Origin of the sequence: Pseudomonas sp. NLJ1, from assembly GCF_049486705.1 — a bacterium.
GTDB classification, from domain to species: domain Bacteria; phylum Pseudomonadota; class Gammaproteobacteria; order Pseudomonadales; family Pseudomonadaceae; genus Aquipseudomonas; species Aquipseudomonas inefficax.
On record NZ_CP137735.1, the window covers coordinates 5,541,241 to 5,638,306 of the forward strand.

Here is a 97,066-nt window from a genome sequence, read left to right on the forward strand (position 1 = left end):
GGCCATAACCAAGGGAATTGCGCATCAGGGCTGGATGAAGGTAGCTTCTGGAAACCACCTTTTCAGGAATGCCACCCTTGGACTCCATCACCCAGGCTGTACTCGGCGCGGCCCTGCAAGGTACCGTACTCGGCCGTATCCAGGGCCGCCGCTCGCTGCTGTATGGCGCGGCGCTGGGCACGCTGCCCGACCTGGACGTGATCATCCGCTACGCCGACCCGGTGTCGCAGATGACCTACCACCGCGGCTTCTCTCATTCCTTGTTCGTGCTCACCGGGCTGGCCTTGCTGCTGGCCTGGCTGGTCAACAAGTGCTGGCCAGGCAAAGGCTATACCTTGCCCAGGCTGTTCCTGGCGTTCTGGCTGGTGCTGGTCACCCACCCGTTGCTCGACGCCTTCACGGTCTACGGCACGCAGTTGTTCTGGCCTTTGCAGGGCACCCCGGAAAGCTGGGCGGCGGTGTTCATCATCGACCCGGTCTACACCATGCCGCTGCTGGCGACGGTGATTTACGCAATCATCAGAGGGCTGACGAGCAGGGCTACGCGGTTACTGACCCTGGCCTTGGTATTCAGCGCAGCCTACCTGGGTTTCGGTCTGGCCGGACGCATGGCGGCCGAGCAGCGGTTCCAGGCTGCACTCGATCGCCAGGGTATCGCCGTCAGCGAGGTACGTGCCGTGCCGTTAGCGTTCAACAGCCTGGTCTGGCGGGTGCTGGCCAAGACCTCGGATGGCGATTACTACGAAGGCATCAGCAGCGGGTTCGACCAGCAACCGCCCGAAATGCAGCGTTTGCCGCGTAACCTGCAACTGGCGCAAGCGCTGGCCGGGCACCCATTGCACCAGCGCTTGCGCTGGTTCACCGATGACTGGCTGCGCTACGACCAGGTCGGCGATGCGCTGGTGGTGAGCGACCTGCGCATGGGCATCCCGGGGAACTACACGTTCCGCTTCAACATGGCCCACCTTGACAGCCAGGGGCACTGGATTGCCGATGTGCCGTCCATGTGGGAGGGCGCGGGGCCAGGGGCGGCGTTCAATGGCGGCGACCTGGTGCTGATCTGGCGACGGATCGTCGAACAGCAACCACCTTTGCCGCTGGCTGCCTGGACCGATCGTTACCTGGGGCCCGCCACAGTCGAGCCCGGGCGCTGAGGCATGCGTTCAGCCGGGCTGGACCTGGTCAAGTGGACGGCGATGCTGACCATGGTCGCCGACCACCTGCGTTTCCTGTGGCCTGCTGCCGATGGCCTGTTCGTACTGGGCCGGTTGGCGTTTCCGCTGTTTTGCCTGGCGATTGCGGTGAATGTGGGGCGCTCCAGAGGAGGAGCGCTCCATACCCGCGGCAACCTGCGTTATCTGGGGTTGATGCTGGTGTTCACGGTGCTGTCGGAACCTGCGTACCGTTGGCTGGACAGTGGTTCGCCAACATTCAGCGTGATGCCGACCCTGGTGTTGGGTTTGCTGGTTGCCTGGGGTATACATCATCCGTCGAGATCGGCGCGAGTGCTTGGCGTTGCCGGTCTGCTTGCAGGGTGGCTGCTAAGTGAACAGCTGATGTACGGACTGCCGGGGGTGATGCTGCCGGGCGCATGGTTGATGGCCCGCCGAACAGGAGGGGCGGCCTGGTTGTTGCCTTGCCTGTTGGCCATGGGCGGGAACCTGACCAACAGCTGGTTGAAGGAGCATCTGCTGGCGCCAATTACCGTGCTGACGCTTATTGCTGCAGCCTTGGCCATTCCGGTCGGATTGCTGTTGCTGCGTCATGATGATTGGCGGGTGCCAGCAGTCGGACGTTGGGGTTATCTGTTCTATCCGGTACATTTATTGGTGATCAAGGTCTTCGCTTGATCGCTCTGGCAGCCTCGACAGTCCTGCTTGCATTTCACAGACTCACACCCCATCTAAGCCGGCCGCATCAGATTCAGGAACCACCCATGGAACCCAACCGCTTCGGCGACATCGCCGCCTTCGTCAGTGCCGCAAAGGCCGGTAGTTTTACCGCTGCCGCCGCCACCTTGGGCCTGACGCGCTCGGCGGTGGGCAAGAGCATCGCTCGTCTGGAGTCGCGCATGGCCGTGCGCCTGCTCAACCGCACCACGCGCAAGCTGAGCCTGACAGACGAGGGCCTGGTCGCCTACGAGCGCTGGCGGCAGATTCTGGATGACCTGGACGAAGTGGAAAGCACCATGGCCCAGCGCCGTGGCAAGCCCACCGGCACTCTGCGCCTGACAGCACCTCTGTCGTTCGGCCAGCGCCATGTACTGCCGATTCTCGACCAGTACCTGAAGCAGTGGCCCGAGCTGCGCGCGGATATCCGCTTCACCGACCGTTTCGTCGACCTGGTCGAGGAAGGTATTGACGTTGCGGTACGTATCGGTGCACCGAAGGAAGACTCGCAACTGTTGACCCGCACGGTGGCCTGGCAGCAGTTCGTCACCTGCGCCTCGCCCGCGTACCTGGACACACGCGGCGCACCGCAGGTGCCCGGCGACCTCTACGGCCACGACAAGATCGCCTTCCTGGCCGGCGAGAAGGCCATGCCGTGGCGCTTCCATACCGAAGCGGGGCTGCACCTGTGCGAAGACCCCGGACGGCTTAACATCGACAGCTCCGAGGCGATGCTCGATGGCGCGCGGGCGGGTTTCGGGCTGATACACCTGCCCACCTATATCACTGGCGACGACCTGCGCACCGGCACCTTGGTGGAGGTGCTGCAAGCCTATCGGCCGCCGGCGGACCCGATTCGCATCGTGTACCCAAGCAAGCGCCACCTGTCGCCACGGGTACGCGGCTTCATCGACCTGCTGGTAGCCAGCTGGGAACCGGGTGTGCCCTGGGAATACTGATTGGGGACTGACAGGCCCCTGTGCCGGGCCCGAAGCCGGGTTTATCGCTGGCTGCGCAGCAGGGAAACTGGCAGCCACTGATAATCCCTGTGGAGACCCCATGACTGCACTGTCCGTACTGGACCTGGTCATGATCGGTGAAGGCAAGACCTTCGCCGACGCGATCGAAGAGTCCCGCCAACTGGCGCGCCATGTCGAGCAACAGCAATACAGCCGCTACTGGATCGCCGAACACCACGACATGCCGGGCATCGGCTCGGCCGCCACGTCATTGGTCATCAACGAAATCGCCAACGCCACACGGCATATCCGCGTCGGCGCCGGTGGCATCATGCTGCCCAACCATGCGCCCTTGGTGGTGGCCGAGCAGTTCGGTACGCTCGACACCCTGCACCCGGGCCGCATCGACCTGGGCCTGGGCCGTGCACCGGGCAGCTCCGGCCCGACCGTGCGCGCCTTGCGTGGTGCTGCGCCAGAGCGCGACTTCGGCCAGGACATCGCCGAACTGCGCGACTACCTGGCTGACAACGGCAAACGGCGGGTGCGCGGCGTGCCGGGCTCGCACGACGTCCCGGTGTGGATCCTCGGCTCCAGCCTTTTCGGCGCCGACCTGGCAGCGAAACTGGGGCTGCCCTATGCCTTCGCCTCGCACTTTGCCCCGCGCTACCTGCTGCAGGCCATTGCCCATTACCGGGCCAACTTCCAGCCTTCGGCCCAACTGGCCAAACCGTACGTGATGGTGGGCATGAACCTGTTTGCCGCCGACAGCGATGCCGAGGCGGATTACCTGGCCAGCTCCCATCGCAGGTGGATGCTGGACCTGCATGTCGGGCGCTTCGGCCTGCTGCCCAAGCCGCAGGAGGGTTATGTCCAGAGCCTGCCGGACCATGAGCGCGCCGTACTTGAGCAGGTGATGGCCTGCACCGTGGCCGGCGGGCCGGAGCGGGTAAGGGAAGGGTTGCGCACGCTGATCGAGCAGACCGGCGCGGATGAACTGATGATCGACTGCCGCATCTACGACCCGCTGGCGCGGCAGCGTTCGCATGCCTATGCCGCGCAGGCCCTGGCGCAGTTGGTTTAAAGCTACCGGCCTCTTCGCGGGTGAACCCGCTCCCACAGGATAATCACAGGCTTGAACTTTGTGGGATCCCCTGTGGGAGCGGGTTCACCCGCGAAGAGGCCGGCACAGGCAACAAAAAGGGAGCCCATGAGCTCCCTTTTTCAGCATCAAGCCTGCTTCAGGAACGGATAATCCGTATACCCCTCAGCCCCATTGGCATAATCGAACTGCGCTCGGTGCGCATTCAACGGCGCCCGCACCCGCAACCGCTCTACCAGGTCCGGGTTGGCAATGAAGCTGCGCCCGAACGCTACGGCATCGATCAAGCCACGCCCGATCAGGTCTTCACCTTTCTCGGCGGTGTAGGCACCGGCAGCAATGATCACCCCCGGGTAGGCCGCACGAATCGCCTGGCGGAATTCGTCACGCAGCGGCTTGCCGCCGGCCCAGTCCGGTTCGGACAGGTGCAGGTAGGCGAGGTTGCGCTTGGCCAGTTCGCGGATCAGGTACAGGCCTGCGGCTTCCTGGTCCTCGCCATTGTCCACGCCATTGAAACCACCCAGCGGGAAAACTCGGATACCCACGCGCTCGGCGCTCCAGCTGGCAATCGCCGCATCCACTGCCTCAAGCACGATACGCGCACGGTTCTCGACGCTGCCGCCGTAGCGGTCTTCGCGTTGGTTGGCGCTGGGGGTGAGGAACTGGTGCAGCAGGTAGCCGTGGGCGGCGTGCAGCTCGATGAAGTCGAACCCGGCTTCACGGGCATTGGCGGCCGCCTGGCCAAAGTCGGCGACGATACCGGCGATTTCCGCCTCGCTCAGCGCTCGCGGCGCAGAGGTTTCCACACGCATCAGGTTGCCGTGCTCGTCACGCAGGGTAGTGCGGGCAGCTGCCGGCAGCGCCGAAGGTGCTACCGGGGCTTCGCCGCCGGGTTGCAGGGAAGTATGCGATACCCGCCCGGTGTGCCACACCTGCACGGCGCTGTGGCCGCCATCGGCGTGGATGCCCTCGTTGACATGCTTCCAGGCGGCGATCTGCTCGGCGCTGTGGATGCCCGGCGAGCCGGAATAGCCTTTGGCCTGGAAGGAAATCTGCGTGGCTTCGGTGATGATCAGCCCGGCGCTGGCGCGCTGGCGGTAATACTCGGCCATCAGTGGGGTAGGCACGTCACCTGGCTCCAGGCTGCGCAGGCGGGTCAGGGGGGCCATGAACACGCGGTTGGGCAGGGTGAGCGGGCCGACTTTCAGGGGTTGCAAGAGTTTCATTGCTGCTCCAGAGGTGGGAAACCAATGGTGCGCACGATACCGAGGTGATTGGGGAAAGGGGGGACCGGAAGCCTGGCATTGGGCTCCCCAATGGTTTGTTCTAGCAGCTTGGATGTCGCCTGTTCCGGCCTCTTCGCGGGTAAACCCGCTCCCACAGGAGTTGCACAGGCCCTGAAGGCATAGGTGATCCTGTGGGAGCGGGCGTGCCCGCGAAGAGGCCCGAACAGGAGAACGATCAGCTGCGGGCCAACCGCCCACTCACATAATGCGCCACATCATTGAACCCCGGCGTCGACGCATGCCCCGGCGTGACAAGTGAATCAATGAACGCTTCGTCCTCCGCGGTAATCTTCACCGCCAGCGCGCCGCCATAGGTATCCCACTGCTCTTCCGTCCGCGGCCCGACGATGGCCGAACTGACCGATCGGTTGTTCAGCACCCAGGCAATCGCGAACTCGACGATACCCACGCCCTTGGCCTCTACATAGGCCTGGATCTGCCGGGCAATGGCCAGCGACTCCTGGCGCCATTCCACCTCCATGATGCGTTTGTCCTGGCGCCCGGCACGGCTACCGGCATCCGGCACTGCGCCTGGCGCATACTTGCCGCTGAGCACGCCCCGCGCGAGCGGGCTGAACGGCACCACGCCCAGGCCATGGGCGGCCGCAGCGGTGAGCTGCTCCGGCTCGGCCTGGCGGTTGACGATGTTGTACAGCGGCTGGCTCACCACCGGCCTGGGCACGCCCAGGCGCTCGGCAATGTGGCAGGCTTCGGCGATGCGCCAGCCACGGAAATTGGACACGCCCCAGTAGCGGATCTTGCCCTGGCGCAGCAGGTCGCCGATGGCCTGCACGGTTTCTTCCAGCGGCACCTTGTGGTCTTCGCGGTGTAGGTAGTAGACATCCAGGTAGTCCATGTCCATGCGCGTCAGCGTGGCATCGAGGGCATTGAAGATGTGCTTGCGCGACAGCCCGCTGCGGTTGGGCAGGCCGTCGGCCGGGCCGAAGCCGACCTTGCTGGCCACGATCCAGTCCTGCCGATGGCGGGCCACCGCTTCGCCGACGATTTCCTCCGCGCGCCCGGCGTTGTACACGTCTGCGGTGTCGATGAAGTTGATGCCCTGGTCCCAGGCTTTGTCGATGATGCGCAGGGCGTCCTCGGTGCAGGTCTGCTCGCCGAACATCATGCTGCCCAGAGTTAGTGCGGAAACCTGCAGGCCACTGTGGCCGAGGGGACGGTAGATCATGCGCTTGGGTCCTTGTTCAGTCGGCAGATCTACCCGTTTTACACACAACCGGGGCGCAATGAAAGGCAGCTTCAGCCGATCAGCGCCAAGGCCTCCTGCAAGGTCAACGAGCGCTTCAGGCGCTGCGACAGCGTCGCCATGGCATCGGAATAGCCTTTGGCAATGACCGCCTCGACCCGCTCATCTACGCATTGCAAGGCGATAAAGTCGCCTTTTTCCGGCTCGCCGACGAACTCGATACGGTTCCAGTCCCGCGCATGGCCCAGTACTTCGTAGGTGCGGCCGTGCTGGTAAGTCCAGAAGAACGGTACATCGGCATAGCGGCGCTGCTCGCCGAGCATGTTGGCGGCGGCGATGACCCCATGTTGCTGGGCCAGGCGCCAGTGTTCGATACGCACCGGGCGCCCGCTGAGCGGGAAGGTGGCGATATCCCCCGCGGCCCACAGGCTATCTGCAGCGCGCATTTCAGCGTCGACTCGCACCGATTTGTCTTCGCTCAGCAGCACGCCCTGGATAAACGCGGTCGCCGGTCTTACCCCGGTGCCCAGCAGCACCAATGGGGTCTGTAGCCGCTCACCGTTGGCCAGCAGCACCGCCTCGACCTTGCCTTGGCCTTCGATCCGTTCGACCTCGGTGGGGCCGTGGAAGATGACCCCCTTGCGTTCGTGCAACTCGCGGACGCTACGGCCGATGCGCTCGCCCAGCTGGCGGGCCAGGGGGACCTCGTGGCGGGTGATCAGGTGCACCTGCACGCCGTACTTGCGCAAGGCCGAGGCGGCTTCCAGGCCGATGAAGCCGTCGCCGACGATCACTGCCGGCTGGCCGGGCTCGGCAGCGTCCAGCAGGAGCGCGGCATCCTCCCGTGAACGCAGGGTAAATACACCGGGCAGCCCCACACCCGGGATATCGGGCCGCAGCGCCTTGCCGCCGGTGGCCACCAGGCAGGCGTCATAGTCGATCTGCTGGCCGTCGGCCAGTGTGAGCTGGCGTTTCTGGGTGTTCAGGGTACGCACCTTGCCATGCTTGCGTTCCAGCTGGCCTTTGCGCAGCGCGTCGGCTTCGAGCAGGCCCGGCACTTCATCGGGCGGCATCTGCCCGGCGATCACGAACTTGCTGAGGGAAGTACGATCGTAGGCTGGCTGGCGCTCCTGATCGACCCAGACCAGGCGGCCGGCAAAGCCATGGGCCAACAGGGTGGCGACTGCGGCACTGCCTGCGGCACCGGCGCCGACCACCACGAAGCAACGGGCATCACTGTGGCGGGGCGGCTCGGTTCTGGGCAGGGGTTGGTCGTCGACCCAGACCTCGTCACCCTTGACCCAGGTTCGATAGCGACGCAGGTCGGCCAGGGCCGGCGGCTCGCAGACCGCGCCCTCGTCCACGGCGAACGCGGCCTTGTGCCAGGGGCACACCAGCAGGCCGCCACACACCACGCCTTCATTGAGTGGTGCGCCTTCGTGGGGGCAGTTGCCCTGGTAGGCGTGCACCTGGTCGCCCTGGCGGATGAGGATGATTTCTTCGCTGCCGGCCTGCACGCGCAAGGGGCGGTGCTCGTCAAGTTGGGCCAGGCGGGCCACGGCGTGCTGGGTCATGAAGGCTCTCCAAAGGGGGCTTTGGAACCATTTGACGCCTGGGTCGGGGAGGGGATGCGTTGAGCTGACGATCGGTGGAGGGTGTGGATTGTGTGTGGTCTGGGCGGGCCTCTTCGCGGGTGAACCCGCTCCCACATGGATCCCACAATCTTCAAGTTGGTGGTGATCCTTTGGGAGCGGGTTCACCCGCGAATGCCTCAACTGGCCCTTGCAGTACTCAGCGCACCAGCCCGGGTAACCCGCAAGGCCACCAGGCTACCCAGCACGATCAACGCCGCCAGCGAATACAGTGCGGCATCGGTCGAGCCGGTCTGATCCTTGATGAAGCCGACCAGGTACGGGCTGAGGAAGCCAGCCATCTGGCCCACCGAGTTGATGATCGCAAGGCCCGCGACAGCCGCGCCAGCGCTGAGCAGTGCGGTGGGCATCGGCCAGAACATCGGCAGGCCGGTGAGCGCGCCCATGGTGGCGATCGACAGGCCGAGGATGGCAATGGCCGGGTTGCCGGCGAAGTTCACCGCGATCAAGAGCCCGATGGCGCCCATCAGCATCGGTACTACAAGGTGCCAGCGGCGCTCGTTGCGCAGGTCGGCCGAACGCCCGCAGAGGATCATGAACACACCGGCCAGCAGGTACGGGATGGCGCTGAGCCAGCCGATCAGCAGCGGGTTGTCGAAGCCCATGTTCTTGATGATCGACGGCAGCCAGAAGTTGATCGCGTACACACCGCTCTGGATGCAGAAATAGACGAAGCCGAAGGTCCAGATCAGCGGGTTGGTCAGCACGGCGAGCACGCTGTCGCCGGTGGTGCTCGGCTTGCCTGCGGCATCGGCTTCGAGGTCGGCAGCGATCAGCTGGCGTTCGGCCGGGCTGAGCCAGGCGGCTTTCTGGTAGCCGTCACTGAGCAGGAACACCGCCAGTACACCCAGGGCGACGGTCGGCAGGCCTTGGATCAGGAACATCCATTGCCAGCCGGCCAGGCCGTGCTGGCCAGCGGCGAAGTGTTGCAGGATCCAGCCGGAGAACGGCCCGCCGAGCAGGCCCGATACCGGGATCGCCGACATGAACAGGGCCATGATGCGACCGCGACGGGCCGCCGGGAACCAGCGCGAAAGGTACAGCACCACACCCGGGAAGAAGCCGGCTTCGGCGGCGCCGGTCAGCAGGCGCAGGGCGTAGAATTCGGTGGGCGTGGTGACGAACAGCAGGCAGGTGGAGAGGCTGCCCCAGGCGATCATCATCAGCGCGATCCAGCGTCGCGGGCCGAAGCGGTTGAGCGCCAGGTTGCTTGGTAGGCCGCAGAGCACATAGCCGATGAAGAAGATGCCGGCGCCAAGGCCGTACACCGTTTCGCTGAACTTGAGGGCGTCGAGCATCTGCAGCTTGGCAAAGCCGACATTGACGCGGTCCAGGTAGTTGAACAGGTAGCAGATGAAAATGAACGGAATCAGCCGCAGGGTGATGCGCCGGTACAGCGCGTTGCGGTTGGTGTCCGTGCCTTGGTCAGGGGCGGGGCTGTATGCCATGATCGGGTTCTCTGTTGTTATGGTTGTCGCCGCGTCGCCTGTTCCGGCGCTCGCCCTGACGAGTCTCGGGGACTGCGGCGTGCCTGTCTTTGTGCTTTTGCACAGCACTTGCACCGGGCTGCTGTGCCCGAGCCCAAAACCCTGACACCCAAAGGACCGTTCAATGTTCGAACTCGACCATGACCTGGCACAGGATATCGTTGACCGCGCGATGGCCATTCTGCCATGCAACGTCAATGTCATGGACAGCCAGGGGTTGATCCTCGGCAGTGGCGAACCGGAGCGTATCAACACCCGCCACGAAGGCGCGCAACTGGTGCTTGCCAACGGCCGCATCGTCGAGCTGGATAGCGACGCGGCCAAATGCCTGAAGGGTGTGCAGCCCGGGGTGAACCTGCCGCTGATGCTCGATGGCCGATTGATGGGCGTACTAGGCCTGACCGGTGACCCGCAGCAAGTGCGTACCTATGGCGAACTGGTGCGCATGACCGCCGAAATGCTGCTGGCCCAGCGCCATCTGCAGGCCGATCAGCAATGGCGACGGCAGCGCTGTGACGATCTGCTGGCCTTGCTGCTGGGCGGCAGCGGCGATTCTCCGCGATTGCTCGACGAGGCCCGACAGCTGGGCCTGAAGCCCCAGTTGCCGCGAGTACCGTGCCTGTTCGAACTGGCCTCGGGGTCGGCCGCCGAAACCCTGGCGGCATGGTTGATGAGCCGCTACCCGGACAGTTGGTGCGTCAGCCCGGCGCGCCAGTCGTTGTTGTGGTGTCGCCCGTCAGGCGTGGCGCTGGACGAACCTCGCCTGCTGGAGCGTCTGCTGCGCCATGGCTGGGAAGTGGAGCGGCTGGCCCTGGGCTGTGCCGCGCAAAGCCTGGAGCAACTGCGCCGGGGTTATCGCCGGGTGCGCGACCTGTTGGCTTATGGACGCGAGGTACTGCCGGACGAGCGCCTGCTCAGCCTGCAGCGCTACCGGTTGCCGGCATTGCTGTGGCGCCATCGCAACGATGATGCGCTGGATGAGTTGCTGGAGCCGTTGCAGCGTATTCGCAACAAGGACAGCAGTGGGCAGTTGCTCACCACCCTGCGCGCCTGGTGTGCCCATGACGGCCAGAGCCAGGCCTGTGCCGATGCCCTGGGCATCCACCGCAACAGCCTGCGCTACCGCCTGGAGCGAATTGCCGAACTGGGTGAGGTCGACCCCCTGCGCATGGAAGGGATGCTCAGCCTGTACCTCGGGTTGCAACTGCTGCCAGCAGACTGACCGAGACCTGTAGGAGCAGCCACGAAGGCATCTGCCCAAACAACCCGCCGAGCGTTTTGTGCATTTGACCGAGGCCTCCTTGCCAGTCACCTGTCAGCATGCCGCTCATCAGGACAGGAGAAAGCCCATGAAGATCGTCATTGCCCCCGACTCGTTCAAGGACAGCCTCGACGCTGCCGGTGTCGCACGCGCCATCGCGGCGGGCCTGGGCGAGGCCTGGCCGGAGGCCGAGCTGGTCGAGTGCCCGATGGCCGACGGTGGCGAAGGCACCATGGATGCGATTCTCGCCGCCAGCCACGGCGAACTGCGTCGTCAGACCGTACGCGGGCCGTTGGGGCAAAGCGTGGAGGCGGGCTGGGGCTGGCTGCCGCAAAGCCGCACGGCCATCATTGAAATGGCCCAGGCCAGTGGCCTGCAGCTGGTGCCGACCGGCCAGCGCGATGCCTGCCGCAGCAGCACCTGGGGCACCGGCGAGCTGATTGCCGCCGCCCTGGCCGCAGGCGCGCAACGGATAGTGCTGGCCATCGGCGGCAGTGCCACCAACGACGCGGGCAGCGGCATGTTGCGCGCGCTGGGCCTGCGCCTGCTGGACGCCGACGGGCAAGCACTGGAGGAGGGTGGACTGGCCTTGGCCAAGCTGGCCCGCATCGATGCCAGCGACCTCGACCCGCGCCTGGCCGAGGTGCAGTTCGAAGTCGCAGCGGACGTCGACAACCCACTGTGTGGTGCCAATGGCGCATCGGCTATCTTCGGCCCGCAGAAGGGCGCCAACCCACAGCAGGTGCAGGCACTGGACCAGGCCCTGGGGCATTTTGCCGACCATTGTGCGCAGCTGCTGGGGGAGGATGTGCGCGACTACCCTGGCTGCGGCGCTGCCGGCGGCATGGGGTTCGCGGCCCGGGCATTCATGGGCGCGCAGTTCCGCCCCGGGGTGGAAGTGGTGGCCGAACTGGCCGGCCTGGATACCTTGGTGCAGGGCGCAGCCTTGGTGGTGACCGGCGAGGGGCGCTTCGACGCCCAAACCTTGCGTGGCAAGACGCCGATGGGCGTGGCCCGGGTTGCCAAGCGCCATGGGGTACCGGTGGTGGTGCTGGCCGGGACCTTGGGTGAAGGCTACCAGCAGCTGTATGCCCATGGTGTCGATGCCGCCTTTGCCTTGGCCAGCGGGCCGATGAGCCTGGAGCAGGCATGCGCCAATGCCGCTGAGCTGTTGCAGGCGCGAGCTTGTGATATCGGGCGGCTGTGGCGCTGCGCAACGCGAACCTGATCGACCGCTGCAGTCAGCCGCAGCCCGCGCTTGGTCATTGATTTTTTTGTTGTTATCGTAGAGAGGAAAATCGAAGGTAACCAGCAAATGCCCGTCACAGAGCCTTTCCACGACAACGTCGCGGCCTTCACCGACGCCGCACAGGGCCTGGGATTGGCCTGTACCATGACGGTGGCTGAGGTGGACGAGCTGCGCAACCGCCTCAAGGCGTGCAGCTACGTGCCAGTCAACGTCGCCAGCACCCGCGCCGACCTGGGCGAAAGCCTGGTCTGGGATGAAGGCAGCGGCGCGTTGTACTTCGTCGATATCTCTGGCGGGCGCATCAACCGTCTGATACCCGATGGCCAAGCCGAGTGCCTGTACGAATCCGCGGCACGCATCGGCGCGCTAGCGTTGACCGACCAGGGCAACCTGATTTTCACCGAAGACGCCAGCGTGGCCATCTTCGATGTGTCGTTGCGCAGGGTGCGCCGGCATTCGGTTTCGGTTCACCCGCGGTCGACCTACCGTTTCAATGACGGCGCCTGCGACCCGCAGGGCCGCTTCGTGACCGGGCTGATGGACGATGCCCTGAGCGGCAACACCGGGGCGCTGTTCCGCTTTGACGGGAAGTTGACTGACCAGGTGATCCACGACGACATGGCATTGCCCACCGGTCTGGCCTGGTCGCAGGACGGCCACACGGTGTACTTCGTCGATTCGGCGGCGCGCTCGATCTACCGCGCCAGGTATCTGGCCGAAGGCCGGCTTGGCGCGGTCACACTGTTTGCCGAAACCCCTGCCGAACTGGGGCGGCCGGACGGCCTTGCACTGGACCGCGAAGGCGGCCTGTGGGTGTGCCAATACCATGGCAGTTGCCTGCTGCGTTATGACCGCCATGGCCAACTGACCGACCAGGTGCTGATGCCAGTACCGTGCCCTACCAGTTGCTGCTTCGGCGGGGGGGGATGAATACCTTGTTCATCAGCACCGCGCGCTTCGGCATGAGTGCCGAAGACCTGCACCATTACCCTAATGCAGGCGACCTGTATGCCATCAGCCCGGCAATTGGCGGCATCCGCCGCCACACTTTCAAGGAATAAGCTTTTGCACCTGGCTGGCCGGTAGCACGGCCAGTTCGCCAAAGCGCTGCGCTGCGTCGATGTAGCGTAATGCCGACTTGGCGTCTTTCCAGCCCACATAGCTCATCAGCGCCTTCAGCTCCCAACCGTTGGCCGTGGCCCAGGTGGCGAAGCCACGGCGTAGCGAGTGGCCGGTGTACAGCGCCGCCGGTACCCCGGCGCGCTCCAGCATGCGCCGCAGAAGGCCGACCAGGCTGTTGCTGTTGAGCGCGGTGTCGCCGAGGTTGCCCCAGCGGTCGAGCTTGCGGAACACCGGCCCATGGGCGATGCCGGCGACCTCCAGCCATTGCAGGTAGGCCGTGACCGGGCACAAGGCCTTGAGCGCCGGGGTGCGGTGTTGTACGCCCAGGGCTTCGCGGTCGCCCTTGCTGCGCGGCAGGAACAGGGTGATGCCGACACCGGCCTCGGCCTGGATGTGCTCCACACGCAGGCGTGCCAGTTCATCGCCACGAAAACCACGCCAGAAACCCAGCAAAAGCAGTGCAGCGTCGCGACGCGCCCGGCGCAGGGTGGCCAGGTCATGGCGTTCCCGGGCTTGGCGGGCTTCTTCTTCGAAACACTCCACTGCGCTTTGCAGGTGCTGCAGCAACAACGGCGCGGCTTGCCTGGGTGGTGTCGGGTGCAAGGTGCGGATGCCGCGGAGTACCTGGCGCACCAGCGGCGCCTTGGTCGGGTCGGGGAAACCTTGGGCGACGTGCCATTGGCTGAGCGCCGCCAGGCGCTGGCGCAGCGTGCTGACGGCATGCTGGTCGGCGTGGTCGGCCAGGTAGCGGGCGATGCTCTCGGCCGTGGCCGGGAGAAAGCCGCCCCAGTGGGTTTCAAAATGCTCGATGGCGGCCTGGTAGCTGCGCCGGGTGTTGTCGCGGGTGGCGGCGCGGAGGTAGCGCTCGATGTCGGTCATGGTGCGTGCGCAAACGGATGATGGGTACACGATAAACTGAAATGGGCTGGTAATACATGCCCAGTCCTTGTAGGAGCGGCCTTGTGTCGCGATCGGGCCGCGAAGCGGCCCCGGCAGTATTTGCGTAACCGCTGAAATCAGAGGGGCCGCTTCGCGGCCCGATCGCGACACAAGGCCGCTCCTACAGACGTGGCGCGTCAGGCATGATCGGTTCATCCCGGCAGATCCACCACGGCTTGCGTTACACGCAGGCCTTGTCCTCGACACCATTGAACAGCGGGTACTCCCGCAGCTGCGCCGGCGACAGCGGCCGGCTGAAGTGGTAGCCCTGGGCGATATCGCAGCCGGCAAGCTTCAGGCACACCACTTGTTCGCGGGTTTCCACGCCTTCGGCCACTACTTCCAGGCCCAGGCGTTTGGCAAGGATGATGGTGGACGACACGATCGGGCTATCGTCGTGGCTGTTGGACAGCGGCGCAATCAGCGAGCGGTCTATCTTCAGCTTGCTCAGCGGCAGTGAGTACAGGTGGGCGAAGCCGGCATAGCCGCGGCCGAAGTCGTCCAGGCTGATGCCCAGGCCGGCGTCGCGCAGGGTGTGAAGGTGTGCCACCGCCGTGCCTTCGGCGTCGAGAATGGTGGTTTCGGTGATTTCCAGCTCCAGCCGCTGCGGGGCGAGGGCGTACAGCTGCAGTTTGCTCAATAGCCGTGCAGCGAAGTCCGCCTGGCGCAGCTGCAGGGCGGATACATTGACCGCCAGCCGTGTCTCCCGGCCCTGGGCGTCCCAAGCCGACAAGGCCTCGCAAGCCAGGCGCAACACCTCCCAACCCAGCTCGACAATGAAGCCGCTGCGCTCGGCAAGGTCAATGAACCGGTCCGGGTACAGCAGGCCGAACTCGGGGTGGTCCCAGCGCACCAGCGCTTCGTAGCCCAGCACCTGCTGGGTGTCGAGGCGGATCTGTGGCTGGTAATGCAGCACGAACTGGCGCTCGGCAAGGGCGCTGCCGAAGGCCTGCTCGAGGGTGAAGGCGTGGATGTCGGCCCGGTTCAGCGACGGGTCGAAGAAACGGTACTGCGCGCGCCCGGCCTGCTTGGCCGAGTACATCGCGGCATCGGCACTGCGGATCAGGCTGTCGATGTCCTGGCCATCGCGTGGGCAGATACTCACGCCCACGCTGGGGCTGGTGTTGACCTCCTGGCCGTCCAGCGCATAGGTGGCCGACAGCTTCTGCACCAGTACGCGGACCCAGGCATTGATCTGTTCCTCGCTGCGCTCGCCGGCCAGCAGCACCACGAACTCGTCGCCACCAAAGCGCGAAGCCTCGTCGCCGGGCTCGAGCAGGCGCTGGATGCGCCCGGCCACGGCCTGCAGCAGCAGGTCGCCAATCTTGTGCCCGAGCGAGTCGTTGATCGACTTGAAGCGGTCCATGTCGATGAACAAAATCGCCATCAGCCGGCGCTTGCCGCGCTGCCGGGTCAGCGCCTGGCCGGCCACCTCGACGAACTGGCGGCGGTTGTGCAGGCCGCTGAGATGGTCGGTGGCTGCGGCATGGCTGCTGCGCCGGTGTTCGTCCTCAAGCCGGCCGATCAACTGCTGGTTGACCTGCTGGGCCTGTTCCAGCGCGCAGAAGGCCTCCTGGCGCTTGTGCAACAGGCGCAAGGTCCACAGCAGGCTGGCGAGGATCATCAGGGTCATGCTCAGGTTCAGCCAGAACTGCCGGGAATAGGCCAGCGCGGAGGGCGCGAGTATTTCGTCCTGACGTTGGCTGACCACCACGCTGAAACCCCGCTCGGGCAGGCGCCGGTACAGGCTCTGGTACGGGTCGCCGGCTGCGTATTGGGTCAGCATGCCTGTTTCACTGCCGCTTTCCGGTAGCTTGGGCAGCAGTGCGTCACCGGCCACCACCACACCGCTGCTATCGATGCGCAACCGCTCCAGGCCGTCATCCTGCAACAGGCGCACCAGCCCGCTGCTGCCCAGGTCGATGTGCTGTAGCAGCACCGCCAGGTAGCCGATGTCCAGCTGCACCACCAGGATATTGTCGATTTCGCGACCGGGCAGATTGGTCAGCGGCAGCAGGAAGGGTAGCCGCCAGTTGGGCAGGGTGGCTGGCTGGCCGGGCGCCTGCACGCTGGGTAGAAGCGGCTTGAAACCGTAGCGGGCAACGTGCCGCTGCAGCTGGCGCAACCAGTCTTCGGGCAGTTCGGCCGCTTCGTCGGCGTGGCTGGCCGACAACAGCCGGCCTTGCCGGTCGTACAGGCTCATGCGCTTGAATACCGGGTCTTCGGCAAGCATCCGCGCCAGGCTGACACTGCCCTTGCGCAGCACCTTCATGTCGTCCTGGGTAACCCGGCCCACGGCCTGGGCGCGATCTACCAGCTGGCGCAGGCTTTCGCCGACGATACTGGCCAGGTTCAGGTGCTCGGCGGCCTTGGCCGACAGCGCATCCTGGCGGGCGGCGGCCTTCTGCGAAACGTGCAGCCCCCAGAGAAAGGCTAGGGTGGCTGCACAGAGCATCAAAATCAGCAGCCGCAGAAGGCTGGCGGATGAAAGCGAACGGCGAATCACTGCTGATAGTTCCCGACCCTGGGTGATGGGTCGAAAAATACGACAGTAAGATGACAGCCTAATGACTGATGGCTAATTGCCTTTAAGGATTTCCCTTATCTGCCAGGGGTGTCTGCAGGCGTGCGGTTTCTTCCTCCATGTAGTTCATCAGCGCGCTGACTTCGGTATCGCCCAGGCGCATGTTGGGCATGGCCACGCGGTTGTACTGTTCGTACAGCAGCATGGCCAGCGGGTCTTTCTGTGCCAGCATCTGGTCGGGCTCCTTCAGCCAGCGGGTCAGCCAGTTGGCATCACGCTGGCGGGTCACGCCCAGCAGGTCGGGACCGATGCCGGCTTGCCCTGGCTCGGCGTTGCCCAGGGTGTGGCAGGACGAGCAGCGGGTACGGAACAGCTGCTCGCCACTGCTGGGGGTGCGCACCTTGGGAGCCTGAGCGTAGTCATTGGCCATGGCGCTGGCCTGTTTCCAGTTGTGCAGGCTGTTGCCCAGGCGGTCGGCGAGGATGTACGGGTTTTCGAAGGGCGATGCTTTCATCCAGCGGCCGGTGGCCTGGTTGCCGATGATCAGGCTCAGGTTGTGGTCCTTGGAGCGGCCGTTTTCCAGTCCATCGATGTACAGGCCCAGGCTGCGGCGCAATTGTTCGATATCGGCCGGCTCGCCGGTGAGCAGCGTCCAGCCGGGGCCGATACCGAACTTTTCGGCGTAGCGCTTGAGGGTGGCGGGGGTGTCGTTGTAGGGGTCGATGCTGATGGAATAGAGGAAGATATCCTTGCCGACCCGGTCACCGAGGATTTTCTGCACCTGGCGCAGGCGGGCGGTTTCCACCGGGCAGGAGTCGGAACAGCCGGTGAAGATGAAGTTGATGGCAACCACTTTGTCCTTGATCAGGTCGTCGAAGAAATGCACCTTTTCACCGTCCTGGGTGAGCAGGGGGATGTTGGGGAAGTAATCGGCCCCCCAGGGGGTTGCAGCTTCCTCGGCCACGGGGTGCTGCGGTTGCAACGGCCAGAACGGGATGCTGGCGGCGAACAGCGAGAGCACCAGCAGGAAGCGCCATGAACCGGACATGAAGCGGTCCTCGTCGATAACGGGGTTGGGGGCCGCACAGCGGCCCCCGCTTTTCGGTTACCTGATGCTGACAGGCGCCGTCACGCTCTGCCCCAGCGCCGATTTCACGGTCACGGTCGCCGGTGTGGCCGGGCCGCTGCCGGTGGTGGTGGTCGACAACCGCCAACGGGCACCGCTGGTCGTAGCACTGAGCGTCGCCGTACCCAGCAGCAGCGGGCCGCTGGTGGTTGCCGCAGTCACGGTAATGCTGTTGCCGGTGGCCACCGTGGTGGTGCCCGAAATGTCCCAGGTGAAGCGGTTGCCGCTGCGCACCTGCACCGTGGCACTGGTGACCTGGATCTGGTCGAGCGCCACTGCCGGGCTCACCGCAATGCTGACCGTGGCCGGGGCAACCGATTCAGCGCCCTTGGCATCACGAGCCGAGTAGTTGAAGCTGGCGGTGAACGCTGTGGTTACCGAGGCCGGCGGGACGTAGGTGACCGTGGTGCCGTCGGTACTGGTGGCGCCCTGGCCGGAGCCCGGCTGGCTGAGGCCGACGACGGTCAACGGCAGGTTGTTCTCGGGATCGGTGTCGTTGGCCAGCACGTTCAAGGTGATCTGCTTTCCGGCCGTGGTAGCTGCGGTGTCGTTGGCTGCGACCGGCGGTTTGTTGGCCGGGTCGTCGTCATCGTGGTCGTTGGTGCGGAAGGTCGGCAGGCCAACCGAAGCCACGTACTCCACGCCATCCCAGCCTGGCAGCGGGGTCGGCATAACCTGGAACTGGCCTGGGTGCTCCAGGTCCCAGCGCAGCAGCATCGACGAGTCTTCATGCTGGGTGTTGTGGCAGTGTTCCATGTAGGTCCCGGCAAACTCGCGGAAGCGGATCGCCACTTCCACTTCTTCCGAAGAGTCGATATCCGGCCCGATGCGATACACGTCCTTGCGCGCCCACTTTTCCCATTCTGGCGGGGCCTTGCCATCGCGGCTGAGAACCACGCCTTCTTCGAAGTGCACATGCACCGGGTGGCTCCAGCCATTGCCACCGTTGATGATCTTCCATACTTCCAGGGTGCCGTCGCCGCTGAAACCGCCGTCGGTGGACTGCTGGGCCAGTTGTGGCGCAGCGCTGATGCGCCGTGGGTCCATGCTGTAGCCAAAGCCGCCGTCGGTCTTGATGGTCCAGGGCTGGGTGTCGGTACCGTCCGAGCGACCGAAGATGAACTCGCGATGGCGGGCATCCTTGAGCTTGGCCTGGTCGGTGGCCGAGTTCCGGTCAATTGGCAGCGGCAGCATTCTCAGGCCTTCGGCCTTGCCCGGTTTGGCCGGTTCATAGGCCACCGGGTCCATGCTCAGGTCCTGGCCGCTGTAGGGTTGAACCACAAACTGCAGGAATTTGCCGATCGCCGGGTCGCCGTTGTCCCACTCCGGCCCGTTGCTGGTCTGCTTGATCACGGCCTTGTATTTTTCCGACAGCACATCGGCCAGCGCAATGGCACCTTCCGGGCCTTTGCCGCTCTGATGCTCCTCCAGGTTGACGAGGTACAGCTTGTCGCCAACCTTGATGCCATGCTTGGCGAAGTTGATGATGATGTCGTAGCGCTCGGCGATGCCCTGCAACGGCAAGACGCCATTGTTGTCCTGCAGGTTGCCATCACCGTTGAGGTCCATCGTCCCATCGAACGGCACGGTGTGTTCCATGATGTTGCCGTCGTTGGCGATCATGTGGAACGGCACCCGTGCATACGACAGGTTGGAACCGGTCGGGCCTTTGAATTCGCCGCTGTTGCCGGCAATTTCCCGCACTACGGCAAGCTTCAGGTAGCGCGACACCGAGCCATTGAGAATACGGAACCGGTAACTGCGCGCGCGTACCTTGAGCACGGGCCGGTACTGCCAGTTGACCAGGATCTGGTCGCCGAGGAAGCCATCGGTGTTGAATGGGTTGAACCACAGCTGGCCGTTGGCATCCCAGGCCTTGTCGGCGATCACCAGGTTGACGTCGTAGTCGCGGTTGCCCCACGGCATGCCCGAACCGCTGGGGAAGCGCAGATTGACGCCATCCTGCAGCGCCTCGTTGCCACGGTCCAGGGCGCTGTAGTAGTTCATCATCACGGCGTTGCCTTTGTAGACGTTCTGCGCCGTGAAATCCATCATGTGGTCGTGGAACCAGTGGGTGCTCATGGTTTCGCGCCAGTCTCCACGGATCTTGATACTGCCGTTCTGGCAGGTTTTCAGGCCGGGGTTGGCATCATTGACGAACAAGGTTTCGCCCGCCGAGCAAGGGAACGCGGCACGTGGGTCTTCGGCACGGGTATTGATGGTGTCATAGCCGGCCAGTTGCAATGGCCAGCGGTAATCGTAGTACTGCCCCGGGAAGAAGTAGGCGTTTGCATAGCCATCGCTTTCGGCAGGGGAGTGGCCGTTGTGCTCATGGGTCGAAAGGGTATGCAGGCCAAACCCGGCGTTGGCCGAGGGGTCGATCGGCAGCGCGTTGTAATGGCGCATGAGGATCGGTTGGCCATAGCGCGCCATCAGCAGTTTGGGTGGGAAGGTCCCGTCGAAGGTCCATAGCGATTTGTGGTTTTGCAGTGGCATTTTCGGGTGGAAGCGGGTGTCGATGCCCTTGGTGGTGCCCAGCGTGTTCGGGATATCTGAGGTCTGGTAGTACAGGCCGCCCGGGGCAAACTCGCCAACCGCATAGTTGTGCAGTTGCTTGCGGTCACGCAGGCCGAGATTGATGCGCGCACCGGCCTGGGCAGTCTTGAACCCTGCCTGCGGATAGAACTCGTTCCAGCGCTGGTGCGACCAGCCTTTTCCTGGCGGCCGGCCTTCCGCAGGCGAACCGACCGGCTGGCGGTTGAGGAACATCTCGATCTGCGCTTTCCAGGGGTTGCGGTCGAGCACGTTGGAATACTGGGTCGGGAACGGGTACAGGCCCGGCTGTTTGAGGAACGCTTCAAGGGCTGTACCGCTGGGGCCGCTGCGGGCCACCACGTTAGGGTCCTGCGCCGGTGCCGCGCCCAAGGTGGGCACCGGGAAGGTCAGAGCGGGCGGCGGCAGCGTGGGGTCGAGTCTTTCCGTGCCGAACTCCTCGAACAGCAGTAACTGCTGGGTAAATGGCAGCGCCCCGTACAGCGGGCTCGGTTTGCCGTTGGTGGGGTATTTTTCCCCGGTTTGCAGAGCCGGCGGCAGCACGTTGTTTGCGCGTACCGTGTCGCGGTCGCCGTACACTCCATCAGTCAGTTCGAGTGAGCCTCGATTTGCCTCTGGCATGTTGTACAGGTCCAGCAAGGCCTGGGTCGGGTCAGCCGGCTGGTTGGTGTAGGCCGACGGGTCGGTTGGCGGTGGCATGCTGTTGTCGTCAAGTGGAGCTGCCGTAGCCGTGACCAGCCCAAGGCCGAGCATCAACGTGGTGAGGGTGGAAAGCTGGAATGCGTGCCTGGCAGGGTGGATCACGGCGGGTGTTTTCATTGCCTTTTGCCTCGTTCGCGACAGCATGGCTTGCGGCCATCAATGGCTTTTTGCCCGTTTCTGGGGCTGGAGCAATGGGTATGCCAACCCAAACACGAGGAATGTGTTTCTAAACAAATCCTTGTGGCGCCTGATGTGCGCTAAATACCGTAGCGTCAAAAACGGGTGAAGGTCCCCACTAGTGGGTCCCCCATTGCCCACAGATTGGGTGGTGACAGCAGCGGCGCCCTGGGGTATACCTGAGCGCCACCAAGGGGAGCCTGGCAACGGGCTGAGAAACCGCTAAATGCTGCAGCGCGGTGACCCTTCGAACCTGATCCGGATCATGCCGGCGAAGGGATGGGACTTGAAACCTGCCTTTTTGCCGGCCTCACTGCGAGGCCCGTTCATGCCAAATACCGCGGTCTCGCTGTCACCCCCATCAAGGACAGCAACATGACCGAACGTTTCAGCCAGTCCCTGCGCCGCCGCAGCGAGCCGACCTGGTCGGCGGCCGTTGGCCATCGCTTCGTCACCCAATTGTGCGACGGCAGCCTGCCGGACCCGATCATGGTTGACTACCTGGTGCAGGACCACCGCTTCCTCGACAGCTTCCTGACCCTGCTGGGCGCAGCCATCGCCACCGCCGACACCTTCGAGGCGCGCCTGCGCTTCGGTCGTTTTGCCGGGATGATCTGCAGTGACGAGAACACCTACTTCCTGCGCGCCTTCGAGGCCCTTGGGGTCAGTACTGCACAACGCAGCGAGCCGGCTGACACCGTGCCGACCGCCGGTTTCAAGGCGATCATGCGCGAAGCGGCGGCCACCCGGTCCTATGCAGCAGCGCTGGCGGTGCTCAACGTCGCCGAAGGCCTGTATCTGGACTGGGCGCTGAAGGCGCCAAAACCGACGCCGGACAACTTCGTCCACGCCGAATGGATCACCCTGCACGACAACCCGGCATTCCAGGACTTCGTTGCCTTCCTGCAAGCCGAACTCGACCGCGTCGGCCCACAGGATGCCGCGCTGGCGGGGGACTTCTACCAGCGCACCGTGGCACTGGAGCTTGCCTTCTTCGATGCCGTCTACCCGGAGGACAAATGAGCATGGATATCTTCGACCGCCTCAAGGCTGCCGCCACGCGGCAATGGAACAGCTACGTCGACCACGAATTCGTGCGCCAGATGGGCGAGGGTACGCTGAGCGAAGCCGCCTTCCGTACCTATCTGGTACAGGATTACCTGTTCCTCATCCAGTTCGCCCGCGCCTGGGCGCTGGCCGCCTACAAGAGCCGTCGCCCGGCCGACATCCGCGCCGCACAGGCCGGGCTGGCGGCGATTCTGGATGAAACCGAGCTGCACTTGCGGCTGTGTGCACGCTGGGGCCTGACCCAGGCCGATATCGAGGCCGCGCCTGAACACCAGGCCACGGTTGCCTATACCCGCTATGTGCTGGACTGCGGTGCAGCGGGTGACCTGCTGGAGTTGCATGTGGCGTTGGCGCCGTGCGTGATCGGCTATGCCGAGATCGGCCGAACCCTGGCCGAGCGCATCGGCGATTTGAGCAATCACCCGTACCGCGAATGGATCGGCGAATATGCCGGGGAGGGCTACCAAGGTGTTGCAGCGGCGGCGCGCAAGCACCTGGATGAACTGGCGGCACGAAGCATGACCGAGCAGCGGTTCGCCGAGCTGGTGGGGATTTTCGGCCAGGCGTCCAGCCTGGAGGCGGATTTCTGGCAGATGGGGTTGGACGGAGCCTGATTTGCTGCCCTGCATCGGCCCTATCGCCGGCAAGCCAGCTCTCATAGAACTGCACATAACTCATTGAATTAGCAGGGACCCTGTGGGAGCGGCTTTAGCCGCGAACACCGGCGCAGCCGGTGCCATGCACCGCGTTGGACTCTTCGCGGCTAAAGCCGCTCCCACAGGTAAACCACAGCCCTGAGGCCTGCGCAAAACGTGGGAGCTGGCTTGCCGGCGATAGGGCCGGTAGCAAATACCACAAGGCTTGGGCCACTATGCTGGTAGGGCCACTCGCAAAGCCCAGGGAGACGCATCATGAACATCATCAACGCACGCCTGCGCGGCAAGCCTGGCCTGTTCCGCATCGAGCTCAGCGGCGAACGCATCGCCGCCGTTCTGCCCCAGGCAGAAGGGGTGGCAGTGCGCGCTGCCGATGATCTGGACGCGGGGCAGAACCTGGTGGTAGCGCCGTTTATCGAACCGCACATTCACCTGGACGCCACGCTGACCGCCGGCGAGCCGCGGTGGAACATGAGTGGCACCCTGTTCGAAGGGATCGAGTGCTGGGCCGAGCGCAAGGCGATCACCACCCACGACGACATCAAGAACCGCGCGAAAAAGACCATCGGCATGCTGGTGGAGCATGGCATCCAGCACGTGCGCACCCATGTCGATGTCACCGACCCCACCCTGACCGCGCTCAAGGCCATGGCCGAAGTGCGTGACGAAGTGCGCCACCTGCTGGACCTGCAGATCGTCGCCTTTCCCCAGGAGGGTATCGAATCGTACGCGAACGGCCGGGCGCTGATGACCGAGGCGGTGGCCATCGGTGCCGATGTGGTAGGTGGCATCCCGCATTTCGAGAACACTCGCGACCAGGGTGTGTCGTCGGTGAAGTTCCTGATGGACCTGGCCGAGCGTACCGGCTGCCTGGTGGATGTGCATTGCGACGAGACCGACGACCCGCAGTCGCGCTTTCTCGAAGTGTTGGCCGAAGAGGCGCGGGTGCGCGGCATGGGCCCCCGGGTAACAGCCAGCCATACCGTGGCCATGGGCTCGTACGACAATGCCTACTGCTACAAGCTGTTTCGCCTGCTCAAGCAGTCGGGTATCAATTTCGTGTCCTGCCCGACCGAGAGCATTCACCTGCAAGGGCGTTTCGACAACTACCCGAAACGCCGCGGCGTCACCCGCGTGGCCGAGCTCGACCGGGCTGGTATGAACGTGTGCTTTGGCCAGGATTCCATCGTCGACCCTTGGTACCCGCTGGGCAACGGCAACATCCTGCGTGTTCTCGAGGCCGGCCTGCACATCTGTCACATGCTTGGCTACGAAGACCTGCAGCGCTGCCTGGACCTGATCACCGACAACAGCGCCCGCACCCTGAACCTGGGCGAGCGCTACGGCATCGAGGTGGGGCGCCCGGCGAACCTGTTGCTGCTGTCCGCGCCAGACGATTACGAGATGGTGCGCAGCCAGGGGCATGCGCTGGTGTCGGTACGCAGTGGCAAGGTGCTGATGCGTAGAACACCTGCCAGGGTTGAACACTACACCTGACGCTAGCTGCGACAGCGTTTTGCAGCGCCCCGCCGGCTTGAAGCCGAGCGGGGCGCTTTGCTGTCTGGCGTACTGTTTTATCCCCTTGCACAGCCTCCATGACCCACTCACATGCGATAAGCCGTGATTATTCTACCATAGGAAATGTTTGCACGGGCAATTGCTTGTCGCCATAATTGGTATGTAATTACATGGTACATAACACGGTACAAAATCGTAGGAGCAAGCATGGCCCGGGGCGGTATAAACAAGGTTGTAGTGCAGCAGGCGCGTCAGGCGCTGATTGCCCGGGGCGAAAACCCCAGCATCGATGCGATACGTATCGAGCTGGGTAACACCGGCTCCAAGACCACGATTCACCGCTACCTGAAAGAGTTGAACGGCCAGCAGCCTGTGGCCTCCGAGGGCGGCATTGCGCTGAGCGACGTGCTTAGCCGAATGGTCGGGCAACTGGCCACCCAGTTGCAGGACGAGGCCGACCTGAAGATCGAGCAGGCCGAAAGCGCCTTCACTCGGCAGCGCGAACAACTGGAGTCACAACTGGCCATTGCCCAGCAGGCACTGGCTGCGGCGCATCAACAGCATCAGATCGATGTGGCCGCACTGGCCGCCGAATCGGAAAAACTGCTTTCCACCCAAAGCACCCTGCAGGCCGAACAGCTGCGCAGTGCCAGCCTCAACCAGTCGCTGGGCGAGATGCAGGTGCGCCTGGCCGACAAGGACGAGCAGGTCAAGTCACTGGAAGACAAGCACCGTCATGCCCGCGATGCGCTGGAGCACTACCGCAACGCCAGCCGCGAACAACGTGAGCAGGAACAGCGCCGCCACGAAGCGCAGCTGCAACAAGTGCAGGTGGAGGTGCGTCAACTGCAGCAGGGCATGATCGTCAAACAGGACGAGCTGACCCGCCTGCACCGCGACAACGAGCGCTTGCTGGGTGAACATCGCCAGGCCGCCAGCGCCTGCAGGGCGCAGGATGAATTGCTGGAGCAGCGTGATGCGCAGATTCAGGGCTTGCGCACGATCCTGGCCCAGGCGCAGGGTGCCAGCGAGGAAATGCGCCGGCAGCTGGATATGCAGGTACAGAGCCTGGAGACCAGGCGCGAATTGTGCGCGGAACAGGCTCGGCAACTCCAGCGGCTCGAGGAACAACTGAAGGAGCGTGATCAAGCGTTGGTTGAATGCCGCGCTCGGCTAGCTGTGAATGCAGATTAATCAAACTTTTCACCGCCGGTGGTTTCTTCCCTAGACACTCACCGGAGATAGCCTCATGCCCGAACCAGAACAGCCAGGCAAACATCCCCAAGGGCCTCATTCGTCCGAGCAGGCGAACAGAAGCGAGGACTTGGGTTTCGATCCCGATTCACCCGATGTGGAAGATCCACAAGTCGACCCGCAAGGGCCTGCCAAGCCACCGCGGGACGTCGAAAAACACCCATGAAGTTGGCATTGTCGCAAAGGGCCGCGCAGCGGCCCCTGCGATCAAGACGGCATTGCTCGGGGCAGGCTGGCTCGAGCCCTTGGCCAGGCAAGCCCCGCTCACACGACTCAGGGCTCTGCCTGCCTGGCTGCCTCCACGCCCGCAGCCGAGAGTTTGATCGGATAGTTCACGCTGATCTGGTGGTCGCTGCCAACCGCCACGCTGCCATCCTGGATCAAACCGGCCTCCTGCAGCGTTTTCAGCATGCCGGCAACGGCTTTCTCGCCCCGGTAGTTGTCCAGCACCTCCTTGCCCAGCCCTTGGGGGTGTGCGTGCAGCAGGCGAGTCAGCACTTCGGCTTTCAATGCATCGTTACTCATGGCGGGCCTCACTTGCCGTGTTTGGCCTGAAGCGCCTTGGCATGCTCCAGATGCTGTTCGAGCTTGGGCAGGGTTTCACTGGCGAAGGCCTTCAGTTCAGCCTTGTCGGACGATGCCGCTTCCTTCTTGAACAGCTCCACCGCCTTTTCGTGAGCGTCGACCTGGTTGTTGACGTAGGACTTGTCAAACGACTCCTCCCGCCATTCCAGGATCATTTTCTTGACCTTGTCGGTTATGGCCGCTTCGTCAGGTACGGAAATGTCGAGCTTGCGAGCGATGTCGCCAAGCTTCTGGTTGGCTTGCGTGTGGTCGGTGACCATCTGCTGGGCGAAGGTCTTGATTTCGGCATTCTGAGTTTTTTCCAGAGCCAGCTTGCCGGTTACCACTTCGGCAATACCGGCCTCGGTGGCCGCTTCGACGAAGTCATCGGAACTTGCCGCCATCGCGTGTACCGATGCCAAGCCCAATACCATGGAAAAACCGACGCGCTTGATGAAGAGACTGCTCATGCTTCACTCCTTAAACCGTGGCGCGACCTCAGTGTCGCGTACGGTTGAGGGTGAACGGGGGGCAAAGGTTTAATCTTTTTCCTGGCCGGCTGCGTGCAGATGGTGCTCAACTATAGTGAAAGGCGGCGAACGCGGTATGGCTAGGGATTTCAATGTGTGCAGCCAGGAAACAGGATGAAGACGGGCTCTTCGCGCTAACCGGCGAGGGCCGCGCCGTGGCGCTTTTCCGCCTGGTACTGGCGTTCATGCTGGTGGTGATGCTGGCCTTCGTCGTGGTGGAAGGCTGGCGTATCTGGCGCGATTACCGGCACGCCTTCACCAATGCCGAGAACATGGTCACCAACCTGGCCCGGGCCACGGCGCAGCATGCCGAAGACGCCATCCGCCAGGTCGACGCCATTACCGCGGCGCTGGCCGAGCGCCTGGAAGGCGACGGCTTCGAGCATATCGACCGGCCGCGCCTGCATACCTTGCTGGTGCAGCAGAAAAGCATCATGCCGCAGCTGCACGGGTTGTTCGTGTATGGTCCGGATGGCAGCTGGATCGTGACTGACCAGGAGGTAGTCCCGCCCAATGCCAACAATGCCGACCGCGACTACTTCATCTACCACCGCGACCATCCCAACCGCGGGATACACATCGGCTCGGTGGTGCGCAGCCGTTCCACTGGCGACCTGATCATCCCCATTTCACGGCGCCTGCAATATGCCGATGGCAGCTTCGCCGGGGTGTTGCTGGGCACCATCAAGGTGGAGTGGTTCGTGCGCTACTACGGGGACTTCAAGATCGACGAACGCGGCGCATTGGTACTGGCCAAGCGCGACGGCACCATCCTGGTACGGCGGCCGTTCGTCGAGCAGGTGGTGGGCCGCAGCCTGAGCAGCAGTGAAATTTTCCGCCTTCACCTGCCGCATGCAAGCGAAGGGGTGGCCGAAGCGGTCGCCGTGGTGGACGGCACACCACGGCTGTATGGCTATCGAGCGCTGGCCAGCTACCCGTTGGTGGTGGAAGCGGGCTTGTCGCGGGAGTCGATCGTCGCGCCGTGGCGGCACGATGCGATCAAGTCGGTGGCGGTATTGCTGCTGTTGCTGGTGGGGCTGGCGGCCTTTGGTGGCGTGGTGTTGCGCCAGTTGCGCGAGCGTATTGTCATCGAGCGGGCGCTGCACCAGGCACATCAGACCCTGAAGGCTCTGGCACTGACCGACAGCCTGACCGGCCTGGGTAACCGCCGACGGCTGGATGCAGTGTTCGAGTCGGAGCTGCGCAGGGCACGACGCAAGGGCTATCCGCTGGCGCTGGTGATGCTCGACCTGGATTACTTCAAGGCCTACAACGACCGTTATGGGCACCCCGCGGGCGACCAGTGCCTGCGGCGCTTTGCCGAGGTGCTGCAGCAGGCGCTGAAGCGGCCGGCCGACCTGGCTGTGCGCTATGGTGGCGAGGAGTTCACACTGCTGCTGCCCGATACCGATGCTCGCGGGGCGGAGCTGCTGGTGCAGGAGGTGCAACAGCTGTTGCGCCGGCAGCTGCTGGAGCATGTGGGCAGCCCACTTGGCCGGGTGTCGTTCAGTGCGGGGATTGCTGTGGGTGACCTGGCGCGAGAGGGGGTGACGGCCGAGCGCCTGATGGCCGCGGCGGATGCGGCGCTGTACCAGGCCAAGCGCCAGGGGCGGGATGGGTATTGCCTGGCAGAAAGTTCGGTAGTGGGTGTAAATGAATGAAAGCCCGGGTTGCCTGTACCGGCCCCGGGGTCTAGTTATCTACACCAAGGCGCATCGCACAACGGCCCTCAAGCCCATGGGCACGCTCGCCGGCCAGAATCTGCTGCAAGCGAGCATCCAGCAGCCCCTCATCAATCACCTCGAACCCCAACCGCGCATAGAACGGCGCATTCCACGGCACATCGGCAAAGGTGGTCAAGGTCAGCTCCCGCGCCCCCGCCTGGCGCGCCGCATCGGCCACCTGCAGCAGCAGCTTGCGCCCTACACCTTGCCCCTGGGCCTCCAGGCGTACCGAAACTTCATGAAGGTGCAGCGCCTGAGCCTCGAGCCGGGCACAGGCAAACCCCAGAATGCACCCATCCAGGTCTTCGACCACCCAGCTACCGCCTGCGTCGACAAACGCCCGGTGTGCCTCGCAATCCATCACGTCACCCTGCGCCAGCCAGGCCAGTGCCGGCCAGGCGGCAAAGGCCTGCGCAGCCGAGCGTTCGACGCCCGGTAGCCATTGAATGTCTTGATCGAGGGTAGGGCGAATGCGCATGAAGAAGTCCTTTCGTTCTAGTCTGTAGCCAGTACCTGCGGCTGCAATTGCCAGCGCACCGAGCTTACACCTTTCTCCAGGCTGACCCGGCTGACCAACTGCTCCAGTTGCGCTGGCGCCTGCGCGGTGCCCAGCAGTTCGGCGCGCACTTCCAGGCGTGCGGGGTTCGCCAGGTCTTCGCTGTGCAGTGACTGCAGCCTCAGCTGCGGGTCGCCCAGGCTTTGCAACATCAGGCTGCGGACCTGGATCTCGTCCTCGGCGCGGCAGACGATGCGCACCTCGAAATGCTGCTCTACCTCGCTGGCCGGCACCACGTCCTGGCGGTCCAGGCGCTGGGCAATATCGCGCAACAGGATATTGGCGCACAGCACCGCCAGGCTACCCAGCGTCGCTTCCAGCAGCAGCCCAAGGCTGCACAATACGCCGACCGCGGCCGTGCACCACAGAGTGGCGGCGGTGTTCAGGCCACGCACGTTGAACCCGTCGCGCATGATCACGCCGCCACCGAGAAAACCGATGCCCGACACCACATACGCGGCGACACGCGATGCGTCGGTCGGCGCCATGCCCGGCACCGCTTGGGTCATCAGCACGAACAGGGAGGCACCGGTGCTAACCAGTGCATTGGTGCGCAGCCCGGTCAAGCGCTGGCGCAATTGACGCTCGGCGCCACTCAGCGCCCCTAGCAGCAAAGCGATGCTGACGCGCAGCAGAAATACTTTCCAATCCATAGCAAACCTCTTCCACGGGCACGCGCCCGCATGAACGCCATCAGCTGGCGTGGTTGAAAAACCAGAAAATGCGCAGGACCATGGAGGGGAAGGAAGAAAAGGAGGGTTACAAGAAACCACCGTCTTGCCAGGCCGGCCAGACAGTGCAGGACACTACCTGACTAGCGCGCCACGTGGGCCTGTCGCATGCGACTGGGGCTACTGTCCAATGCAGGGCTCCTGTTCAGGGATGCAAAATTGCGTCGCGGACCTTACGCCCCGTCGCAGGCCAGGTCAAGGGTGAAAACATGACAATGGGTTCATCCGCACCGGGCCTGCAACCGGTCACGCCTGCATGGAAAAAAACGCGGGCAATCGGTACCCTTGCGCCTTCCCTTGCCATCCCCCGGACCGTTCCATGCTGTTCAATCTCGCCGTACTGTTCGGCACCCTGGTGGCCATGGAGGGCGTTGGCACGCTGGCTCACAAGTACATCATGCATGGCTGGGGCTGGTGGCTGCATCGCTCGCACCATGAGCCGCAATTGGGCATGCTCGAAACCAATGACCTGTACTTGGTGGCCCTGGGGCTGATCGCTACGGTGCTGGTGGCCCTGGGCAAGGGTGGTCATGCGCCCTTGCAGTGGGTGGGCGGCGGGGTGGCGGGGTATGGCGTGCTGTATATCGTGGCCCATGATGGGTTCTTTCACCGGCACTGGCCACGCAAGCCACGGCCGGTCAACCGCTACCTCAAGCGCCTGCACCGCGCGCACCGGTTGCACCATGCGGTGAAAGGGCGTACGGGGAGTGTGTCGTTCGGGTTTTTCTATGCACCGCCGTTGAAGGTGTTGAAGCAGCAGTTGAAGCGTAAGCGCAGCCAGTCGTGACAGGGACTTGCATCTGACTCGTGTGAGCAGCCCTCCATGATGGAACTGCATATGACCCATTGAGTCAGCACAGACCCTGTGGGAGCGGCTTCAGCCGCGAACACCGGCGCAGCCGGTGCCACGCACAAGGTTGGATTCTTCGCGGGTGAACCCGCTCCCACAGGGTACGTGGAGCGCTTGCAAAGGCCATCAGTTAACCGTTTCCCCCTTGGGCTGCGCCGCCACATGCCCGCGGCTCACCCACCAGCCAAACGCCGCTGCGGTGAAGAACATGATCAGGCTGTACAGCGCCGCCGGCACCGCCATGGTGGCGTTGTTCAGCAGCGAAGGGCTCAATGCCAGGGCAATCGCCAAGGTGCCGTTGTGTATGCCGATCTCCATGCCGATGGCAATCGCCTGGCGCTTGGGAATGTTCAGCAGGCGCGGCACCCAGTAGCCTACGCCCAGGCTCAGCAGGTTGAACAGCAGCGCGGCCAGGCCTACCACCGGCGCGTACGCAACCACGGTCTGCCAGTCCTTGGCCAGCGCCAGAACGATGGTGAACGCCAGGAACAACGCGGCCACCAGCTTCATCGGCTTTTCCATGCGCGCGGCAAAAGCGGGTGCGAAGCGGCGAATCAGCATGCCCAGCGCTACCGGCAGCAGGACGATGGCGAACACCTGCATCACCTTGGCAAACTGCAGCGGTATGGCCTGGTCCGATGCCATGAACCAGCTCAGCGACAGGTTCACCAACAGTGGCATGGTCAGGATAGCGATCAGCGAGTTGACCGCCGTCAGGGTGATATTCAATGCCACATCGCCATGGGCCAGGTGGCTGAACAGGTTGGCCGTGGTGCCGCCTGGCGACGCGGCCAGCAGCATCAGCCCCACTGCCAGGGCCGACTCCAGGCCAAAGCCGTTGGCGATCAGGAAGCACACCAGCGGCAGCAGCAGGATCTGGCAAACCAGGCCTGTCACCACTGGCTTGGGGTACTTCACCACGCGAGCAAAGTCGGCCAGGGTCAGTGATAACCCGAGGCCGAGCATGATGATGCCCAGGGCCAGCGGCAGGAAGGCGGTGAGCAAAGGCGAGGCGGTCATGGGCGGTCTCTCGGGCGAAGGATCGGGAGGAGTGTAGGTCGGCCCTGATTGATAGCTAATTGCAAAGCGCCAGCACTTGGTAACCGTTTATTACCAAGCGCAGCGGCTGGCGAGGCTGTATGCCGCGTTGCAGTGGGCCTGCAGGCGCAGTAGCATTCCTTTTTTTACCAAGGATTTTCCTGTCATGCCGTTCCAGCAAGGTCTGCTTGCCACCCCGGTGCCGGCTCACGCCCGTCACCTGTTCTTCGCCCTGCAGTCGCCCGAGGCCCTGCCTGCCGCCCTGGATGCCTTGCTGCCGCAGGTCGATGGCGTACAGTTGATCCTGGGTGTCGGCGCCCCGCTGGCCAAGGCCCTGGGCCGTGAGGTACCTGGCTTGCGCGCCTTCCCTCAGCTGGATGCTGCAGTGGAGAACCCCAGTACCCAACACGCCCTGTGGCTGTGGCTGCGTGGCAACGAGCGGGGCGACCTGCTGCTGCGGGCCCAGGCCCTGGAGCTGGCATTGGCTCCGGCCCTGCGCCTGGCCGATAGCGTCGACGGCTTCCTGCACCGCGGCGGCCATGACCTGACCGGCTATGAAGACGGCACCGAAAACCCGGTGGACGAAGCGGCCGTGCAGGCGGCCATTGGCGCCGATGGCGCAAGCTTTGCCGCGTTCCAGTTGTGGAAGCACGACCTCGAGTACTTCAAGTCGCTGCCCCAGGCCGACCAGGACAACATCATCGGTCGCCGCCTGAGCGACAACGAAGAGCTCGATGACGCCCCCGAGTCGGCCCATGTCAAGCGCACGGCCCAGGAAAGCTTCGAACCAGAGGCGTTCATGGTCCGTCGTTCGGTGGCCTGGGCAGACCAACGCGGCGCTGGCCTGGCCTTCGTGGCTCTGGGGCACAGCTTCGATGCGTTCGAGGTACAGCTGCGGCGCATGAGCGGCCTGGAGGACGGCATCATCGACGGCCTGTACCGCTTCAGCCGGCCACTGACCGGTGGGTATTACTGGTGCCCGCCCATGAGCGAGACGGGTGTCGACCTGCGCCTGCTGCTACAAGCCTGATCGCTAAACATCCAGCTTGGGCTTGCTGGCCGCCAGAAGCCGGCAAGCCAGCTCCCACCTCGACCACACCGGCCTCAAGCCATGGGCAAATACCTGTAGGAGCGGCCTTGTGTCGCGATGGGGCGCGAAGCGGCCCCAGGTTTTCAGCTTCGCAGCAAAGATTGCCGGGGCCGCTGCGCGGCCCATCGCGACACAAGGCCGCTCCTACAAGGGCCAGTGCTGGCTTGAAGAGATTTCCAAGACAGTTGCTCCCACCTCGACTGCGTTGCCATCGGCAGATCCAGCTGGCTCGCTATCGCGCGACTGACAGGCGCGCCAAATATGCTGATGCCGCTTATTTAATGCCGCTGGTCAGAACGCTTCGCATTAAACCGAATCCGCCGAAATGACTGAACTCCCAACAGGTGTACGGCAGGTAATGCCGTGCATTCCGAAGTCATACGAGGTTTAAGACCATGGCCAACAAAGAGAACAGCCGCACCGGCAACCAGCAAGGCAGCCAGGGTGGCAACAAGAACCCGGGCAACTTTGCCAATGACCGCGAAAAAGCCTCCGAAGCTGGGCGCAAGGGCGGCCAGCACTCCGGTGGTGGCCGTACCAGCGAATCGGGCCGCAAGGGCGGCCGTTCGTAAGTGAGGCTACGCAGTGCCCGGGTGATCGGGCACTGCGATTTTGCACAGAAGGAGAACCCCATGCGATTGATCCCTCTGATAACCCTGGTGGGCGCGCTTGGCTTGCTGGGTGGCTGTTTTGACCGGGACAACGATCACCCGGCGAAGGATGCCGACCAAAGCAAACCCTCCCTGCAGATGCAGCAACCCGACGACAAACCTGCTTCACAACCTGCGCCAGACCCTGAACCGATGCCTGGTCAGAAACCCAGCCAATAAAATGCGGACAAGGACTACGGCATGACGGTAATGACCCGCAAGACCGACGCGGTGATACCGGCTTCGGCAAATGGGCCAAGCCTGAAGGAGCGCTACCAGAGGTTGCTCGTGGGCGACGACAGCACGAGCACTGCATGGCTGGGCGAACAGTTGGCACACGCGCAGCGTTTGCCAGATGACTTGCCTGCAGACCCTGCTGAGCTGGAAGCCTGGAGCGCTCGCCACGCAAGCGGGGTGGCTGAAGCCTACGCCAGTTACCTCGAGCAACGCCGCCAAGGCGCACCACGGCGCTATTTTGCCAACCGCGCCCAGGCGTTGTGGTTCCTGCAGCAGGTGGCACCGACCAAGGCAGTGGACGGTGCATGGTTGCACAGTACCTTGCGACACTGGCGGGATCCGCGCTATCACGGCCTGATTCGCACCTACATGGAAGAACTGGGCAGCGGCGACCCGCGCTGCAACCATGTACTGATCTACCAACGGCTGTTGAGCCGGCTGGGTTGCCTTGAACTCCCTGAACTGGATGACCAGCGTTACCTGCAAGGCACCTTGCAATTGGCATTGGGGCGCCACGGCGATGAATTTCTTCCCGAGGTGATCGGCTACAACCTGGGCTATGAACAGCCACCGTTGCATTTGCTGATTACCACCTACGAACTGGCGGAATTGGGCATCGATGGCCATTACTTCCAGCTCCACGTGACCATCGACAACGCGGCCAGCGGGCATGCGCATCTGTCCATTCAGGCGCTGCGCCAACTATGCCCGCTCGACGACACTGGTCAGTTCTACCAGCGGGTGCGCAGCGGGTACCGCTTGAACGACCTGGGGCTCGATACCTCCAGCCTTATCAGCAGCTTCGACCTTGAATTCGAACTGCTGTCGGCACTAGAACAAAAGCGCAATTTTGGCCGATTCATGCATTCCGACCATTGCCGCTTGCAAAAGCGCACCGTCAACCAGTGGCTGGCCGAGCCCGGCGCCATGCCCGCGTTCGTGCAGGCTCTGCAGACGCAAGGCTGGATCCGCCGTGGTGAAGCGCCCACCAACAGCCGCTGGTGGGCGCTCATCGACGGCCCTTCGGCACCGATGTATGGCGTGTTCACGGCGTATGAAAAACAACTCTGGCACGACTGGATCGCGGCAGGCTGGCAAGCACGGGGTCGTCGCGTGCTGCCAGGCAGCTGGGAGGTGCAAGTGCAATTGGATGATACGCCTGCGAATCCTGCCCCGGACGCCGATATCGAAACGTTGATCGACACGATGTCCGGTAACCGCCATGCGACACCGGAAGGATTGCTGGCCACCCGGCGCTATTTGCGTGCTACCGGCCTGATCCAGGAGGTAACCCGCTGATGCTGCTCGATCCCCAACAAATCCAGGCTGACCAGGCAATGCTGCAGTTGGGCAAGCGCCTGCGTGCCGACGGCTACCGCTTCACCTGTGTCACCCCGGCAACCCATGCGCGCGTTAATGCGCGCCCGGAAGCTGGGCAGGCCAGGACAGTGCGCGATGTATTCGGCTGGAGCCGTCCGTTCCGTTCGTCACTGGTTTCTGCCGACGAGCTGGAACAAATGCGGCTGGCCCAAGTGCTCAAGGAGCACGGGGACATGCTGATCAGCACCGTGCGCTGGTCGACTATCGACGACCTGCTGCTGGTGCACTCTGCGTACCCCACCCAAGAAGCCGACGCGGTGTTTCTCGGCCCGGACAGTTACCGTTTCGCCCAGGTCATCCACGATCATCTGCAACGCACCCCGAAACGTGTCGAGCATGCCGTGGATATTGGTTGCGGCACAGGTGTGGGCGCCTTGCTGATTGCGCGTGCGGCGCCCCATGCCCATGTCAGCGCCGTGGATATCAACCCGCTCGCGCTGCGTTACACAGCGATCAACGCAGCTTTGGCGGGGCTGAGCAACGTGTCCGTGGAACCGAGTGATCTGCTCGGCGGCATTACCGGGCTGTTCGACCTTATCATTGCCAACCCGCCGTACATGCTGGATGCCGGTGAGCGTACCTATCGGCATGGCGGTGGTTCGCTCGGCGCGCAGCTGTCGCTGCGGATCGTCGAACAAGCCTGCGAGCGGCTGGGCTCAGGAGGCACGCTACTGTTGTATACCGGCGTGGCGATAATCGAAGGCCGGGACGCCTTGCTCGAAGCCATCCGCCTGCGCCTGGCGGGCCCGGAATGGTCCTGGGTGTATCGGGAAATCGACCCGGATGTGTTTGGCGAGCAACTGGACGAACCCGGTTACGAACAGGTCGAGCGCATCGCCGCGGTGGTGCTCACAGTCACCCGCAACAGCTGACGCAGCATGGCCCGACCCTGCACATTCGGCATCGAGGAAGAATACCTGCTGGTGAACCTGGACACAGGGCAGGTACCGGCCGCTCCTTCGCCAGCCGTAGTGGGGCGTTGCCGGGAGGCCTTGGGCCAGCATTTTGCCCAGGAAATGTTCCGCAGCCAGATCGAAGTGGCCTCGCCTGTGTTCGCCAACCAGTTCGAGGCACGCGAGTTCTTCCAGCACAGCCGCGAGCGGTTGAACACGGTGCTGGCCGAAGAGGGCATGGGCCTGTACGGTGCGGCCAGCCATCCCAATGCTGCCTGGCTGCGGCAGAAACCGGCTACCCCGGCGCATTACCGGCAATTGTTCGCTGACTACCGGCATGTAGCGCGGCGCAGCCTGCTCAACGGCCTGCATGTACACGTGGGCGTACCGCCAGGCTGCGACCGCATGCAACTGATCAACCGTGTATTGGGCTGGCTGCCCTTGTTGTTGGTGCTGAGTACGTCATCGCCGCTGTGGGCAGGCCAGTGCACGGGCTACATGAGCTACCGTCGGGTGATTTGCGGGGAGTGGCCGCACATGGGCTTGCCTGAGCCTTTGCCGGACTGGGCCGCCTACGAGCGCTACCGCGCATTGCTGCAACGCACCGGGTCGCTGGCCGTGGATGGCGACTTCTGGTGGGCGATCCGGCCTTCGCGGCGCTTCCCCACGGTCGAGTTGCGCATCTGCGATGGCTGCCCGCGCCTGGAGGACGCACTGTGCATCGCTGCGCTGTTTCGCCACCTGGTAGAACATAGCGTCATGTACCGGCATGACCCAGTGGCCTGCAGCCGCGAGCAGCGCTGGATCACCCAGGAAAACTACTGGCGCGCAATGCGCCATGGGCGCCAGGGCGATTTCATCGGCCTGCATGAGCAACAGCCGGTCACGGCAGAAGGTTGGTTGGCCCAGTTGCAGGAGCAATTGCCGGTCGATACGGCAGATGCCGAGCGTGCCTTCCACCATGCACGACACCTGTTGCGCCAAGGCACCCATGCCGACCAGCAACTGCAGTGCCTGGCCCAGGCCAGCGCTGCCGGCCTGGGCAGGGCGCAGGCGTTACGGGCGGTAGTGGCCGCCGGGGCTTGCAATTAGCCGGGGTTGGCCGAAAATGGCCGCGCCTTTCGCAGCCACTCGGAACCACCCGCGCCATGATGCTGATCAAGCAGTTCCCCGACATCTCCCTGGACGACACGTTGTTTGTCTTCGCCCTCGAAGCCGAGGCCGGCGATGTATTCGCTGACCTCGACACCGTGTTCACCGGCATCGGCAAGGTCAATGCTGCCATCGCCCTGACCAAGGCGATTGCCGCACGCAGGCCCAGGCTGATCGTCAACCTTGGCTCGGCCGGCAGCCAGCGGCATGGAAAAGGCGAGGTGGTGTGCTGCACCCGCTTCGTGCAGCGCGACATGGATGTGACCCCGCTGGGCTTTGCCCGCTACCAGACGCCTTTGTCGGACATCCCGGTGGTGTTGGAGCACGGGGCGCAGATCCCCGGCCTGCCCCTGGAAACCTGCGGCAGTGGTGACAGCTTCGAAATCAACCATGGCGATGCACCTTACGACGTAGTCGACATGGAAGCCTACGTGCTGGCGCTGATCGCACGTAGCGAAGGCATTCCGTTCGTGTGCCTGAAATACATTTCCGATGACGCCGGCAGTGACGCAGCGCAGGACTGGGCGGTGCAGGTACACCTGGCCGCCGAGGCTTTCAGGCGGGTGCTGTTCAGCCAGGCGTGACTGCTAGCTTGATTGGGGCTGCTTTGCAGCCCTTCGCGGGCTTGCCCGCTCCCACAGGAACCGCGCATATCCTGAGCATGGCACCAAACCTGTGGGAGCGGGCGAGCCCGCGAAGGGCCGCAAAGCGGCCCCAACAGTCCTGAAACGTGCCTTGGCCTGATATTCGGTCATTGGAACTCAGGCAGACAGTACTAGTCTTAATGTGTGGGAATATTTCCCACGCAAAGATGCTGACTGGCTCTGAAGGATCGTGCGAAAACTGAAGCTGCTCGCTGACACTGCAGATCTATGGCCGCGCCGGTTGGCTGTCCGCTCCATGAGCGGTTGCGAACTCATTGGTCATTGCGTTCGATACGGAGATGACGACGCAACTCCAAGCGGAGGTGCATCATGTTGCTCAAGAAATGTTTGTTGGCATTGGCAATAGGTGGCGTCCTGTCGGCATCGACCGTCCTGGTGCCCGCCTACATCGGTAGTTTCTCCAGCGTGTATGCCAAGGACGGTGGCGGCGGCGGTGGTCACGGCGGCAGTGGCGGTGGCGGTGGCTCTGGAGGTGGCGGCGGTCACGGCAGTGGCGGCGGTGGCTCTGGAGGCAGCGGTGGTCACGGTGGTGGCAGCGGTGGCTCTGGAGGCGGTGGCGGTCACGGTGGCGGCAGCGGTGGCTCTGGAAGTGGTCACGGTGGTGATGGTGGTGGCGGACATGGCGGCCCGGGTGGCGGCGATGGTGACCATGGTGACCATGGTGACCATGGTGACCGTGGTGGCATGGCCGGCAGAGCCCCAGGCGATGCGCATGACAACGACAACGACAACGACAACGATGCGGCAGATGCCGCCAGGGACGCAGCCCGAAACGATGCTGATGCAGCGCGGGACGCTGCCAGGGCTGAAGCAGATGCCGCCCGGGATGCGGCAAAAGCTACTGCAGATGCCGCCAGAGACGCTGCCCGAGCCGAGGCGGATGCAGCCCGCGACGCTGCAAAAGCGGCTGGCTTGGCAGGCGCAGATGAAGCCAGAGACGCTGCCAGGGACGCGGCAGATGCCGCCCGGGACGCAGCCAGAAACGAAGCTGACGCGGCCAGAGATGCAGCCAGGGCAACTGCTGATGCTGCCAGGGACGAAGCCAAAGTCGCTGCCAATGCAGCCAGGGACGCTGCCAAGGCGGATGTGGACGACGCGCCAGATGCCCCTGATGCACCGGACGCACCGGATGTCGACGCAGTCGAGGCACGGAATTAGTCGCTCTGAGTGACGTATCGACCGCTGGTCGGTGTATTGACCAGTCGGAAAAAACCATCGATGGCGGTTCACCTCGAAAACGGTAGAGCGGCCTTCGCGGGCTTGCCCGCTCCCACAGGACTACCACCCGTTTCAAGACCTGTGGCAGCGGGCAAGCCCGCGAAGGGCCGATACCGGTTTCACCAGAGGAGTGACCCCCATGCCCAACAAACCCCACGACCAGTTCAGCATGCAGAACCCGCTGACCCAGTACCCGCACCCACCGTTCCCGGCCCAAGGCCAGCCAGCGCCGGGGCTGGATGCCAACATGCAGCCCGAGCCGGACCACGGCGAAACCACCTACAAGGGCTTTGGCCGCCTGGCAGGGCGCAAGGCGCTGATCACCGGTGCCGATTCCGGCATCGGCCGGGCAGTGGCCATCGCCTTTGCCCGCGAGGGTGCCGACATTGCCCTCAATTACCTGCCCATCGAACAACCCGACGCCCGTGAAGTCATCAAGCTGATCGAAGCCGAAGGCCGCAAGGTGGTGGCCATTGCCGGTGACCTGAAGGATGAGCAGTTCTGCAAGGAACTCGTCGACCAGGCCCACGAGCAGCTCGGCGGCCTGGACATCCTGGTCAACGTTGCCGGCAAGCAGGAAGCGCGCAAGGATATCAGCCAGGTCAGCCACGAGCAGTTCGACCACACTCTGAAAACCAACGTCTACGCGCTTTTCTGGCTTTGCCAGGCCGCAGTACCGCTGATGCCGGCGGGGGCGACCATCATCAACACCGCCTCGATCCAGTCCTACCAGCCTTCAGCCACCTTGCTCGACTATGCCACCACCAAGGCCGCGATCGTCGCTTTCACCAAGGCGTTGGCCAAGCAGGTAATCGAGCGCGGTATCCGCGTCAACGCGGTGGCCCCGGGGCCCATCTGGACCGTACTGCAGCCCAGTGGCGGCCAACCACCGGAGAAAATCCCCGAATTCGGCGCGCAAACACCGATGAAGCGCCCGGGGCAGCCCGCCGAGTGTGCGCCGGTGTATGTGTTGCTGGCCAGCCAGGAGTCCAGCTACATCACCGGGGAGGTGTTCGGCGTGACGGGCGGCAACCCGCTGCCGTAGGGCAGGGCGGCTAAACCTTCGCCGCCCGTTGCAGTCGATTCAAGTATTGGCAGGCAACCCTGGGAGCACCTCCAATGGCTAGGGCAATCTGGAAAGGCGCCATCAGTTTCGGCCTCGTGCACATACCCGTGGCCCTCAATACCGCGGTGCGCACCGAGCGAGTCGATTTCGACTGGCTCGACAAGCGCAGCATGGAGCCGGTCGGCTACAAGCGGGTGAACAAGGTCACCGGCAAGGAAATCGACAAGGACAACATCGTCAAGGGCGTCGAGTTCGAGAAGGGCCGCTACGTGGTAATAAGCGAAGAGGAAATTCGCAAGGCCAGGCCCGAGGCGACCCAGACGATCGACATCTTTTCCTTCGTCGAGGCCGGCGAGATTCCGCTGCAGTACTTTGACACGCCGTACTACCTTACCCCGGACCGTCGTGGCGGCAAGGTGTACGCCTTGCTGCGCGAAACCTTGGCGAAGACCAACAAGGTGGCGCTGGCCACGGTGGTGCTGCACACCCGCCAGCACCTGGCGCTGTTGCGGCCGCTCGACGACGCGTTGGTGATGATCACCCTGCGCTGGCCCGAGGAAGTGCGCGGGCTGGAAACACTGGAGCTGGACAGCAGTGTGACCGAGGCCAAGGTGGACAAGCGCGAGCTGGATATGGCCAAGCGGCTGGTTGAAGACATGAGCGGGCAGTGGAAACCGGCGGATTACCAGGATGTATTCCGCCAGACCATCATGGACCTGGTGGAAGAGAAGGCCAGCAAGGGCAAGATCGAGACGGTGGAGAAGGGCGAGGCGACGGAAGCGGGGAAAGGTGCGGACATCCTCGACCTCACCGAACTGCTCAAGCGCAGCCTGGGTGGCAAGAAGCCGGCGAAGAAGACACGCAAAGCGTCGTGAAAGGAATCGTCACCGCAAACCAGCTCGCATGGAACTGCACATAACGCGGGGCCCCTATGGGAGCGGCTTTAGCCGCGAACACCGGCGCAGCCGGTGCCATGCACCGCGTTGAATTCTTCGCGGCTAAAGCCGCTCCCACAGGCTGCGCGTGAGGGTTGCTGGCTCATGTTCTGCCTACCCGGTACAGCCTTGTCAAACCTCCGCCTGCAGCCCCGCCAGATAATCGCCAAACCCTTCGCGGGCGCGGCTGTCGCGCCGGCTGCTGGTGGCCACGCTGTGCCTGGCGGTCCATACGATCTGCGCGCCACTGGCCTGCAGGGCGCTGACCAGCTGCACGTCTTCATGCGCTGCCAGAGGCTGGAAACCACCCACCCGATCATAGGCGTCGGCACATACGCCGAGGTTGGCCCCATGCACATGCCGATGCCCTTCACATGCCTGGTAACGGCTGTGGTACAGCTTGCGCAAGGCCGCTGTGTGCCAGGGTTGCCAAGACTCGACATGTACCGTTCCGCATACCACCTCGGCCCTGCAGGCCAGTTGCGACAGCAGCCAGTGCGCTGGTACCCGGCTGTCGGCATCGGTGCACGCCAACCACTGCGCGCCGCGCTCGACCATGTACGCTGCGCCAACCCGGCGGGCCATACCGACGTTGCCGGCATCCACCGTCAGTACCGGTACACCGAGGCGTCTTGCCACGGCGGCGCTGCCGTCGCTGCAGCGGTCCAGCACCACCAGCACCTCCACCTGGTGCCCCGCCTGCTGCGCCTGCTGGGCCGCGGCCAGTACTGCCCGCAGGCAGCGCCCAAGGCGCCGGGCCTCGTTGTGGGCCGGGATCACCACGGCAATCATGGGCAAGTCTCATCAAGGTCGACCACGCTGGGCTGAGCGGACCAGTACTCCAGCACGAAGTCCGCCTCGTCATGCTGCAACTGCAGATGCAGCGGAAGGTGCCGGGCCAGCATGCGGTGCACTTCACGCCCGTCTTGCGGGCAACCGGCGATGGGGTGCTTCCAGTGGCACGCCAGCAGCCCGCCATCGTAGGCCAGGCTGGCTACCGACTGCTCGATCACCTGCAACCAGTCGGTCGGGTCGAGGTAGTAACCCACCTCGCTCAACACGATCAGATCGAAGCGCCCACCCGGCCAGTCCGCCGGCAGCCGTGCCAGCTCCACCGAGACATTGCGCAGTCCAGCCAAGCGTTCACCGGCCAGTGCTACCGCGGTAGGGTCCAGGTCCTGGCACAACAGATTGGCACAACGCTCGGCCAGCAAGGCGCTGAGCTCGCCATTGGCACACGCCGGCTCGAACACCCGCTGGTAGCACTGGCGCGGCAGGCTGGCCATGACCAGGTCGCGCTTGCGCTTTTCGTACCAGCGGGTGCGAAAGGCCCAAGGGTCTTCACTGCTGGCGTACAGGTCAGCGAAATACTGTGGGTCGAGGCTCATGACAACTCCATTTACAGGAACACCAGTTCGAAAGGTTGCAGCAGACACTCCAGCAAGTTCGGCGGTAGTACGGGCGGGCGCGGGCCATCCGGCTCGAGTTGGCTGACATGTGCGGCCAGGGCCTTGCGCTTGCGGACCAGGCTGGCCTCGTCCAGCTGGATGCGGTGAGCGCGTGGCCATGGCAGGCGCGGGTCGTCCGGTTGCGCCCAGTGCCAGGCCCATACCGGTACTTCCAGGCATTGCACCTTGCGCATCCGGGCCGCCTGCGCCGCAGCCCGGCCGGCTGCCTCGTGGTCACAGTGGCCATCGCCGCTCCAAGTGGCCATCAGCAGGTCGTCAGGCCTGAGCAACTGGCTCAGGTGGTTGAGCAGGAACGCCTCGTTGCGCGGCAACGCGCCGTCCTTGAGGTGGAGCCGCCGCCAGTCCAGGCGGCCGAGGTCGAGGTCAAGCTGTTGCAGTGCATGGCGGCTTTCCAGCGGCCTTTGCCGGCGCAGGCGGTGTTCGCTCCAGTGGGCAGAGCCAGGGTGACTGGCTTCACCATCGGTCGCGGAGATCAGCACCAGGTCGTCTTCTCGGCCCTGGAAGCCTGCCAGCAGCCCGCCGGCCATGAGAATCTCGTCATCGGGGTGGGGAGCCAGCACTACCAGGCGACGGCCCGGTGGGCACAGCTGCTGCGGGGTGATCCAGGTAGCCCTGGCCAGGTGCGCGGCCTGCTGCCAGGCAGCCCACGGTGTACCGCTGTTCGCCTGGATCAGGTTCTCGCTCATAGCTGCCAGACTCCTGCCGGCTTTTGGGTCAACTGCTCACCGAGCGCCGCCAGGTCGCGCTCGGCATGGCTCTGGCGCAGGAACACCGGCAAGTCGGCGCTCAGCCGGGCAAAATGGTTGTCACGGCAGAAAGGAGAGGCGCCCAGCGCCCGGCCAACGTGGTGGATCACCTGTTCCACGGCCTGTTCCACCTGGGCGCGGGTGCGGCGCACTTCAAAGCTCGCGTCTGCGCCTGGCTGGCGGTCGATCCACGCCGCGCATTCGCGCAGTGCCGCCCTGGCGCCGTACAACGCCGCGTCGACCGCACCCAGGTGAGCATCGGCGTGTGGATCGGGGCGGGGGTTGCGACAGTGTTCGCGCAGGTAATCGGCCAAAGCTTCCGCGGCGCCGTACCAACAGGCCGCAATACCAGCACCGCCATGCCAGAAACCAGGGCGGGAGAGGTATTGCCCGGGGCGGCCGATGGCGATGCCAGGGGTATGGTTGAATTCGATTTCAACACTGGCGGTGGTGGCCATGCCGATGGCCTGCCAGCGTTCTATGGCAAGGCCCTGGCTAGGATGGGACAGTTCGATGGCCACCAACTGGGGCTGGTCGTGCTGGTCCCAGGCCGTGATCAGTGCCCGGTCGATCTGCAATGCGCCGGAACACCAGGCCTTGCGACCCTCCAGGCGAACCTGGTCGCCCTCACGGGCCACGATGCAGGCGCGGGCATCCGGCGGTTCGGCGGCCCAAACGCCCCATATACCCTCAGCGGCGTGGTGTGCCGCAGCGCATTCGGCAAGGATTGCCAACGCGTCGGTGTGGCCCTCGTACAGCTTGGCCAAGGCCAGGTCACAGCCTGCCACCCGGGCCAGGGTTTGCCAGCGCCGCAGGGTATTGCCCTGGCCGGGCAGGGGGAGCAGGTCGAGGTGGTCGGCTTGCAGTGCCTGGATCAGTTGCGGCAACTGGGTATCCAGGTTGAGCGGTTGCTGCCGCTCGCCGAAGGCACGCAGCAGGCGGTCGAGGTTGGTCAGGTCAAAATCCTGAACGATGCTCATGGGCTCGGCTCCTTGGTGAGGCGCTGCGGGCGTAGCGCTGCAGGCAAGCCGTCACCGGGCCAGCCCCAGTTGCTTGCGCATGCCTACGGTGATCGATTGCCTTGTCTTGGCATAATCGGCCCAGGGGTCGTCCACATCGCCCAGGCGTTCAAGCACGTTGCCGATGTTCCACTGGTTGGCGCTCTTGAGTTGCGGCAGTTCCTCGCGCCAGATCGGCACGGATACCGGCAGGCCTTCGCGGGCGCGCAGGGAATACGCGCAGGCGGTGGTCGCGCCTTTGCCATTGCGCAGGTAGTCGATGAAGATGCGCCCGATGCGATTTTTGGGCCCGGACACGGCACTGAGCCTTTCGGGGAACAGCCTGGCCAGGTAATCGACGATGCCGTGGCTGAACGCCTTGACTTCATCCCAGCCCGCCCGCCGGGTCAGCGGGACGACCAGGTGCATGCCTTTGCCGCCACTGGTCTTGAGGAATACCTTCAAGCCCAGTTCATCCAGAAGCGTCAGGGCCAGTTGGGTGGCCTCGTGCATGGCCTTCCACGGCAGTGCCGGGTCCGGGTCGAGGTCGAGGACGAAGCGGTCGGGCTTGTCGAAGTCCTTGTCGGTGGCGTTCCAGGTGTGCAGCTCGAGCATGTTCATCTGCACAGCACCCAGCAAGGTGTCGGCGCGGTTGATGACCATCGCCGCCTGGCCGGCCTCGGCCTTGTCGTAACTGAGCACGTTGGGTAGATGCAGCTGACCGGCGTTCTTCTGGAAGAACAGCTCCCCGGCCAGGCCGTCCGGCGCGCGCACCAGCGCGACCGGGCGGTCCTTGAGTTGGGGCATTATCCACTGGCTGACGGCGGCGTAGTACTCGGCGACTTCGCGCTTGGTAACGCCGCTGGTGGCGTCGACCACCCGCTCGGGGTGGGTCAGGCGCAGCTCGCCCAAGGCCTCGGGGGCCTTGGCCTGCTTGCGCGTGGGCAGGGTCTTGGCAGGCATGCTGCGCTCCAGGTCGATGGCGGTAGCCGGTTTGTCATCGCGCAGGCCGTGGAACACCGAATGGCGCACGATGCCGTCACGGGTCATCTGGGCATAGGCGACTTCGGCCAGCAGTTGCGGTTTCAGCCAGTGCACGCCCCGGGCTTCGGCCCCGGTGGGCGGGTTGGGCAGGGCCGGCCTGGCGATTTCCAAGGGTTTCAGCCGGGCATGGATGCTGGCCAGAGTGGTGGCACTGAAGCCGGTGCCGACCTTGCCGGCATAGCGCAACTCGCCGCTGCCGTTGTCGTGCAAGGCCAACAGCAGGGCACCGAAACCGCTGCGGCTGCCTTTGGGGTCGGTGTAGCCGACGATCACGAACTCCTGGCGTTGCTTGCACTTGAGCTTGATCCAGTCGGGGCTGCGGCGCCCACTGTAGGGGCTGTCGACGCGCTTGCCGATCAGGCCTTCGAGTTGCAGCCGGCAGGCACTGTCGAGCAGGGATTCGACGGGCTGGTCAAAGTCGGCGGAGTACTTGAGCAGGTCCGATTCGTTGTGTTCCAGCAAGTGCTGCAAGGTGTTGCGCCGGTCCTGCAGCGGCAACTGGCGCAGGTCCTGGCCGCCGAGGAAGGGCAGGTCGAACAGGTAATAGGTGATGTGCTCGTCATTCTCGGTGTCGAAGGCGTTCTGCAGCGCCTGGAAGTCCGCCGAGCCATTATCGTCGGCCACCACTACCTCACCGTCGAGCCAGGCCGAATCGATGCCCAGCGCACGCAAGGCGGCAACCTGCCGGGGCATCTTGCTGCTCCAGTCATGACCATTGCGGGTGAACAGGCGCACATCATTACCGTCGATGCGGGCAAGGATGCGATAACCGTCGAACTTGACCTCGTAGCGCCAGTCGCCATTGGGCGGGGAGTCGACCAAGGTCGCCAGTTGTGGCTGCAACTGCGCCGGCAACTGCACCTTCGGGGCTTTGCTGGGGGCCTTGCGACGTGGCGCGGCGGCCTTTTTTGCTGCCGGTTTGCGCGGCACCAGCGTGCGGTCGCTGAGCACGCTGTCGGGCTGGGCGTCGACAATGCTGTAGTCGGCTTCGCTGCGCGCCTGGCCGTCGTGCGACTTGACCAGCATCCACTGTTCCTTCTTGCCGGCCAGGTGGGTGCGGAACAGGTTCCATACACCGCCGAGCTTTTCGCCTTGCAGGCGGAAACGCAACTTGCCCTTGGCATAGGCCTCGCGCGCATCGCCTTCGGGTTCCCAGATGCCGCGATCCCAGACGATCACATCGCCTGCACCGTAATGGCCTTCGGGGATATGGCCTTCGAAGTCGGCGTAGTCCAGCGGGTGGTCCTCCACGTGCACGGCCAGGCGGCGCACCTTGGGGTCCAGCGACGGCCCTTTGGGGATGGCCCAGCTTTTCAGCGTGCCATCGAGTTCCAGGCGAAAGTCGTAATGCAGGTGGCTGGCATCGTGCTTCTGGATGCAGAACTGCAGTGCGTGGGCCCGCTTGCCACGGCTGCGCTTGCCGCTGGGCTCGGGCGTGGCATTGAAGTCGCGCTTGCGTGCATATTCCTGCAGGGGCTTGGCCATGGTGGGCTCCGGGCGGTTCGCAGTCTCTAGACTTTGTACGAAAAGTGCCTGCGCGACGATCATGCTGCGTTGAAAACAGGCACGGAATGCTCATTTACAACCCGTAAACTCCGCTTCCTCGCCTGTTTTCGCCTTGCCTGATCGCCGCTCGGCGACTTTTCATACAAACCCTAAGCTGGGAGGCAGCGGCCTGGGCGGTAGTTCAAAAAAACTCTGAATCTTCCAGCAGCAGGTGCAGTCGACCGAATGAAGCCACCTGACGGAGAAGGCACATGGCCCGAGCAGATGAACCGAAGCCGTATACCCCCAGCGAAATCGACGACACCGAAGACCGCATGGGCAGCGTGCATGAACTGGACTTCGACGAGCGCCTGGACGAGCGCGAGGGGCGTGTGGGTGACGAGCGACCAGCCGCGGACGTGGCCCGCGAGTTCCCGCCCCGGCGCGTAGCCGAAAGCGGCATGACCGGCGGCGAGGCGTTGAGCGACAGCCTGCACGAGGACAATGTCACTTATGACGACCTGAGCCCGGACACCTTGCTGGACGAAACCGGCGCCCGCGACCCGCATGAACCGGGCGGCAGCGGCGGCCCGGCAGACAAGACCCTGCGGCGGGTGGAGGCCAGTGAAATTGGCGGCGGCATAGGCTTGGACGAAGCCGAACTGGCCCGCTCCGCGCCGCTGGATGGCGAACCGTGGACCGATGATGTAGTCGATGACGAGGAGAGCAAGCCATGAACGAACTGCGTTGTGCCTGTGCAGATTGTTCCTGCACCGTGGATGCCAATGCCTTGCAGCTCGAAGGCAAGGTGTATTGCTGCGAGGCCTGCGCCAGCGGGCATCGCGATGGCGAGCCGTGCCGAATGCCTGATTGCCACTGTGGCGAGAAAACCGGAGAAAGCGCGGTGGACAATGCGCTGGACGAGACTTTCCCGGCGAGTGACCCGATTTCGCCCTGATGCCTGACCCTACCTGCGGCCAGAACATCAATTGATGCCGCTGTTCTGAATGTCTGTTCTGGCCCTATCGCCGGCAAGCCAGCTCCCACAGGGATAACGCAGTCCTTGCGGCCAATGCGGTCGGTGTGGGAGCTGGCTTGCCGGCGATAGGGCCGGTACAGGCCATAACAGACGGCTCAATGAGTCTGCCAAATGCCATTGCTACGCTCACAATCAGTGCGGGCCTGGCCCAGGCTGGGGGTGTCGTAGTAGTAGGTGATGACCCGCGCATCCTTGGGCAATGCCGGCCTGTCACCGCCGGCGGCCTTGGGGTTGGCCAATGCTTCCTGGGTCAACGGTGCGATGCAACTGCCAACGCTGCCATCCGCACAACGCGCGACCTTGTGCTTTTCGCTGTTGAGCATGTCCTTGTTCTCGTTGCTGCACGACCAGTTGATCGCCTCGGCGGGCAGGTTGCTGTAGCTGTAACAGCTGTGCCGCTCCACCGGCGTTACCGCCTCGCTGGAGGAACGGGTGAGCACATTGCAGGCTTCGGCCAAGGCCTGGCCGCTGACCAGGCTGGCCACCATCAGGATGAACATCGGCTTCAAGACAGCGCCACGCATTTGCCACCTCCCGGGCCAATGGCCCTTGTCAGCTCTAGGCAGGCTTGTCGCGCCGGCGCATGGCCTTGGCGCGCTTTTCCAGGATCAGGTAGGTAAGCACCGCCAGCAACAGCGGCACCAGATAGTACAGCGTGCGGTACCCCAGCAGGGCCGCCACCAGCGTACCCTGGGCAAGCTGCCCGTGCAGCAGGGCCAGGAACACCGTTTCCAGCACACCCAGCCCGGCCGGGATATGCGCGACCACACCCGCCACGCAACTGATCAACAGGATGCCAAGTATCGATGGATAGAAGGCTTCGCCAGGTAGCAACCAGAAGATCAGCAGTGCCATCAGCGCCCAGTTGCTGGCACCCAGTACCACCTGACACAGCGCCAGGCGCAGCGATGGCAGCGTTACCTCATGCTCGCGCCAGCGCCAGGTGCGCTTTTTGGCGAAACCACAGGCCAGCAGGTAGCCTGCGGCAATCGCCAGCAAAACCAGGCCGATCAGTTGCAGTCCGCTGGCGCCGACCGCCCAGTTGGCAGGCAGCTCGACCAAGCGCAAGGCGAACACCGTGCCAGCCAGCAGCATGTAACCCATCCAGTTGGTCAACAGGCCCAGGGTGATGATGCGGGTGATGGTTGCCGTGTCCAAGCCCAGGCGGCTGTAAAGCCGGTAGCGCAAGGCCACACCACCCACCCAGGTGGTGAAATTGAGGTTGAAGGCATAGCACACGAAGGCCACTGGCAAAACCTGGCGAGCCGGCAGGTGGTGGCCGGTGTAGGCCCGGGCCAGCAGGTCGTAACTGGCGAATGTCAGGTAGCTGCACCCGGCCAGCGCCAGGCCGATGGCCAGGGTGCCGGGCTTGTAGGCCAGCAACGATTGGCGTACCTCGTTCCAGTCCAGGTTGCGCGCCAGCAGGTACAGCAGCACAGGGATCAGGATCAGGAATGCCAGGGTGAACAGCCGTTTGCCCCAGGTTTGCCAGTGTTTTCGCGCCATCAGGTCTTGCCCTCGTGATAGTCACCCTGAGCCTCGGCTTCTGGTTGCAGCGAACGCAGGTGCTGGCGGTGCGCCGGGAACCAACCGGCAATCCGCGGGAAATGGCGGATCACGTGGAAGCACAGGAAAATCAGCGGCGCGCGCCACCAGTAGCCGCGAACCATGCGTTCCAGGGTGACCGGCTTGCATTGTTCGCGGGCCAGCGCCTGCAGGTGCTGGTTGAGTTGGTGATTGAAGGCGCGATCACGGATGAACAGGTTGGCTTCCAGGTTGAACGACAGGCTCAATGGGTCCAGGTTGCTGGAGCCGACCGTAGCCCACTGGTCGTCCACCAGCGCCACCTTGCCGTGCAACGGCCGCTGGCAGTACTCGTGAATGGCCACACCGTCGCGCAACAGGTAGTTGTACAGCAGCCGCGACAACGCCCGCACCCAGCGCATGTCCGGCTGGCCCTGCAGGATCAGCCGCACCTCCACGCCACGCCGGGATGCATTGCGCAGTTCGCGCATCAGCCGGTAGCCCGGGAAGAAATACGCATTGGCCACCACGATACGCTGCCGGGCACTGCGAAACGCTTGCAGGTAATGGGCCTCGATATCGGTGCTGCGCACCCCGTTGTCACGTTCGACCAGTACGGCGCTGCAGGTACCGGCAGGCTCGGTCAGCGGCCGTACCGCGCTGGGCGGCTGCAGTACCGGCGACATCAGGCGCTTGCTGGCGGCATGCACCTGCGCCACCACCGGGCCGGCGACCTCCACGGCATAGTCCTGCTTGGCCATGGCACCAAAGTCGCCCAGGTGGTCGGCGCTGTAGTTGATGCCGCCAATGAACGCTCGCTCGCCGTCGATCACCACGATCTTGCGGTGCAGGCGCCGGAACAGGTTGGTGCGCATGCCCACCAGTCGCGGCTGCGGGTCGAAGGCGTGGAAACTGACCCCGGCATCGGTCATGGCCGCGATGAACGGCGCAGGCAGGTCGGCCGTGCCGTAGCCATCCACGGCCACTTCGACACGCACTCCGCGGCGGGCGGCATCGATCAGTACCTGCTGCAATTGCTGGCCAACCTTGTCATCGAAGATGATGAAGGTCTCCAGCAGGATTTCCTCCCGTGCCTGGGCCATGGCCTCGAACACGCGGGGGTAATATTGCTCGCCATTGATCAGCAACTGCACGCTGTTGCCGTCTACCCAGGGTCGGTTCACAGGTTGATCTCCGATGCCAGAGGGGCGTGGTCGGAAAGGTGCGACCACGGGTATTTCGACAGCACCTGGGCACTGCCGGGCATGGCGTTGCGCAGGTAGATGCGGTCCAGGCGCAACAGCGGCAGGCGCGCCGGAAAGCTGCGCGCCGGGGTGCCGAAATGCTCGCCGAAGGCTTCTACCAGGTGTTCGCACAGCACCGCATCGGCCTTCAGCCGCCAATCGTTGAAGTCGCCGGCAACGATCACCGGCGCCTTGGGCGGCAGGCTGTCGAGCAGGTCCAGCAGCAGCTTCACCTGGCGTTGCCGGTGGGCCTCGCGCAGGCCCAGGTGCACGCACACCGCATGCACCTGGTCATGGCCCGGCACCTCCAGCTGGCAATGCAGCAGGCCGCGCTGCTCGTTGCCCTGCACCGAGACGTCGAGGTTGTCGAAGCGGCTGATGGGGAATTTCGACAGCAGTGCGTTGCCGTGGTCACCATGGGGGTAAACGGCGTTACGGCCGTAGGCGAACTGCGGCCACATGCTGTCAGCCAGGAACTCGTACTGTGGCGTCTCCGGCCAGGCTGGGTGGCGCAGGGCATGTTGCTGGTGGCTGCCGTGCACTTCCTGGAGGAACACCAGGTCGGCACCGGTGGCCCGCACCGCTTCGCGCAGCTCGGGCAGGATGAAGCGCCGGTTGAAGAAGGTGAAGCCCTTGTGCACGTTCAACGTCAGTACATTCAGCCGATGCACGGCGGTGATCTTGTCGATGATGCAGTGCGGGGCAGGCAGTGTCCTGTTCACAAGGTCACCTCCGGCACCACGCCAGGCTCGGTCATCAGCTCATGGTCCAGCGACAGCTTCTGCAACAGGCGCCGGGCGTCATACGGCGCATGCACTTTCTGGTCGTTGTCGAAATAGCAGTAGACGTCACGGGCGGCGCGCCGTGGCGGCGGCCCGGGCACGACCAGCTGGGCATCGTCGGCCTGGCCGCCCTGGCTCCACAGCTGGATGCGCTGCTTCCAGCGCCGCAGCGCCTGGGCGGTATAGCCACTGCTGTACAGCTCGACATCGCCATGCAGGCGCATGTACACGAAGTCGGCGGTAAGGTCTTCGACATACGGCCATTTCCCGGCGCTGTCAGCCACAACCAGCGCCACCCGGTGCTTGCGCAGCAACTTGATGAAGGCTTCGCACAGAAAGCTTTCGTTGCGGATTTCCACGGCGTGGCGCAGCCGAGCATTACCCTTGATATCAGTGCTGCCGTTGCCCTGCAGGCGTTGCGCACAGCCCTGTGCGCATTCGCGCGCAGCCTTGCGGCTGTGCGGTAAAAGTTCGAGAAAACGGGCGAACCGGGCCTCGTCGAACTTCATGTTCGGTGGAAACTGCCACAGGAATGGGCCCAGTTTCTTGCCGAGCAGCAGCGGCCCGGAAGCAAAAAAATTGGCCATGGGTTCTTCGATGTCCTTGAGCCGGCGTACATGGGTGATGTAGCGCGGGGCCTTTACCGCGAACACGAAGCCGGGCGGTGTTTCGTCATGCCAGCCCCGATAGCGTTCGGGCGTTTGCAGGCTGTAGAACGAACCGTTGATTTCAATGCTGTTGACCGCTCGCGAAGCGAACGCCAGTTCGTCGTCCTGCGGCAGGCCCTTCGGGTAGAAATCCTTGCGCCAGGGGCCGTAGCGCCAACCAGAGATGCCGATGCGGATATCGCTCACGCTGCCTTCCTCATTGCCGGGTCCTTGTTCGGTCACTCTGAAGGTGCGACTGGTGAACAGCGGCCAGGGTTCAGCACGGTTGACCAACGGAAAAGGCGGATGCCGCGTTGAACTTTGTGGCCCGCGACGTTTCCACCCAATAGTTGCTACGAGGAAGGGTGCCAGGATGAAATTCGACCGTTTCGCCCAGTGGCTGGCCAATTGGGCCGGCCGCCCGCTGACCTTTGGCATCGCCTGCCTGCTGATCCTGAGCTGGGCGGTGACCGGGCCGTTGTTCGGCTTCAACGACACCTGGCAACTGGTGATCAACACCTCGACCACCATCATCACCTTCCTCATGGTGTTCCTGATCCAGAACACCCAGAACCGCGACAACGACGAACTGCACATCAAGATCGATGAACTGTTGCGCACCACCCAACAGGCGCACAAGGCGCTGCTGGACCTTGAAGACATGGATCCGGCCGAGCTGCATGCCCTGCGCAAGCAGTACCGGCAGATGGCCGGGCAGGGTGACGATGCGCAGAAAACCAAGGAATGACCTGCCAACACCGGAGGCAAGCATGGCCAGACATATCGTCCACTTCACCGGGCCTATCAACTCATCCACCTGCGGCAACCTGATCAACACCTGTTCGCGGGCGTTGCAGCAAGGCGCCGATGTCCTGCAACTGAACATCGCCACCATGGGCGGCGAGTGCAGTTACGGGTTTACCTTGTACAACTTTCTGCGGGCGTTACCGGTCGCGGTGCATACCCACAACCTGGGCACTGTGGAGTCCATGGGCAACATCCTGTTCCTGGCCGGGGAACGGCGCACGGCATGCAGTTACAGCAAGTTCCTGTTCCATCCGTTCCACTGGACCTTGCATGGCTCGGTCGACCATTCACGCATGGCCGAATATGCAATGAGCCTGGACTACGACCTGCGGCTGTATGCACAGATCGTCGCCGAGCGGACCGAAGGGGCGGATGAGGTGCTGGATGTGCCACGTTATCTGATGGCCTACCCGCGAATACTCGGGCCCCGGGAGGCACTGGCGAACGGGATGATCCATGCCATAGACGAGATGCCGATCGAGGTGGAGGCCTGCCAGTGGAGTGTGCATGCCTAGCAGTTTGCAGGGCAGGCCTCTTCGCGGGTGAACCCGCTCCCACAAGGGGTTCCACAGGTATTCCACTGGACCTGTGGGAGCGGGTTCACCCGCGAAAGGGCCGGCACAGGCATAAAGCCCTATCTCACCGACGCTGCCGTCGCCCGATCACACGCCAGCAACGAGCGGATCAGCAGCTTGATCTCGTCCTTGAGCATGGGCACCTGGTCCAGATGAGCGAACCGGCAATCGGCAATCTCGTGCAAGGCCTTGGGGTGCGGGGGCTCGATGAACTCCGCCTCGAACACATAATGCATGCGCTCTGCCGCTTCATGGCGCATCAACAGGGTCAGTGATTCTGCCTGTAACCCGGTTTCTTCAAGCAATTCACGCTTCGCCGCCTGTACCGGCGTCTCGCCGGGTTCGATCTTGCCGCCGGGAAGGGTCCAGGCGGCGTTGGGCTTTCTTACCCACAACCATTTATGGGTTTGTTTGCCATGCCGACAGATGATGGTGGCGCGATGCTTGACTGGCTCCATTCAGGCTCCTGGGCGAATCCCTCATTCCATGAAGATTCGGCCCCTGGCAGCAATGAACGTTGCGTTGAATGCGACCAATGGTCAGTAAGGCACCGAGCCGCTCAGTGCTTCGATGGCCTCCACCAGCTCGTCATAGCCCACAGGCTTGTTCAAGTGCCGGTCGAAGCCCGACTGGCGTGACTTGTACTGGTCGGCGCTGGCGCCATAGCCGGTCAGGGCGATGGCGGGGGTATGGCGCAGGTGCGCATGGCCACGCAGGGCCTTGATCAACGCATGCCCGTCCATCACCGGCATGCCGATGTCGGACAGGATGATGTCGTATTCCTCACCCGAAGCGGCGTCCAGGGCCTCACGCGGCTTGCTGAAGGCATGAACAGTGGCGCTCTCCATTTCCAGCAGCTCCTGCATTACCGCCAGCACCTCTACGGAGTCATCCACCAGCAACACGCGAATACCATTCAGGCGGCCCTCGCTCAGTGGCTCCGAGCCCCGCTCACGCTGCGGGTGCTGGATTGCGCAAAGGGGCAGGGTGACCGTAAAGGTGCAGCCCAGGCCAAGCCCCGGTGATGTGGCGCGTACGCTACCACCATGAGCCTCGGCCAGTTGCCGTACCAGGGACAGGCCGATGCCCAGGCCCTCGCGGCTGTGGCTGGCCTGTTGCGGCGCAGCCTGGCTGAACAGGTCGAAGATGTGCTCCAGGCTGTCGTGGCTCAGGCCCACGCCATGGTCTATCACCTGCAGGCGCGCGTGGTCTTCGTCGTGGCTCAGCACCAGGCGTATCTCTTTGCCTGCCGGGCTGAATTTCAGCGCGTTGTTCAGCAGGTTCCAGATGATCTGCTCCAGGCGGGTTACGTCACCCTCGATCACCACCGGCAGGCTGTCGGCGGGCAGCTCCAGGCGAACCGGGCAGGGATGTTGCTCGCTCACTACCACGCCATGGATGCCCTGCAGGACGGCGAGCAGATCCACAGGCTCGGTCTTGAGCTTGAGCTTGCCAGTACGAATGCGCGCCACATCCAGCAGGTCGTCGATGATCCGCGCCTGGCTGGTTACCGCATCGCAGATGGTACCAACGGCCTTGCTCGCTGCACTGATGTTCCTGAGCGACGGCAGGCGGCGCAGGATTTCGGCGTTGAGCTGGATCAGGTTGAGCGGGTGCTTGAGTTCATGGGACATGACGGCGAAGAACTCGTCCTTCATGTGGCTGGTGTTCTGCGTCTCGGCCAACTGCTTGCTCAGGCGCTCTTCGCCCAGGCGCACGCGCTCTTCGGCGGCATGGCTGCTGCTGATGTCGATGAAGGTCAGCACCGTGCCGTCGATCTTCTGCTCGCTGGAGCGATAGGGCAGCAGGCGCGCCAGGTACCAGTGATCGCCCTGGCTACCGATCTCACGCTCGATGATGGCCTCGCCCTGGGCCACGGCGCGAGCATCGTCAGCCAGTGCCGGGTAATCCAGGCGATGGGTGATGTCGAGCAGGGAACGGCCGGTATCGACCGGCAGCATGTTGAACAGGTCGGTGGCGCGCGGCGTGAACCAGCGGATATGCAGGTTGCGGTCGACAAACACCGTGGCGATCTCGGTGCAGGCGATCAGGTTGCTGAGGTAGTCGTTGATCTTGTCGGTTTCTTCGACCTTGTTCTTCAGCTCGTAGTTGACCGTAAGCAACTCCTCGTTGATCGATTGCAGCTCTTCCTTGCTCGTTTCCAATTCTTCGCTGGCCGAACGCAACTCCTCGTTGATGGCCTGCATCTCTTCGTTGGAAGCGGTCAGCTCCTCGCTGGAAACCTCTGACTGCTCGATGGTTTCCTGCAGTAGCAGGCGAGTGCGCAGCAGTTCGCGCTCGAGGTTGTGCAAGACCATGCTGTCGGTCTGGCGGATGACGCCTGGCAACGGCAGGGACGGGTCGGGCGCGCGCTCTTCGAATACCACCAGCAGGCAATCGCTGGCGCCGAGGTCGTCCTTGTACGGCTGCACGGTGATCTCCACCTGCAGTCTGCCCATGGATTCCGCCAGGTCGACAGGGCGCGAGGTCACCGCCTCGGTACCCTGACGCGCCTGGAACAAGGTGCTGCGCAGGGCCAGGCGCAGGGGCGGCAGCACCAGGTTGAGCAGGTTGCGGCTCGGTTCGCCCCCGGCCAGTTGCAGGAAGCGGCCCACGCCTTCGCTCATGTGCAGGATATTGCCGTCGATATCGACGATCAGGCTATGCGGCATGCGCCGCGCCAGGGCACGATGGTGCAGGTCGGCGAAGGATGGCTTGCGCCCCGGTTTGGCCTTGGCCAGTGTTTCCTGCGGCATGCTGGCGGCAGAAGTACCGGGCAGCTGACGGCCAGGTTTATGGCCAGGTTTATGGCCAGAGTTACGGCCGGCATTGCTGGCATCCAGTGCGCGGAAAATGCGATTGCGCTTGTCCACCGGGGTGAACAGTTCGTTGACCACGTCGGCCGACTCGGACGAACCGAGGAACAGGTAGCCACCTGGGCGCAGGGCGAAGTGGAACATCTGCAGGATGTCCCGCTGCACCTCGCGGTCCAGGTAGATCAGCAGGTTGCGGCAGACAATCAGGTCGATCTGCGAGAACGGTGGGTCCGACAACAGGTTATGACGGGCAAACAGCACCTTTTCGCGAACCTCTTTTCGCACCCGGTAATGCTGGTCTTCCTTGAGGAAGAACTGGCGCAGCCGGCTGGGCGGCACATCGGTGACGATCGCTTCGGAATAGGAGCCACTGCGGGCAATGGCGATGGCGCGTTCGTCCAAGTCAGTGGCGAACACTTGTACCTTGCTCGTGCGCTGTTCCAGTGCCAGCTGCTCGCAAACCAGTATGGCCAGGCTGTACGCCTCCTCGCCGGTGGAGCAGCCCGCCGACCATACGCGAATCTCGTCCGCGCCCTCGGCAGGGTCGCGTTCGCAGGCCAGTTGCGGCAGCACATGACGCTCCAGTGCTTCGAAGGCTTCGCGATCACGGAAGAAATTGGTCACGCCAATCAACATGTCGGCCAGCAACGCCCTGGATTCCGCGGGGTGCTGTTCCAGGTAATGCAGGTAGGCCGCCAGGTCCGCCTGGCCGGTTACATGCAGGCGGCGCTCGATGCGCCGCAGCACCGTCGCGCGCTTGTAGTGCTGGAAGTCGTGGCCGGTATTGCTGCGCAATTGCAGCAGGATCTCCTCGAGCATCGGCTCGCAAGCCTGGGCATCGCCGGCACGGGTACCCAGGGCCGGGGGCAGGGTGTCGTCCTCGATTTCCGGGAGCCTCACCTGACGGGCATTGCGCCACAGCTCCAGCAGCTTCTGCGGCATTTCTGCCGCCGGCAGCACGAGGTCGACCATGCCGGTCTCGATGGCAGCGCGGGGCATGCTGTCGTACTGGGCGTCGTCCGGGGTTTGCGCCAGGGTCACGCCGCCTTGCTCCTTGATCCGCGACAGGCCCACGGCACCATCGGCACCGGTACCGGACAACACCACGCAGAAGGCGTGGTCCTTGTGCACGTCAGCCAGGTCACGGAAGAACAGGTCGATGGCCACGTGGTCGCCACGGCGCCGGTTGGCCGGGGTCACGCGCAGGTAGCCATCGTTGGTGGACAGGCGATTGGCCGGTGAAATCACATAGATGTGGTTGCGCTCGATCGGCACCGGCTCGGTCACCTGGCGCACCGGCATTTGCGTGGTCTCCTGGATGATGCGGTCGGCGACGCTCTGGTGGTCGGGGGACAGGTGCAAGACCACGACGAAGGCCATGCCGCAATCGCCGGGCATTTGCCGGAACAGCGTACAGATCGCTTCCAGGCCGCCTGCCGATGCACCGATGCCCACCACCGGGAAATCCAGGTGGCTGGGGCTGAGCGCCGGGTTCTGGGGCGAGGCAGGTTGTTTGGCGGACGACTTCATGGACGGAGCCTTGTACAGACCGGAACGTTCCGCCCGAAGCAGCATCATCGGGCGTGTGTGTGGCGCGATTATAGGCCGTCGCCATGTTGTTGAGACCTCCGCCGGCAAAGGAAAGTGCGATCCACCTGCTTCCGCCACGCAAACCTTTTGCCGGCCCATGTTTGGTGCCACTGGTCAGTTGCCAGTAAAACCATTGAGCAGACTTTGTGATCGGCGGCTCGGAACCAAGGCATGGCAAACATCCATGCGACCCATCCATCGCAAGGAGATACCAAATGGCGCAGGATCAAGAGCGAGCCAGCCAGCGCGGCGGCACCAAGGAAACCAACCCAGGCAATTTCGCCAATGACCGGGAACGGGCCTCCCGCGCAGGGCACAAAGGCGGGCAGGCTTCTGGCGGCAACTTCGCCAATGACCGCCAACGGGCATCGGAGGCCGGCCGCAAGGGCGGCCAGAACAGCCATGGCGGGGGGCGCCAACAGTGAGCTGAAGGGTTACCGGACACCCGGCACCCGCTGGGCCGGGTGCCGGCCGAGCTCTGCGTACCGAGGCTGCAATAGCCTTTGATCCCTATTGTTCGACGATTTTTTGAATCTTCTGGCCGTGCTCCGATCAATCAGGGTGTCATCCATGGAGAAAGGGAGGCCCCTGCGATGCCTAGCCCACAGTTATACATCATCGATTACCAACTGCATGGCCAGCCGCGCAGTTTCATCATTCGTCTGGAGACGCTGGACAATGCCGAGGCCTGGCATTGGGCAAGCTGCGATGCGGGCATCGGCATCATCCCCAAGTTCGGGCGCGAAAAAATCAGAAAAGTCAGCAGGCCGATGGCCGAGCGCTACGGCATTACCGAAGTGAGCTGGCGGGTGTCCGGCGGCAAGCCGAACCAGTCGGTAGGTGGGCCGGCGGCGACCATGTGATTCCCCGACTGCACAATCCGTGCGGGAACAAACGTCCTGCTCAAATTCTAAAAGTTGGCACGATCCTCTGTGGGAGCGGCTTTAGCCGAGAACACCGGCGCAGCCGGTGCCATGCACCGCGTTGGATTCTTCGCGGCTAAAGCCGCTCCCACAGGGTACGAGGATCGCTTGCGAATTCCGTTATCTGTGCGACAGCGCGGCCCAAAGGGTTGGGCAATCTCCCCACAGGGGATCGCGCAGACCGTCTGTATGACGGTCAGGCACCGGATTCGGGGTCGCTGGCCGGTACACCCGGGCGGTTTTCTTCGTCATCAGCCACATTGGGGTCGGCATCCGGGTCATCTGCCCGGTCATTGCGCTGGTCCGGCTCAAGCTCTGGCCAGTCATCCTGTGCGCTGCCGCCACCCATTCCCATGAAGCCATTCATCTCGCAACCCTCGCTCTCGATGAAAAAACGGCCCGCGATCAGGCGGGCCCAATACAGGAGTGAGAGGCGAAGCCATTGACCACCCCTCATTGAATGAGAGCGGCAACAGCCAGGGGAGATCGGTTGGATTGTCACCGCCCCTGACCAACGGCACTGTCAGGGCTTTTTCAGCACCAGGGTGAGAATGTCGTAACTGGCGACCAGCTCGCCCAACTGGTTGGTCACCTCAACATCCCAGGCCACCACACCCTGGGGCTCGCCCAGTGGGCTGGTCTTGCCCTGGTCGATTTTGCGCTTGCAGGTCAGGCGCGCCTGGATGGTGTCGCCGATGCCCACCGGGTTGATGAAGCGCAGGGTGTCCAGGCCGTAGTTGGCCAGTACCGGGCCTGCCCCCGGGGAGACGAACAGCCCGGCCGCTGCCGACAACACGAAATAGCCATGGGCGATGCGCTTGCCGAACTGCGATTGCTTGGCGGCGATCTCGTCGAAATGCATGTAGAAATGGTCACCCGACAGGCAGCCGAAGTTGACCAGGTCGGCTTCGGTCACGGTGCGCCGGTGGGTGAGCAGCGACTCGCCGATGCGCAACTGCTCGAAATAGCGGCGGAACGGGTGCACTTCGGTTTCGATCACTTCGCCACCGCGCACATATTCGCCGGTAACCGCCGTCAGCATGCTCGGCGAACCCTGTACTGCGGCACGCTGCAGGTAATGCTTGACGGCACGCAGGCCACCGAGCTCTTCACCACCGCCCGCGCGGCCCGGGCCGCCGTGCTTGAGCTGCGGCAATGGCGAGCCATGCCCCGTGGATTCCTTGGCCGCCTCGCTGTCGAGTACCAGCAGGCGGCCATGCCAGGCGGCGGCCACCGGGATGGCCTTGGCTGCCACGCTGCGGTCGGCGGTGACCAAGGTTGCCACCAGGCTGCCTTTGCCCCGCGCAGCCAGCGCCAGGGCTTCATCGAGGTCGTCATAGGCCATCAGCGTGCTGACCGGGCCGAACGCTTCGATATCGTGGGCACCGCCTTCGGCATGCGGGTTGCGGGCCTGCAGCAAAGTCGGGGCAAAGAACGCGCCCTCGGCCACACCCTCGCCACGCGGCGCAAAGCCATCGCTGGCGCCGAACAGCTGGTCGCAGCTCTGCAGCAGGCTACGCACCCGCTCGGCCACATCGTGCTGCTGGTCGTGAGAGGCCAGGGCGCCCATGCGCACGCCTTCCAGCGACGGGTCGCCGACCACCACCTTGGCCAGCCGTTCGCGCAGGCGCGTGGCAACGGCGTCGATGTGCCTGGCCGGTACGATGGCGCGGCGGATGGCGGTGCATTTCTGCCCGGCCTTGGTGGTCATTTCGCGGACCACTTCCTTGATGTACAGGTCGAACTCTTCGCTGTCCGGGGTCACGTCCGGCCCAAGGATGGCGCAGTTCAGCGAATCCGCTTCGGCGGTGAACGGCACCGAGTTGCGCACCAGGTTCGGCGTGACACGCAACTTGGCGGCGGTGTCGGCGGAGCCGGTGAAAGTCACCACATCCTGGCCCTGCAGGCGGTCGAGCAGGTCGCCGGTGCTGCCGATCACCAGTTGCAGGCTGCCTTCGGGCAACAGCCCGGATGCATTCATCAGGCGCACCGCGGCCTCGGTCAGGTAGCTGGTCGAAGTCGCTGGCTTGACAATGCACGGCATGCCGGCCAGGAAGGTCGGGGCGAACTTCTCCAGCATGCCCCAGATGGGGAAGTTGAAGGCGTTGATGTGCACCGCTACGCCGGCACGCGGCACCAGGATGTGGCTGCCGGCGAAATGGCCTTGCTTGCCCAGCGGGATGGCCGGGCCTTCATGCACCAGGTTGCCCGACGGCAACTCGCGACTGCCGATGCCTGCATAGGAGAACAGCGTGGCGTTGCCGCCTTCGATGTCGATCCAGCTGTCGGCACGGGTCGCGCCGCTGTGGTGGGACAAGGCGTAGAGCTGCTCCTTGTGCTCGGCCAGGTACAGGGCCAGTGCCTTCAGGCGCGCGGCGCGCTGCTGGAAGTCCATGGCCATCAGCGTGGCCAGACCACGAGCACGGGCAAAGTCAACGGCTTCGGCGAAATCCGGGCGCTCTTCGTGGCTGTAGGCCAGAACGTGGCCATCCAGGGCGCTACGCAGGGCCTGGGCGCCATGCTGGCCAAGCCAGCGGCCGGCGATGAAGCTTTGCAGGGTAGGGGCGGCAGACATGCTGTTCTCCAATGTAGGGCGCTGTTACCACAGCGCCACGGTATAGCCGATGATCAGGCGGTTTTCGTCCACGGCGTTGGTCAGGCCGTTGCCGGAACGGAAGGTGACGTTGCGCCAGCGCAGGCTGACGTCCTTGAACGGGCCGCTCTGGATGACATAGGTGATGTCGGTGTCGCGCTCACGCTCACGGCCATTGCTGACGGTGGCGGTTTCGGCGTGGCGGCCATCGGTGTAGCGGGTCATGAAGCTCAGGCCGGGGATACCCATGGCGACGAAGTCGTAGTCGTAACGCAGCTGCCACGAGTCCAGCCCGGCGCGGGTGAAGGTGTTGTAGGTGACCAGGTTGACGGTGAAGGGGTCGCCGCCGTTCACGAACGGGAAGGCACTCTCGCCGGACATCTGCTGCCAGGCGGCGGTGAACTTGTGGGCCCGTACGCCGAGGGTGAACATGGCGTTGAAGTTGCGGTTGTCGATGTTGCCAGCACGCTCGGCGCCGTCGTTGCGGCTGTCGAAGTAGCGCAGGTCGGTGCGCAGGCTCAGGCCTTCGCCCAGCGGGCGGGTATCGATCAGGCCGACGAACTGCTGGCGGTAGATGTCCTCGAGCTTTGCGTAGTAGTAGCTGATGCTGGTTTGCGGGGTGAGGGCGTAGCTGCCGCCGCCGAAGTCCAGGTGGTCGCTGCTGGCGGCGCCGTAGCCGATGTCGTCGCGGCCAGAGGAATCACGCAGGTTGGCCTTGGTCAGGCGGCCGCCGTTGAAGGTCAGGCCGGCCAGGTCCTGGCTGGTGAGCAGGCCGCCCTGGAAGGTGGAGGCCAGCAGGCGGGTGTCGTTGTACACCACCACCGGCAGGATCGGTTGCAAGGTCCCCAGGCGCAGGGTGCTCTTGGCCACCCGTACCTTGCCGGTGAGGCCCAGTTCGCTGTAGTCATCGACTGGTTCATGGCTGTTCGGGCCGAAAGGCAGCAGTCCGGTATTGCGGCGGTCGCGGCTGGAGTCGAGCTTGATGCCCAGTTGGCCCATGGCGTCGACACCAAAGCCGACCGGGCCTTCGGTGAACCCCGACTCCAGCTTGGCGGTAAAGCCCTGGCCCCACTCCTCGGCCTTGGCCTGTGGTGCGTTGCTCTGGCGGAAGTCGCGGTTGAGGTAGTGGTTGCGCAGCTCCAACCGGGCGTGGCTGTCACCGATGAAATCTGCCATCGCCGGCATCGGCAGGGCGAGGGTCGCCAGCCAGGCGGCCGAAATGAAGTGCGTGCGGTTCATTGTTGTTGTTTTACCCGACATGGTTGTTCTTCCCTGAGAGTCAGTGCTTGCTGGCGCCGGCAGCGCCGATTCCGGTCATGGAGCGGATGAACTGCGCCAGGTAGCGGCCACGCTCCTGGCTGGCGCGCTCGGAGCTGTCAGTGACCGAGAACACCCAGGCGCCGAGGAAGGCCAGGCTCATGGAGAACAGCGCCGGGTTGCTGTAGGGGAACAGCGCCTTCTCGTTATGCAGCACGTTGACCCACACCGCCGGGCCCAGTACCACCAGCAGCACCGCCGAAACCAGGCCGGCCATGCTGCCGCACACCGCGCCGCGAGTGGTCAGGCCTTTCCAGAACATCGAAAGCAGCAGTACCGGGAAGTTGACCGAAGCGGCCACGGCCAGCACCAGGCCGGAAAGGAAGGCGATGTTCTGCGACTCGAACATCAGGCCGAGGATTACCGCCAGCAGGCCGATCAGCAGCGTGGCGATACGCGACACGCGCATTTCCTCCTGCTCGCTGGCCTTGCCCTGGCGCACCACGCAGGCATACAGGTCGTGGGAAACAGCCGATGCACCGGACAGCGCCAGGCCGGCGACCACCGCCAGGATGGTGGCGAAGGCCACGGCGGAGATAAAGCCGAGGAACAGATTGCCACCCACGGCCTGGGCCAGGTGCACGGCGACCATGTTGCCGCCGCCGATGATCGCGCCGGTGGCGTCACGGTAGGACGGCTCGGTGCCGACCATGACGATGGCACCAAAGCCGATAACGATCAGCAGCAGGTAGAAGTAGCCGATGAACCCGGTGGCATAGAACACGCTCTTGCGCGCTTCCTTGGCATCGCTGACGGTGAAGAAGCGCATCAGGATATGCGGCAGGCCGGCGGTACCGAACATCATGCCCAGGCCCAGGGAAATGGCATCCACCGGGTTGGACAGCAAGCCACCCGGGGCCATGATCGCCTGGCCCTTGGCATGCACGGCCACGGCGCTGGCGAACATCGCCTCGGTGCTGAAACCGAAGTGCTTGAGCACCATGAAGGCCATGAAGCTGGTGCCCGACAGCAGCATCACCGCCTTGATTATCTGCACCCAGGTGGTGGCAAGCATGCCGCCGAAGGTGACGTAGGCGACCATCAGTACGCCGACCAGCATCACCGCGTACAGGTAGCTGATGCCGAACAGCAGTTCGATCAGCTTGCCGGCACCGACCATCTGCGCCACCAGGTACATCAGCGCCACCACCAGGGTGCCGAAGGCCGAGGTCAGGCGCACCGGGGTTTGCGCCAGGCGGTAGCTGACCACGTCGGCGAAGGTGTACTTGCCCAGGTTGCGCAGGCGCTCGGCGATCAGGAACAGGATGATCGGCCAGCCGGCCAGTACGCCCAGGGCATACAACAGGCCGTCGTAGCCGTTCATGAACATCATTGCCGAAATGCCCAGGAACGAAGCGGCGCTGATCATGTCACCGGCGATCGCCAGGCCGTTCTGCATGCCAGTCAGGCCCCCGCCGGCGGTGTAGAAGTCGCTGGCCGAGCGGGTGCGCATGGCAGCCCAGCGGGTGACCAGCAGGGTGAAGCAGACGAACACCATGAACATCGAGATGGCGGTCCAGTTCATTGTGCGCACTCCTGCTTGACCTTGTCGTTGAGCGGGTCGAGCACGTTGTTGGCGCGGTGCACGTAGATACCGGTCAGGGCGAAGGACAGCAGCACCATCAGCACGCCCACCAGCATGCCGACGGTGGTGACGCCACCGCTGAGGGACTGGCCGAGGGTGCTGGGCGAGAACGCTACCAGCAGGACGAAGCCGTAGTAGATCACCAGCATGGCCAGGGTCAGGCTGCCGTTGAGGCGGCGTTTGCGCTGCACCAGGTGCTGGAAGTCGGGGTGGTTGGCGATGCTTTCGATGCGTTCGGGTGTCATGGGTTGCGATCTCTGGGTGTTGTAATTGTTTTGTTGAGGTCACGCGGGTGTTGCGGTGTTGCTTAGGGCCTCTTCGCGGGTAAACCCGCTCCCACAGGTAGGGCGCTGCTCTCGGGTCTTGTGCAGTCCCTGTGGGAGCGGGTTCACCCGCGAAGCAGGCAACGCGGTTTCAGAGCTGGTCGAAATCGAGCACCACCTTGTCGCTCACCGGGTAGGTCTGGCACGACAGCACATACCCCGCTGCCACTTCGTAATCCTCCAGGGCATGGTTGCTGTCCATTTCCACTTCGCCCTCGATCACCCGGCACTTGCAGGTCGAGCACACGCCGGCCTTGCACGAGTACGGCAGCTCGGCGCCGATGGCATTGCCGGCGTCCAGCACGTTCCGGGTATTGCGTGGCAGGTCGAAGGTGAGGGCGCGGCCGTCGCTGATCACGGTGATGTGGCTGAGCGCCGAGTCCACCTGGCGCGCCGCCTCGCGGGCTTCACGACGGGCTTCGCTGCCGGCGGCGGCGAACAGCTCGAAATGGATGCGTTCCTTGGCCAGGCCATTGGCCCGCAGGCTCTCGCGCACGGTTTCGGTCATCGCCTGCGGGCCGCAGATGAACGCTGCATCCAGGCCAGGAACGTCCAGCCAGCGCGAGAACAGCTGGCCGCACTTGTCGGCATCGATGCGGCCGTTGTACAGGTCGACATCCTGCTGCTCGCGGCTGAACACGAAAATCAGGTTCAGACGGTCGAGGTAGCGGTTCTTCAGGTCTTCCAGCTTGTCGCGGAACAGTGCGCCAGAGCTGGAGCGGTTGCCGTACAGCAGGGTGAAACGGCTGTGCGGCTCGCTGGCCAGGGTAGTGGCAATGATCGACAGGATCGGAGTGATGCCGCTGCCGGCAGCCACGCCCAGGTAGTTGCCCTGGCGGGCCGGTTCCAGTGGCACGAAGAAGCTGCCCGATGGCGGCATCACTTCCAGTTGCTGGCCGGCCTTGAGCACGTCATTGGCAAATGCCGAGAAGCGCCCGCCAGGCACGCGCTTTACCGCCACACGCAGTTCGCCGTCCTGCACGGCGCTGCAGATGGAATAGGAGCGGCGCACTTCTTCGTTATCCAACTGGGTACGCATGACCAGGTACTGGCCCTGGGTGAAACGGAACTGCGCCTGCAGGTGCTCTGGCACGTCGAAGGCAATCGATACCGCATCGCGGGTCTCGGTGCGCACTTGCTTGATGGTCAGGCTGTGAAACTGGCTCATGGCGTTCTCCACGGCTCAAATGCATTTGAAATAGTCGAACGGCTCCAGGCACTCGCGGCAGCGGTAAAGCGCCTTGCAGGCCGTGGAGCCGAACTGGCTGAGCAATTCGGTATGGGCGCTGCCGCACTGCGGGCAGCACACCTGCGGTGCCTCGCCGAGCAGGCTGCGCTTGCTGGCGCTGCCCTGTGGTGGGGCGATGCCATAGGCGCGCAGGCGCTTGCGGCCCAGTTCGCTGATCCAGTCGGTGCTCCAGGCCGGGGTCAGCCGACGCTCAAGGGCCGGCGCGGGGAAGCCGGCCTGTTCCAGCGCCTGGCGGATATCCCTTTCGATCACCTCGGTGGCCGGGCAGCCGGAGTAGGTCGGCGTGACGACCAGGTGCAAGTGGCCACCGTGCCAGCCGAGGTCACGCACGATCCCCAGGTCGACCACGCTGACCACGGGCACTTCCGGGTCCATTACCTGGGCCAGTACCGCCCAGGCCCGGGCCAGGTCGTCGCTTTGTTGCGCGCGGGCGCCACGGTCGCCGGCAATCAGCTCACCAGGTTGCATCGGGGTAAGCCCTTGGCAGGAACTGCATCTCGGCCAGCAGCAGGCCCAGGTGCTCGGTGTGCAGGCCTTTGCGACCGTCCAGGTAAAAATGGCTGGCGGCCTTGGGCAGCGGCAGCTCGACCGAGGTGAAAGTCTCGCCAACCTGCTTGAGCCAGGCCGCGCCGACGGCAGCGGGGTCGGCAGCGACACCTGCCTGCGCCAGGTGCACTTCATTGTTGCTACCGGCGGCCAGTTCGACGGTGAAACGCCACAGTGCCGGGATGGCTGCGAGCATGCGTTGGCGGCTTTCTTCGGTGCCACCGCCCAGGCGCTGCACCCACTCGCTGGAGCGGCGCAGGTGGTAGGTGACTTCCTTCAGGGCCTTGGCGGCGATACCGGCGATACGCTCGTCGTTCGAGCCGACCAGGCCCTGCAGCACGGCGAAATGCCAGGCGTCATACAAGAACTGTTTGGTCATGGTCACGGCGAAATCGCCGTTGGGCTGCTCGACCAGCAACAGGTTGCGATAGGCCCGTTCGTCACGGCGGAAGGCCAGGGCGTCGGCGTCACGGCCATCATCGAGCAGCTCGGCGGCGTACTCCAGCCAGTTGCGCGCCTGGCCTACCAGGTCGAGGCCGACGTTCATCAGGGCCAGCTCCTCTTCGATGGCCGGGGCGCGGCCACACCATTCGCAAAGGCGCTGGCCCTGAACCAGGGCACTGTCGCCAAGCAGCAGCAGGTAGGGGGCAAGGGCTTCGTTATGCATGGCCAACCTCACATGTGCCCGACTTCGTCGGGCAGTTCGTAGAAGCTGGCATGGCGGTAGACCTTGTCGTCTGCCGGGGCGAACAGCGGGTCTTTCTCGTCCGGGGAAGAGGCGGTGATCAGTGCCGAGGGCACCACCCACAGGCTCACGCCTTCGCTGCGGCGGGTGTACAGCTCGCGGGCGTTTTCGATGGCCATGGCGGCATCGGCGGCATGCACGCTGCCGACATGCTTGTGGTTAAGGCCGTGCTTGCTGCGCACGAACACTTCGTAGAGGGTCCAGACAGACATTTTCGATCTCCGCATCAATCGCCGCTCAGGCGGCGTTCTTGTTCTGTTGCTTGCGCGCGTAGGCCACGGCGGCCTCGCGTACCCAGGCGCCGTCCTCGATGGCCTTGCGCCGGGTGGCGACACGTTCCTGGTTGCACGGGCCATTGCCCTTGATCACTTCGTAGAACTCGTCCCACTGGATTTCGCCGAAGTCGTAGTGGCCACGCTCGGCGTTCCACTTCAGGTCGGGGTCGGGGGCGGTGCAGCCGAGCAGCTCGAGCTGCGGCACGGTCTGGTCGATGAAGCGCTGGCGCAGTTCATCGTTGGTCTGGCGCTTGATTTTCCAGGCCATGGACTGGGCGCTGTTGGGGGAGTGCTCGTCGCTGGGGCCGAACATCATCAGTGCCGGCCACCACAGGCGGTTGATCGCGTCCTGGACCATGTCCCGCTGGGCCTGGGTGCCGTGGCGCATCATGGTCAGGAGCATTTCGTAGCCCTGGCGCTGGTGGAAGCTCTCTTCCTTGCAGATGCGGATCATCGCGCGCGAATACGGGCCGTATGAGGTGCGCTGCAGCACCACCTGGTTGACGATGGCAGCGCCATCGACCAGCCAGCCCACTGCGCCCATGTCGGCCCAGCTGAGGGTGGGGTAGTTGAAGATGCTCGAGTACTTGGCCTTGCCGCTGTGCAGCTTGGCGATTTCTTCGTCACGGTCGGCGCCCAGGGTTTCCATGGCGCTGTACAGGTACAGGCCGTGGCCGGCTTCGTCCTGGATCTTGGCCATCAGCTGCAGCTTGCGCTTGAGGCTGGGGGCGCGGGTGACCCAGTTGCCTTCGGGCAGCATGCCGACGATTTCCGAGTGGGCGTGCTGGGAGATCTGCCGGATCAGGGTCTGGCGATAGGCTTCGGGCATCCAGTTCTTGGCTTCTATCTTGATTTCGGCGTCGATCTTTTCCTGGAAGTTGCGCTCCTGGGGCGACATTTCTTCCAGCGACTTGACGCGCTTGACTCCGGTTTCCACTAGCTGTGCGTACATGTGCTGCGACTCCTGCTAAGGCATGAGTCATTTGTAAGCGATACAAAACATAACGTCAAACAGTTTTAGGTGTATCGAATAAGATTTGTGTATCACATTGGCGGCCCTTTCGCGGGTAAACCCGCTCCCACAGTTCGTGTGCATCCCCCTGGCATGATGCGATTCCTGTGGGAGCGGGTTTACCCGCGAAGAGGCCAGCCGAAAAAACGCAAAAAAAAGCCCCGGACGATGCCGGGGCTGAAAACGCAGCCGAATGAATCAGCTGGCCAACCGTTTGTCGAACACGTGGCAGGCCTTGCCCTCGGAACGCTTGAGCGCACCGCAGGGCTGCAACTGCACCTGGGTGCTGATGCCAATGTAGGTCTTTATCTGTTTGCTCAGTTCGCCGACAACAAGCTTGCGCTGGCCTTCATCAAGGTGCTGGCACTCGGCACGCAGCTCCACATGCACCTCGACACTGTCCAGGTTGCCATTGCGATACAGATGAATCTCATAAAGTTCTGAAAGCTGTTTTATTTTCAGCACCTGCTCCTCAATCTGGGTCGGGAACACATTGACCCCACGAATGATCAGCATGTCATCGCTACGGCCGGTGATCTTGCCGATTCGCCGCATCGGCCTGGCAGTACCGGGCAGCAGGCGAGTGAGGTCGCGCGTGCGGTAGCGCACCATTGGCAACGCTTCCTTGCTCAGCGAAGTGAACACCAGCTCGCCCAACTGGCCGTCCGGCAGCACTGCACCGGTGACCGGGTCGGTGATCTCGGGGTAGAAGTGGTCCTCCCAGATGGTCGGGCCATCCTTGGTTTCGATGCACTCCATCGCCACCCCAGGCCCCATGATTTCCGAGAGGCCATAGATGTCGAGCGCATCGATGCCCAGCCGTTGCTCGATAGAACGGCGCAGCTCGTCGGTCCACGGCTCGGCGCCGAATATGCCCAGGCGCAGCTTGAGGTCTTGCGGGTCGATGCCCTGACGCTCGATCTCGTCGGCCAGGTTTAGCATGTAAGAGGGGGTGACCATGATGATGTCGGGCTGGAAGTCGCGAATCAGCTGCACCTGCTTCTCGGTCTGGCCACCGGACATGGGGATCACCGTGCAGCCCAGGCGCTCGGCACCGTAATGCGCGCCAAGCCCGCCGGTGAACAGCCCGTAACCGTAGGAGACATGCACCTTGTCACCCTTGCGCCCACCTGCAGCACGGATCGAGCGGGCGACCACGTTGGCCCAGGTGTCGATGTCGTTCTGGGTGTAGCCCACCACTGTGGGCTTGCCGGTGGTGCCACTGGAGGCGTGCAGGCGGACCACCTCTTGCTGGGGCACCGCGAACATGCCGTAGGGGTAGTTGTCGCGCAGGTCGTTCTTGCCGGTGAAGGGGAACTTCGCCAGGTCTTCGAGGCACTTGAGGTCGGCGGGGTGGGCGCCGCACTCGGCAAAGCGCTGGCGGTACAGCGGCACGTTGTCATAGGCGTGCTTCAGGCTCCAGCGCAGGCGCTCCAGCTGGTGCTGGCGCAGGGCATCGACGCTGGCGGTTTCCATCGGGTCCAACAGGGCACGATCGGCATCATGGTACATGTTCATGGCTTCACTCGAATTGTTCTTGTACGCCGCGCGGTAACGGTTGCAGGCCGCGTGGTGAGTGTCATGGAAGCAGCATATACGGCTGCGTTCGGTTCGGTAACAAGCGGATGGCCTGAGCCGCTCAGAGGCGTTCGATGACCATCGCGATGCCTTGCCCGACGCCGATGCACATGGTGCACAGGGCGTAGCGTCCGGCGGTTTCTTCCAGCTCGTGCAAGGCGGTGGTGACCAGGCGTGCACCGCTCATGCCCAACGGGTGACCCAGTGCGATGGCACCGCCGTTGCGGTTGACCCGCTCGTCATCGTCGGCCAGGCCTAGCTCGCGCAGTACCGCGAGGCCCTGGGCGGCAAAGGCCTCGTTGAGCTCGATGACATCCATGTCGGCCAGCGACAGCCCGGTAAGCTGCAGCACCTTGCGCGTAGCTGGCACGGGGCCTATGCCCATCAGCCGTGGTTCGACCCCGGCCACCGCCATGCCGACGATGCGGCCGCGAGCCTTCAGGCCATGGCGGCGAGCGGCAGTGCTGCAGGCCAGCAGCAGGGCGCAGGCACCATCGTTGACCCCCGAGGCATTGCCGGCGGTGACGCTGCCGCCGTCACGGAACGGGGTGCCAAGCCTGGCCAGCTGCTCCAGGGTGGTGTCGCCGCGGGGATGTTCGTCGTGCTCGACCACTTTGGCCGGGCCTTTGCGCTGCGGGATCTCGACCGGCACGATTTCCTTCGCCAGGCGCCCGCGTGCCTGGGCGGCGGCCGCCTTGTGCTGGCTGCGCAGGGCGAAGGCGTCCTGGTCGGCGCGGGAAATGCCGAACTGTTGCGCAACGTTCTCTGCCGTTTCCGGCATCGAATCGGTACCGAAGGCTTCCTTCATCAAAGGATTGATGAAACGCCAGCCGATGGTGGTGTCGAACAGTTCGGCTGCGCGGCCGAACGCCTGCTCCGACTTGCCCATGACGAACGGCGCGCGCGACATCGATTCCACGCCGCCGGCCAGCATCAGCCCGGCTTCGCCGCAGCGCAGGGCGCGGGCGGCATTGCCGATGGCGTCCAGGCCGGAACCACACAAGCGGTTGATGGTGGTGCCCGGCACTTCGATCGGCAGCCCGGCCAGCAAGCTGGCCATGTGCGCGACGTTGCGGTTGTCCTCGCCAGCCTGGTTGGCACAGCCGAGGATGACGTCGTCGATGGCTGTCCAGTCCAGTTCGGGATGGCGCTGAATCAGGGCCTTGAGCGGAATGGCGGCCAGGTCATCGGCGCGCACGCCGCTCAAGGCCCCGGCATAACGGCCGATGGGGGTGCGCACGGCGTCGATGATCAAGGCATCGGCCAGGGTGTGTTCAGTCATCTTGCGTCTCCTGCGCCAGCACGGTGCCGCGCACTTTGTAGGATTTGCCATGGAACATCGCCACCAGCTCGCCGCGCTGGTTCTCGATGCGGACGTGGTACAGGCCGGTGCGGCCCTTGCGGCTGACCTCGCTGGCGCGGGCGGTGAGAACGTCATCGCGCAGTGCCGGGGCCAGGTAGTCGATGCTGCAGCCCAGGGCGACGGTGGCCTGGTCGTGACTGTTACAGGCGAAAGCAAACGCCGAATCGGCCAGGGCGAACAGGAAACCGCCATGGCAGGTGCCATGCCCCTGGATCATGTCGGCGCGTACCGGCATGCGCAGGCAGGCCTGGCCCGGGCCGGCTTCCAGCAGGCGGATGCCCAGGCCCTGGGTGGCCTGGTCGCGTGCGTACATGGCTTCGGCACAGGCTTGTGCCAGTTCGACTTCAGTCATGCAGGGTGCCTCCTTTGGCTTCGCAGCGGCGTAACAGCAGGGAAGGGCGGTAGCGGCTCTCGCCGTAGCTGCGCTGCAGGTTGTCGAGCAAGCGCAGGGTATGGGGGATGCCGATGTTCGTGGCCCAGGCCAACGGGCCGCAGGGGTAGTTGACCCCGGCGCACATGGCCAGGTCGATGTCGGCGGCGCTGCCGACGCCTTGCAGCACGGCGTCAGCGGCCTCGTTGGCGAGCATCGCCACGGTGCGCAGCACCACCAGGCCGGGCAGGTCGGCGACCGCCGTTACCTTTAGCCCGGCACGCTGCAGCAAGGCCACGGCCTGGTCGCGAGCGTGGTCACTGGTGTCGGCCGACCAGCTGATGGCGAGGCGGGTGGCGGTGGCGTAATCGAGTGCCAGGTCGAGCAGCACCAGGTTACGCAGGCCATCTTCCCGGGCGCGCTGGCTGGCCAGTCGGCCGTCGGACAGTGCCAGGGTGGCATCGCCCACCTGGATCAGGCCGCAGCCGGCGCGTCGGGTCACGGCGATGCCGCTTTGGCGCAGGCGCTCGACCAGCGGCTGCATCACCGCCAGGTCGCCTTCGACGACGCACGCATCGACGATGGCGGCGCTGTGCAGTTCGGCTGGTTGCGGGCGCTCCGCGCCTTCGCCATAGCTATAGAAGCCTTGGCCGGTCTTGCGCCCGAGGCGGCCTGCGTCCACGAGTTCTTTTTGCACCAGCGAAGGCTGGAAACGGAAATCGCCATAGAATGCATCGAAGACTGAACAGGTAACGGCGTAATTGACGTCGTGGCCGATCAGGTCGGTGAGCTCGAACGCACCCATGCGAAAACCACCGGCATCGCGCAGCAGCGCATCGAGGCTGGCGCAATCGGCTGCGCCTTCCTGCAGCAGGCGCAGGCTTTCGGCATAGAACGGCCGCGCCACGCGGTTGACGATAAAGCCCGGCGTGGAGCGCGTGTGCACCGGCAGCTTGCCCCAGGCCTGGGCGGTGGCATGAATGCAGGCGGCTACGGCCGGGGCGGTGGCCAGGCCCGAGACCACTTCGACCAGCGCCATCAGCGGTGCCGGGTTGAAGAAGTGCATGCCAACCACCTGTTGCGGCCGTTGCAGCCCGGCGGCAAGGCTGGTGATGGACAGCGACGAGGTGTTGCTGGCGAAGATGCAGTCGGCGGCGCACAAGGCTTCCAACTGGCTGAACAGCGCTTGCTTGACCTGCAGGTTCTCGACGATGGCCTCGATCACCAGGCGGGCATCGGCCAGGGCTTCAAGGGCGTCCACCGGGCACAGCCGGGCGCTGATGGCTTCCCGCTCGACGGCCTGCAACTTGCCTTTTTCCACCAAGCGGGCAAGTTGCCGGTCAATGCCGGCCACTGCCTGGGCTGCTGCGCCCGGGCGATTGTCGTAGAGCTTTACCGGGTGGCCGGCCTGGGCTGCAACCTGGGCGATGCCGGCGCCCATGGCGCCCGCTCCGATCACTGCCACCTGGGCGTTGCTTGCGAGTGCGCTCATGTTCAACGCCCCTTGAATGCCGGCGTGCGCTTGTTCATGAAGGCACTCACGCCTTCGCGATAGTCCTCGCTGCGCCCGGCCAGGCGCTGCAGGTCGCGCTCCAGTTCCAGCTGTTCATCGAAACCGTTGTCGAAACTGGCGTTCAGGCTGCGCTTGATCAGGGCCAGGCCGTAAGTGGGCTGGGTGGCGAGCTGGCGGGCGAGGGCAAGGGCCTCGTCGCGCAGCGCGGCATCATCGACCACACGGTGGATCAGCCCCCATTGCTGGGCCTGTTCGGCGCCCAGGCGCTCGCCCAGCATGGCCAGGGCCTTGGCTCGCGCCATGCCGACCAGGCGCGGCAACAGCCAGGTGCCGCCGGAGTCGGGTACCAGGCCGATCTTGCAAAATGCCTGGATGAAGCTGGCCGAGCGGGCGGCCAGCACCAGGTCGCAGGCCAGCGGGATGTTGGCACCGGCGCCGGCAGCCACACCGTTGACCGCGCAGACCACCGGCAGCGGCAGGTCGCGCAGGGTGCGTACCAGCGGGTTGTAGAATTTGTCGATCGACTCGCCCAAGTCCGGCATTTCGGCGCCAGGGGCGACGTTGCGATCGGACAGGTCCTGGCCGGCGCAGAAACCACGGCCTTCGGCAGTCAGCAACAACACCCGTGCTTCGCTGCTCTGGCGCACTTGCTTGAGCGCCTCACGCACTTCCAGGTGCATGGCGGTATTGAAGCTGTTCAGCTGTTCGGGGCGATTCAACGAGAGGAGGGCGACGCCGTCCTCGATGGAAAACAGGATGTGCTGGAAAGGCATGACAGACTCGCTCCGTCAGTCGAGGGGAAGATGGTCAGCGGCCCTGGAAGCGGGCCTGGCGTTTTTCCTGGAATGCACGAATGCCTTCGTCGCGGTCGGCGGTGCCGGCCAGCAAGGTGAAGGCGTGGCGTTCGAAGCGCAGGCCGCTGGCCAGGTCGGTATCGCCGGCCTTGAGCAGCGCCTCCTTGGCCAGGCGCACCGCCAGCGGGGCCTTGGCGGCAATGCCGCGGGCGACATGCAGCGCGCGTTCTACAGTGAGTTCCGGCTGGGTGATTTCGCTGACGAGCCCGGCCTGCAAGGCATGGCGGGCGGTGATGGCTTCGCCGGTCAGCACCATTTGCATGGCCAGCGGCTTGCCTACTGCTCGCAGCAGGCGTTGGGTGCCACCGGCGCCGGGGATGATCCCGAGGTTGATTTCCGGCTGGCCGAAATGGGCGTCGCTGCCGGCAATGACGATGTCTGCGCACATCACCAGCTCGCATCCGCCGCCCAGGGCATAGCCGTTGACGGCGGCGATCAGCGGCTTGGTGAAGGCGGCGATGCTTTGCCAGTGAGCCACACGGGGGTCGTTGAGGATGCCGACCAGGTCGCGCTCGGCCATCTCGCGGATATCGGCGCCTGCGGCGAATGCCTTGCGGCTGCCGGTGATGACCACCGCACGGGTCTGCTCGTCCTTCCCGGCCGTTTCCAGCGCAGTGGCCAGCTCTGCCAGTAACTCGGTGCACAGGGCGTTGAGCGCCTCGGGCCGTTGCAGGGTAATGAGCTGGACGCCTTGTTCCGGCGCCTGCACATCGAGATATCGCGGCATGTCGGGTTCCTCTGGCTGCACGCACGGCACATCGTGGGGCCGGCATTTCTTGGAATTGTTTGCAGGGGCGTGATGCGGGATCACGTCCGGGTGTAACCAGTATATGCATCACGCGATACATGAATGCAACACACAAAATTGTTTCATGTATCTCTTTGCGTCGTAGCGCCAAGCGACGTTTCATCGCCATTGATGGTGATGAATCGTTTATCTAGGCGGATTTCGGCGTGGAACGACGTTTTTTTGCAAAGCAAGCGACACGCTCCAAAGCGATACACGACCCAGGCGATTGACGCGAAATAATATTGTGATACAAGATCTGCGTGCATTTGAAATCATTTCAGGAGCTTTTCCATGCCTTGCTATCGACTGGACGGCCTGACCCCCGTGGTTCATCCGACAGCCTACGTGCACCCCAGCGCCGTGCTGATCGGTGATGTCATCGTCGGTCCTCGTTGCTACGTCGGCCCACTGGCTTCACTACGGGGGGATTTCGGCCGTATCGTGCTGGAGGAGGGCGCCAACCTGCAGGACACCTGCGTGATGCATGGTTTCCCGGGCGGCGATACGGTAGTCGAACGCAACGGGCATGTCGGGCATGGCGCCGTGCTGCACGGCTGCCGCGTGGGCGAAGACGCCTTGATCGGCATGAACGCGGTGGTGATGGATGGTGCCCATGTGGCGCCGCGCTGCATCGTCGCGGCCACGGCATTCGTCAAGGCGGGTTTCGAATGTGCGGCACAAAGCCTGGTGATGGGCTCGCCAGCCCAGGTCAAGCGCCCACTGACCGAACAGGAGCTGGCCTGGAAGCAACGTGGCACGGCGGAGTATCAGCACCTGGCGCAACGCTGCATGAACAGCCTGGTCGAATGCCCGCCGCTGACCGAAGTCGAGCCCCGGCGCCCACGCATGGAAGACACCGGCGTCAGGCCCAAAGGCCAGGCATCGGCATGAGCCTGGCAGCGTCACGCAATGGCCAGGCGGCACGCCGCGCAGGTATAGTCGGTGCTTTATCCGCGCACAGTTCGCCCATGAGCAATCTCGCCCCACTGAACCACCTGATCACCCGCTTCCAGGAACAGACGCCGATCCGCGCCAGTTCCTTGATCATCACTTTGTACGGCGACGCCATCGAACCCCACGGCGGTACCGTCTGGCTGGGTAGCTTGATCAACCTGCTGGAGCCTATCGGCATCAACGAGCGGCTGATCCGCACATCCATCTTCCGCCTTACCAAGGAAGGCTGGCTCACTGCCGAAAAGGTTGGCCGCCGCAGTTACTACAGCCTGACAGGCACAGGCCGCCGCAGGTTCGAGAAAGCCTTCAAGCGGGTCTACAGCCCGAGCCAGCCAGCCTGGGACGGCGCCTGGACGCTGGTGTTGCTCTCGCAGCTGGAGGCCGGCAAACGCAAGGCTTTGCGAGAGGAACTGGAGTGGCAGGGGTTTGGCGCCATGGCCCCGAACCTGCTGGGCTGCCCACGGGCAGACCGCGCCGACCTGGCCGCAACCCTGCGTGACCTGGAGGCCAGCGACGACAGTATCGTCTTCGAGACCCACACCCAGGAAGTACTGGCATCCAAGGCCATGCGCGCCCAGGTGCGGGAGAGCTGGCGCATCGACGAACTGGGGCAACAGTACAGCGAGTTCATCCAGCTGTTCAGGCCGCTATGGCAAGGTTTGAAAGAGCAACAACAGCTCGATGCCCAGGATTGCTTCCTGGCACGCACATTGTTGATTCACGAATACCGCCGGCTGCTGCTGCGCGACCCGCAATTGCCGGACGAGCTGCTGCCTGGGGATTGGGAGGGAAGGGCTGCGCGACAGCTGTGCCGTAACCTCTATCGCCTGGTGTTTGCCAAGGCGGAAGAATGGCTGAATGCAGCGCTGGAGACGGCTGATGGGCCGTTGCCGGATGTGAATGAAGGCTTTTACAGGCGTTTTGGCGGGCTGGTTTGAGAGGTGGGTGCAGAGGTTGGGTTTATATAACTACGCTAAATGAGTATTTAGTGTAGTTATATCTTATTTGCATATAAGAATGGGCACACGAGGGGACCTGAGCGCTCAAGTATCGCTTTCAAGTCAGGACGGACCTACAGGGATGGATCCTGGCTTGAGGGTCGGCGTGAGGTGTAAGCAACTGTCGTCTGAACCCTGCGGGCCCTTGTAGGAGCGACCTTGTGTCGCGATGGGCTGCGCAGCAGCCCCAAGATTTCAAAGCAGACGCATAAAATGCCGGGGCTGCCTTGCAGCCCATCGCGACACAAGGCCGCTCCTACAATTGACCGCGTCAACCGATCGACCAGGGGCTGGTTTGCCGGCGATTGCCATCGCGGCAACCGCAACGACGCTGGCAGCAGCCTTGGTGTGGTCACGCAGGCGTCGGGCTTGGCTTGGCCTGGTCAACAAAGCCGAGGGTAAACGTTACAAGTTACTTGCAAGTACTCAGGTACAGCTGGGAATGGCTGGGTTTCGGATGCTCCAGCCGCGTTAGCCAACAAAGGCAAGCCCAACGCGTCCAGCACCAGGCTAATGCTCGTGATGGTAAGCGGTCGATTGATCGAGATTAAAATCTAGACCAGAGGGCATTACCTGGTCCCAAAGTGCCTCACTCGTGGCCTGGTGACCAAATATAGACTAGCGCATAATGTGTATTATGTTAAATGACGTATTGGGCGAGCAACGTACACGTGTCCGTTTTCCACTAACCTCCTTTGAGATTCAGCTCGCTATCCATAGCTAGCCTTGGATGACCGTCTACAATCCTAAATCCAGTCCGTCCATGAACAGGTGGTACGCCCACCGGTATCTCAATTGGATTGCTTTCAGCTGGAATCCACAAAGGCCACAGCATCTTTATCACGACTGCGTGGCGCTCGATGATCGACTTGACTCATGATGATCATGGAACTGACAGCGATTCGTTTTGGTACAACCGACTGGTCGACAGTTGAACCTGTTGCTCATCCCGGGGAAGCCGGCACCGCGTACTGGCGGACTTGTCATTTCGGGGGTATACGGGTTCGCATGGTTGAGTACACGCCTGGCTACCTGGCCGATCACTGGTGCCACAAGGGCCATATTCTGCTCTGCATGGAAGGCGAGTTGGATACAGAGCTGGATGACGGCCGCACCTTCACGCTGCGGCCTGGCATGAGCTATCAAGTAGCCGACAACGCGGAGGCACACAGGTCTTCTACCCTCGTCGGTGCCAAACTCTTTATCGTGGACTGATCCAAATGAACCGGAGAGCCTAGAACTCCACCTTGCCCCGACCTGCCTTGACAGTGCTGCGCCTGGCTTTTCCTTCGAGGCGGCGGGTCTTCGAGCCGAGGGTCGGCTTGGTGGGGCGGCGTTTCTTCTCGGTCTTGCCGGCAGTGATGATCAATTCGGCAAGACGCGCCAGTGCGTCAGCGCGGTTCTGCTCCTGGGTGCGGTATTGTTGTGCCTTGATGATCAACACGCCGTCGCCGGTGAGGCGACTGTCACGCAGCGCCAGCAGGCGCTCTTTGTAAAACTCGGGCAGCGACGAGGCGGGAATGTCGAAGCGCAGGTGCACGGCGCTGGACACCTTGTTGACGTTCTGCCCACCTGCGCCTTGCGCGCGGATGTATGTCAGTTCGATGTCGGTATCTGGCAAATGGACGTTATCAGAGATGGTCAGCATGGCATGGCCCTTGTGATTCCCCTCCATTATCACAGCCTTCGCCGCTCGCCCACAGAACAAAATACGGTTGACCTCAACCACTCTGAGCGAGGCACCCTACTCCGCCATTGCCGGTAGCCTCGATATCTGCCACATATAGCGCTGCTCCCGTTTGCAATGACACGGGCGACGGCAGCGCCATCACATCAGGCAATAGAACTCCGCAACCTGCGCCACAATCTCTCCCTTCGCATCATAGAGCCGCGCCTCTGGCGTCATGGCCATGGAGCGGGCCTCGAGTAAGTAGCGCTGCCCAGCCTTGAAATCCTCATAGTCAATGGTCAGGTAGCATTGCCTTACCGTAGTGCCCCCCATCAGGCTGATGCCACCACCTCCATTTACTTCGTAGTCGAACCTGACGACCAATTCATGGCTGCCGGGGCTGACCTCGAAGAAGCGACCGTCGCGCAGGCGTTGTTTATCCAGGCGCTCGGCCAACAGCACACGGTCATTCGGGAATGGCATCGAGAGATCGACCCAAGCCATTTGTGGGTTTGCAGTAGGCATTGGCGCCTGACAACCAGCAATTGCAGCGATCGCGAACAACAGTGTCAACTGGCGCATGGGTAGCTCCCCAAAGGCTCATGCCCTCACTATTCAGAATAACGCCGACAACCGAGTATCACGAGCGGTTCGAGGTTGAAGGCTGACGGATTAGTCAGCCATTGTCATTCAGCCGATACCACCCGCCGGGCATCTCTTCGCACCGCTTGAGGCGGAACGCCAAAACCACGAATGAACACCTCCCGCATATGCCGACGGTCCCTGAACCCGGTTTCCTTCGCCACCACATCCAGGCTGTGACGGCTCTGCTCGATCATCAAACGGGCCGCCTCGAGACGCAGGCTCTCCACAGCCTTGGCGGGCGACTGACCTGTCTCTGAAGTGAATACGCGGGTAAATTGTCGTGGGCTCAGATGCACGGACTCTGCAAGTTCCTCGACACTCAAGGGACGGCTCAAATGCTTGCGTGCGTAATCCAGGGCGCTCTGAATCCGATCAGACTTCGGCGAAAGCGCCAGCAGCTCGGAATGCTGCGATTGCCCGCCGGAGCGGCGCTGATGCATCACCAGCTTTCGTGCCACTGACCTGGCCATCTCGGTGCCCAGGTCTCTTTCAACCATACCCAACGCCATGTCCAGGGCAGCGGTCATTCCCGCGGAGGTCCAGATCTGCCCATCGACAATGAAGATCCGGTCTTCTTCCACTTCGATCTTCGGGTGCAGTTCCCGCAGCTTTTTCGCGTAGGCCCAGTGTGTCGTGGCCCGCCGGTTATCCAGCACACCGGCCTGGGCTAGCACGAAACAACCGGTACACAGGCCTGCGATGCGGCGGGCGCCGTCGACAAAGCCTCGAACGCTGGCCAGCACTTCATCGCCAGGCGGAGTCAGCGGGGTCAAGGTGCCGGTGATCATCCAGGTGTCAGCCAGACCAGGAGCACCCAACGGCAGGGTGTCCATGTACATGCCCAGGGAGGAACGCACCGTGCCGCCTCCGACGGAAAAGTTCTGGATCTTGTAAACCGTTTCGCCAGCGACAATGTTCGCGAACTCGAACACGGCCTGCGTTGCCAGCGACATGATCTGGAAACCTTCGGTTATGAGATAGCCGACCCGGTGCATGGTTGAAGCTCCACCATTGGATGTCCTGAAAACGTACCATATGTGTCGTTTAAGACAAGCACGACCTTCTGCATCATGGGCTCCACAACCAAACCACGGAGCTTGACCATGAAGCAGCAATTCAAAGGCACTGCCCTCATCACTGGCGCCTCCACCGGCATCGGTTCGATCTACGCAGAACGCTTGGCACGTCGGGGTTACGACCTGGTGCTGGTCGCCCGCAACCGGGACCGCCTCAACACCCTGGCCAGCCGGCTGACCACCGAAACCCGGCAGAACGTGGAGGTGTTTCCAGCAGACCTGGCAAACACTGATGATCTGCTCAAGGTAGAGCGCAAATTGCGCGAAGACGCCAGCATCAGCCTGCTGGTGAACAACGCGGGCATAGGCACTCACACCAGCCTGCTGGAAAGTGATGTCGAGCGCATGGCTGAAATGATCACTCTCAACATAACCGCCCTCACCCGCCTTACCTACGCGGCCATCCCGGGATTTGTCGCGCGCAAGCAAGGTGCCCTGATCAACATCTCGTCCATCGTCAGCCTGGCGCCGGAGTTGCTCAACGGTGTGTACGGTGGCAGCAAGGCCTATGTCACCGCCTTTACCCAGTCCCTGCACAAGGAGCTTGCGGAAAAAGGCATCAGGATCCAGGCCGTGCTGCCAGGGGCGACCGCCACCGACTTCTGGCAGATTGGCGGCTTGCCGGTCGAAAACCTCGATCCAGGGATCGTGATGTCGGCCCAGGATCTGGTGGACGGTGCCCTGCAGGACTTTGACGACGAGGTGCTGATCTCCATCCCTTCGATGCATGACCTGCAGTCCTTCGAACGCTACGAGGCCAGCCGCCAAGCCCTGTTCGGCCAGCTGTCCAGTAATCAGCTGGCCCCGCGTTACAATGCCAATTGATCACGATTGCTGACGCCAGCGCCGGGTGAAGCTGTCGGCCTTTCAACCAGGGCGACAGCTATCCGATTATCAGCGTGTGCCCCGTCGACCAAACGAAAATGTAAAAAGATTTCAGCACTCCCCTGTGGTCAGAATCCTAGACACAGTGGAGATAACACCATGAAATTCGCGCTTTTCTGTCAATGGCTCGCCAAGCACGCCGGTAAACCAAGTACCTTCCTGATCGCCGTGGTGCTTATCAGCATGTGGGCTGCCTCCGGGCCCTGGTTTCACTACAACGATACCTGGCAACTGATCGTCAACACGTCGACGACCATCATCACTTTCCTGATGGTTTTTCTGATTCAGAACACCCAGAACCGGGACAACGACATCATCCATGTGAAGCTCGACGAACTGATCCGCGCTACAAAATCAGCGGAGCAATCGGTACTAGGCCTCGAATCACTCGACAACCGGGAGATCCATCAACTTCGCAAAGAGTATCAGGCGATGGGCAGACACTGCGAAACGCCTCCACAGCCCCCTCGCGAGCGACAGGCAGACGATGCCGCTCGGGACAATCTGCAGCGCTAGCGGCCTATAAGGTCGTTTTCATCCTGGGAGCTCACCAGGAATTCGGCCAAGGTTTCCGCACAGGCTGAAATGCCATCCAGGAGTACCATCTCAAAGCCATGAGTGTTCTCTGTCGGGATCGCAATGCAACCTGCCCGGGCATCGATCCCTGCGCTCAATACCGCACTCGCATCCGACGCAAAGTCTACGAGCAATGCCGCCTGCGGCTTGTACCCTGCCCTGCGGCCAGCGGCGATCAGGCCTTGTACCACGGTGCGGCTGTAGTAGCCCTTCTGGTCACCGGTATTGATGATCGGGTCGGCTGACAGCTGCGTACCATACTCTTCGAGCACCGGGCCGACCTCGACCGCGATGGTGGTGTCGCCGGGCAACCGGGACGCGGCGTACATGGCACCGGCATTGGATTCTTCCTCCAGTGTGGTGAGCACGAACCACACATCCTGCTTCAGCGCCGCTCGCCTCTCACCCAGCAGCTTCGCACAGAGGATGACAGCGCTGATGGGAGCACGGTCATCGAGAAAATGAGCGGCAACACAGTCCTGCACTTTGAATGGCCGACGCCAGTGCTGGCTGAGCACGACCCGCGTACCTGGTCGAACCCCCAATGCCTGCAGTTCCTGCTTGGTCTTGCGTGTGACTACATGCACATCCTTCCACTGGACGTTTCCGGTCAGCACGTCTCTTCCGTTGGCAGTCCGACTGCTACTGTGCATCGAGCCATACGACAGCACGCCAGGCAGGATCTGCTCATCGCCCAGGATGTCGACAGGGCAGACACCAAAGCTGATCGGTTGCGCTCCCCCGAGGGCAAGCACCTCCAGTGTGCCGTTGTCGTGGACATTCTTGACGATCATCGCGATCTCATCGAGGTGGGCCATTACACGTATGGCTGCCTGCGGATTGCATGCAAGCCCGGCGCGAATGACCCCTACCACGTTGCCGGCAGAATCGATGTGCGTGTCATCACAGAAGTTGGCGAGCTCTCGCAGGCAAATGGTGCGCACCTCATCCTCTTGCCCACCTGGCCCGCGGGCATTGAGGAGTTCGGTCAACAACGCGTCGATCTTCAAGGCAGAACCTCCCTGTTTAAAGTTGCAAGCGGTTGACCGGCCCACTTGGCACGCGTTCATTATCAAGTGGGCTGGAGGAGCTCGCGGATAGCCGCCAGCCCGCTGCCCAGGCAGAACAGGCTGGCAACGCACATCCCGCAGGATCAGGAATTGAAGCCCAACCCTGAGGAAAGATCGGAGTCTCCAGGCCTGCGCTCTGCCTGGGTCGACGCCTTGCCACCCGCCTGATCGAACGACTCTTCGACCGACGCCTTCACCTCGCGGCCCTTGGCCTTGAGCGTGTCGGTCAAACGATCACTGCTGGCGCCCATCAGCTGGTCTTCCTTGCGGGTACCGGGTAGCGCCGCCCCCAATGCCGCACCCAGTGCTATTCCCAAAGCAGCCAATACCAGAGGTTGCTCCTGAAGCAGGTGATCGAACTGGCCCTTCAATGCCGCGGCCTGATCGGTAGCCTTGTGTGCCGAATGGCGCAGGGTGTCCGCGGAAGCCCCCATGGAGTCGCGCGCGCCGCTGCCAAGTTCGCTGGCCCGATCGCGCATGTCATGGGCTTTCATGCGCACCTTCTGGCTGGCGTCATGCACTGCCTCCCCCGCCTGCGTGAAAGCGCCTTTCACCGTGTCCACCGCGTCGCCGAGCTTTTCGCCCAACCCCGGCCCATGGTGCGCAGGCCCTGGGTTGAAGGGGCGGTTCTGGTTCAGGCCCAGCCATGCCAGGCCCAGTACCGTCAGGGTAGCGGGTACAGGGTTGTTCCTGAGGGTGGTGCCCAGGTTCTGGAAGAACTCGCCGCCATTGCCCTTGGCGTAGGCCAGGACCCGGTCGACCATCTGGCCCGGGCTCAGGCGCTGTTCGAGGGCGTCCACCAGATCACTGATGTGCTCGCGCTTGGCGTTGATTTCCTGCTCGAGCAAGTCAGGGTCTTTATGCGCTTCATGTTCGAAGGAAGTGGTCATGGCAGTTTCCTCTTCAGCGTGTCCTTGTCCTGCTGCATGGCATGCAAGGTGCGGTCAGGGGCAAGATGCGTGGGTTCGAACTGTTTCTTGCCCGACTGCAACATGATGAACCCGATCACCAAGGTGACCGCGCCCACGATCAAGGCTGCCAGCCACGGCTCGACCACCATCGCCAGGGCGTAGACGGCCGCCAGCAGCAGAATGACGAAGCCTGCCAGCATCACGATCGCTCCCGCCGCAACCGCAGCCGTGCCGGCCTTGAGGGTGGCGAGGTTCTGCTGCAGCTCTGCCTTGGCCAGCGCCAGCTCTTTGGTGAACAGGTCCGGTACTTCACGCATCAGCTGGCGCAACAAACCGCCAACACCGACGGCGTCGTCTTCCGTTGCATGCAGGCTCTGGCTGGAATGCAAAGTGTCTTTGCTCATCATTCACCTCCTTTGAGGGGGTCGCGCTCGAACGGGCTGCCGCTGACCGGTGTGCCTGCACCAGGCCCGATCGGGTCGACGGGGGTGTAAGGTTCGCGGGGGGATACGTCGCTACCACGATCAGGTACTGGCTGCGCCGGGTGGGGCTGGCTCCAATCACCAGAAGACGCAGACGCAGGGGGGGTGGATTCATGGCTGGTGCTGGCTCGCATGAACCGCGACACAGCAAACCCGATGGCGACGCTGCCGGCCAGAAATAGCGCCGGGTTGTTCTTGGCCAACTGTGCACCGCGCTGCAGCAGGCTCTCGGCGCTTTGATGGCGTACCTGCTCGGCAAACTCGCCCACGCACTCTGCTGCCTGGGTCAGGTACTGCGACAGCCCGAGACTATCGTTGCCTTGCAGCGCAGCAGCCGCCGAGCGCGCACCCTCCTCGAGCGAATCAAGTTGATCGGCTGCGTTATCGCGATAGTGCTCGAACTGCTCACTGCCTTTGTGCCTGGCCTCGCCAAGCAGCGCACCGGCGTCATCGATAAAGGCTTTTTCCTGGGTGCTACCGGGTGGAGAGGTCGAGCTTTGATCGGTCTTGTCCATCGTTTCGCCCTCGAAGCTGATTGTTGGATGAATGCCGTCTTTATTGGGCATTCATTCGAGGGACGCAGGTGAGGCGGCAGGAGTTCAGCGTTTGTGATCTATGACATTTGCCTGGAGGCCCAAAGGAAACAGCGCGATCAACCCGGGGTATTGGTACCCGAGCAAAGGCTTTGAGGGTGGTGGTAATCAGGGTCGGCAACGATTGGGGTGCGATTGCGCGGTTCACGCCAGCTGGATGAAGACCGCGTAGATGCCGAGAATCATCCAGAAGGCCAGGAATATCCACGGCGTACGCAGCGAGAACAACAGCGACTTGCGGTGCCCGGCCAGTGAAGTTTCCGCCTCGCTGAACAGTGGCGATTCGTCATATGCCAGCCCCATCAGTGGCTCGCTGCGCAAAAGGTGGCTCTGTTTCAATTGCCAGTGCTCGATGATCTTGTAGGCCGCGCGAATGCCCGGCCAGGCATTGAGTGAACTCAAAACACCCAGCAAGGCAAGAAACGGCGGAACTACCAGCGTAAACATCTCGCCCCAGCTCTGGTTGAGGTTGCCCATCGACGATACGAAGGCGATCACCAGAAACGACTGGGCAGCGAGATAGGCGTCAGTGCGGTTGGCAAGGATGCTGGTCTCGTACTGGATTTCACGGCGGTAGAAATCAAGGCGCTCTTTTGGCGAGCCGAACATCCGGGCGTTGCGCTCGCTGATCTCGTGTTCAGGGGTGGCTGGAGTGATGATTCGCGGCACGTGCTGGCTCCTGAAAGCAAGGATGATCGTGTCTCGAAACGTGAGAGGCGAACCCATGAGCAAAGGCCTGCCTACAAATTGCAGGCAGGCCTTCTGCGCAAATGCTTCAGGTATTGCCCGTACCGCTATTCGAGAACTTCTTTACATCAATGGGCGGAGCGACGAACTCGGGCCCTTCGCCTGATGCCCGCCAACGCACATTGTTGATGCCGTAGCGCTCAGCCATCGGCCGGCTGACCTTCTTGATCTTGTGCTGGCCGAACCGTGGAATGATGCCCACCCCCGCATCGCAACTTGCCCAGTGCCAGGCTTCGGCGTTGTCCATACGCTCGAGCCGGATGATGAAGGTGCGAAATTCCCCATGAAGCTCATATTCGATCACATACAACTGCTGCCCAGCCATTGGACTCTCCTTCAGCGATTCAGACCAATGGAGCCAGCGACCTGTAAAAAGATTCATTTATTTTGACCGGTTGGTCATCGCCCTTTTCCATCGCCTTGTATCCACGACTTTCTCAGCGCAAAAGCTGCTGCAGAGCCAGTGCGTTGGCCATCGCCGCTCCGGAGGCGGTGTTATCGAAAATGCACCAGGTGGGTACTCCAGCGGCACGGCTGGCCTGCAAGCGTTCAGCCAGACGCTGCAAATACTCGTTGGAGTACTCGCTGTGGTAGATCCTCGGCTCGCCATGCAGGCGCCAGTAGACCTGCCCTGGCCAACCTCCCGGTTGCGCATCGATAACGAAGCGCGAAGGGCTCGCCGCAACCTGGGCGATGCGCAAATCGACCAGCATCTGCTGCGCCGCTTGCCAGCTGGCGTGCCTGGGCTCCAGCGCCACCGGCCCGGCATACCGTCGGCGCAGGCTTTCGAAGAAACGTCGCGCATGCTCGGTGTCATGGCCAAGCGATGGCGGCAACTGTATCAACAGGCAACCCAGGCGATCGCCCAACTGCCCGCATTGTGCAAGGAACATATCCAGTGCGTATTCGCAGCCGGCGAGACGCTGCTCATGGCTGATGGCCTTGGGCAGCTTCACCGCAAAACGGAAATCCTCAGGTACGGACGCAGCCCAACGGGCATAGGTTTCGGGGCGATGGGGGCGGTAGAACGAACTGTTGATTTCCACCGTGTTGAAGCGGGTGGCGTAGCGTTGCAGGTGGCTGCCGGGCTGCGCAAATGCCTCGGCATGACGGCTGGACAGGCTCCAGCCAGCGCAACCCAGATAGATCATTCAGCTACCGGCCGCTTCGCCACGGAACGCTTCGCCCTCACCCGCGACGCGCCTGGCATATCCCACGCCCCACAGCAGCGCCCGCCTCATGGTTTCCCCCGCACACTGGTGGTAGATCTGTTCGCACAGCACCGTACCGTCGGTGCGATAGACACCGATGAACAACTGGGTGCCGCCAGTGCGTGACAAGCGCGTCTGCACTTCCAGGCAGGTACCGGAGCCGAGCGTTTCCTCATGGGTTTGATGGTGCAGGATCGGGTCGCACCATTGTCTATAGGTTTCACCTCTTCTTTTCATCTGCCAGCCCTCTCCTTTTCATGGCTGCTGATAATGCCCTGGCGATGTGTTTGGCTCATGATCGTGCTGCAGACGCTGCACCTGCACGTCAGTAAACGATGACGCTTCGTTGCGGTGCAGGCCTTGCAGGTAATCACGCGCCGCATCGCGGCTCAGGTCCTCCTGGTCGCTGCGCAGCTCGCAGGTGCCGGGTTGGTTGTCGAGGATATAGCTGATCAGGTACAGGTACTTGGACATCGCTGTAACTCCTGCTGGCTGAGTGAAATCGGGCGACTCAGCTTGATTGATCCTGGCTTGAGTGCAGCCGTTCAGCACCGACGACGACCGGCGCTGCAGCACATACCTGTGGGAGCGGGCGTGCCCGCGAACACCGGCACAGCCGGTGCCATCCACCGCGCTGCCTGTTTCGCGGGCATGCCCGCTCCCACAGGGCCCTCGTCAGCCGAAGGAATGTGTTCGGCAAGGTTCCAGTCGGTAGACCAGTGCGCACACACTTGAAACTTTCCCGAACCGCGCCAAGTCCAGACCCCTATCGGTCACAGGACGGGAGAAGGCAATGACCAGCACGGTAGGCGACTTTCTGGTGGAGCGTTTGTATCAATGGGGTGTGCGGCGCATCTTCGGCTACCCCGGCGACGGCATCAACGGGGTATTCGGGGCGTTGAGCCGGGCCGAGGGCAAGATCCAGTTCATCCAGGCACGCCACGAGGAAATGGCGGCCTTCATGGCCAGCGCCCATGCCAAGTTCACCGGCGAATTGGGTGTGTGCATTGCCACCTCCGGCCCCGGCGCTTCGCATCTGCTTACCGGCCTGTATGACGCGCGCATGGATCACCAGCCGGTGCTGGCCATCGTCGGCCAGCAGGCGCGAGCAGCGCTCGGCGGGCATTACCAGCAGGAGCTGGACCTGCTGTCGATGTTCAAGGACGTTGCAGGTGCCTTCGTCCAGCAGGCCTCGACCCCGGAACAGGTGCGCCACTTGCTCGATCGCGCAGTACGTACCGCCGTCGGCGAACGCCGGGTCACCGCCATCATCCTGCCCAACGACCTGCAGGACCTGCCCTACCACGAACCACCGAAAGCCCACGGCACGGTGCATTCCGGCATCGGCTACAGCAGGCCCCGCGTGGTGCCTTTCGAGCAGGACCTGCAACGTGCCGCGGATGTACTCAACGCTGGACGAAAAGTGGCGATACTGGTCGGTGCCGGCGCACTGCAAGCCACCGAACAGGTGATCGCGGTAGCTGAAACGCTTGGTGCTGGCGTGGCCAAGGCGCTGCTGGGCAAGGCCGTAGTGCCAGACGACCTGCCCTGGGTCACCGGCGCCATCGGGCTTCTAGGTACCGAACCGAGTTATCGGTTGATGAGCGAATGCGACACCTTGCTGATGATCGGCTCCGGCTTCCCCTACGCCGAGTTCCTGCCTGGGGAAGGCCAGGCCCGTGGCGTGCAGATCGATTTGCAGCCAGACATGCTCAGCTTGCGCTACCCCATGGAGGTCAACCTGGTCGGCGACGCCAGCGAAACGCTGCGGGCACTGCTGCCATTGCTCGAACACAAGACCGAGCGCCGTTGGCGCGACAAGGTCGAAGGCTGGCGCGCAGACTGGGACAAGACCCTGGAGAAACGCGCCCTGGTCAAGGCCGACCCGATCAACCCCCAGCGCGTGGTGCACGAACTCTCCCCTCGCCTGCCCGACCACGCCATCGTCACCAGTGACTCCGGATCCTGCGCCAACTGGTTTGCCCGCGACCTGCAGATACGCCGGGGCATGCAGTGCTCATTGTCCGGCGGCTTGGCCAGCATGGGCGCGGCGGTACCCTATGCCATCGCCGCCAAGTTCGCCCATCCGCAGCGCAGCGTGGTGGCCTTGGTGGGTGACGGGGCGATGCAGATGAACAACCTTGCCGAGCTGATCACCGTCGCCAAGTACTGGCGCCTGTGGGAAAACCCTCAGTGGATCTGCGCGGTGTTCAACAACGAAGACCTCAACCAGGTGACCTGGGAACAACGGGTAATGGAGGGCGACCCCAAGTTCGAGGCTTCACAGGCGATCCCTGATGTGCCCTATCATCTGTTCGCAATCTCCATCGGCTTGCAAGGCATCTACGTGGAGCGCGAAGAAGACATTGCCGGCGCCTGGGAGCGAGCCCTGGCGGCTGACCGGCCGGTGTTGATCGAATTCAAGACCGATCCGGACGTACCGCCCTTGCCACCGCACATCAAGCTGGAGCAGGCGAAGAAGTTCGCCAGCAGCCTGCTCAAGGGCGACCCGGACCAGGCTGGGGTCATCGTGCAGACGGCCAGGCAAGTTCTCGGTTCGGTATTGCCGGGCAAGAAATGAGGCGTGCACGGCACTGGCAGCAACCAGCCCCGTCGCTGGCCTGCCAAACCTGAACCGGGTGCGCCGGTTCAGGTTGTCAGTCGCATTGAACAGCCGCCTCGACAATCAGCTGGACCAAGAGCGTAACCTGCACGCTCAAGGCAACGTTTGCAGGGTGAACCAGGCCAATGTCGCGGTGAAACGTGTGGCCGCCAAGATCATAGGCGCGCACGGAGGCAGGCCAGGCGTCTCGGCTGACTGTTTGTGGCACCAACGCTACCCCCACACCCTTCCCGACAAGTTCGGTGATGGCATCCAGTTCGTCCAGTTCGCACACGTCTCTGGTATTGAAATGAAATTGTCGAAGGAAGCGGTCGACCTGGCGCCCACCAAATGACGAGCGATCGTAGCGAATGAAGGGTTGGGTCGAAAGCATTTCGCTCCACTCGGCATCCGCGAGCCCGGCTGGAACGATCAGCCTGTAAGGCTCGCTTGCCAACGTTGTCCAGTGAAGATCGCTTTGCAATTCGAACGGCGGCCTGATGATCACGGCGATGTCGATTTCCCGGGCATCTACCGCACTCAGCAGCTCCAGCGACAGGCCAGGAATGATACGCGTACGACATTCAGGCCGGGCGCCATGAAACTGCGCCAGTGCTTGTGGCAGCAGTGACCTCTGTACCGACGCGATAGCGCCGACCTCTACCTGCACGGTAGGCGCCACACCCTGAGCACTGGAACCCAGGCTGTTGTAGAGCCTGACGAGTTCCTGGGCCTGCTCCAGAATCTGCTGCCCGCGCCTGTTCAGCTGGGCGTTGCGGCCTTTGCGTTCAAAGATCTCATACCCCAGTTCGGCTTCCAGCCTCTGCATCTGTGCGCTTACGGCCGCCTGGGTCAGGTTCACCTTGAGCCCGGCCGCAGCGAACGTGCCCTCCCGGGCCACGGCAATCAGGGTCTTGAGCTCGCGGATCATTCACAATTTTCCTTTGTGTTTTTAAGAAAAATATATTGATTTTTTTATTATTCTGCCACTCCTAGAATCGACAAAAACGAGAAACAAGCCACCCACCACAATGATGACCTGTTGCTTCACAGGTCGTTACCCATAGCCCTCAAGGAGTTTCTGATGAGCCTGCCCCCCTTCCATCTCGCCATTCCGGTTTACGATATTCCCGCGGCTCGCAAGTTCTACGGCGAGGTGTTCAACCTTGAAGAAGGACGTTCCGCAGCCCAATGGGTCGACTTCAATTTCTATGGCCATCAACTGGTCATCCACGAACATCCCAAGATGCCCTACCAGGAACATGCGCTGAGCAACCCGGTAGACGGCCACAATGTGCCAGCCCCTCACTTTGGCGTGATCTTGCAGTGGGACGAGTGGGAAGCGCTTGCCAACCGCCTGACCGACCTGGGTACCGAATTCGTCATCGAGCCCTACGTCCGCTTCAAAGGCCAGGTGGGCGAGCAAGCCACCATGTTCCTCTTCGACCCGTGTGGTAACGCGCTGGAGTTCAAAGCCTTCAAGGACATGGGGCAGATCTTCGCCAAATAGCGTTGTTTGCCCGCGTGCCCCGGGCGTGAGCGCTTCGCTCACGCCTTCAATTACTGCCAACAGCGCAGCACACCATAAATCAATAAAAATAGGCTGGCGTCATGAAAAAAGTCCCACTGGTCTGGCAGATCGTTATCGGCTTATTGCTCGGCATCGGCGTTGGCTGGTTCTTGAATACACACCCGGAACATCAACAATGGGTCAGCAGTGAAGTGCTCAAACCCCTGGGTGACATCTTCATCAAGATGATGAAGATGATTGTTGTGCCCATCGTCTTCTGCTGCATGGTGCTCGGCATTGCAGGGGGTGGCGACAACAAGTCGTTTGGCCGTATGGGGGTCAAGTCCCTCGGCTACTTTTTCGCAATCACCACCTTGGCCATCATTGTCGGGCTCGTGCTGGCCAATCTTCTGGAGCCTGGCTCAGGTACAGTGATCGCCGGCATGACCGAAGGCGATGCGAGCATTAAATCGGAACCTGCCACAGGCGCTTTGCTGATCCTGCAGAACATTGTGCCGGACAACCTCTTCCAGTCGCTGTCCGAAGGCAAGCTGCTTTCCATCCTGTTCTTCGCGGTACTGTTCGGCATGGCCCTGAACGCCTTGCCGCGCGAAAAGAGTGCCCCAGTCGTGGCAACACTGCAGGGCACCGCCGACGCAATGTTCAAGCTGGTGAACTATGTCATGGCATACGCGCCCATTGGGGTGTTCGGCATGATCGGCTCCACCGTGGCAACCTTCGGCTTCGCCTCCCTGCTGCCATTGATGAAGTTGATCGGGGTCGTTTACCTGGCACTGATCCTCTTCGCACTGATCGTACTTGGCGGCATCTGCCTGTTGATCGGCGAGAACCTGTTGAAGCTTGTCCGCTATTTCAAGGATGAGCTGATCCTGGCGTGCTCGAGTGCGGCATCCGCGGCGGTAATGCCACAGCTGATGGAGAAGCTTGAACACTATGGTGTTCCCAGGCGTATCGTCAGCTTCGTAGTACCGGTCGGGTATGCGTTCAACCTGGATGGCGCGTCGATCTTCCTGGGGGTCGCGACAATCTTCATCGCCCAGCTTTACGGTATAGACCTCACACTGTCCCAGCAAATACTGCTGGTCGTGACCATGGTGCTCACCTCCAAGGGCGCAGCCGGTGTTCCAGGCTTCGCAATCATCATCCTCTCAGCCACGCTGGCATCTGCCGGGCTTCCCCTCGACGCTGTGGCGCTGGTGGCAGGCATCTTCCGAGTGATTGAAAGCGGGACTACCACGCTGAACGTGCTCGGCAATGCAATCGCACCACTAGTGATTGCCCGCTGGGAGGGGGTTCAGTTGAAACCATCCCGGCGTGAGGCGGCGAGTAAAGGTTGACGGGCCGATTGCCCAGCCCTTCGAGCTGCGCTGTCGCGCAGGGAACAATATTCGAGAACGGGTCACATCCCCTGTGGTAGCGGGCTCGCCCGCTCCCACAGTAACGGTGTATGCCTTCAGAGCTTACAAACAGCCAACATGCTCGCGGCGTCGCTGCACTCGAACTTGCCGGGTGCTTCGACCGCGATGTGCCTGACCACCAGGTCGTCGACCAACATGGCATAGCGTTGCGAACGCCGGCCCAAACCGCGCGCCGATAGGTCCTGGATCAGGCCCAGCGCCTCGCTGAATTCACCGTTGCCATCGCCAATCATCCTGACCGCCCCGCCCACCTGCAGGCTCGCGCCCCAGGCATTCATGACGAATGCATCATTGACCGAAACACAGAGAATTTCGGCAACCCCGGCGGCGAACAGGTCCTGGGCCGCAGCCACGTAGCCCGGTACATGCCGCTCCGAGCAGGTAGGCGTGAAAGCACCTGGCAAGCCGAAGATCAGCACTTTTTTCTGCTTGCAGCGCTCGTGCAGGGAAAACGCGTTCGGGCCGATCGCGCAGCCGCCCTCGCCGTTGCTGTACTGGTAAAGCGTTACGTCGGGCAGTGTATCGCCGGTCTTGATCATCGCTGTATCCCTGGGGCGGTAAATGGCCAGGCATGATGCAGCATCCACCAGCGTACGTACATCCAGCGGTCAGATCTGGCGTGGTCGAAACACGCTATCGATCGCGGCCACTACCTGCCTCGTTGCATCCTCGATGGCTCCTTCATTACGGCATAGTACCCAGCCGTGCTCCGCTACCGCACGCTCGAACGCCTCGGTACAGGCAACCTGCTCGTCCAGGCTATGGATCACCGTACTGCCCAATCCGCGCGTTCGTGCCGCGGCCCTTGCCCATGAGGTATCAGGGGCCGTGACAACGCCGACATGCAAATCGGGCACTTGCACATTTCGCTCGAGGTTCAGGCGCAGGATCTCGTCGAACGCCACGGTGCGGCGAAATGCGGCATCAGACGGGTACCAGCGATCGATCAGGATGATGCTGTCTACTGGCTGCCTGGGCAGCACGTGCCGGGAAATCCAGGCACGGCTTTCGGCGAAGCGCTCGCATACCCTCAATTCCAGGTCCCGGGAGGGGTTTCTGACCAGTTGATTGACAAGGGCCATGGTTTCCCCCCGATAGGGGTCGCTTTTTTTCTCGCAAAGCCGGATCACTTTCTTGTTGTCAGCCCGCAGGGCCTTGGTCACGGCCTCCAGAAGCGTGGTCTTGCCAGTGCCCTTGGGCCCATCGATGGAAACAAACAGCGGGCGGGTCATTTTTCATTACCAGTCGAATCTGAAGATGCAGCGCAGGCCTGGGTGCCAGCGCGGTCTTTATGGAAGCGGGCGACGCGGTGGATGGCACCGGCTATGCCGGTGTTCGCGGGTAAACCCGCTCCCACAGGGTCCCTGCTAAAGCAAAAAGTCATTTGCAGCCCCATGAGAGGGGCATGCAGTTGGCGGGGATCAACCTAGCTGGGCCTGAAGAAACAGCGAAAACAGCTCCGACTGCGATTTGATACCCAACTTGCTGTACATATGCTTGCGGTGCACTTTCACTGTTTCTACCGAGATTTCAAGCTTGCGCGCGATCTCTTTGCTGGAACACCCGCTGAGCATCAGCCGGCCCACCTCCAGCTCACGCCCGGTCAGCGGCGACTCCATCTGCTCGACCCTGTCCTCCATGCGGCTTTGCCAGTGCGGCGCAGGCTTGGTGGCCTCTTCCAGCAACTCCCGCTCGAAGGTCATCCGCTGGCGCATCAGCCCAGTGACCCACGGCCGCACCAGTTCCAGCAGGGTGACCTGTTCGATGCTGAATCGGCGCTTGCTACCCAACGACAGGCACAGCGTGCGCTGCGCATCCAGCTGCACGTTGAACTGAACTTCATCGGCAACCACGTTAAGCCGGAAATAGCGCTGGTAGTAGTCCGTCTGCTCGAAACACTCAGGGGCCACATCCGCCAGGCGCACCAGGCCGGACGCCGCAGCCTCTCGGCTGGCCACGTAAAACGGGTCCAGCAGGTACAGGCCCTTCAGGTAATCCTGGAACAGCGGGTCAGGGTTGCCGTCTGCACTGGGGCATTCGGCGAACACCTGCGGGCGCCCTGCGGAGAACAGCAGCGCCACCCAGCTGTCGCAGGCAACGTACTCGTTCAGCAACCGCACCAGGGCTTTCCAGAAGTGGTCCTTGTCGAGGGTTTCGATCAATTGGCCTACCGATCGGTGCCAGGCGATGTCGTGCAGCGTAAAATTCATCCTCTACCCCTGTTGGGTTACCACGTGGGCGTAATACCCCCCGCCATGATGACCACCCCATAATCCGGGCTAGCTTACGCTGAGCGAACCTGTACCGGGATCGTTTTTTATACCCCATGCCGCCAGGGCATGGCGGTCGAAGCTGTCAGTCGAGGATTGGAAATGAAGGTAGAGCTTGTCCAACTGGCCGGTCGCGATGGCGATACCGCGTACAACCTGCAGCGCACCATCGAGGCGATCGGCAACTGCGGTGCCGATACCGATCTGCTGGTCTTCCCGGAAACCCAGCTGATGGGCTTCCCTACCGAAGAAAACATCAACCGCATTGCCGAGCCACTGGATGGCCCAAGCATCACGGCAGTCCAGCAGGCCGCACAAGCGCGCAATGTTGCCGTGGTCGTCGGGATGGCCGAAGTTGCAGACGACGGTCGTTTCTACAACACCACCGTACTGGTCACGCCAGAAGGCGTCGCCCTCACCTACCGCAAGACCCACCTTTGGGCATCGGACTGCGGGGTTTTCACCCCAGGCGACCGGTTTGCGACAGCGCTGTTCAAAGGCATCCGTGTCGGCCTGCTGATCTGCTTTGACATCGAATTCCCAGAAGCCGCGCGTGCCCTGGGGCAGCTGGGCGCAGAACTGATCATCGTCACCAACGGCAACATGGACCCGTACGGCCCCACCCACAAAACCGCCATCACCGCACGCGCCATGGAAAACCAGGCCTTCGCGGTCATGGTCAACCGCGTGGGTGACGGTGATGGCGGCCTGGTGTTCGCTGGCGGCAGTGCCGTCGTCGACCCGTACGGCCAGTTGCTGTGCGAAGCCGGCCGTGGCGAGTGTCGCATGACCGTCGAACTGGCCATGGAGCAACTGCAGCAGTCGCGGCGCGACTACACCTACATCGCCCAGCGGCGCATCCGGCTGCCGGGTGAACAGGTCGAGCACGCTGACGGCCTTCGTGAACTGATCATCCCCTCCTGAATATTCCACCCCTTCCAGGCTCTGTTGCTGGAATGCAAGGCCGCCAGGGACGGCAGCATGTTCGACTCTGAATAACAATCACAAGCTGGAGCAAACAGTAATGGCCACACTCAAGCGAACGCTTTCGCTGGGCCCGGTGGTGCTTTTCGGCATCGCCTACATGACCCCCATCATCGTCCTGGGCACATTCGGTATCCTGGCCGAGACGACGGGAGGCAGGGTGCCCGCAGCCTACCTCGCTGCCGCCATCGCCATGCTCTTTACCGCCTTGAGCTACGGCCACATGGCGCGCGCCTTCCCGGTAGCCGGTTCCGCCTATACCTACGTGCGCAAATCGATCAGCCCGCAGCTGGGCTTCATCACCGGCTGGGCAGTGATGCTCGACTATCTGTTCCTGCCCATGGCGATCTGGCTCATTGGCGCGGCCTATCTGCACTCTGCGTTCCCAGGCGTGCCGCAAGCCATCTGGGTACTGGCATTCATCGGCATCACCACAACGATCAACGTGATCGGCCTGCGCCTGGCCAAGACCGTCAATGGCCTGTTGATGTTCATCCAGCTGCTGGTGCTGGCGGCGTTCGTTGCACTCGCGGTGCGCTATGTCTGGGGTGACCCCACCGTGCCGCTGTGGACACTCGAGCCGTTCTACCAAGAAGGTACACAATTGCCGCTGATCATGGGCGGTGCGGCGATCGCCTGCTATTCATTCCTGGGCTTCGACGCGGTCAGCACCCTGACCGAAGAAACCAAGGACCCAAGCAAGACCATTCCGAAAGCCATCCTGCTGATCACCCTGATTGGCGGCGGGCTGTTCATCGCCTGCAGCTACTTCGTTCAGCTCGCTCACCCGTCCACCGACTTTGCCAACGCCGACGCGGCGGCTTATGAAATTGCCCGCAACATCGGTGGCGACATCTTCGTCAGCATATTCCTGCTGGGGCTGATCGTCGGCCAGTTCACTTCGGGCCTGTCGGCGCAAGCCAGCGCCTCTCGGCTGCTGTATGCGATGGGGCGTGACGGAGTGCTGCCCAGGTCATTCTTCGGCAAGCTCAGCGAACGCTTCAGCACGCCTGTACCCAGCATCATCCTGTGCGGTGTGGTCGCCCTGCTCGCCTTGCGCATGGATGTGACGACCTCTACCTCGTTCATCAACTTCGGTGCGTTTCTCGCCTTCAGCCTGGTCAACCTGGCGGTGATCTTCCACTACTGGGTTGCCATGCAGCAGCGTGCGCCAACGCGCTGCTGATGTACCTCGCGTTCCCTCTGGTGGGCTTTGCCTCGACCTTGTGGCTGATGGCAAGTCTCGATCACCTGGCGATCTACCTGGGCGCAGGCTGGCTCTGCCTCGGCGTGCTCTACCTGACCGTGATTACCAGTGGTTTCAAGCGCAAGCCCCCCGAGATGCACTTCGAGGAGGCCTGAATTCGGGCGAGGGGGTACATTTGTACTCCCTGCGCGAGCGATCGATCATTCCGCGCCGACCATCCGGTAGGGATCGGCACCAGCCTTGAGGTGGCGCCGATCCTTTCAGGCATTACACCGCCAGCGCGCGCTCACGCAGCTCGCTGTTGAGGATGCGGTCGTTTTCGCTGTAATCGACCGGGCAGTCGATCACGTGCACGCCCGGGGTCTTGATGCAGTGTTCGAGCAGCGGCAGCAGGCCTTCGGCGCTTTCCACGCGGTGGCCGTTGGCACCGT

Annotated in this window: 94 protein-coding genes, 3 pseudogenes and 1 riboswitch; of the genes and pseudogenes, 40 read left to right on the forward strand and 57 right to left on the reverse strand. The window is 63.2% G+C overall.

Translation table 11 applies throughout. From position 1 onward, the window contains the following. The first annotated feature begins 77 nt into the window (after positions 1-77). The 4 genes from R9B85_RS24970 (at position 78) to R9B85_RS24985 (ending at position 3,929) form a co-directional block, all read left to right on the forward strand. Positions 78-1,154 (forward strand): metal-dependent hydrolase, encoded by a 1,077-nt coding sequence (locus R9B85_RS24970; protein WP_112253993.1) that lies wholly within the window; start codon positions 78-80, stop codon positions 1,152-1,154. 3 nt (positions 1,155-1,157) lie between these two features. After that, entirely contained in the window at positions 1,158-1,850 is a 693-nt protein-coding gene (locus tag R9B85_RS24975; protein WP_112253994.1) for a TraX family protein, read from the forward strand. A gap of 86 nt (positions 1,851-1,936) precedes the next feature. After that, on the forward strand, positions 1,937-2,848 hold the full coding sequence (locus R9B85_RS24980) for a LysR family transcriptional regulator (protein WP_207878980.1): 912 nt from the start codon (positions 1,937-1,939) through the stop codon (positions 2,846-2,848). Between the two features lie 100 nt (positions 2,849-2,948). Continuing rightward, a complete protein-coding gene (locus tag R9B85_RS24985; protein WP_423770689.1) occupies positions 2,949-3,929 on the forward strand; it encodes an LLM class flavin-dependent oxidoreductase in 981 nt (326 codons plus the stop codon). A gap of 146 nt (positions 3,930-4,075) precedes the next feature. On the opposite strand, the gene R9B85_RS24990 is transcribed toward R9B85_RS24985, so the two are convergent. The 4 genes from R9B85_RS24990 to R9B85_RS25005 all read right to left on the reverse strand — a co-directional run bounded on the left by R9B85_RS24990 (position 4,076) and on the right by R9B85_RS25005 (position 9,537). Next, positions 4,076-5,173, reverse strand: coding sequence for an alkene reductase (locus R9B85_RS24990; RefSeq protein ID WP_112253997.1), 1,098 nt, complete (start codon positions 5,171-5,173; stop codon positions 4,076-4,078). Between the two features lie 235 nt (positions 5,174-5,408). Next, positions 5,409-6,419 (reverse strand): aldo/keto reductase, encoded by a 1,011-nt coding sequence (locus R9B85_RS24995; protein ID WP_112253998.1) that lies wholly within the window; start codon positions 6,417-6,419, stop codon positions 5,409-5,411. A 71-nt stretch (positions 6,420-6,490) separates the two neighbouring features. After that, positions 6,491-8,011 carry an FAD-dependent oxidoreductase gene (locus R9B85_RS25000; protein ID WP_423770690.1) on the reverse strand — a complete coding sequence of 507 codons (1,521 nt, stop codon included), beginning with the start codon at positions 8,009-8,011 and terminating at the stop codon, positions 6,491-6,493. A gap of 197 nt (positions 8,012-8,208) precedes the next feature. Further along, on the reverse strand, positions 8,209-9,537 hold the full coding sequence (locus R9B85_RS25005; RefSeq protein ID WP_112254000.1) for an MFS transporter: 1,329 nt from the start codon (positions 9,535-9,537) through the stop codon (positions 8,209-8,211). A 163-nt stretch (positions 9,538-9,700) separates the two neighbouring features. Between R9B85_RS25005 and R9B85_RS25010 the strand changes: the two genes are divergently transcribed. The 3 genes and pseudogenes from R9B85_RS25010 to R9B85_RS25020 all read left to right on the forward strand — a co-directional run bounded on the left by R9B85_RS25010 (position 9,701) and on the right by R9B85_RS25020 (position 13,147). Further along, positions 9,701-10,798: a sugar diacid recognition domain-containing protein gene (locus R9B85_RS25010; RefSeq protein ID WP_207878986.1), complete on the forward strand. Its 1,098-nt coding sequence runs from the start codon at positions 9,701-9,703 to the stop codon at positions 10,796-10,798. Positions 10,799-10,925: 127 nt separating this feature from the next. Further along, complete coding sequence (locus tag R9B85_RS25015) at positions 10,926-12,065, forward strand: glycerate kinase (protein WP_112254002.1); 1,140 nt, start codon at positions 10,926-10,928, stop codon at positions 12,063-12,065. A gap of 165 nt (positions 12,066-12,230) precedes the next feature. Then, positions 12,231-13,147 (forward strand): annotated as a pseudogene (locus R9B85_RS25020) (SMP-30/gluconolactonase/LRE family protein). On the opposite strand, the gene R9B85_RS25025 reads toward R9B85_RS25020, so the two are convergent. The 4 genes from R9B85_RS25025 to R9B85_RS25040 all read right to left on the reverse strand — a co-directional run bounded on the left by R9B85_RS25025 (position 13,137) and on the right by R9B85_RS25040 (position 21,169). Then, positions 13,137-14,087 carry a site-specific integrase gene (locus R9B85_RS25025; protein ID WP_207878988.1) on the reverse strand — a complete coding sequence of 317 codons (951 nt, stop codon included), beginning with the start codon at positions 14,085-14,087 and terminating at the stop codon, positions 13,137-13,139. The pseudogene R9B85_RS25020 and the gene R9B85_RS25025 overlap by 11 nt on opposite strands. A 241-nt stretch (positions 14,088-14,328) precedes the next feature. Continuing rightward, entirely contained in the window at positions 14,329-16,653 is a 2,325-nt protein-coding gene (locus R9B85_RS25030) for an EAL domain-containing protein (RefSeq protein ID WP_313854824.1), read from the reverse strand. A gap of 82 nt (positions 16,654-16,735) precedes the next feature. Next, a complete protein-coding gene (locus R9B85_RS25035; protein ID WP_112254006.1) occupies positions 16,736-17,719 on the reverse strand; it encodes an SCO family protein in 984 nt (327 codons plus the stop codon). A 57-nt stretch (positions 17,720-17,776) separates the two neighbouring features. Beyond that, the gene (locus tag R9B85_RS25040; protein ID WP_423770691.1) at positions 17,777-21,169 is read right to left on the reverse strand and encodes an Ig-like domain-containing protein; all 3,393 of its coding nucleotides are present in this window, start codon (positions 21,167-21,169) and stop codon (positions 17,777-17,779) included. Positions 21,170-21,411: 242 nt separating this feature from the next. Further along, positions 21,412-21,526: riboswitch (TPP riboswitch) on the forward strand. A gap of 78 nt (positions 21,527-21,604) precedes the next feature. Here R9B85_RS25040 and R9B85_RS25045 point away from each other — a divergent pair. The 5 genes from R9B85_RS25045 (at position 21,605) to R9B85_RS25065 (ending at position 25,891) form a co-directional block, all read left to right on the forward strand. After that, complete coding sequence (locus R9B85_RS25045) at positions 21,605-22,252, forward strand: TenA family protein (protein WP_112254024.1); 648 nt, start codon at positions 21,605-21,607, stop codon at positions 22,250-22,252. Next, entirely contained in the window at positions 22,249-22,911 is a 663-nt protein-coding gene (gene tenA, locus R9B85_RS25050; protein ID WP_112254008.1) for a thiaminase II, read from the forward strand. Before R9B85_RS25045 ends, tenA begins: the two co-directional genes overlap by 4 nt. Positions 22,912-23,208: 297 nt before the next feature. Further along, a complete protein-coding gene (gene codA, locus R9B85_RS25055) occupies positions 23,209-24,450 on the forward strand; it encodes a cytosine deaminase (RefSeq protein ID WP_112254009.1) in 1,242 nt (413 codons plus the stop codon). 228 nt (positions 24,451-24,678) lie between these two features. Then, on the forward strand, positions 24,679-25,665 hold the full coding sequence (locus tag R9B85_RS25060) for a DNA-binding protein (protein WP_423770692.1): 987 nt from the start codon (positions 24,679-24,681) through the stop codon (positions 25,663-25,665). Positions 25,666-25,720: 55 nt separating this feature from the next. Further along, positions 25,721-25,891 carry a DUF6021 family protein gene (locus R9B85_RS25065; protein ID WP_220087594.1) on the forward strand — a complete coding sequence of 57 codons (171 nt, stop codon included), beginning with the start codon at positions 25,721-25,723 and terminating at the stop codon, positions 25,889-25,891. Between the two features lie 107 nt (positions 25,892-25,998). Here the strand turns inward: R9B85_RS25065 and R9B85_RS25070 are convergent, their stop codons facing one another. Then, positions 25,999-26,250: a hypothetical protein gene (locus R9B85_RS25070; protein ID WP_112254011.1), complete on the reverse strand. Its 252-nt coding sequence runs from the start codon at positions 26,248-26,250 to the stop codon at positions 25,999-26,001. A gap of 8 nt (positions 26,251-26,258) precedes the next feature. Beyond that, positions 26,259-26,759, reverse strand: coding sequence for a DUF4142 domain-containing protein (locus tag R9B85_RS25075; RefSeq protein ID WP_085692579.1), 501 nt, complete (start codon positions 26,757-26,759; stop codon positions 26,259-26,261). A gap of 152 nt (positions 26,760-26,911) precedes the next feature. On the opposite strand from R9B85_RS25075, the gene R9B85_RS25080 reads away from it, so the two are divergent. Beyond that, positions 26,912-28,480, forward strand: a complete 1,569-nt coding sequence (locus R9B85_RS25080) for a sensor domain-containing diguanylate cyclase (protein ID WP_112254012.1) — start codon at positions 26,912-26,914, stop codon at positions 28,478-28,480. Positions 28,481-28,511: 31 nt separating this feature from the next. Here R9B85_RS25080 and R9B85_RS25085 read toward each other — a convergent pair whose 3' ends face one another. Together R9B85_RS25085 and R9B85_RS25090 are read right to left on the reverse strand one after the other, a co-directional pair. Further along, positions 28,512-29,021, reverse strand: a complete 510-nt coding sequence (locus R9B85_RS25085; RefSeq protein ID WP_423770693.1) for a GNAT family N-acetyltransferase — start codon at positions 29,019-29,021, stop codon at positions 28,512-28,514. 17 nt (positions 29,022-29,038) lie between these two features. Continuing rightward, the gene (locus R9B85_RS25090; protein ID WP_423770694.1) at positions 29,039-29,752 is read right to left on the reverse strand and encodes an MgtC/SapB family protein; all 714 of its coding nucleotides are present in this window, start codon (positions 29,750-29,752) and stop codon (positions 29,039-29,041) included. 397 nt (positions 29,753-30,149) lie between these two features. On the opposite strand from R9B85_RS25090, the gene R9B85_RS25095 reads away from it, so the two are divergent. Next, entirely contained in the window at positions 30,150-30,617 is a 468-nt protein-coding gene (locus tag R9B85_RS25095; RefSeq protein WP_112254015.1) for a sterol desaturase family protein, read from the forward strand. A gap of 189 nt (positions 30,618-30,806) precedes the next feature. Here R9B85_RS25095 and R9B85_RS25100 read toward each other — a convergent pair whose 3' ends face one another. Next, the gene (locus R9B85_RS25100; RefSeq protein WP_112254016.1) at positions 30,807-31,700 is read right to left on the reverse strand and encodes a bile acid:sodium symporter family protein; all 894 of its coding nucleotides are present in this window, start codon (positions 31,698-31,700) and stop codon (positions 30,807-30,809) included. 184 nt (positions 31,701-31,884) lie between these two features. On the opposite strand from R9B85_RS25100, the gene R9B85_RS25105 reads away from it, so the two are divergent. The 10 genes from R9B85_RS25105 (at position 31,885) to R9B85_RS25150 (ending at position 40,944) form a co-directional block, all read left to right on the forward strand. Next, positions 31,885-32,748: a Dyp-type peroxidase gene (locus R9B85_RS25105; RefSeq protein ID WP_112254017.1), complete on the forward strand. Its 864-nt coding sequence runs from the start codon at positions 31,885-31,887 to the stop codon at positions 32,746-32,748. Positions 32,749-33,203: 455 nt separating this feature from the next. Continuing rightward, positions 33,204-33,380 (forward strand): general stress protein, encoded by a 177-nt coding sequence (locus tag R9B85_RS25110; RefSeq protein WP_085625022.1) that lies wholly within the window; start codon positions 33,204-33,206, stop codon positions 33,378-33,380. Positions 33,381-33,440: 60 nt separating this feature from the next. Continuing rightward, positions 33,441-33,638 (forward strand): hypothetical protein, encoded by a 198-nt coding sequence (locus tag R9B85_RS25115; protein ID WP_112254018.1) that lies wholly within the window; start codon positions 33,441-33,443, stop codon positions 33,636-33,638. Positions 33,639-33,659: 21 nt separating this feature from the next. After that, complete coding sequence (locus R9B85_RS25120) at positions 33,660-34,994, forward strand: iron-containing redox enzyme family protein (protein WP_423770695.1); 1,335 nt, start codon at positions 33,660-33,662, stop codon at positions 34,992-34,994. Continuing rightward, entirely contained in the window at positions 34,994-35,947 is a 954-nt protein-coding gene (locus R9B85_RS25125; protein WP_112254020.1) for a methyltransferase, read from the forward strand. The genes R9B85_RS25120 and R9B85_RS25125 overlap by 1 nt, the downstream gene beginning before the upstream one ends. A 6-nt stretch (positions 35,948-35,953) precedes the next feature. After that, positions 35,954-37,060: a carboxylate-amine ligase gene (locus tag R9B85_RS25130; RefSeq protein WP_215520880.1), complete on the forward strand. Its 1,107-nt coding sequence runs from the start codon at positions 35,954-35,956 to the stop codon at positions 37,058-37,060. Positions 37,061-37,116: 56 nt separating this feature from the next. After that, positions 37,117-37,704 (forward strand): nucleosidase, encoded by a 588-nt coding sequence (locus R9B85_RS25135; protein WP_112254022.1) that lies wholly within the window; start codon positions 37,117-37,119, stop codon positions 37,702-37,704. Between the two features lie 490 nt (positions 37,705-38,194). Then, positions 38,195-38,956 carry a hypothetical protein gene (locus R9B85_RS25140; protein WP_423770696.1) on the forward strand — a complete coding sequence of 254 codons (762 nt, stop codon included), beginning with the start codon at positions 38,195-38,197 and terminating at the stop codon, positions 38,954-38,956. A 186-nt stretch (positions 38,957-39,142) separates the two neighbouring features. Continuing rightward, positions 39,143-40,048, forward strand: coding sequence for an SDR family oxidoreductase (locus R9B85_RS25145; RefSeq protein WP_207879312.1), 906 nt, complete (start codon positions 39,143-39,145; stop codon positions 40,046-40,048). A 74-nt stretch (positions 40,049-40,122) separates the two neighbouring features. After that, positions 40,123-40,944 carry a Ku protein gene (locus R9B85_RS25150; RefSeq protein ID WP_423770697.1) on the forward strand — a complete coding sequence of 274 codons (822 nt, stop codon included), beginning with the start codon at positions 40,123-40,125 and terminating at the stop codon, positions 40,942-40,944. A gap of 192 nt (positions 40,945-41,136) precedes the next feature. On the opposite strand, the gene R9B85_RS25155 is transcribed toward R9B85_RS25150, so the two are convergent. The 5 genes from R9B85_RS25155 to ligD are packed head-to-tail and all read right to left on the reverse strand — an operon-like array spanning position 41,137 to position 46,746. Then, positions 41,137-41,796, reverse strand: coding sequence for a glycosyltransferase (locus R9B85_RS25155; protein WP_423770698.1), 660 nt, complete (start codon positions 41,794-41,796; stop codon positions 41,137-41,139). After that, positions 41,793-42,392, reverse strand: a complete 600-nt coding sequence (locus tag R9B85_RS25160; protein ID WP_207879318.1) for a class I SAM-dependent methyltransferase — start codon at positions 42,390-42,392, stop codon at positions 41,793-41,795. Before R9B85_RS25160 ends, R9B85_RS25155 begins: the two co-directional genes overlap by 4 nt. 11 nt (positions 42,393-42,403) lie before the next feature. After that, positions 42,404-43,159, reverse strand: coding sequence for a PIG-L deacetylase family protein (locus R9B85_RS25165; protein WP_112251763.1), 756 nt, complete (start codon positions 43,157-43,159; stop codon positions 42,404-42,406). Next, a complete protein-coding gene (locus tag R9B85_RS25170; RefSeq protein WP_112251764.1) occupies positions 43,156-44,199 on the reverse strand; it encodes an acyl-CoA dehydrogenase family protein in 1,044 nt (347 codons plus the stop codon). Before R9B85_RS25170 ends, R9B85_RS25165 begins: the two co-directional genes overlap by 4 nt. 51 nt (positions 44,200-44,250) lie before the next feature. Then, positions 44,251-46,746, reverse strand: a complete 2,496-nt coding sequence (gene ligD / locus R9B85_RS25175) for a DNA ligase D (protein ID WP_423770699.1) — start codon at positions 46,744-46,746, stop codon at positions 44,251-44,253. Positions 46,747-47,018: 272 nt separating this feature from the next. Here ligD and R9B85_RS25180 point away from each other — a divergent pair, with 272 nt between their 5' ends. Both R9B85_RS25180 and R9B85_RS25185 read left to right on the forward strand, forming a co-directional pair. Next, positions 47,019-47,483 (forward strand): phosphotransferase system, HPr-related protein, encoded by a 465-nt coding sequence (locus R9B85_RS25180; RefSeq protein ID WP_423770700.1) that lies wholly within the window; start codon positions 47,019-47,021, stop codon positions 47,481-47,483. After that, positions 47,480-47,704 (forward strand): metallothionein, encoded by a 225-nt coding sequence (locus R9B85_RS25185; RefSeq protein WP_215520876.1) that lies wholly within the window; start codon positions 47,480-47,482, stop codon positions 47,702-47,704. Before R9B85_RS25180 ends, R9B85_RS25185 begins: the two co-directional genes overlap by 4 nt. A 176-nt stretch (positions 47,705-47,880) precedes the next feature. On the opposite strand, the gene R9B85_RS25190 is transcribed toward R9B85_RS25185, so the two are convergent. From R9B85_RS25190 to R9B85_RS25210, 5 genes are read right to left on the reverse strand one after another with little or no spacing between them, the layout of a single operon-like run. After that, the gene (locus R9B85_RS25190; RefSeq protein WP_112251768.1) at positions 47,881-48,309 is read right to left on the reverse strand and encodes a hypothetical protein; all 429 of its coding nucleotides are present in this window, start codon (positions 48,307-48,309) and stop codon (positions 47,881-47,883) included. 34 nt (positions 48,310-48,343) lie between these two features. Continuing rightward, positions 48,344-49,291: a lysylphosphatidylglycerol synthase domain-containing protein gene (locus R9B85_RS25195; protein ID WP_112251769.1), complete on the reverse strand. Its 948-nt coding sequence runs from the start codon at positions 49,289-49,291 to the stop codon at positions 48,344-48,346. Next, on the reverse strand, positions 49,291-50,493 hold the full coding sequence (clsB, locus tag R9B85_RS25200; protein ID WP_112251770.1) for a cardiolipin synthase ClsB: 1,203 nt from the start codon (positions 50,491-50,493) through the stop codon (positions 49,291-49,293). The genes R9B85_RS25195 and clsB overlap by 1 nt, the downstream gene beginning before the upstream one ends. Then, entirely contained in the window at positions 50,490-51,275 is a 786-nt protein-coding gene (locus tag R9B85_RS25205) for an endonuclease/exonuclease/phosphatase family protein (RefSeq protein ID WP_133972890.1), read from the reverse strand. The genes clsB and R9B85_RS25205 overlap by 4 nt, the downstream gene beginning before the upstream one ends. After that, positions 51,272-52,189: a DUF72 domain-containing protein gene (locus R9B85_RS25210; protein ID WP_112251794.1), complete on the reverse strand. Its 918-nt coding sequence runs from the start codon at positions 52,187-52,189 to the stop codon at positions 51,272-51,274. Before R9B85_RS25210 ends, R9B85_RS25205 begins: the two co-directional genes overlap by 4 nt. A gap of 166 nt (positions 52,190-52,355) precedes the next feature. Between R9B85_RS25210 and R9B85_RS25215 the strand changes: the two genes are divergently transcribed. After that, positions 52,356-52,730: a low affinity iron permease family protein gene (locus R9B85_RS25215; protein ID WP_112251772.1), complete on the forward strand. Its 375-nt coding sequence runs from the start codon at positions 52,356-52,358 to the stop codon at positions 52,728-52,730. Positions 52,731-52,752: 22 nt separating this feature from the next. After that, positions 52,753-53,304: an ATP-dependent Clp protease proteolytic subunit gene (locus R9B85_RS25220; protein WP_112251773.1), complete on the forward strand. Its 552-nt coding sequence runs from the start codon at positions 52,753-52,755 to the stop codon at positions 53,302-53,304. A gap of 119 nt (positions 53,305-53,423) precedes the next feature. Here the strand turns inward: R9B85_RS25220 and R9B85_RS25225 are convergent, their stop codons facing one another. Together R9B85_RS25225 and R9B85_RS25230 are read right to left on the reverse strand one after the other, a co-directional pair. Then, positions 53,424-53,822, reverse strand: a complete 399-nt coding sequence (locus R9B85_RS25225) for an NUDIX hydrolase (RefSeq protein WP_423770701.1) — start codon at positions 53,820-53,822, stop codon at positions 53,424-53,426. Between the two features lie 81 nt (positions 53,823-53,903). Beyond that, the gene (locus R9B85_RS25230) at positions 53,904-57,710 is read right to left on the reverse strand and encodes a CheR family methyltransferase (RefSeq protein ID WP_423770702.1); all 3,807 of its coding nucleotides are present in this window, start codon (positions 57,708-57,710) and stop codon (positions 53,904-53,906) included. A gap of 275 nt (positions 57,711-57,985) precedes the next feature. On the opposite strand from R9B85_RS25230, the gene R9B85_RS25235 reads away from it, so the two are divergent. Beyond that, complete coding sequence (locus tag R9B85_RS25235; protein ID WP_085625071.1) at positions 57,986-58,195, forward strand: general stress protein; 210 nt, start codon at positions 57,986-57,988, stop codon at positions 58,193-58,195. Positions 58,196-58,363: 168 nt separating this feature from the next. Next, the gene (locus tag R9B85_RS25240; protein WP_112251776.1) at positions 58,364-58,633 is read left to right on the forward strand and encodes a DUF6555 family protein; all 270 of its coding nucleotides are present in this window, start codon (positions 58,364-58,366) and stop codon (positions 58,631-58,633) included. Between the two features lie 256 nt (positions 58,634-58,889). Here R9B85_RS25240 and R9B85_RS25245 read toward each other — a convergent pair whose 3' ends face one another. From R9B85_RS25245 to paaF, 16 genes and pseudogenes are all read right to left on the reverse strand, one after another. Beyond that, entirely contained in the window at positions 58,890-59,060 is a 171-nt protein-coding gene (locus tag R9B85_RS25245) for a hypothetical protein (RefSeq protein ID WP_181457325.1), read from the reverse strand. Between the two features lie 156 nt (positions 59,061-59,216). Beyond that, the gene (gene paaZ / locus R9B85_RS25250; protein WP_375149888.1) at positions 59,217-61,268 is read right to left on the reverse strand and encodes a phenylacetic acid degradation bifunctional protein PaaZ; all 2,052 of its coding nucleotides are present in this window, start codon (positions 61,266-61,268) and stop codon (positions 59,217-59,219) included. A gap of 24 nt (positions 61,269-61,292) precedes the next feature. Beyond that, a complete protein-coding gene (locus R9B85_RS25255; RefSeq protein WP_252378518.1) occupies positions 61,293-62,525 on the reverse strand; it encodes an OprD family porin in 1,233 nt (410 codons plus the stop codon). 40 nt (positions 62,526-62,565) lie between these two features. Further along, positions 62,566-64,134 (reverse strand): annotated as a pseudogene (locus tag R9B85_RS25260) (cation acetate symporter); the annotation flags it as partial. Continuing rightward, on the reverse strand, positions 64,125-64,433 hold the full coding sequence (locus R9B85_RS25265; protein WP_004376242.1) for a DUF485 domain-containing protein: 309 nt from the start codon (positions 64,431-64,433) through the stop codon (positions 64,125-64,127). The gene R9B85_RS25265 and the pseudogene R9B85_RS25260, both read right to left, overlap by 10 nt. Positions 64,434-64,602: 169 nt before the next feature. After that, positions 64,603-65,679 carry a 1,2-phenylacetyl-CoA epoxidase subunit PaaE gene (gene paaE, locus R9B85_RS25270; protein ID WP_207879336.1) on the reverse strand — a complete coding sequence of 359 codons (1,077 nt, stop codon included), beginning with the start codon at positions 65,677-65,679 and terminating at the stop codon, positions 64,603-64,605. 15 nt (positions 65,680-65,694) lie between these two features. After that, positions 65,695-66,228: a 1,2-phenylacetyl-CoA epoxidase subunit PaaD gene (gene paaD / locus R9B85_RS25275; protein WP_423770703.1), complete on the reverse strand. Its 534-nt coding sequence runs from the start codon at positions 66,226-66,228 to the stop codon at positions 65,695-65,697. Beyond that, a complete protein-coding gene (paaC, locus tag R9B85_RS25280; protein WP_207879341.1) occupies positions 66,215-66,973 on the reverse strand; it encodes a 1,2-phenylacetyl-CoA epoxidase subunit PaaC in 759 nt (252 codons plus the stop codon). The genes paaD and paaC overlap by 14 nt, the downstream gene beginning before the upstream one ends. 8 nt (positions 66,974-66,981) lie before the next feature. Further along, the gene (paaB, locus tag R9B85_RS25285; RefSeq protein ID WP_013972614.1) at positions 66,982-67,263 is read right to left on the reverse strand and encodes a 1,2-phenylacetyl-CoA epoxidase subunit PaaB; all 282 of its coding nucleotides are present in this window, start codon (positions 67,261-67,263) and stop codon (positions 66,982-66,984) included. 25 nt (positions 67,264-67,288) lie between these two features. Further along, positions 67,289-68,278, reverse strand: a complete 990-nt coding sequence (gene paaA, locus R9B85_RS25290; protein ID WP_112251783.1) for a 1,2-phenylacetyl-CoA epoxidase subunit PaaA — start codon at positions 68,276-68,278, stop codon at positions 67,289-67,291. Positions 68,279-68,536: 258 nt separating this feature from the next. After that, entirely contained in the window at positions 68,537-69,856 is a 1,320-nt protein-coding gene (paaK, locus tag R9B85_RS25295) for a phenylacetate--CoA ligase PaaK (protein ID WP_423770704.1), read from the reverse strand. 121 nt (positions 69,857-69,977) lie between these two features. Then, on the reverse strand, positions 69,978-71,198 hold the full coding sequence (pcaF, locus tag R9B85_RS25300) for a 3-oxoadipyl-CoA thiolase (RefSeq protein ID WP_207879349.1): 1,221 nt from the start codon (positions 71,196-71,198) through the stop codon (positions 69,978-69,980). Further along, positions 71,191-71,631, reverse strand: a complete 441-nt coding sequence (gene paaI / locus R9B85_RS25305) for a hydroxyphenylacetyl-CoA thioesterase PaaI (RefSeq protein WP_013972610.1) — start codon at positions 71,629-71,631, stop codon at positions 71,191-71,193. The genes pcaF and paaI overlap by 8 nt, the downstream gene beginning before the upstream one ends. Continuing rightward, positions 71,624-73,141 carry a 3-hydroxyacyl-CoA dehydrogenase PaaH gene (gene paaH, locus R9B85_RS25310; RefSeq protein ID WP_423770705.1) on the reverse strand — a complete coding sequence of 506 codons (1,518 nt, stop codon included), beginning with the start codon at positions 73,139-73,141 and terminating at the stop codon, positions 71,624-71,626. The genes paaI and paaH overlap by 8 nt, the downstream gene beginning before the upstream one ends. 2 nt (positions 73,142-73,143) lie before the next feature. Further along, positions 73,144-73,935 (reverse strand): 2-(1,2-epoxy-1,2-dihydrophenyl)acetyl-CoA isomerase PaaG, encoded by a 792-nt coding sequence (paaG, locus tag R9B85_RS25315; protein WP_112251787.1) that lies wholly within the window; start codon positions 73,933-73,935, stop codon positions 73,144-73,146. A 34-nt stretch (positions 73,936-73,969) separates the two neighbouring features. Continuing rightward, complete coding sequence (gene paaF, locus R9B85_RS25320; RefSeq protein WP_112251788.1) at positions 73,970-74,743, reverse strand: 2,3-dehydroadipyl-CoA hydratase PaaF; 774 nt, start codon at positions 74,741-74,743, stop codon at positions 73,970-73,972. Positions 74,744-75,097: 354 nt separating this feature from the next. Here paaF and paaY point away from each other — a divergent pair, with 354 nt between their 5' ends. The 3 genes from paaY to R9B85_RS25335 all read left to right on the forward strand — a co-directional run bounded on the left by paaY (position 75,098) and on the right by R9B85_RS25335 (position 77,973). After that, positions 75,098-75,697: a phenylacetic acid degradation protein PaaY gene (gene paaY, locus R9B85_RS25325; RefSeq protein WP_112251789.1), complete on the forward strand. Its 600-nt coding sequence runs from the start codon at positions 75,098-75,100 to the stop codon at positions 75,695-75,697. A gap of 77 nt (positions 75,698-75,774) precedes the next feature. Further along, positions 75,775-76,698, forward strand: a complete 924-nt coding sequence (gene paaX / locus R9B85_RS25330; RefSeq protein WP_181457324.1) for a phenylacetic acid degradation operon negative regulatory protein PaaX — start codon at positions 75,775-75,777, stop codon at positions 76,696-76,698. A 945-nt stretch (positions 76,699-77,643) separates the two neighbouring features. Beyond that, positions 77,644-77,973: a DHCW motif cupin fold protein gene (locus tag R9B85_RS25335; RefSeq protein WP_423771080.1), complete on the forward strand. Its 330-nt coding sequence runs from the start codon at positions 77,644-77,646 to the stop codon at positions 77,971-77,973. A 19-nt stretch (positions 77,974-77,992) separates the two neighbouring features. Here the strand turns inward: R9B85_RS25335 and arfB are convergent, their stop codons facing one another. From arfB to R9B85_RS25350, 3 genes are all read right to left on the reverse strand, one after another. Further along, entirely contained in the window at positions 77,993-78,406 is a 414-nt protein-coding gene (gene arfB, locus R9B85_RS25340; protein ID WP_423770706.1) for an alternative ribosome rescue aminoacyl-tRNA hydrolase ArfB, read from the reverse strand. 180 nt (positions 78,407-78,586) lie between these two features. Continuing rightward, entirely contained in the window at positions 78,587-79,009 is a 423-nt protein-coding gene (locus R9B85_RS25345) for a hypothetical protein (RefSeq protein ID WP_423770707.1), read from the reverse strand. 104 nt (positions 79,010-79,113) lie between these two features. Beyond that, positions 79,114-80,067 carry a GlxA family transcriptional regulator gene (locus R9B85_RS25350; protein ID WP_112251637.1) on the reverse strand — a complete coding sequence of 318 codons (954 nt, stop codon included), beginning with the start codon at positions 80,065-80,067 and terminating at the stop codon, positions 79,114-79,116. Positions 80,068-80,175: 108 nt separating this feature from the next. On the opposite strand from R9B85_RS25350, the gene R9B85_RS25355 reads away from it, so the two are divergent. Next, complete coding sequence (locus tag R9B85_RS25355; RefSeq protein ID WP_112251636.1) at positions 80,176-80,973, forward strand: SDR family NAD(P)-dependent oxidoreductase; 798 nt, start codon at positions 80,176-80,178, stop codon at positions 80,971-80,973. 159 nt (positions 80,974-81,132) lie between these two features. Next, on the forward strand, positions 81,133-81,549 hold the full coding sequence (locus R9B85_RS25360) for a low affinity iron permease family protein (RefSeq protein ID WP_112251635.1): 417 nt from the start codon (positions 81,133-81,135) through the stop codon (positions 81,547-81,549). Here the strand turns inward: R9B85_RS25360 and R9B85_RS25365 are convergent. From R9B85_RS25365 to R9B85_RS25405, 9 genes are all read right to left on the reverse strand, one after another. Then, on the reverse strand, positions 81,546-82,619 hold the full coding sequence (locus R9B85_RS25365) for a M42 family peptidase (protein WP_215520863.1): 1,074 nt from the start codon (positions 82,617-82,619) through the stop codon (positions 81,546-81,548). The genes R9B85_RS25360 and R9B85_RS25365 overlap by 4 nt on opposite strands. A 143-nt stretch (positions 82,620-82,762) precedes the next feature. Beyond that, complete coding sequence (locus R9B85_RS25370) at positions 82,763-83,569, reverse strand: DUF3618 domain-containing protein (protein WP_112251634.1); 807 nt, start codon at positions 83,567-83,569, stop codon at positions 82,763-82,765. After that, complete coding sequence (locus R9B85_RS25375; RefSeq protein ID WP_370290114.1) at positions 83,566-83,997, reverse strand: phage holin family protein; 432 nt, start codon at positions 83,995-83,997, stop codon at positions 83,566-83,568. The genes R9B85_RS25370 and R9B85_RS25375 overlap by 4 nt, the downstream gene beginning before the upstream one ends. Beyond that, entirely contained in the window at positions 83,994-84,587 is a 594-nt protein-coding gene (locus R9B85_RS25380; protein WP_112251632.1) for a hypothetical protein, read from the reverse strand. Before R9B85_RS25380 ends, R9B85_RS25375 begins: the two co-directional genes overlap by 4 nt. A gap of 222 nt (positions 84,588-84,809) precedes the next feature. After that, on the reverse strand, positions 84,810-85,334 hold the full coding sequence (locus R9B85_RS25385; protein ID WP_112251631.1) for a hypothetical protein: 525 nt from the start codon (positions 85,332-85,334) through the stop codon (positions 84,810-84,812). Positions 85,335-85,440: 106 nt separating this feature from the next. Next, positions 85,441-85,737 (reverse strand): DUF6555 family protein, encoded by a 297-nt coding sequence (locus tag R9B85_RS25390; RefSeq protein ID WP_112251630.1) that lies wholly within the window; start codon positions 85,735-85,737, stop codon positions 85,441-85,443. Positions 85,738-85,849: 112 nt separating this feature from the next. Continuing rightward, entirely contained in the window at positions 85,850-86,563 is a 714-nt protein-coding gene (locus tag R9B85_RS25395) for a DUF72 domain-containing protein (protein WP_112251629.1), read from the reverse strand. Further along, positions 86,564-86,860: a hypothetical protein gene (locus R9B85_RS25400; protein WP_207877840.1), complete on the reverse strand. Its 297-nt coding sequence runs from the start codon at positions 86,858-86,860 to the stop codon at positions 86,564-86,566. 18 nt (positions 86,861-86,878) lie between these two features. Then, positions 86,879-87,097 (reverse strand): hypothetical protein, encoded by a 219-nt coding sequence (locus R9B85_RS25405; protein ID WP_112251627.1) that lies wholly within the window; start codon positions 87,095-87,097, stop codon positions 86,879-86,881. 319 nt (positions 87,098-87,416) lie between these two features. On the opposite strand from R9B85_RS25405, the gene R9B85_RS25410 reads away from it, so the two are divergent. Beyond that, on the forward strand, positions 87,417-89,204 hold the full coding sequence (locus tag R9B85_RS25410; protein ID WP_112251625.1) for a thiamine pyrophosphate-requiring protein: 1,788 nt from the start codon (positions 87,417-87,419) through the stop codon (positions 89,202-89,204). A gap of 76 nt (positions 89,205-89,280) precedes the next feature. On the opposite strand, the gene R9B85_RS25415 is transcribed toward R9B85_RS25410, so the two are convergent. Beyond that, entirely contained in the window at positions 89,281-90,156 is an 876-nt protein-coding gene (locus R9B85_RS25415; protein ID WP_112251624.1) for a LysR substrate-binding domain-containing protein, read from the reverse strand. A gap of 153 nt (positions 90,157-90,309) precedes the next feature. Here R9B85_RS25415 and R9B85_RS25420 point away from each other — a divergent pair, with 153 nt between their 5' ends. Then, the gene (locus R9B85_RS25420) at positions 90,310-90,735 is read left to right on the forward strand and encodes a VOC family protein (protein WP_112251622.1); all 426 of its coding nucleotides are present in this window, start codon (positions 90,310-90,312) and stop codon (positions 90,733-90,735) included. 101 nt (positions 90,736-90,836) lie between these two features. Continuing rightward, positions 90,837-92,093, forward strand: a complete 1,257-nt coding sequence (locus tag R9B85_RS25425) for a cation:dicarboxylate symporter family transporter (RefSeq protein WP_112251620.1) — start codon at positions 90,837-90,839, stop codon at positions 92,091-92,093. A gap of 116 nt (positions 92,094-92,209) precedes the next feature. Here the strand turns inward: R9B85_RS25425 and R9B85_RS25430 are convergent, their stop codons facing one another. The 3 genes from R9B85_RS25430 to R9B85_RS25440 all read right to left on the reverse strand — a co-directional run bounded on the left by R9B85_RS25430 (position 92,210) and on the right by R9B85_RS25440 (position 94,384). Beyond that, positions 92,210-92,713: a peroxiredoxin gene (locus R9B85_RS25430; protein ID WP_207877842.1), complete on the reverse strand. Its 504-nt coding sequence runs from the start codon at positions 92,711-92,713 to the stop codon at positions 92,210-92,212. Between the two features lie 69 nt (positions 92,714-92,782). Continuing rightward, positions 92,783-93,406 (reverse strand): dTMP kinase, encoded by a 624-nt coding sequence (locus R9B85_RS25435; RefSeq protein ID WP_423770708.1) that lies wholly within the window; start codon positions 93,404-93,406, stop codon positions 92,783-92,785. A gap of 189 nt (positions 93,407-93,595) precedes the next feature. Next, positions 93,596-94,384 carry a helix-turn-helix transcriptional regulator gene (locus R9B85_RS25440; RefSeq protein WP_112251613.1) on the reverse strand — a complete coding sequence of 263 codons (789 nt, stop codon included), beginning with the start codon at positions 94,382-94,384 and terminating at the stop codon, positions 93,596-93,598. Positions 94,385-94,546: 162 nt separating this feature from the next. Here R9B85_RS25440 and R9B85_RS25445 point away from each other — a divergent pair, with 162 nt between their 5' ends. Beyond that, complete coding sequence (locus R9B85_RS25445) at positions 94,547-95,368, forward strand: carbon-nitrogen hydrolase family protein (protein ID WP_375149436.1); 822 nt, start codon at positions 94,547-94,549, stop codon at positions 95,366-95,368. Between the two features lie 100 nt (positions 95,369-95,468). Further along, a pseudogene (locus tag R9B85_RS25450) lies at positions 95,469-96,790 on the forward strand (APC family permease). The last annotated feature ends 276 nt before the right edge of the window (positions 96,791-97,066 follow it).

Bases quoted from the DNA above. Each gene is read 5' to 3' on its own strand.
- R9B85_RS24975 (WP_112253994.1), top strand. From the start codon at position 1,158: ATGCGTTCAGCCGGGCTGGACCTGGTCAAGTGGACGGCGATGCTGACC.
- R9B85_RS24980 (WP_207878980.1), top strand. From the start codon at position 1,937: ATGGAACCCAACCGCTTCGGCGACATCGCCGCCTTCGTCAGTGCCGCA.
- R9B85_RS24985 (WP_423770689.1), top strand. From the start codon at position 2,949: ATGACTGCACTGTCCGTACTGGACCTGGTCATGATCGGTGAAGGCAAG.
- R9B85_RS24990 (WP_112253997.1), bottom strand. From the start codon at position 5,173: ATGAAACTCTTGCAACCCCTGAAAGTCGGCCCGCTCACCCTGCCCAAC.
- R9B85_RS24995 (WP_112253998.1), bottom strand. From the start codon at position 6,419: ATGATCTACCGTCCCCTCGGCCACAGTGGCCTGCAGGTTTCCGCACTA.
- R9B85_RS25000 (WP_423770690.1), bottom strand. From the start codon at position 8,011: ATGACCCAGCACGCCGTGGCCCGCCTGGCCCAACTTGACGAGCACCGC.
- R9B85_RS25005 (WP_112254000.1), bottom strand. From the start codon at position 9,537: ATGGCATACAGCCCCGCCCCTGACCAAGGCACGGACACCAACCGCAAC.
- R9B85_RS25010 (WP_207878986.1), top strand. From the start codon at position 9,701: ATGTTCGAACTCGACCATGACCTGGCACAGGATATCGTTGACCGCGCG.
- R9B85_RS25015 (WP_112254002.1), top strand. From the start codon at position 10,926: ATGAAGATCGTCATTGCCCCCGACTCGTTCAAGGACAGCCTCGACGCT.
- R9B85_RS25025 (WP_207878988.1), bottom strand. From the start codon at position 14,087: ATGACCGACATCGAGCGCTACCTCCGCGCCGCCACCCGCGACAACACC.
- R9B85_RS25035 (WP_112254006.1), bottom strand. From the start codon at position 17,719: ATGTCCGGTTCATGGCGCTTCCTGCTGGTGCTCTCGCTGTTCGCCGCC.
- R9B85_RS25040 (WP_423770691.1), bottom strand. From the start codon at position 21,169: ATGAAAACACCCGCCGTGATCCACCCTGCCAGGCACGCATTCCAGCTT.
- R9B85_RS25045 (WP_112254024.1), top strand. From the start codon at position 21,605: ATGACCGAACGTTTCAGCCAGTCCCTGCGCCGCCGCAGCGAGCCGACC.
- tenA (WP_112254008.1), top strand. From the start codon at position 22,249: ATGAGCATGGATATCTTCGACCGCCTCAAGGCTGCCGCCACGCGGCAA.
- codA (WP_112254009.1), top strand. From the start codon at position 23,209: ATGAACATCATCAACGCACGCCTGCGCGGCAAGCCTGGCCTGTTCCGC.
- R9B85_RS25060 (WP_423770692.1), top strand. From the start codon at position 24,679: ATGGCCCGGGGCGGTATAAACAAGGTTGTAGTGCAGCAGGCGCGTCAG.
- R9B85_RS25065 (WP_220087594.1), top strand. From the start codon at position 25,721: ATGCCCGAACCAGAACAGCCAGGCAAACATCCCCAAGGGCCTCATTCG.
- R9B85_RS25070 (WP_112254011.1), bottom strand. From the start codon at position 26,250: ATGAGTAACGATGCATTGAAAGCCGAAGTGCTGACTCGCCTGCTGCAC.
- R9B85_RS25075 (WP_085692579.1), bottom strand. From the start codon at position 26,759: ATGAGCAGTCTCTTCATCAAGCGCGTCGGTTTTTCCATGGTATTGGGC.
- R9B85_RS25080 (WP_112254012.1), top strand. From the start codon at position 26,912: ATGTGTGCAGCCAGGAAACAGGATGAAGACGGGCTCTTCGCGCTAACC.
- R9B85_RS25085 (WP_423770693.1), bottom strand. From the start codon at position 29,021: ATGCGCATTCGCCCTACCCTCGATCAAGACATTCAATGGCTACCGGGC.
- R9B85_RS25090 (WP_423770694.1), bottom strand. From the start codon at position 29,752: ATGGATTGGAAAGTATTTCTGCTGCGCGTCAGCATCGCTTTGCTGCTA.
- R9B85_RS25095 (WP_112254015.1), top strand. From the start codon at position 30,150: ATGCTGTTCAATCTCGCCGTACTGTTCGGCACCCTGGTGGCCATGGAG.
- R9B85_RS25100 (WP_112254016.1), bottom strand. From the start codon at position 31,700: ATGACCGCCTCGCCTTTGCTCACCGCCTTCCTGCCGCTGGCCCTGGGC.
- R9B85_RS25105 (WP_112254017.1), top strand. From the start codon at position 31,885: ATGCCGTTCCAGCAAGGTCTGCTTGCCACCCCGGTGCCGGCTCACGCC.
- R9B85_RS25110 (WP_085625022.1), top strand. From the start codon at position 33,204: ATGGCCAACAAAGAGAACAGCCGCACCGGCAACCAGCAAGGCAGCCAG.
- R9B85_RS25115 (WP_112254018.1), top strand. From the start codon at position 33,441: ATGCGATTGATCCCTCTGATAACCCTGGTGGGCGCGCTTGGCTTGCTG.
- R9B85_RS25120 (WP_423770695.1), top strand. From the start codon at position 33,660: ATGACGGTAATGACCCGCAAGACCGACGCGGTGATACCGGCTTCGGCA.
- R9B85_RS25125 (WP_112254020.1), top strand. From the start codon at position 34,994: ATGCTGCTCGATCCCCAACAAATCCAGGCTGACCAGGCAATGCTGCAG.
- R9B85_RS25130 (WP_215520880.1), top strand. From the start codon at position 35,954: ATGGCCCGACCCTGCACATTCGGCATCGAGGAAGAATACCTGCTGGTG.
- R9B85_RS25135 (WP_112254022.1), top strand. From the start codon at position 37,117: ATGATGCTGATCAAGCAGTTCCCCGACATCTCCCTGGACGACACGTTG.
- R9B85_RS25140 (WP_423770696.1), top strand. From the start codon at position 38,195: ATGCCAAGGACGGTGGCGGCGGCGGTGGTCACGGCGGCAGTGGCGGTG.
- R9B85_RS25145 (WP_207879312.1), top strand. From the start codon at position 39,143: ATGCCCAACAAACCCCACGACCAGTTCAGCATGCAGAACCCGCTGACC.
- R9B85_RS25150 (WP_423770697.1), top strand. From the start codon at position 40,123: ATGGCTAGGGCAATCTGGAAAGGCGCCATCAGTTTCGGCCTCGTGCAC.
- R9B85_RS25155 (WP_423770698.1), bottom strand. From the start codon at position 41,796: ATGATTGCCGTGGTGATCCCGGCCCACAACGAGGCCCGGCGCCTTGGG.
- R9B85_RS25160 (WP_207879318.1), bottom strand. From the start codon at position 42,392: ATGAGCCTCGACCCACAGTATTTCGCTGACCTGTACGCCAGCAGTGAA.
- R9B85_RS25165 (WP_112251763.1), bottom strand. From the start codon at position 43,159: ATGAGCGAGAACCTGATCCAGGCGAACAGCGGTACACCGTGGGCTGCC.
- R9B85_RS25170 (WP_112251764.1), bottom strand. From the start codon at position 44,199: ATGAGCATCGTTCAGGATTTTGACCTGACCAACCTCGACCGCCTGCTG.
- ligD (WP_423770699.1), bottom strand. From the start codon at position 46,746: ATGGCCAAGCCCCTGCAGGAATATGCACGCAAGCGCGACTTCAATGCC.
- R9B85_RS25180 (WP_423770700.1), top strand. From the start codon at position 47,019: ATGGCCCGAGCAGATGAACCGAAGCCGTATACCCCCAGCGAAATCGAC.
- R9B85_RS25185 (WP_215520876.1), top strand. From the start codon at position 47,480: ATGAACGAACTGCGTTGTGCCTGTGCAGATTGTTCCTGCACCGTGGAT.
- R9B85_RS25190 (WP_112251768.1), bottom strand. From the start codon at position 48,309: ATGCGTGGCGCTGTCTTGAAGCCGATGTTCATCCTGATGGTGGCCAGC.
- R9B85_RS25195 (WP_112251769.1), bottom strand. From the start codon at position 49,291: ATGGCGCGAAAACACTGGCAAACCTGGGGCAAACGGCTGTTCACCCTG.
- R9B85_RS25215 (WP_112251772.1), top strand. From the start codon at position 52,356: ATGAAATTCGACCGTTTCGCCCAGTGGCTGGCCAATTGGGCCGGCCGC.
- R9B85_RS25220 (WP_112251773.1), top strand. From the start codon at position 52,753: ATGGCCAGACATATCGTCCACTTCACCGGGCCTATCAACTCATCCACC.
- R9B85_RS25225 (WP_423770701.1), bottom strand. From the start codon at position 53,822: ATGGAGCCAGTCAAGCATCGCGCCACCATCATCTGTCGGCATGGCAAA.
- R9B85_RS25230 (WP_423770702.1), bottom strand. From the start codon at position 57,710: ATGAAGTCGTCCGCCAAACAACCTGCCTCGCCCCAGAACCCGGCGCTC.
- R9B85_RS25235 (WP_085625071.1), top strand. From the start codon at position 57,986: ATGGCGCAGGATCAAGAGCGAGCCAGCCAGCGCGGCGGCACCAAGGAA.
- R9B85_RS25240 (WP_112251776.1), top strand. From the start codon at position 58,364: ATGCCTAGCCCACAGTTATACATCATCGATTACCAACTGCATGGCCAG.
- R9B85_RS25245 (WP_181457325.1), bottom strand. From the start codon at position 59,060: ATGAATGGCTTCATGGGAATGGGTGGCGGCAGCGCACAGGATGACTGG.
- paaZ (WP_375149888.1), bottom strand. From the start codon at position 61,268: ATGTCTGCCGCCCCTACCCTGCAAAGCTTCATCGCCGGCCGCTGGCTT.
- R9B85_RS25255 (WP_252378518.1), bottom strand. From the start codon at position 62,525: ATGAACCGCACGCACTTCATTTCGGCCGCCTGGCTGGCGACCCTCGCC.
- R9B85_RS25265 (WP_004376242.1), bottom strand. From the start codon at position 64,433: ATGACACCCGAACGCATCGAAAGCATCGCCAACCACCCCGACTTCCAG.
- paaE (WP_207879336.1), bottom strand. From the start codon at position 65,679: ATGAGCCAGTTTCACAGCCTGACCATCAAGCAAGTGCGCACCGAGACC.
- paaD (WP_423770703.1), bottom strand. From the start codon at position 66,228: ATGCAACCTGGTGAGCTGATTGCCGGCGACCGTGGCGCCCGCGCGCAA.
- paaC (WP_207879341.1), bottom strand. From the start codon at position 66,973: ATGCATAACGAAGCCCTTGCCCCCTACCTGCTGCTGCTTGGCGACAGT.
- paaB (WP_013972614.1), bottom strand. From the start codon at position 67,263: ATGTCTGTCTGGACCCTCTACGAAGTGTTCGTGCGCAGCAAGCACGGC.
- paaA (WP_112251783.1), bottom strand. From the start codon at position 68,278: ATGTACGCACAGCTAGTGGAAACCGGAGTCAAGCGCGTCAAGTCGCTG.
- paaK (WP_423770704.1), bottom strand. From the start codon at position 69,856: ATGAACATGTACCATGATGCCGATCGTGCCCTGTTGGACCCGATGGAA.
- pcaF (WP_207879349.1), bottom strand. From the start codon at position 71,198: ATGACTGAACACACCCTGGCCGATGCCTTGATCATCGACGCCGTGCGC.
- paaI (WP_013972610.1), bottom strand. From the start codon at position 71,631: ATGACTGAAGTCGAACTGGCACAAGCCTGTGCCGAAGCCATGTACGCA.
- paaH (WP_423770705.1), bottom strand. From the start codon at position 73,141: ATGAGCGCACTCGCAAGCAACGCCCAGGTGGCAGTGATCGGAGCGGGC.
- paaG (WP_112251787.1), bottom strand. From the start codon at position 73,935: ATGCCTTTCCAGCACATCCTGTTTTCCATCGAGGACGGCGTCGCCCTC.
- paaF (WP_112251788.1), bottom strand. From the start codon at position 74,743: ATGCCGCGATATCTCGATGTGCAGGCGCCGGAACAAGGCGTCCAGCTC.
- paaY (WP_112251789.1), top strand. From the start codon at position 75,098: ATGCCTTGCTATCGACTGGACGGCCTGACCCCCGTGGTTCATCCGACA.
- paaX (WP_181457324.1), top strand. From the start codon at position 75,775: ATGAGCAATCTCGCCCCACTGAACCACCTGATCACCCGCTTCCAGGAA.
- R9B85_RS25335 (WP_423771080.1), top strand. From the start codon at position 77,644: ATGGAACTGACAGCGATTCGTTTTGGTACAACCGACTGGTCGACAGTT.
- arfB (WP_423770706.1), bottom strand. From the start codon at position 78,406: ATGCTGACCATCTCTGATAACGTCCATTTGCCAGATACCGACATCGAA.
- R9B85_RS25345 (WP_423770707.1), bottom strand. From the start codon at position 79,009: ATGCGCCAGTTGACACTGTTGTTCGCGATCGCTGCAATTGCTGGTTGT.
- R9B85_RS25350 (WP_112251637.1), bottom strand. From the start codon at position 80,067: ATGCACCGGGTCGGCTATCTCATAACCGAAGGTTTCCAGATCATGTCG.
- R9B85_RS25355 (WP_112251636.1), top strand. From the start codon at position 80,176: ATGAAGCAGCAATTCAAAGGCACTGCCCTCATCACTGGCGCCTCCACC.
- R9B85_RS25360 (WP_112251635.1), top strand. From the start codon at position 81,133: ATGAAATTCGCGCTTTTCTGTCAATGGCTCGCCAAGCACGCCGGTAAA.
- R9B85_RS25370 (WP_112251634.1), bottom strand. From the start codon at position 83,569: ATGACCACTTCCTTCGAACATGAAGCGCATAAAGACCCTGACTTGCTC.
- R9B85_RS25375 (WP_370290114.1), bottom strand. From the start codon at position 83,997: ATGATGAGCAAAGACACTTTGCATTCCAGCCAGAGCCTGCATGCAACG.
- R9B85_RS25380 (WP_112251632.1), bottom strand. From the start codon at position 84,587: ATGGACAAGACCGATCAAAGCTCGACCTCTCCACCCGGTAGCACCCAG.
- R9B85_RS25390 (WP_112251630.1), bottom strand. From the start codon at position 85,737: ATGGCTGGGCAGCAGTTGTATGTGATCGAATATGAGCTTCATGGGGAA.
- R9B85_RS25395 (WP_112251629.1), bottom strand. From the start codon at position 86,563: ATGATCTATCTGGGTTGCGCTGGCTGGAGCCTGTCCAGCCGTCATGCC.
- R9B85_RS25400 (WP_207877840.1), bottom strand. From the start codon at position 86,860: ATGAAAAGAAGAGGTGAAACCTATAGACAATGGTGCGACCCGATCCTG.
- R9B85_RS25405 (WP_112251627.1), bottom strand. From the start codon at position 87,097: ATGTCCAAGTACCTGTACCTGATCAGCTATATCCTCGACAACCAACCC.
- R9B85_RS25410 (WP_112251625.1), top strand. From the start codon at position 87,417: ATGACCAGCACGGTAGGCGACTTTCTGGTGGAGCGTTTGTATCAATGG.
- R9B85_RS25415 (WP_112251624.1), bottom strand. From the start codon at position 90,156: ATGATCCGCGAGCTCAAGACCCTGATTGCCGTGGCCCGGGAGGGCACG.
- R9B85_RS25420 (WP_112251622.1), top strand. From the start codon at position 90,310: ATGAGCCTGCCCCCCTTCCATCTCGCCATTCCGGTTTACGATATTCCC.
- R9B85_RS25425 (WP_112251620.1), top strand. From the start codon at position 90,837: ATGAAAAAAGTCCCACTGGTCTGGCAGATCGTTATCGGCTTATTGCTC.
- R9B85_RS25430 (WP_207877842.1), bottom strand. From the start codon at position 92,713: ATGATCAAGACCGGCGATACACTGCCCGACGTAACGCTTTACCAGTAC.
- R9B85_RS25435 (WP_423770708.1), bottom strand. From the start codon at position 93,406: ATGACCCGCCCGCTGTTTGTTTCCATCGATGGGCCCAAGGGCACTGGC.
- R9B85_RS25440 (WP_112251613.1), bottom strand. From the start codon at position 94,384: ATGAATTTTACGCTGCACGACATCGCCTGGCACCGATCGGTAGGCCAA.
- R9B85_RS25445 (WP_375149436.1), top strand. From the start codon at position 94,547: ATGAAGGTAGAGCTTGTCCAACTGGCCGGTCGCGATGGCGATACCGCG.